108 protein-coding genes and 1 tRNA gene (1 of these 109 only partly in view) are annotated in these 108,257 nt (G+C 59.4%); 49 read left to right on the plus strand and 60 right to left on the minus strand.

Features of this window, described 5'->3' with window-relative positions; translation table 11 throughout:
* The 3 genes in view from FHK95_RS09765 to folE are tightly spaced (at most 13 nt apart) and all read left to right on the plus strand, a layout consistent with a single transcriptional unit that may run on beyond the window.
* Positions 1–741, plus strand: the 3' portion of a protein-coding gene (locus FHK95_RS09765) for a cache domain-containing protein (protein ID WP_150304423.1). 126 nt of this gene lie to the left of the window's left edge; only the last 741 of its 867 coding nucleotides appear in the window; the start codon falls outside the window, past its left edge; its stop codon occupies positions 739–741.
* A 13-nt stretch (positions 742–754) separates the two neighbouring features.
* Positions 755–1,480, plus strand: coding sequence for a dihydromonapterin reductase (gene folM / locus FHK95_RS09770; protein ID WP_408003608.1), 726 nt, complete (start codon positions 755–757; stop codon positions 1,478–1,480).
* 9 nt (positions 1,481–1,489) lie between these two features.
* The gene (gene folE / locus FHK95_RS09775) at positions 1,490–2,050 is read left to right on the plus strand and encodes a GTP cyclohydrolase I FolE (protein ID WP_150304424.1); all 561 of its coding nucleotides are present in this window, start codon (positions 1,490–1,492) and stop codon (positions 2,048–2,050) included.
* Between the two features lie 22 nt (positions 2,051–2,072).
* On the opposite strand, the gene FHK95_RS09780 is transcribed toward folE, so the two are convergent.
* Positions 2,073–2,903, minus strand: coding sequence for an oxidoreductase (locus tag FHK95_RS09780; RefSeq protein ID WP_150304425.1), 831 nt, complete (start codon positions 2,901–2,903; stop codon positions 2,073–2,075).
* 1,808 nt (positions 2,904–4,711) lie between these two features.
* Positions 4,712–4,788: transfer RNA gene (locus FHK95_RS09785), tRNA-Arg, on the minus strand.
* A 545-nt stretch (positions 4,789–5,333) separates the two neighbouring features.
* On the opposite strand from FHK95_RS09785, the gene FHK95_RS20245 reads away from it, so the two are divergent.
* The gene (locus FHK95_RS20245) at positions 5,334–5,711 is read left to right on the plus strand and encodes a c-type cytochrome (protein ID WP_408003611.1); all 378 of its coding nucleotides are present in this window, start codon (positions 5,334–5,336) and stop codon (positions 5,709–5,711) included.
* 91 nt (positions 5,712–5,802) lie between these two features.
* Here the strand turns inward: FHK95_RS20245 and rep are convergent, their stop codons facing one another.
* A complete protein-coding gene (gene rep, locus FHK95_RS09795) occupies positions 5,803–7,809 on the minus strand; it encodes a DNA helicase Rep (RefSeq protein WP_150304426.1) in 2,007 nt (668 codons plus the stop codon).
* Positions 7,810–8,001: 192 nt separating this feature from the next.
* Here rep and FHK95_RS09800 point away from each other — a divergent pair, with 192 nt between their 5' ends.
* Positions 8,002–9,690 carry a putative bifunctional diguanylate cyclase/phosphodiesterase gene (locus FHK95_RS09800; RefSeq protein ID WP_150304427.1) on the plus strand — a complete coding sequence of 563 codons (1,689 nt, stop codon included), beginning with the start codon at positions 8,002–8,004 and terminating at the stop codon, positions 9,688–9,690.
* 13 nt (positions 9,691–9,703) lie between these two features.
* On the opposite strand, the gene FHK95_RS09805 is transcribed toward FHK95_RS09800, so the two are convergent.
* Positions 9,704–11,209, minus strand: coding sequence for a YifB family Mg chelatase-like AAA ATPase (locus tag FHK95_RS09805; RefSeq protein ID WP_150304428.1), 1,506 nt, complete (start codon positions 11,207–11,209; stop codon positions 9,704–9,706).
* A gap of 30 nt (positions 11,210–11,239) precedes the next feature.
* A complete protein-coding gene (locus FHK95_RS09810; RefSeq protein WP_150304429.1) occupies positions 11,240–11,497 on the minus strand; it encodes an accessory factor UbiK family protein in 258 nt (85 codons plus the stop codon).
* A gap of 542 nt (positions 11,498–12,039) precedes the next feature.
* Between FHK95_RS09810 and glnK the strand changes: the two genes are divergently transcribed.
* The 5 genes from glnK (at position 12,040) to FHK95_RS09835 (ending at position 15,244) form a co-directional block, all read left to right on the plus strand.
* Positions 12,040–12,378: a P-II family nitrogen regulator gene (gene glnK / locus FHK95_RS09815; protein ID WP_093396590.1), complete on the plus strand. Its 339-nt coding sequence runs from the start codon at positions 12,040–12,042 to the stop codon at positions 12,376–12,378.
* Between the two features lie 47 nt (positions 12,379–12,425).
* Positions 12,426–13,670 carry an ammonium transporter gene (locus tag FHK95_RS09820; RefSeq protein ID WP_178114756.1) on the plus strand — a complete coding sequence of 415 codons (1,245 nt, stop codon included), beginning with the start codon at positions 12,426–12,428 and terminating at the stop codon, positions 13,668–13,670.
* Positions 13,671–13,769: 99 nt separating this feature from the next.
* Entirely contained in the window at positions 13,770–14,192 is a 423-nt protein-coding gene (locus FHK95_RS09825) for a secondary thiamine-phosphate synthase enzyme YjbQ (protein WP_150304431.1), read from the plus strand.
* 116 nt (positions 14,193–14,308) lie between these two features.
* Positions 14,309–14,764, plus strand: a complete 456-nt coding sequence (locus FHK95_RS09830; protein ID WP_150304432.1) for a hypothetical protein — start codon at positions 14,309–14,311, stop codon at positions 14,762–14,764.
* Between the two features lie 174 nt (positions 14,765–14,938).
* Positions 14,939–15,244 (plus strand): hypothetical protein, encoded by a 306-nt coding sequence (locus FHK95_RS09835; protein WP_150304433.1) that lies wholly within the window; start codon positions 14,939–14,941, stop codon positions 15,242–15,244.
* A 1-nt stretch (position 15,245) separates the two neighbouring features.
* Here the strand turns inward: FHK95_RS09835 and FHK95_RS09840 are convergent, their stop codons facing one another.
* The 6 genes from FHK95_RS09840 to lptM are packed head-to-tail and all read right to left on the minus strand — an operon-like array spanning position 15,246 to position 19,842.
* Positions 15,246–15,971, minus strand: coding sequence for an HAD family hydrolase (locus tag FHK95_RS09840; protein WP_150304434.1), 726 nt, complete (start codon positions 15,969–15,971; stop codon positions 15,246–15,248).
* Complete coding sequence (xerC, locus tag FHK95_RS09845; protein WP_150304435.1) at positions 15,968–16,891, minus strand: tyrosine recombinase XerC; 924 nt, start codon at positions 16,889–16,891, stop codon at positions 15,968–15,970. The genes FHK95_RS09840 and xerC overlap by 4 nt, the downstream gene beginning before the upstream one ends.
* A gap of 6 nt (positions 16,892–16,897) precedes the next feature.
* Positions 16,898–17,602 (minus strand): DUF484 family protein, encoded by a 705-nt coding sequence (locus FHK95_RS09850; RefSeq protein WP_150304436.1) that lies wholly within the window; start codon positions 17,600–17,602, stop codon positions 16,898–16,900.
* The gene (gene dapF / locus FHK95_RS09855; protein WP_150304437.1) at positions 17,599–18,429 is read right to left on the minus strand and encodes a diaminopimelate epimerase; all 831 of its coding nucleotides are present in this window, start codon (positions 18,427–18,429) and stop codon (positions 17,599–17,601) included. Before dapF ends, FHK95_RS09850 begins: the two co-directional genes overlap by 4 nt.
* A 1-nt stretch (position 18,430) precedes the next feature.
* The gene (gene lysA, locus FHK95_RS09860; protein ID WP_150304438.1) at positions 18,431–19,684 is read right to left on the minus strand and encodes a diaminopimelate decarboxylase; all 1,254 of its coding nucleotides are present in this window, start codon (positions 19,682–19,684) and stop codon (positions 18,431–18,433) included.
* Between the two features lie 8 nt (positions 19,685–19,692).
* Positions 19,693–19,842: an LPS translocon maturation chaperone LptM gene (gene lptM / locus FHK95_RS09865; RefSeq protein WP_150304439.1), complete on the minus strand. Its 150-nt coding sequence runs from the start codon at positions 19,840–19,842 to the stop codon at positions 19,693–19,695.
* A 118-nt stretch (positions 19,843–19,960) separates the two neighbouring features.
* Between lptM and cyaY the strand changes: the two genes are divergently transcribed.
* Positions 19,961–20,293, plus strand: a complete 333-nt coding sequence (cyaY, locus tag FHK95_RS09870; RefSeq protein ID WP_150304440.1) for an iron donor protein CyaY — start codon at positions 19,961–19,963, stop codon at positions 20,291–20,293.
* A gap of 97 nt (positions 20,294–20,390) precedes the next feature.
* Here the strand turns inward: cyaY and FHK95_RS09875 are convergent, their stop codons facing one another.
* The gene (locus FHK95_RS09875; protein WP_408003609.1) at positions 20,391–20,621 is read right to left on the minus strand and encodes a TIGR02647 family protein; all 231 of its coding nucleotides are present in this window, start codon (positions 20,619–20,621) and stop codon (positions 20,391–20,393) included.
* 239 nt (positions 20,622–20,860) lie between these two features.
* Between FHK95_RS09875 and FHK95_RS09880 the strand changes: the two genes are divergently transcribed.
* Entirely contained in the window at positions 20,861–21,520 is a 660-nt protein-coding gene (locus tag FHK95_RS09880) for a glutathione S-transferase family protein (protein ID WP_150304442.1), read from the plus strand.
* Positions 21,521–21,903: 383 nt separating this feature from the next.
* On the opposite strand, the gene hemW is transcribed toward FHK95_RS09880, so the two are convergent.
* The 9 genes from hemW to FHK95_RS09925 all read right to left on the minus strand — a co-directional run bounded on the left by hemW (position 21,904) and on the right by FHK95_RS09925 (position 28,433).
* Entirely contained in the window at positions 21,904–23,052 is a 1,149-nt protein-coding gene (gene hemW / locus FHK95_RS09885) for a radical SAM family heme chaperone HemW (RefSeq protein WP_235906757.1), read from the minus strand.
* A 32-nt stretch (positions 23,053–23,084) separates the two neighbouring features.
* Positions 23,085–23,690: an RdgB/HAM1 family non-canonical purine NTP pyrophosphatase gene (rdgB, locus tag FHK95_RS09890; protein ID WP_408003610.1), complete on the minus strand. Its 606-nt coding sequence runs from the start codon at positions 23,688–23,690 to the stop codon at positions 23,085–23,087.
* A complete protein-coding gene (locus tag FHK95_RS09895) occupies positions 23,683–24,132 on the minus strand; it encodes a DUF4426 domain-containing protein (RefSeq protein ID WP_150304444.1) in 450 nt (149 codons plus the stop codon). The genes rdgB and FHK95_RS09895 overlap by 8 nt, the downstream gene beginning before the upstream one ends.
* Positions 24,133–24,147: 15 nt before the next feature.
* A complete protein-coding gene (gene metW, locus FHK95_RS09900; RefSeq protein ID WP_150304530.1) occupies positions 24,148–24,738 on the minus strand; it encodes a methionine biosynthesis protein MetW in 591 nt (196 codons plus the stop codon).
* Between the two features lie 2 nt (positions 24,739–24,740).
* The gene (metX, locus tag FHK95_RS09905) at positions 24,741–25,883 is read right to left on the minus strand and encodes a homoserine O-succinyltransferase MetX (RefSeq protein ID WP_150304445.1); all 1,143 of its coding nucleotides are present in this window, start codon (positions 25,881–25,883) and stop codon (positions 24,741–24,743) included.
* A 106-nt stretch (positions 25,884–25,989) separates the two neighbouring features.
* The gene (locus tag FHK95_RS09910; protein WP_150304446.1) at positions 25,990–26,280 is read right to left on the minus strand and encodes a DUF167 family protein; all 291 of its coding nucleotides are present in this window, start codon (positions 26,278–26,280) and stop codon (positions 25,990–25,992) included.
* Positions 26,281–26,309: 29 nt separating this feature from the next.
* Positions 26,310–26,900, minus strand: coding sequence for a YggT family protein (locus FHK95_RS09915; protein WP_150304447.1), 591 nt, complete (start codon positions 26,898–26,900; stop codon positions 26,310–26,312).
* Between the two features lie 9 nt (positions 26,901–26,909).
* The gene (proC, locus tag FHK95_RS09920) at positions 26,910–27,728 is read right to left on the minus strand and encodes a pyrroline-5-carboxylate reductase (protein ID WP_150304448.1); all 819 of its coding nucleotides are present in this window, start codon (positions 27,726–27,728) and stop codon (positions 26,910–26,912) included.
* A gap of 3 nt (positions 27,729–27,731) precedes the next feature.
* Complete coding sequence (locus FHK95_RS09925) at positions 27,732–28,433, minus strand: YggS family pyridoxal phosphate-dependent enzyme (protein ID WP_150304449.1); 702 nt, start codon at positions 28,431–28,433, stop codon at positions 27,732–27,734.
* Positions 28,434–28,511: 78 nt separating this feature from the next.
* Here FHK95_RS09925 and FHK95_RS09930 point away from each other — a divergent pair, with 78 nt between their 5' ends.
* Both FHK95_RS09930 and FHK95_RS09935 read left to right on the plus strand, forming a co-directional pair.
* Entirely contained in the window at positions 28,512–29,546 is a 1,035-nt protein-coding gene (locus tag FHK95_RS09930; RefSeq protein ID WP_150304450.1) for a type IV pilus twitching motility protein PilT, read from the plus strand.
* A 60-nt stretch (positions 29,547–29,606) separates the two neighbouring features.
* Entirely contained in the window at positions 29,607–30,749 is a 1,143-nt protein-coding gene (locus tag FHK95_RS09935) for a PilT/PilU family type 4a pilus ATPase (RefSeq protein WP_150304451.1), read from the plus strand.
* A 57-nt stretch (positions 30,750–30,806) separates the two neighbouring features.
* Here FHK95_RS09935 and FHK95_RS09940 read toward each other — a convergent pair whose 3' ends face one another.
* The 7 genes from FHK95_RS09940 to gshB all read right to left on the minus strand — a co-directional run bounded on the left by FHK95_RS09940 (position 30,807) and on the right by gshB (position 36,665).
* On the minus strand, positions 30,807–32,075 hold the full coding sequence (locus FHK95_RS09940) for a dihydroorotase (RefSeq protein ID WP_150304452.1): 1,269 nt from the start codon (positions 32,073–32,075) through the stop codon (positions 30,807–30,809).
* A gap of 3 nt (positions 32,076–32,078) precedes the next feature.
* Positions 32,079–33,074, minus strand: a complete 996-nt coding sequence (locus FHK95_RS09945; protein ID WP_150304453.1) for an aspartate carbamoyltransferase catalytic subunit — start codon at positions 33,072–33,074, stop codon at positions 32,079–32,081.
* 7 nt (positions 33,075–33,081) lie between these two features.
* The gene (gene pyrR, locus FHK95_RS09950) at positions 33,082–33,588 is read right to left on the minus strand and encodes a bifunctional pyr operon transcriptional regulator/uracil phosphoribosyltransferase PyrR (RefSeq protein ID WP_150304454.1); all 507 of its coding nucleotides are present in this window, start codon (positions 33,586–33,588) and stop codon (positions 33,082–33,084) included.
* Positions 33,585–34,022: a Holliday junction resolvase RuvX gene (gene ruvX, locus FHK95_RS09955; RefSeq protein ID WP_150304455.1), complete on the minus strand. Its 438-nt coding sequence runs from the start codon at positions 34,020–34,022 to the stop codon at positions 33,585–33,587. The genes pyrR and ruvX overlap by 4 nt, the downstream gene beginning before the upstream one ends.
* The gene (locus FHK95_RS09960) at positions 34,022–34,591 is read right to left on the minus strand and encodes a YqgE/AlgH family protein (RefSeq protein ID WP_150304456.1); all 570 of its coding nucleotides are present in this window, start codon (positions 34,589–34,591) and stop codon (positions 34,022–34,024) included. Before FHK95_RS09960 ends, ruvX begins: the two co-directional genes overlap by 1 nt.
* Positions 34,592–34,701: 110 nt before the next feature.
* Positions 34,702–35,601, minus strand: a complete 900-nt coding sequence (locus FHK95_RS09965) for an energy transducer TonB (protein WP_150304457.1) — start codon at positions 35,599–35,601, stop codon at positions 34,702–34,704.
* Positions 35,602–35,702: 101 nt separating this feature from the next.
* A complete protein-coding gene (gene gshB, locus FHK95_RS09970; RefSeq protein ID WP_150304458.1) occupies positions 35,703–36,665 on the minus strand; it encodes a glutathione synthase in 963 nt (320 codons plus the stop codon).
* Positions 36,666–36,884: 219 nt separating this feature from the next.
* On the opposite strand from gshB, the gene pilG reads away from it, so the two are divergent.
* The 8 genes from pilG (at position 36,885) to FHK95_RS10010 (ending at position 49,319) form a co-directional block, all read left to right on the plus strand.
* Positions 36,885–37,301, plus strand: a complete 417-nt coding sequence (gene pilG, locus FHK95_RS09975; RefSeq protein ID WP_150302081.1) for a twitching motility response regulator PilG — start codon at positions 36,885–36,887, stop codon at positions 37,299–37,301.
* A 36-nt stretch (positions 37,302–37,337) separates the two neighbouring features.
* Complete coding sequence (gene pilH, locus FHK95_RS09980) at positions 37,338–37,703, plus strand: twitching motility response regulator PilH (RefSeq protein WP_150304459.1); 366 nt, start codon at positions 37,338–37,340, stop codon at positions 37,701–37,703.
* 53 nt (positions 37,704–37,756) lie between these two features.
* Entirely contained in the window at positions 37,757–38,293 is a 537-nt protein-coding gene (locus FHK95_RS09985) for a chemotaxis protein CheW (protein WP_150304460.1), read from the plus strand.
* An 80-nt stretch (positions 38,294–38,373) separates the two neighbouring features.
* Complete coding sequence (locus tag FHK95_RS09990; RefSeq protein WP_150304531.1) at positions 38,374–40,410, plus strand: methyl-accepting chemotaxis protein; 2,037 nt, start codon at positions 38,374–38,376, stop codon at positions 40,408–40,410.
* A 92-nt stretch (positions 40,411–40,502) separates the two neighbouring features.
* Complete coding sequence (locus tag FHK95_RS09995) at positions 40,503–41,345, plus strand: CheR family methyltransferase (protein WP_408003612.1); 843 nt, start codon at positions 40,503–40,505, stop codon at positions 41,343–41,345.
* A 2-nt stretch (positions 41,346–41,347) separates the two neighbouring features.
* Positions 41,348–47,701: an Hpt domain-containing protein gene (locus FHK95_RS10000; RefSeq protein ID WP_150304462.1), complete on the plus strand. Its 6,354-nt coding sequence runs from the start codon at positions 41,348–41,350 to the stop codon at positions 47,699–47,701.
* Positions 47,694–48,671, plus strand: coding sequence for a chemotaxis protein CheB (locus FHK95_RS10005; protein WP_235906758.1), 978 nt, complete (start codon positions 47,694–47,696; stop codon positions 48,669–48,671). The genes FHK95_RS10000 and FHK95_RS10005 overlap by 8 nt, the downstream gene beginning before the upstream one ends.
* 171 nt (positions 48,672–48,842) lie before the next feature.
* Positions 48,843–49,319, plus strand: coding sequence for a chemotaxis protein CheW (locus FHK95_RS10010; protein ID WP_150304463.1), 477 nt, complete (start codon positions 48,843–48,845; stop codon positions 49,317–49,319).
* A gap of 20 nt (positions 49,320–49,339) precedes the next feature.
* Here FHK95_RS10010 and FHK95_RS10015 read toward each other — a convergent pair whose 3' ends face one another.
* The gene (locus FHK95_RS10015) at positions 49,340–50,647 is read right to left on the minus strand and encodes an ATP-binding protein (protein ID WP_235906759.1); all 1,308 of its coding nucleotides are present in this window, start codon (positions 50,645–50,647) and stop codon (positions 49,340–49,342) included.
* Positions 50,644–51,360 (minus strand): osmolarity response regulator transcription factor OmpR, encoded by a 717-nt coding sequence (gene ompR, locus FHK95_RS10020; protein ID WP_150304464.1) that lies wholly within the window; start codon positions 51,358–51,360, stop codon positions 50,644–50,646. Before ompR ends, FHK95_RS10015 begins: the two co-directional genes overlap by 4 nt.
* A 253-nt stretch (positions 51,361–51,613) precedes the next feature.
* Between ompR and FHK95_RS10025 the strand changes: the two genes are divergently transcribed.
* The 3 genes from FHK95_RS10025 (at position 51,614) to gshA (ending at position 56,012) form a co-directional block, all read left to right on the plus strand.
* Positions 51,614–53,968, plus strand: a complete 2,355-nt coding sequence (locus FHK95_RS10025) for a Tex family protein (protein WP_150304465.1) — start codon at positions 51,614–51,616, stop codon at positions 53,966–53,968.
* Between the two features lies 1 nt (position 53,969).
* Positions 53,970–54,371 carry a PaaI family thioesterase gene (locus FHK95_RS10030; RefSeq protein WP_150304466.1) on the plus strand — a complete coding sequence of 134 codons (402 nt, stop codon included), beginning with the start codon at positions 53,970–53,972 and terminating at the stop codon, positions 54,369–54,371.
* A gap of 69 nt (positions 54,372–54,440) precedes the next feature.
* Positions 54,441–56,012, plus strand: a complete 1,572-nt coding sequence (gene gshA / locus FHK95_RS10035) for a glutamate--cysteine ligase (RefSeq protein ID WP_150304467.1) — start codon at positions 54,441–54,443, stop codon at positions 56,010–56,012.
* A gap of 427 nt (positions 56,013–56,439) precedes the next feature.
* Here gshA and FHK95_RS10040 read toward each other — a convergent pair whose 3' ends face one another.
* On the minus strand, positions 56,440–56,844 hold the full coding sequence (locus FHK95_RS10040) for a flagellar basal body-associated FliL family protein (RefSeq protein WP_235906760.1): 405 nt from the start codon (positions 56,842–56,844) through the stop codon (positions 56,440–56,442).
* A gap of 164 nt (positions 56,845–57,008) precedes the next feature.
* Here FHK95_RS10040 and FHK95_RS10045 point away from each other — a divergent pair, with 164 nt between their 5' ends.
* On the plus strand, positions 57,009–57,986 hold the full coding sequence (locus FHK95_RS10045) for an NADPH:quinone oxidoreductase family protein (protein ID WP_150304469.1): 978 nt from the start codon (positions 57,009–57,011) through the stop codon (positions 57,984–57,986).
* Positions 57,987–58,014: 28 nt separating this feature from the next.
* Here the strand turns inward: FHK95_RS10045 and trmL are convergent, their stop codons facing one another.
* The 5 genes from trmL to glnA all read right to left on the minus strand — a co-directional run bounded on the left by trmL (position 58,015) and on the right by glnA (position 63,598).
* Positions 58,015–58,482: a tRNA (uridine(34)/cytosine(34)/5-carboxymethylaminomethyluridine(34)-2'-O)-methyltransferase TrmL gene (trmL, locus tag FHK95_RS10050; RefSeq protein WP_150304470.1), complete on the minus strand. Its 468-nt coding sequence runs from the start codon at positions 58,480–58,482 to the stop codon at positions 58,015–58,017.
* Between the two features lie 115 nt (positions 58,483–58,597).
* Complete coding sequence (gene ntrC / locus FHK95_RS10055; RefSeq protein WP_150304471.1) at positions 58,598–60,028, minus strand: nitrogen regulation protein NR(I); 1,431 nt, start codon at positions 60,026–60,028, stop codon at positions 58,598–58,600.
* Positions 60,029–60,031: 3 nt separating this feature from the next.
* Positions 60,032–61,105 carry a nitrogen regulation protein NR(II) gene (gene glnL / locus FHK95_RS10060; RefSeq protein ID WP_150304472.1) on the minus strand — a complete coding sequence of 358 codons (1,074 nt, stop codon included), beginning with the start codon at positions 61,103–61,105 and terminating at the stop codon, positions 60,032–60,034.
* A 292-nt stretch (positions 61,106–61,397) separates the two neighbouring features.
* A complete protein-coding gene (locus FHK95_RS10065) occupies positions 61,398–62,033 on the minus strand; it encodes a DUF4124 domain-containing protein (protein WP_150304473.1) in 636 nt (211 codons plus the stop codon).
* Positions 62,034–62,194: 161 nt separating this feature from the next.
* A complete protein-coding gene (glnA, locus tag FHK95_RS10070) occupies positions 62,195–63,598 on the minus strand; it encodes a glutamate--ammonia ligase (RefSeq protein ID WP_150304474.1) in 1,404 nt (467 codons plus the stop codon).
* 310 nt (positions 63,599–63,908) lie between these two features.
* Between glnA and thiI the strand changes: the two genes are divergently transcribed.
* The 11 genes from thiI to dtd all read left to right on the plus strand — a co-directional run bounded on the left by thiI (position 63,909) and on the right by dtd (position 74,973).
* Positions 63,909–65,366: a tRNA uracil 4-sulfurtransferase ThiI gene (thiI, locus tag FHK95_RS10075; protein ID WP_150304475.1), complete on the plus strand. Its 1,458-nt coding sequence runs from the start codon at positions 63,909–63,911 to the stop codon at positions 65,364–65,366.
* Between the two features lie 140 nt (positions 65,367–65,506).
* The gene (gene typA, locus FHK95_RS10080) at positions 65,507–67,318 is read left to right on the plus strand and encodes a translational GTPase TypA (protein WP_150304476.1); all 1,812 of its coding nucleotides are present in this window, start codon (positions 65,507–65,509) and stop codon (positions 67,316–67,318) included.
* 348 nt (positions 67,319–67,666) lie between these two features.
* Positions 67,667–69,175, plus strand: coding sequence for an RICIN domain-containing protein (locus FHK95_RS10085; RefSeq protein WP_150304477.1), 1,509 nt, complete (start codon positions 67,667–67,669; stop codon positions 69,173–69,175).
* Between the two features lie 80 nt (positions 69,176–69,255).
* Positions 69,256–69,507, plus strand: a complete 252-nt coding sequence (locus FHK95_RS10090; protein ID WP_150304478.1) for a GlsB/YeaQ/YmgE family stress response membrane protein — start codon at positions 69,256–69,258, stop codon at positions 69,505–69,507.
* A gap of 143 nt (positions 69,508–69,650) precedes the next feature.
* Entirely contained in the window at positions 69,651–70,073 is a 423-nt protein-coding gene (locus tag FHK95_RS10095) for a VOC family protein (protein WP_150304479.1), read from the plus strand.
* A gap of 76 nt (positions 70,074–70,149) precedes the next feature.
* The gene (sodC, locus tag FHK95_RS10100; protein WP_150304480.1) at positions 70,150–70,671 is read left to right on the plus strand and encodes a superoxide dismutase family protein; all 522 of its coding nucleotides are present in this window, start codon (positions 70,150–70,152) and stop codon (positions 70,669–70,671) included.
* A gap of 39 nt (positions 70,672–70,710) precedes the next feature.
* Positions 70,711–71,277: a DUF924 family protein gene (locus FHK95_RS10105; protein WP_235906761.1), complete on the plus strand. Its 567-nt coding sequence runs from the start codon at positions 70,711–70,713 to the stop codon at positions 71,275–71,277.
* Between the two features lie 99 nt (positions 71,278–71,376).
* Positions 71,377–72,711, plus strand: coding sequence for an META domain-containing protein (locus tag FHK95_RS10110; protein ID WP_150304481.1), 1,335 nt, complete (start codon positions 71,377–71,379; stop codon positions 72,709–72,711).
* A 184-nt stretch (positions 72,712–72,895) separates the two neighbouring features.
* Positions 72,896–73,474, plus strand: a complete 579-nt coding sequence (locus tag FHK95_RS10115) for an NnrU family protein (protein ID WP_150304482.1) — start codon at positions 72,896–72,898, stop codon at positions 73,472–73,474.
* 87 nt (positions 73,475–73,561) lie between these two features.
* On the plus strand, positions 73,562–74,533 hold the full coding sequence (pip, locus tag FHK95_RS10120; protein ID WP_150304483.1) for a prolyl aminopeptidase: 972 nt from the start codon (positions 73,562–73,564) through the stop codon (positions 74,531–74,533).
* Between the two features lie 2 nt (positions 74,534–74,535).
* Positions 74,536–74,973, plus strand: coding sequence for a D-aminoacyl-tRNA deacylase (gene dtd, locus FHK95_RS10125; protein ID WP_150304484.1), 438 nt, complete (start codon positions 74,536–74,538; stop codon positions 74,971–74,973).
* A gap of 2 nt (positions 74,974–74,975) precedes the next feature.
* On the opposite strand, the gene FHK95_RS10130 is transcribed toward dtd, so the two are convergent.
* On the minus strand, positions 74,976–75,569 hold the full coding sequence (locus tag FHK95_RS10130; RefSeq protein WP_150304485.1) for a 2-hydroxychromene-2-carboxylate isomerase: 594 nt from the start codon (positions 75,567–75,569) through the stop codon (positions 74,976–74,978).
* Positions 75,570–75,594: 25 nt separating this feature from the next.
* Positions 75,595–76,323, minus strand: coding sequence for an SDR family oxidoreductase (locus tag FHK95_RS10135; protein WP_150304486.1), 729 nt, complete (start codon positions 76,321–76,323; stop codon positions 75,595–75,597).
* Positions 76,324–76,430: 107 nt separating this feature from the next.
* Here FHK95_RS10135 and FHK95_RS10140 point away from each other — a divergent pair, with 107 nt between their 5' ends.
* Positions 76,431–76,928 carry a winged helix-turn-helix transcriptional regulator gene (locus FHK95_RS10140; protein WP_150304487.1) on the plus strand — a complete coding sequence of 166 codons (498 nt, stop codon included), beginning with the start codon at positions 76,431–76,433 and terminating at the stop codon, positions 76,926–76,928.
* On the opposite strand, the gene FHK95_RS10145 is transcribed toward FHK95_RS10140, so the two are convergent.
* The 9 genes from FHK95_RS10145 to ubiE are packed head-to-tail and all read right to left on the minus strand — an operon-like array spanning position 76,929 to position 82,874.
* Positions 76,929–77,636 carry a 16S rRNA (uracil(1498)-N(3))-methyltransferase gene (locus FHK95_RS10145; RefSeq protein WP_150304488.1) on the minus strand — a complete coding sequence of 236 codons (708 nt, stop codon included), beginning with the start codon at positions 77,634–77,636 and terminating at the stop codon, positions 76,929–76,931.
* Positions 77,633–78,412 carry a twin-arginine translocase subunit TatC gene (gene tatC, locus FHK95_RS10150; RefSeq protein ID WP_178114758.1) on the minus strand — a complete coding sequence of 260 codons (780 nt, stop codon included), beginning with the start codon at positions 78,410–78,412 and terminating at the stop codon, positions 77,633–77,635. The genes FHK95_RS10145 and tatC overlap by 4 nt, the downstream gene beginning before the upstream one ends.
* Positions 78,402–78,851: a Sec-independent protein translocase protein TatB gene (gene tatB / locus FHK95_RS10155; RefSeq protein WP_150304489.1), complete on the minus strand. Its 450-nt coding sequence runs from the start codon at positions 78,849–78,851 to the stop codon at positions 78,402–78,404. The genes tatC and tatB overlap by 11 nt, the downstream gene beginning before the upstream one ends.
* 6 nt (positions 78,852–78,857) lie before the next feature.
* Entirely contained in the window at positions 78,858–79,088 is a 231-nt protein-coding gene (gene tatA / locus FHK95_RS10160; RefSeq protein ID WP_150304490.1) for a twin-arginine translocase TatA/TatE family subunit, read from the minus strand.
* A gap of 23 nt (positions 79,089–79,111) precedes the next feature.
* Positions 79,112–79,444, minus strand: coding sequence for a phosphoribosyl-ATP diphosphatase (locus tag FHK95_RS10165; protein WP_150304491.1), 333 nt, complete (start codon positions 79,442–79,444; stop codon positions 79,112–79,114).
* Positions 79,437–79,850, minus strand: coding sequence for a phosphoribosyl-AMP cyclohydrolase (gene hisI, locus FHK95_RS10170; protein ID WP_150304492.1), 414 nt, complete (start codon positions 79,848–79,850; stop codon positions 79,437–79,439). Before hisI ends, FHK95_RS10165 begins: the two co-directional genes overlap by 8 nt.
* A 47-nt stretch (positions 79,851–79,897) precedes the next feature.
* Positions 79,898–81,493 carry a ubiquinone biosynthesis regulatory protein kinase UbiB gene (gene ubiB, locus FHK95_RS10175; protein WP_150304493.1) on the minus strand — a complete coding sequence of 532 codons (1,596 nt, stop codon included), beginning with the start codon at positions 81,491–81,493 and terminating at the stop codon, positions 79,898–79,900.
* On the minus strand, positions 81,490–82,113 hold the full coding sequence (locus tag FHK95_RS10180; protein ID WP_150304494.1) for a ubiquinone biosynthesis accessory factor UbiJ: 624 nt from the start codon (positions 82,111–82,113) through the stop codon (positions 81,490–81,492). Before FHK95_RS10180 ends, ubiB begins: the two co-directional genes overlap by 4 nt.
* Positions 82,113–82,874, minus strand: coding sequence for a bifunctional demethylmenaquinone methyltransferase/2-methoxy-6-polyprenyl-1,4-benzoquinol methylase UbiE (ubiE, locus tag FHK95_RS10185; RefSeq protein ID WP_150304495.1), 762 nt, complete (start codon positions 82,872–82,874; stop codon positions 82,113–82,115). Before ubiE ends, FHK95_RS10180 begins: the two co-directional genes overlap by 1 nt.
* Positions 82,875–83,029: 155 nt before the next feature.
* Here ubiE and FHK95_RS10190 point away from each other — a divergent pair, with 155 nt between their 5' ends.
* The 3 genes from FHK95_RS10190 to FHK95_RS10200 all read left to right on the plus strand — a co-directional run bounded on the left by FHK95_RS10190 (position 83,030) and on the right by FHK95_RS10200 (position 84,556).
* On the plus strand, positions 83,030–83,305 hold the full coding sequence (locus FHK95_RS10190) for a polyhydroxyalkanoic acid system family protein (protein WP_150304496.1): 276 nt from the start codon (positions 83,030–83,032) through the stop codon (positions 83,303–83,305).
* A 95-nt stretch (positions 83,306–83,400) separates the two neighbouring features.
* Positions 83,401–83,811 (plus strand): phasin family protein, encoded by a 411-nt coding sequence (locus FHK95_RS10195; protein WP_150304497.1) that lies wholly within the window; start codon positions 83,401–83,403, stop codon positions 83,809–83,811.
* 22 nt (positions 83,812–83,833) lie between these two features.
* A complete protein-coding gene (locus FHK95_RS10200; protein ID WP_150304498.1) occupies positions 83,834–84,556 on the plus strand; it encodes a phasin family protein in 723 nt (240 codons plus the stop codon).
* An 88-nt stretch (positions 84,557–84,644) separates the two neighbouring features.
* Here the strand turns inward: FHK95_RS10200 and FHK95_RS10205 are convergent, their stop codons facing one another.
* The 8 genes from FHK95_RS10205 to FHK95_RS10240 all read right to left on the minus strand — a co-directional run bounded on the left by FHK95_RS10205 (position 84,645) and on the right by FHK95_RS10240 (position 94,658).
* Positions 84,645–85,259, minus strand: coding sequence for a TetR/AcrR family transcriptional regulator (locus FHK95_RS10205; RefSeq protein ID WP_150304499.1), 615 nt, complete (start codon positions 85,257–85,259; stop codon positions 84,645–84,647).
* 29 nt (positions 85,260–85,288) lie between these two features.
* The gene (locus FHK95_RS10210) at positions 85,289–86,911 is read right to left on the minus strand and encodes a PHA/PHB synthase family protein (RefSeq protein WP_178114759.1); all 1,623 of its coding nucleotides are present in this window, start codon (positions 86,909–86,911) and stop codon (positions 85,289–85,291) included.
* Positions 86,912–87,118: 207 nt separating this feature from the next.
* A complete protein-coding gene (locus FHK95_RS10215; protein WP_150304501.1) occupies positions 87,119–87,499 on the minus strand; it encodes a gamma-butyrobetaine hydroxylase-like domain-containing protein in 381 nt (126 codons plus the stop codon).
* 119 nt (positions 87,500–87,618) lie between these two features.
* Positions 87,619–88,959: an ATP-dependent protease ATPase subunit HslU gene (gene hslU, locus FHK95_RS10220; RefSeq protein ID WP_150304502.1), complete on the minus strand. Its 1,341-nt coding sequence runs from the start codon at positions 88,957–88,959 to the stop codon at positions 87,619–87,621.
* Between the two features lie 16 nt (positions 88,960–88,975).
* The gene (gene hslV, locus FHK95_RS10225) at positions 88,976–89,509 is read right to left on the minus strand and encodes an ATP-dependent protease subunit HslV (protein WP_178114760.1); all 534 of its coding nucleotides are present in this window, start codon (positions 89,507–89,509) and stop codon (positions 88,976–88,978) included.
* A gap of 106 nt (positions 89,510–89,615) precedes the next feature.
* Entirely contained in the window at positions 89,616–90,203 is a 588-nt protein-coding gene (locus FHK95_RS10230) for an SPOR domain-containing protein (protein WP_150304504.1), read from the minus strand.
* Between the two features lie 5 nt (positions 90,204–90,208).
* Complete coding sequence (gene argS / locus FHK95_RS10235) at positions 90,209–91,954, minus strand: arginine--tRNA ligase (protein WP_150304505.1); 1,746 nt, start codon at positions 91,952–91,954, stop codon at positions 90,209–90,211.
* 445 nt (positions 91,955–92,399) lie between these two features.
* Positions 92,400–94,658 (minus strand): primosomal protein N', encoded by a 2,259-nt coding sequence (locus FHK95_RS10240; RefSeq protein WP_150304506.1) that lies wholly within the window; start codon positions 94,656–94,658, stop codon positions 92,400–92,402.
* Between the two features lie 191 nt (positions 94,659–94,849).
* On the opposite strand from FHK95_RS10240, the gene rpmE reads away from it, so the two are divergent.
* The 3 genes from rpmE to FHK95_RS10255 all read left to right on the plus strand — a co-directional run bounded on the left by rpmE (position 94,850) and on the right by FHK95_RS10255 (position 97,261).
* Complete coding sequence (gene rpmE, locus FHK95_RS10245) at positions 94,850–95,065, plus strand: 50S ribosomal protein L31 (protein ID WP_150304507.1); 216 nt, start codon at positions 94,850–94,852, stop codon at positions 95,063–95,065.
* Positions 95,066–95,079: 14 nt separating this feature from the next.
* A complete protein-coding gene (locus FHK95_RS10250) occupies positions 95,080–95,871 on the plus strand; it encodes a thermonuclease family protein (RefSeq protein ID WP_150304508.1) in 792 nt (263 codons plus the stop codon).
* A 127-nt stretch (positions 95,872–95,998) separates the two neighbouring features.
* Positions 95,999–97,261, plus strand: a complete 1,263-nt coding sequence (locus tag FHK95_RS10255) for a malic enzyme-like NAD(P)-binding protein (RefSeq protein ID WP_150304509.1) — start codon at positions 95,999–96,001, stop codon at positions 97,259–97,261.
* A 77-nt stretch (positions 97,262–97,338) separates the two neighbouring features.
* Here FHK95_RS10255 and FHK95_RS10260 read toward each other — a convergent pair whose 3' ends face one another.
* The 5 genes from FHK95_RS10260 to fmdA form a co-directional block, all read right to left on the minus strand.
* Positions 97,339–98,418, minus strand: coding sequence for an AAA family ATPase (locus FHK95_RS10260; RefSeq protein ID WP_150304510.1), 1,080 nt, complete (start codon positions 98,416–98,418; stop codon positions 97,339–97,341).
* A 43-nt stretch (positions 98,419–98,461) separates the two neighbouring features.
* Positions 98,462–99,508, minus strand: a complete 1,047-nt coding sequence (locus tag FHK95_RS10265) for an aliphatic amidase (protein WP_150304511.1) — start codon at positions 99,506–99,508, stop codon at positions 98,462–98,464.
* Between the two features lie 24 nt (positions 99,509–99,532).
* Positions 99,533–101,173 carry a sigma-54-dependent Fis family transcriptional regulator gene (locus FHK95_RS10270; RefSeq protein WP_206668559.1) on the minus strand — a complete coding sequence of 547 codons (1,641 nt, stop codon included), beginning with the start codon at positions 101,171–101,173 and terminating at the stop codon, positions 99,533–99,535.
* Positions 101,174–101,227: 54 nt separating this feature from the next.
* On the minus strand, positions 101,228–101,551 hold the full coding sequence (locus FHK95_RS10275; protein WP_150304512.1) for a zinc ribbon domain-containing protein: 324 nt from the start codon (positions 101,549–101,551) through the stop codon (positions 101,228–101,230).
* A 72-nt stretch (positions 101,552–101,623) separates the two neighbouring features.
* On the minus strand, positions 101,624–102,853 hold the full coding sequence (fmdA, locus tag FHK95_RS10280) for a formamidase (protein ID WP_150304513.1): 1,230 nt from the start codon (positions 102,851–102,853) through the stop codon (positions 101,624–101,626).
* A 439-nt stretch (positions 102,854–103,292) separates the two neighbouring features.
* On the opposite strand from fmdA, the gene urtA reads away from it, so the two are divergent.
* From urtA to urtE, 5 genes are read left to right on the plus strand one after another with little or no spacing between them, the layout of a single operon-like run.
* On the plus strand, positions 103,293–104,537 hold the full coding sequence (gene urtA, locus FHK95_RS10285) for an urea ABC transporter substrate-binding protein (protein WP_150304514.1): 1,245 nt from the start codon (positions 103,293–103,295) through the stop codon (positions 104,535–104,537).
* 58 nt (positions 104,538–104,595) lie between these two features.
* Complete coding sequence (urtB, locus tag FHK95_RS10290) at positions 104,596–105,516, plus strand: urea ABC transporter permease subunit UrtB (RefSeq protein ID WP_150304515.1); 921 nt, start codon at positions 104,596–104,598, stop codon at positions 105,514–105,516.
* A 27-nt stretch (positions 105,517–105,543) separates the two neighbouring features.
* Positions 105,544–106,710, plus strand: a complete 1,167-nt coding sequence (gene urtC, locus FHK95_RS10295) for an urea ABC transporter permease subunit UrtC (RefSeq protein ID WP_150304516.1) — start codon at positions 105,544–105,546, stop codon at positions 106,708–106,710.
* Complete coding sequence (gene urtD / locus FHK95_RS10300) at positions 106,707–107,447, plus strand: urea ABC transporter ATP-binding protein UrtD (RefSeq protein ID WP_150304517.1); 741 nt, start codon at positions 106,707–106,709, stop codon at positions 107,445–107,447. Before urtC ends, urtD begins: the two co-directional genes overlap by 4 nt.
* 13 nt (positions 107,448–107,460) lie before the next feature.
* Positions 107,461–108,150 (plus strand): urea ABC transporter ATP-binding subunit UrtE, encoded by a 690-nt coding sequence (gene urtE, locus FHK95_RS10305; RefSeq protein ID WP_150304518.1) that lies wholly within the window; start codon positions 107,461–107,463, stop codon positions 108,148–108,150.
* Positions 108,151–108,257: the final 107 nt, after the last annotated feature.

Genomic DNA, 108,257 nt, shown 5'->3' on the forward strand with positions numbered 1-108,257 from the left:
AAAGCCGTCGACCACTATCAGGAGAATGGCGAAAAGGCCATCGCTGCGTTCAGTCGGCAAGGACAGTTCGTTGATGACGAGCTCTATGTCTATGTCATCGATACCGAAGGCATCATGCTCGCCAGTGGTGGGCCCTCGGCCAATCTGATTGGGCGAGACGTCAGCCAGGCGCTGAACGACGACTTGAACAAGGGCTTCAAGGAAGCGCTGGCCCTGCCGCCAAGCGACACAATACATCATGCCGACTATCGTTGGCAGAACTGGCAGGACGGCCGCGAAGAGCGCAAGCGGGTCTTTTTCCAACGCGTTGATGGCAAGGTCTTTTCGGTTGGCTATTACATGCCCCGTTCAAGTGAAGGAGAGGCGAAAGCGCTGCTTAATCATGTCGTGGAGGCAGTAAAGGACAGTCCGCAGCAGACCTTCGAACGAATCAACAAGCTGGACGCTGAGTACCTTCGGGATGATCTCTACGCCTTTGTTGTTGATCGCGAAACCCAGCGCTTCATTGCCCATGGTTATAATCTGCGCCTGGTCGGCAGTGATTTTCGCAAGTTGCACTCCGCCGACCGACATCCAATTGGCGGCCAAATCTTGGAGGCCGCTGCGCAGAGCGGGAGTGGTCGTATTCCCTATCTGTGGCCCAATCCGGTAACCCGCAAGAACGAACCGAAAGTGACCCTGTTTGAGGCGACGGACAGCTATATCGTTGCCGTGGGGTACTACCTGGACGAAGAACAGTAGCGGTTGCGCTGATATGCCTGTAGAAGCGCCCATGGAGTCCCGGCCAGCCGTTCTGATCACTGGCGGCGGTCAGCGCGTAGGTTTGCATTGCGCTCGCCGCCTGGTTGAGGATGGCTTTCAGGTGATAATCAGCTGTCGCCGGCTGAGAACGGAGTGGCAAACCACTCCGTTGCAGGGCATTGACGTGATCTTGGCTGATTTTTCTACCGTCGCGGGCATTGCAGAGTTCATAGCGACAGTCGCGGCGAAGCGGCTGCGTTTAAGGGCCATCATCCACAACGCCTCGTTGTGGCTGGAAGACGGGGGGCTGACGCCCGAGCAGTTTCAGCAGATGTGCATGGTCCATATGCAGGCTCCCTACTTGATCAATATGGCGGCTGCGGACTGGTTCGATTCGGGCCCGGCTGACATCATCCATATTACCGATCATGATGCGCTCGGCGGCAGCGCTGATCATGTCGCCTACCTCGCCACCAAAGCCGGCCTGGAAAACATGACACGGTCCTTTGCAGCTCGTTTCGCGCCGAAGATTAAGGTCAACAGTATCGCACCTGCGCTGATCATGTTTAACGACGGTGATAGCGAAGAGTTCAAGAAACATATCCTGTCCCGTTCGGCTCTTGGCGTCGAGCCAGGCCCCGACGTGGTTTATCAAGCTGTGCGCTATGTGATGGGCAATCCCTATATAACCGGTACTTGCCAGGATCTGAACGGCGGCGGCATGCTCAAATTTGCTTGAGGAAACACAATGAGTACAGAGAATATTGCCCTTCAGTATGAGGCAATCTTGCGCGGCCTCGGGGAGGATCCCCAGCGCGACGGGTTGGCGGGGACCCCGCTAAGAGCAGCCAAAGCCATACAGTTTCTGTGCAAGGGCTATGAGCAATCGCTTGAAGAAATCGTCAACAACGCGCTGTTCGATGCCAAGGGCGACGAGATGGTGATCGTCAAGGATATCGAGCTCTACTCTCTTTGCGAGCATCATATGTTGCCGTTTGTCGGCAAGGCCCATGTTGCCTATATTCCAACCGGTAAGGTTATTGGTCTTTCTAAGGTGGCGCGCATTGTAGACATGTTTGCTCGACGCCTGCAGATACAGGAAAACCTGACTCGTCAGATCGCGGAGGCATTGCAGCAGGTGACTCAGGCTGAAGGGGTGGCCGTAGTGATCGAAGCGAAGCATATGTGCATGATGATGCGCGGAGTTGAAAAACAAAATTCTACTATGTTCAGCTCGGTTATGCTGGGTGCTTTCCGTGAATCAGGTAACACTCGTCAGGAGTTCCTGCAACTGATTGGCCGGGGCTAACCGGCCCATCCATGCTGAGATGTCAGGCGTCAGTAGAAACAGCTAAGTTTTGCCAGCGCTGCATTTCCTGTTTTCTCGAGGCTAATCGGGTTTCAGCCAGCCCGACGGCATCGGAACCCACTATAAAGTGGAGCGGAGCATCCGGATTCAACGCTAACTCGATTAAAGCCTGGCCAAGCTTCTCTGGTGCTCCGGGTTGTTTATGGTTGTTGTTAGCAGATGATGAGCGAACTTTATCAGAGAATGCCTTATATTCGGGAAGGGGTTCGCTGCCAAAGTGAGCTGAACTGTCGTCCAGAAAGTCCGTGCGGAAGGCCCCGGGTGCGACCGAAGTAACCTTAATGCCAAAGCCCGCAACTTCCTGTGCCAAGGATTCTGAAAAACCAGCGACGGCAAATTTGGAGGCACTATACACGCTAGCACCCGGCATTCCGACAAGGCCAGCGATTGATGCAATATTGAAAATATGCCCAGAGCGTTCTTTACGCATCACAGGTAACACCATTCTGCACATGTTGAACAAGCCAAACACGTTGGTGGCGAACTGATGCTCAACATCGGCAATGCTATTGTCTTCAAACGGGCCCAACTGGCCATAGCCTGCGTTGTTTACCAAAATATCGATTTTACCGAAAGTGGCGACAGTAGATTCCACTGTCTTCTGGATCTGATCTATTGCTGTGACATCAAGTGCAAGCGTTAGGACTTTATTTACGTCGTAGCCGCGAAACGCTTCGCTGATCTTCGCAAGTGTCCTTCCGGTTACTACTACATTGTCACCGGCCGAGATGGCGGCATTGGCTATGTGCCAGCCAATGCCTCTATTTGCGCCCGTGATTAGCCATGTACGCATTGATTATCCTCCGAAGTTGGCAGCTTTTAGGTGTGTGGTTCGACGAAATTAGACACAAACGCAAAAAGTGTCAATTTATAAGTGCCGCAGGCCGTGAAGCAGGAGGCGAAGGCTTGCGAGATTACATCGTCTTAGGTATCCGGCATTGCGTTTTGAATGTCCCAAAAACCATTTAGTTAAGGTGTGGCTCGAAGCAAGCATCAGGGGTAAGCAAGCGGCGCTGTCTCGTTTGTAACAAACGCCCGACGGGCTTGCATAAACTCAAGAGAGCCCGTGGAAGGCTGGGCGTCAAGATCGACGAATCCGGAGGTCGTCGGTCTCAGCTCAAGTAAGTACGATGAAGTGCCCAATCACAGACGCACAGCGCTATTAGTGATGGTTCGAGGCGGTCGAAGGCGAATGAGCAAGAAGCGTTCGGACTGGACCTGATTGGCCGCACAACATCCCGCCCCACATCAGTTCGAATTGCTCGATCAGTTGCAGTCAGGTGACGCTGTGTTTTCCGAAATGCGATCGGCAAAAGGGCTTGGGCGCATGAATGCGGTCCAAGCGTGGTTAGCATCGAGTGTGCAAAGGTCGGTTCTGATGCGGGTTCACGATAAAGCTGAGCGGCGAAGAGAAGTCGAGGCTGACGCTCGCTACGCGCCTAGCATTCCGGTAGATGATGGAGGTTGCCCGGCGTCGTTCGGGCCAGCTTCCCGACTATATCTCTAACCGGTTTGGTGTTACCGAAAAAGTATATGAGCCGCTGAAAATTCTATTGAGCGTTTCCGGTATTTCAGTCAGTCAGCTGCTGGGAAAGGATTTTTGAAAGTCGAGTCTGGCGCTTACGAGCCCAAGACAGCTCTCATTGAGGGCTTGGCAAGCAACGCCTGGGAGCGCTATTTCCTGTTGAGCGTGGACATCTGCCTAACCAGGACGGTTAGCTTCGCGCGCTCATATTGAAGCATGTCTCCGAGTTCTTTTCACGAGGAAAACGACAACGATCAGATGCTCGGATCTTACCTAAACGAGCTGAAATAGGCATCCCGTCGTCCAGACTGGCGTGCGCCCGGCCTTCGCTCGAACGCTCCATGCCGGGTCCTGTGGTGCCATCCAGCTAGCGAAGCATCTCGGCGCAGAGGTAGCGACCGCCGCCGGTCCGAACATCTGTGCATGGGTCATGAGCCTGGATGCGGATGTGGCCGTGTATTACAAAAGCGAGCAGTTCGAGACCCTACTCGATGGTTACGATGGCGTTATCAATACTTGGATAAGGCCACACTCGCGACGTCCGTGAGGTGTGCTGCGGCCAGGTTGGCAACTCATCTCGATCTCATGCCCAGGATGGCATTCTCTAGGGATCTATACTGCTGTATAGCGAATTTCACTAGATTCCACTAGATTTGACCATCATTCTTCGCACTGTCTACCGGGCCAGATACGCCTGCGCCTGCATAAGCCGAGATAAACTGCATGTTTCCTTCGGTGAGGGCTTTAACCCTTCGCCACTAGAACTACAGATCCAGAACGAAACAGATCGCACGAGTCGGCTGTTTCTTCTCTCTGCGCTTGTCTTTAAGGATTTTCAGGCACAGCGGGCAATACTCAAAATGTCGGCAACGGCCGCTGCGCATTTAAAGGAGTGGGCGCAGAATGGGCACATTTTGGACACAGAGAGAAATTCGAGAAGATATGCAGGTTGTGGGCAGTTGTCATCCAAGCGCAGCGACTTAGAACCAGTACAAACGGAGAATGTGCAATACCGAAGGGGAGTCAACGAGAGCTGTTGAGCGAGTGTATCGCAACTTATTGAATTAGAACAAAAATGGCGCACCCGACTGGATTCGAACCAGTGACCCCCGCCTTCGGAGGGCGGTACTCTATCCAGCTGAGCTACGGGTGCATATTGGTAAAGCGTGGCCATTTTGACCTTTAGCCGCATCGTGGCACAAGAGACTGAGTATTGCCTTCGGAGGGCAGTACTCTATCCAGCTGAGCTACGNCGCCTTCGGAGGGCGGTACTCTATCCAGCTGAGCTACGGGTGCATATTGGTAAAGCGTGGCCATTTTGACCTTTAGCCGCATCGTGGCACAAGAGACTGAGTATTGCCTTCGGAGGGCAGTACTCTATCCAGCTGAGCTACGGGTGCGTTGCAGGGGGGCAATAATACGCATTGATGCGGTCGGCGTCCATGCCCGGCAGCAAGCTCTTTTGCTTTACCGCGACGCATTGTCTCTATTGTGCGGCGACTATTTTAACGGTCGGGGGTTTACCGGTATACTCGCGCACATTGTCCGGGCATGGTACTTGGGCTGATACCTTTGGTCATGATGAGGATGTATAAAGTGACGACTCTGAAAAAACTCCTGGCGGCTTCCGCGGCGATGCTTGCTCTGACCGCCGGTAATGCTTTTGCTGCAATGGATGATGAATCCATTGCTGACCGTATCAAGCCCTACGGTGAGGTCTGCGTAGAGGGTGATGAGTGTGCACAGGCCGCCGCGGCGCCTGCAGCTGCACCTGCTGCGACCGATGATACCGCAACTGCTTCTGCCGATACTGCTGCCGCCGGTGGTGGCGAGGGCGAGGCGTTGTTCAAGTCCAAGCCGTGCGGCGCGTGTCATAGCGTGGACAATCAGCTGGTAGGGCCTGCTCTGAAAGAAGTGGCCGCCAAGTACGCCGGTCAGGATGATGCCGTTGCCGTCTTGGTTGCCAGCATCACTAACGGTTCCAGTGGTAAGTGGGGCGCGATTCCCATGCCGCCAAACGCCGTGACTGAAGAAGAGGCTACGACTCTGGCCGAGTGGGTTCTGTCACTCAACTGAGTTGCACCGCTTAAAAAAGCCACCCCTGGGGGTGGCTTTTTTGTGTCTGCTTCCTGCCTGCGCTCACTGTTTGCGCCGACGTTCGCGCGCGTCAGCGCCCGAGCAGGCTGCGAATATCCGAGAGTGCGGTATTGCCGCGAGCCTGTTTCTGCTCCACCGGTACATCTTCGGTGCCTTCCCACTCCAGATCCTCACTGGGTAGTTCATCCAGGAAGCGGCTTGGTAGACAGTCGATAACTTCGCCGAACTGGCGGCGACGGGCAGCAAAGCTGAAGGTCAGGTTCTGTCGGGCGCGGGTGATGCCGACGTAGGCCAGCCGGCGTTCTTCCTCGACGCTGTCGGCTTCGATGCTCGAGCGATGCGGGAGGATTTCTTCTTCCATGCCCAGGATATAGACGTGGGGATACTCCAGGCCCTTGGAGGCATGCAGTGTCATCAACTGCACGCGATCGGTGTCTTCCTCTTCTTCGTGGCGTTCCAGCATGTCGCGCAGCACCAGCTTGGCGATGGCGTCCTCGAAGCTGGTCTCCCCGCTTTCGTCGCGCTCGATGGTGCTTTTCAGGGCATCGAGCAGAAACCACACGTTGCCCATGCGCTTGGCGGCGATCTCGTCGCTGGAGCAGTTCTGCCGGATCCACTGCTCGTAGTCCAGATCGATAATCATGCGATGTAGCGCTTCGATCGGATTGCCCTGGGTGCACTGCTCGCGCACTCCATCCAACCAGCGGCTGAAGCGCTGCAGGCGCTCCTGATAGCGTGGGTCGAGGTGTTCGGCGAGGCCGATCTCGTCACAGGCCTTGAACAGACTGATTTCGCGCTGGTTGGCGTAGTTACCCAGCTTTTCCAGGGTCGCGGGGCCAATTTCGCGGCGCGGTACGTTAACGACCCGAAGCAGAGCATTGTCGTCGTCCAGATTCACCAGCAGACGGAAGTAAGCCATCAGGTCCTTGACCTCCTGCCGCGCGAAGAAGCTGGTGCCGCCGGAGAGGTGATAAGGGATCTGATGGTGCTGCAGCTTGAGCTCGATCAACCGCGACTGATGGTTACCCCGATACAGAATGGCAAATTCCTTCCAGGCGCGTCTGTGCTTCAGGTTCTGCGACTGGATGTCGGTGGCGACGCGCTCGGCCTCGGCTTCCTCGTTACGGCAACGGATCACGCGGATCGGATCGCCATAACCCAGTTCGCTCCATAGTTGCTTCTGAAACACGTGGGGATTATTGGCGATCAGCGTATTGGCGGCGCGCAGAATGCGGCTGGTCGAGCGGTAATTCTGCTCGAGCATGACCACCTTGAGCCCCGGGAAATCTTCCTTGAGCTGAGCCAGGTTTTCCGGGCGTGCGCCGCGCCAGGCGTAGATTGACTGGTCGTCATCACCGACCACGGTGAAACGGGCCTCCCGGCCGACCAGCATCTTGACCAACAGATACTGCGTGGCGTTGGTGTCCTGATACTCGTCGACCAGCATGTAGCGAATGCGAAACTGCCATTTTTCCAGCACGTCGGGATGGTCCCGGAACAGCATCACGGGAATCAGAATCAGGTCATCGAAGTCGACCGCGTTATAGGCTTTGAGGGTGCGGTTGTAATGCGTGTAGACGCTGGCGGCGGTCTGTTCCTGCGGGCTTTTGGCCTTGGCCAGGGCTTCTTCGGGCGTGATCAGATCGTTCTTCCAGGAAGATATCAACGACTGGATGCCTTCAATGCCCTCGTCAGCGCCATAGTCGCGGTGCATCAGATCGGTGATCAATGCCTCGGCGTCTTTTTGGTCGAAGATGGAAAAACCCGGCTTGTAGCCCAGCCGCTTGTGTTCCTTGCGGATGATATTCAGACCCAGATTGTGGAAGGTCGATACCGTCAGCCCGCGGGCTTCCTTGCCTTGTATCAGTTGGCCGACCCGTTCCTTCATCTCGCGTGCGGCCTTGTTGGTGAAGGTCACCGCAATGATGTTCTTCGCCTGTATGCCGCACTCCTTGACCAGGTAGGCGATCTTGCGCGTGATCACACTGGTCTTGCCGCTCCCGGCACCAGCGAGCACCAGCATCGGCCCGCTGATATAACGGACTGCTTCGTCTTGACGCGGGTTAAGGGTTGCCACCAGTAATCTTCTCCTGCATTGGTCCTGCATCGGGTGAGCATTCTATCAGCCCATGCGGGGCTCGACAGCGCTGTGGGGGGCAGATAGTCTTGCAGACATCGGTTTCTAATGATGCCGAGTTGACATGATTGGCTTAGCACTGCTTGAAGCCTTTGAATTACCTGTAGAAATCCGGGATCCAGGGAGGATCGCTTGCTCGCCAATTGCAGTAACCAGCTAATAGTGGTGCTGGACAAGGACGACAAAGCGTTCGAGCAGCTTTGCCACAGGCTTTCGGATGTGAATACCGGCGCCTTCGAGTTGCTACGCTGTCATGACTGGGATCGAGCCTACGCGCTGATAGCTGCGGGGTCTGTATCGGCAGTGCTAGCGCGCAGTGATCTGCTCAGCCCACCCGAGGGCTGCAGCGTTCCGCTGATCGAGCTGTGCGACTCACCCCAGTCGATCCCATTGCCCCAAGGCGTTGATGACAGTATCTGGGATCAGGCCGGTGCCAGCGAACTGATGCGTTGTCTGGGTTATGCCATCGAGCGGCATGGTCTGCGCAACGCGCTTGATCGAGCAGCCAGTTACGATCCGCTGACCGGCAGCTGCAATCGCCAGATGCTCAACGATCGCCTTCGACAGGCGCTGCACCGGGCTGCGCGCAACGAGCAACCGCTTGCTGTCCTGGTCATCGATATCGATAACTTCCGCCACGTCAACGATACCCTGGGCCACGCAGCGGGCGATCGCATCATCTGCGAAGTGGCTGAGCGTCTGCGTCGCATATTGCGCAGTACCGACACCGTCGGCCGCCTGGGCAGCGATGAATTCGGCATAGTGGTCGAGGATTACAGCCATCCGAGCAATATTCTGCTGATCGCCCAGAAAGTCACCAACGAGCTTGCTGAGCCTTTCAATATCGATGGGGAAAGCCTGTTGCTGGGCTGCAGCATCGGCATTGCCAGCTACCCGGAATGTGGTCTCACGGTGGACAACCTGCTGTTGCACGCGCACATGGCGATGCAGCAAGCGAAGGGGCAGCGCGGGTGTAACTTTCACTTTTATGATGACCGGGTCAACCTGCACGCGAGCAGCCTCATCGAGTTCGAAGCCGCGTTGCGACTGGCGTTGCGCCGCAACCAGTTCGAGCTGCATTACCAGCCACGGGTAGACCTGCGGAGTGGTCAGATTGTCGGCCTGGAGGGGCTAATACGTTGGCGTCATCCAGATCGTGGTCTGCTCGGGCCGAATGAATTCATTCCCCTGGCAGAAGAAACCGGCCTGATCGTTCCCATGGGTTACTGGGTCATGGCCCGCGCCTGTCACGACCTGAACCAGCTGAGCCGTCGCGGCTTCGACAGCATCCATATTGCGGTGAATGTATCCTTTCGGCAGTTCCAGGACAGTCAGCTGCTGGGCAATGTCCGGCGGGTGTTGAAGAAAACCGGAATCGACCCGCACCGTCTCGAATTCGAATTGACTGAAACCGCCATCATGCAGCGCTCCGAGCAGGTGCTGGAGGCCATGCTAGGCATTACCGAGCTGGGTGTACGTTTTTCACTGGATGATTTCGGTACCGGCTATTCCTCCTTCGTGCATCTGCACAGCCTGCCCATCAGCCTGCTCAAAATCGATCGCAGTTTCGTCAACAAGATCAGCGAGATCGAGGGCGACCGTAAACTGGTCAACGCAGTGGTCGATATGGGCCACAGCCTGGGTCTGGCAGTTGTGGCCGAAGGCGTTGAAGAGCGCAGCCAGCTGGATGCGCTGACGGCGATGGGCTGTGATCAGGTGCAGGGTTATTTCATCAGCCCGGCGCTGCCCTTTGATGAGCTGTGTTATTTCCTCGATGCCTATCGAATGGGTCGCGAGGACGAAATCCTCTGCAGCCGTTGAATCGGCAACGGACCTAGCTGGGCCTTCTATCCAGCTGCCGATATTGCAGCGCCTCGGCCAGATGTGGGCGGCCGATGTCCTGTTTGTTTTCCAGGTCGGCGAGGGTACGCGCCACTTTCAGTGCCCGGTGGCTGGCACGGTGCGACAGGCCAAGCTGCTCGATCGCGCGTTCCATCCAGCGCGCATCCGCCTCCTGCAGCGGGCAATGATCGCGTAATCCCGCCAGATCCAGGTGTGCATTCAATCGGCCCTGACGCTGTTGCTGGCGTTGTCGCGCGGCGGTGACCTGGGCTGCCGCCTCGGCGCTGTTGGGTTTGCCCGGCTCCTTGCTGGCGAGGCTGAAGGCTTCGTTGTGCATCGCCACGTGCAGGTCGATCCGGTCCAGCAGCGGGCCGGACAGTTTGCTGCGATAGCGTTCCACTTGCTCGGCCGAGCAGCGACAGCGCCCGGATGGATCGCCCTGATAACCGCAGGGGCAGGGATTCATGGCGGCAATCAACTGAAAACGTGCGGGAAAGCTGAGTTGTTCCCGCGCCCGCGCAATGTGGATCTCGCCCGACTCCATGGGCTCACGCAGCATCTCCAGCACCTTGCGATCAAACTCCGGCAATTCATCGAGAAACAGCACGCCACGGTGCGCCTGACTGATCTCGCCTGGTCGCGGCTGACTGCCGCCGCCGACCAGCGCCGCGGCGGATGCACCATGATGGGGCGCGCGAAAGGGCCGGATTGGCCAGCTTTGTAACGGGCCCTGGCCACACACCGACTGAATGGCCGCGACTTCCAGCGCTTCGCTCTCGACCAGCGGCGGCAGAATGCCGGGTAACCGGCTCGCCAGCAGTGTCTTGCCGGTGCCGGGAGGACCGAATAAAAGCAGATTGTGACCACCACTGGCCGCGACGATCAGCGCGCGTTTGGCCTGTGCCTGACCCTGCACTTCGTCAAGATCAGCGTTGTAGCGCGGCATCGCAGGCGCAGGGTTGGCCATTACCGGTTCGAGTGCCCTTTCGCCGCGCAGGTGCTCGCAGAGTTCCAGGAGATGGTCGGCTGCGACTATGTTCAATCCTCGCACGAGCGCCGCTTCCATGGCATTGGCGCGTGGCAGCAGCAGGGTGCGGCCCTGGTCGCGACAGGCGAGCGCTGCCGGTAACACGCCCTGGACCGGGCGTAATTCGCCGGACAGCGCCAGCTCGCCCAGGCATTCACATTGGTCCAGTGCGTCGGCGGGGATCTGTCCGCTGGCGGATAACAGGCCCAGGGCAATCGCCAGATCGAAACGCCCGCCTTCCTTGGGCAGGTCGGCGGGCGCCAGATTGATGGTGATGCGTTTCAGACTGGGGAATTCCAGGCGGGCATTCTGCAGGGCGCTGCGCACACGGTCCTTGCTCTCGCGCACGGCGGTTTCGGGCAGTCCGACCAGTGTCAGGCTGGGCATGCCATTGGCCAGGTGCACTTCGACGGTGACGGCAGGGGCCTGCACGCCCAGCTTGGCGCGGCTGTGGACAATCGCCAGGGACATGATCACTCCTTGATCAGGCCCACCTGCGGATCAGGTGGACGGTGTGTGCGTGCCTTGCTCGATGGCTTCCACGCGTTTCTCCAGGGCTTCGAGCCGTGCGCGGGTACGTTCCAGTACTACCCGCTGCGTTTCGAACTCTTCCCGGCTGACCACGTCGAGCCTGGACAGTGCGCTTTGCACCAGAGCCTTGAGATGCAGCTCTATATCCGGGCCCGGCAGCCCTTTCTCGTTGATCAGCAAGCGTGCGGCCTGGCTGCTGACCGCTCCAATCAAGACTTTATGCAACATGGCAGATCACTCTCGCGGGGCCCCGGCAGATTACGGGTTTCTGAAAAGCGTTGCGCGCGATCACGCTACGTTTTGAGAAATCGTACTACCTGTGAGCGAAAAAAACGCAGTTTAGCACAGGCCCCAGCGGTGCTTCGTGGGGCTGCGTCTGTGTTCATCCATGGCGCATTGTGGATTGCTGCGTGCACCAGAGTGGGGCGTTCGGAGCGCAGCCGGTTCGCTTACAGGCATGTCAAATAGCGCATAACACCATGATTATAAAAGAGATATTGAATGTGGCAGGGTTTCTGCAATGCATTCTGCAGCTGCAGCTGGTAGGCGAACCAATTTGGGTTCCTTCCTGGAAGCGAGCTTGGCTTTACCGAAGGGAGCACGGAGACGAAGCAGTTGCATTGAGCATAGGGACCGTTGCCAGACCAGTTTCGCCGCAAGGATCGATAACTGCGACAGCCTCCATGCGTCGTCCCGTTTCTCAAAGCCTCTAACTCGGCATAGACTTGTCCCTGTCCCCCAGGGCAGTCCATATACACGGGAGTATCGATATGAAATTAGTAACGGCTGTTATCAAGCCATTCAAGCTGGATGACGTGCGTGAAGCCTTATCCGAGATCGGGGTTCAGGGCATCACGGTAACCGAGGTCAAGGGTTTTGGCCGACAGAAGGGGCATACCGAGCTTTATCGTGGCGCGGAATACGTAGTGGATTTCCTGCCCAAGGTGAAGATCGATGTGGCAATCGGAGATGACATGCTCGACCGGGTTATCGAGGCGATTACCAAGGCAGCAAACACCGGGAAGATCGGTGACGGAAAGATCTTCGTAGTCAATCTGGAGCAGGCGATCCGCATCCGCACCGGGGAAACCGATACGGACGCAATCTAGGGATCGTTTAATTGACGCAGTAACCAAGCCTATTTGGGGGGCTTATTATGGATATCTCGCAAGTGACGTATGCGTTGGATACGTTCTATTTTCTGCTGTGCGGCATTCTGGTGATGTGGATGGCCGCCGGTTTCGCCATGCTCGAGGCCGGCCTGGTCCGCGCCAAGAGCACCACCGAAATTCTGGCCAAGAACATTGCACTGTTCGCTATCGCGTCGGTGATGTATCTGCTGGTTGGCTACTACATCATGTACTCCTCCGACAGCCCGATCTTTCCAAGCCTGGGCTTTCTGATCGGTAGCGAAAATACCGTCGAGGCGGTGCTGGCGGGTGGGGACGATGCGCCCTATTACTCTTCCCGCGCCGACTTCTTCTTCCAGATCGTCTTCGCTGGCGCCTGTATGTCGATTGTGTCGGGTGCGGTGGCCGAGCGTATGAAGCTCTGGTCCTTCCTGTTGTTCGCGGTGATCATGACCGGCTTTATCTATCCTATCCAGGGCGCCTGGAGCTGGGGCGGCGGCTGGTTGTCGGATATCGGCTACTCGGATTACGCCGGCTCCGGCATTGTGCACATGGCCGGTGCTGCAGCGGCTCTGGCGGGTGTCCTGGTGCTCGGCCCACGCCGGGGCAAGTACGGACCCAACGGTCAGATCAACGCCATTCCGGGTTGTAACCTGGCGCTGGCAACACTGGGTATCTTCATCCTGTGGATGGGCTGGTTCGGCTTTAACGGCGGCTCGGAACTGAAAATCTCCGACATCGATTCGGCCAACAACGTGGCCCAGGTACTGGTCAACACCAACCTGTCTGCGGCGGGCGGCCTGATCGCGGCGATGATTGTGTCCCGCATCCTGTTCGGCAAGACTGACCTGACCATGATCCTCAACGGGGCACTGGCAGGCCTGGTCTCCATCACCGCTGATCCGCTGTCACCCAGCGCGCTCTCGGCGATGATGATCGGTGCGGTCGGCGGTGTGCTGGTGGTGTTCAGCGTACTGGGACTGGACAAGCTGAAGCAGGACGATCCGGCCGGCGCCATCTCTGCCCACGGTACTGCAGGTATCTGGGGCGTGATGGCGGTGCCGCTGACCAACGCCGAGGCGACCTTCGGCGGCCAGTTGGCGGGCGTGGTCGGGATCTTCTTCTGGGTGTTCCTCGCCAGTCTGCTGGTCTGGTATATCATCAAGGCAATCATTGGTGTGCGCATCAGTGAGGAAGAGGAGTATGAAGGCGTCGATATGTCCGAGTGCGGCATGGAAGCCTACCCGGAATTTACCAACAGCAAGGCCTGAGCATCTTGAGATTGCCCATGCTTTGACACGGTAACGTCACCCAGACAGGGCGCCATTTGGCGCCCTGTTTGCGTCTGGATACCAGAGGAGAACATTGCGATGTGGTTGCAACGAAATATCACCCTCAAACCCCGTCCCCGCGGCTTTCACCTGGTGGATGAGGAGATCCTGTCCGCATTGCCCGAACTGGCGGAGGTGAACATGGGCCTGCTTCACCTGTGGTTGCTGCACACCTCCGCCTCGCTCAGCATCAACGAAAATGCCGATCCGCTGGTACGCGGCGATCTCGAAGCCTTTCTCCGTCGGCTGGTACCGGACGACACAGCCTATTTCAAACACACCTACGAAGGGCCGGATGACATGACCGCACATGTCAAAGCCAGCCTGCTCGGCGTGCAGCTGAGCGTCCCGGTCAGCAAGGGGCGGCTCGCCACCGGTACCTGGCAGGGGATCTACCTGGGTGAGCACCGCGAACAGGCCGGCAGCCGGCGCGTGCTGGCGACGCTGCAGGGCTCAGCCTGATGTTTGCGCGGGTAAACTTGCCAGTGGGAGTGCGGTCACATCCTAGGGTCTGTTAACGTTTCGTCGCGGCAGTGATAAAACGTCAACAGGCCTAAACCATCGGACAGGAGAACACTATGCAGGCGGAGACTTTCCAGTATCTACTGGAATGGACTACCAAGTTCCACAATCACATGGCCACGTGCCTGGAGGACGCGCTCGACGAGCAACAGGACGAATGCGCCAGATGGCTGATGAAGTATGTGGCTGAGCATGAACGCACGCTTGCCACGGAAGTAGAAGGCTTCAAGCGTCAGGCTGATCCCAAGGCGCTGAATACCTGGTTGTATGAACACCTTACCGAAACGCTGCCGCCGAATGATCGGCGCAAACTGCCGTTCGGCACCATGACCTTCGAGGAGATCGCCAGCGAGGTCGTCGACGTGCATAACCAGATCATCAATACCTACGAGGCCATGGCCAACAAGGCGGCGATTCCAGAAGCACAGGAGTTGATGGAGGAAGTCATGAAAGCTGAGCAAGGGGTGCTGCGTCAGATGGCGGACCGCATCAGCAGCTCACGGGAAATGTGAGCCGAGGGGTCGCTTCACGCCGCCCGCCCGGTGCACAAATCACGGTGAAAGCACAGAGGCTCTACGCCAGGCTTCAACACCGGGAGGCAAGCTGGTAAAAATCTGTATTTGGTGCTGGCCAAATTCTCTGGTTGCGCTATAAATAGCCTGTTTTTTTCTGCGCGAGACCAAGGTATGAGTGACGACGACATCGAAGATCAAGATCAGGACCAGGAATTGGACGGACTGAACGACCCCAATGTGGATGACACATCCGAAGATGAGGTCGACGAGCCGGTGGTAAAGCCTCGCAAGAAGGCTGCTGCGGAGGATCCGCTGGATGGGTTGTCTGTCGAGGCCAAAGCGCGTGAGCGGGAGCGGCTTGAGCAGCAGATTGCCGAATTCATGGCGCGCGGCGGGCGCGTCCAGGAGATTGATTCCAATGTGGTTAGCGACCCGCCGAAAAAGCCGGACAGCAAATACGGGAGTAGACCGATCTAGCCTATCGCTCTGTTCGAATGGATGCCACGTCCAGGTCGTAGCGCTGTAGCCACTCTGGTATCTCGCTCAGACAGCGCACTTCGCCGTGCGGCCTCGGCTGATCCGGCCAGGGCAGGCCGAGGCGATTGAACCAGAGCGTGTGCAGCCCCACGGCCTGGGCGCCCTGCATGTCGTCAACCGGATGGTCGCCGATATGCAGGGTTTCCTCCGGTTCTGCGCTTGCGCGTTCCAATGCGGCGAGGAACGGTGCCGGATCCGGCTTGCTGCGGCCGATGTCATCGGCCGACACGATAATGCTGAAATACTTCTCCAGCCCCAGGCGGCGCACATCGGCATTGCCGTTGGAAATGGTTGCCAGCTGATAATGCGGGGCCAGTTGTCGCAGCAGATTTTCCACATGCGGGAAGAAGGTCACCGCATGGCGCGCCTCGAGAAACACATCAAAACCCCGCTGCGCCAGATCCTTCACCTGTTCCTCGGTATAGCCGGCCTTGCGCAGACCCAGCTCCAGAATGGCGATACGCAGCGCAGTGACCCGGTGGCTCAGCTCCGGGTCGGCTGCCAGCACTTCCTTGCGCAAATGACGGCGCGCCTCGGCGTCCAGCCGGTCGGCAAACAGCGGGGCGTTACCCTTCAGCCAGTCGAGCAGGGTCAGTTCGGCGGCGGCGACCACTGACTCAGTTTCCCAAAGCGTGTTATCCAGATCGAATGTCAGCAAGCGGATCATGATTCGTCTCGGTTCTTGGGTGCGCCAGGCTTGTCTGCGGACTTTCTGGCGCGGGGATGACTCTGATCATACACCTGTGCCAGATGCTGGAAATCCAGATGCGTATAGATCTGGGTGGTGCTGATGTCGGCATGGCCAAGCAGCTCCTGCACGGCGCGCAGGTCGCCGGAGGACTCCAGAATATGACTGGCGAAGGAGTGCCGCAGCATATGCGGATGCAGATGTTGACCAATCTGCTGCACACCACGCTGCCGCACCCTCAGCTGGATCGCTCTGGTCGTCAGGCGGCGCCCCTGCTTGCCGACGAACAGCGGTTGGTCAGGACTGTCGACCAACAGCCGCACCTTCAGCCAGCGCTGCAAGGCTTCGCGGGCGTGACGGCCGACCGGCACAATACGGGTCTTGTTGCCCTTGCCGAGCACCCTGACTTCGCCGGCGGTCAGATCCAGTTCGTGCACGTCGAGCCCGGCCAGTTCGGCGAGGCGCAGTCCGGAGGAATAGAACAGCTCGAGCATGGCGTGATCACGGATGGCCAGCCAATCGTCGTCATCGCTCTCATTGAGCAGCCGCGCGGTCAGGTCGGCGTCCAGCGCCCGGGGCAGTTTGCGCGGTGACTTGGGTGCGCGCAGGTCCAGCGCCGGGTTGTGCCGACAGCGGCGTTCGCGGATGAGATAGCGGTACAGGCTGCGCACCGAGCTGAGTGCCCGTTGCAGGCTGCGACCAGACAACCCCTGTTCGTGTCGCCGGGCCACAAAACGGCGCAGATACTCGGTATCAACCATGGACCAGTCGCTCACGCCCTGCTCGTGCAGGTAGTCGCGAAGACCCGTCAGGTCATGCCGGTAAGCCTCCAAGGTGCGCGGGGACAGCTGGCGCTCGCTGCGCAGATGCTCGAGAAACTGCTCCAGGTCGGTTTGCAACAGACGTTAACCCTTGGGTTCATCGATCATCGGGCGCTGGCGCAGCAATACGCGCGCCAGGGCGTCGGCCACATACCCCAGAAACAGCGTACCCGTTGCGCTCTTGTATTGCTGCGCGTCGCGGCTGCCGAGCGCTAGCACGCCATGCAGCCCGTGATGCTGGATCGGCGCGAGGGCCGTGGAGGCGACCTCCTGGCCGGATTCACCAAACAGGAATCCCAACTCATCGGGGCGCAGCACGCCGCTCAGGGTCTTGTTGCTGTCCAGCAGGTGACCGATGGCTTCCCGCGCTTCGCTGTGCGTAACGCAGCGAGCATTGGTAAAGCGGTTGGCTTCGCTGAACAGGATCAGGCTGACGAAGGGCACCTGAAAATCGTTGCGCAGACTGTCTTCAATACTGGCAATCACCTGATCCAGGCTCTGGGCTTCGAGCAACCCCAGCACCAGACGGCGGCTTTTCTCGAACAGCCGGTCGTTCTCCCGGGCCACTTCCATCAGATGATTGAGGCGATGCCGCACTTCGATATTGCGCTCACGCAACAGCTTGACCTGACGCTCTACCAGCGAGACTGACTGGCCACGCTGGTGCGGGATGATGAGGTCGGGCAGTAGCTCGTCATACTCGGCAAAAAAAGCCGGATGCTGGCGCAGATACTCGACTACCTGTGCGGCATCCACCGGGGTCTCTTGTGGTTCGGTCTTATCGGTCATACGCGTACCTGTCCCTCATAAACCCGGCTCGCTGGTCCGGTCATCATGACGGGGCGGCCGTCCCCGTCCCAGCTGATGTGCAGTGTGCCGCCGGGCAGAACAATATCCACCGGCGAGTCGAGCAGCCCCATGCGGATCCCCGCCACGGCGGCAGCGCAAGCGCCGGTACCGCAGGCGCGGGTTTCGCCGGCGCCGCGCTCATAGACCCGCAGACGCGCATTGTGCCGATCAAGGATCTGCATGAAGCCGGCATTGACCCGACGTGGGAACCGCGGGTGGCGCTCAATCGCAGGGCCAAGCCGTTCGACGGCGAATGTGTCCACATCGTTAACCAGCGTGACACAGTGCGGGTTGCCCATGGATACCGCGGCCACCTCCAGCTGTTCGCCCTCAACTTCCAACGGATAGAGCACCGCCTCGGCGTCGGCTTCGAAGGGAATGGCCGCCGGGGTAAAGCGCGGCGCACCCATATTCACAGTCACCCGGCCGTCGTCACCGACATTGAGCACGATAGGCCCGCCGCTGGTCTCCACATGGATCTCGGATTTGGCTGTGAGACGCTTGTCCTGCACGAAGCGTGCGAAGCAACGCGCCCCGTTGCCACATTGCTCGACCTCGCTGCCATCGGCATTGAAGATCCGGTAGCGGAAGTCCGCCTCCGGGCTGCGTGGCGGCTCGACCACCAGCAGCTGATCGAAGCCCACGCCGGTATTACGGTCGCTCCACAGGCGAATCAGGCGGGGTGAGAGTTGAACGTGCTGGGTAATCAGGTCGATGACCATGAAGTCGTTACCCAACCCGTGCATCTTGGTGAATCGCAGCAGCATGTCAGGCCTCAGGCAGCAGTGACTCGCCAGCGAACAGCTCGCTGACTGTCTCGCGCCGGCGAATGAGATGTGTGCTGGTGCCGTCGACCATGACTTCGGCCGCACGCGGGCGCGTGTTGTAGTTCGAGCTCATGACGAAGCCGTAGGCCCCGGCGGAGCGCACTACCAGCAGATCGCCGGCGGCGAGGGCCAGCTCTCTGTCCTTGCCGAGGAAATCCCCGGTTTCACAGACTGGTCCGACAATATCCCAGGTGGATGCTGGCACATCGCTGCGCGGCTGGACGGCGTCGATGCCCATCCAGGCGCTGTACAGGGCAGGGCGGATCAGGTCGTTCATCGCCGCGTCGATAATCGCGAAGTTCTTGTGTTGGGTTGGCTTGAGCATGTTCACCGCAGTGAGCAGCACGCCGGCGTTGGCAACGATCGAACGCCCCGGCTCGAACATCAGTTCCAGGTCGCGACCGGCCAGCTGCTCGAGCACCTTGGCGAGGTAGCTACCCGGTGCGGGCGGCTGCTCATCGCGATAGGTGACGCCGAGCCCGCCACCGAGGTCCAGATGGCGGATCTGGATGCCGTCTGCGGCCAGCGCGTCGATCAGCCCGAGCAGGCGCTGCAGTGCATCAAGGAATGGCGTGTCATCGGTCAGCTGGGAGCCGATGTGGCAATCCACGCCGCGCACATCGATATTCGGCAGCTCGGCGGCGCGCCGGTAGACGGCCGGGGCGTTAGCAATATCGATACCGAACTTGTTCTCTTTCAAACCCGTGGAAATATAGGGGTGGGTGCCGGCATCCACATCCGGGTTCACGCGCAGCGATACCGGCGCTTGCACGCCCAGTTCTGCGGCGACCTGTTGCAGGCGTTCAAGCTCGGGTTCGGATTCCACATTGAAACAATGGATGCCTAGCTCCAGCGCGCGGCGCATTTCGTCGGCCGTCTTGCCCAGACCGGAAAACACCACCCGGGACGGATCGCCGCCTGCGGCCAGCACCCGCTCCAGCTCACCGCCGGAAACGATGTCAAAACCGGCGCCGAGGCGTGCCAGGACATTCAGCACTGCCAGATTGGAGTTGGCCTTTACTGCAAAGCAGACCAGGTGGGGCACGCCCGCAAGGGCGTCGTCCCAGGCGCGGTAGGCCTGTTCGATTGCCTGGCGCGAGTAGACGAAACAGGGGGTGCCATACTGTGCGGCAACCGCGGACAGGGCGACGGACTCGGCGTGTAGCGCGCCGTTCTGGTATTCAAAGGCTGTCATTGGGCGATTCACTGCTCTTCGGTGGGTTGCTGGTTCAGCTCGTCGCGGGCCGGCTCGACTGTCTCGCTGGGCGTTTGCTGGGGCAGAAACAATGGGCCTTTCTGGCCGCAGCCGGCCAGGACCAATATTCCGAAGATCAGGGCGATGGATCGCTTCATGGAAAAAACCTTGTTGATAAACAGAGAATATCCGGCAGTATACCCAGCCGTCAGGTTCGACGCACCCGGCCGGGTCTGGTTGGGGTCTGCTGACGTTGCGTTGTATTAGAGGACAAACATGAACGAACTCACTGAAGCCGACTTCAATTCGCAGGTCGATCACGTCCAGGACAAGATCGAGCACGCCGTCGATGCCTGCGGCCTGGATCTGGAGATGGAGCAGGTCGAAGGATCGCTCATCCTGCATATGGGCGATGGTACGCGCGTGGTAATAGGCCGTCAGCCAGCCTCGCGGGAACTGTGGCTCGCTGCTCCAGGTGCGACTTTGCATTTCGGTTTTGATGCAGAGCAGGGCTGGGTCTACGACAATGATGACGAGACACTGGGCGAGGTGCTCGGCCGGGTTCTGGGTGATCTGCTAGGCGATGAGGTTGAGCTGGATATTGATTGATGACGCACGTAGATGCGTGTCGATTGTCATCCCCGCAGCGTCACCTGAGGTGTTTCCTGCCCCTCAATGACCTGCGGGAAGACCAAACCGGTATCGTTCAGCGAAGAATGGTCAGCAGTGCCTGACAGTGCTCGGCAGCCTCGATACCCAGGCTAGTCAGATATCCCCCATCAATTTGTGTTACCAATCCTTTCTCGTGCAGCCGTTTGGCGGCGGCTACGGTCTGCTCTGGCGCGTCGTGGGCGTGAATCTTGAGCCCCTCCAGGGTGTTGGCCAGGTTGAATTGGCCGAGCAGGTTGATGTCTTCAATTTCTTCCGGTGTCAGCATGGGCATTACCTTTCTGGTGGGTTGGAGCCGCTTGGATATCGCCAGTCTAGCCCTAAACCGGTGCGAGTTGGTGGCTCTTTCGGCGATGCGAGGCTAGCGTTTGTTCTGCGCGGGTTTTCGCCTGTTCTACCGGGTGCCATGGTGTAGCAATCATTCACTGAATTTATGTCGATGTACCTCGGACGTTCGCATCGTTACAACTGTATCAGCCGCATTCCAAACCCATAAGGAGACGCAAAATGCTCACGCTTCACGGTTTCAATGTCAGCAACTATTTCAACATGGTCAAACTAGCCCTGATGGAAAAGGGCATAGAGTTCAAGATTAACAACGTGCACCCCAGCCAGGACGAATCCTTTCTGGCGATCAGCCCGCGGGGCAAGGTGCCCTGCCTGCAGACTGAGCAAGGCTTCATCAACGAGACCAATGTCATCCTCGAATACCTAGAGGAAACCCAAGATGGCAAACCGCTGCTGCCGCAGGATCCGTTCCGCCGCGCCGAGGTGCGTGCACTGACCAAGGAAATCGAGCTGTATATCGAGCTGCCGGCGCGCTCCTGCTACCCGGAAGTGTTCTTCGGCGGCAAGGTAGATCAGCTGGTCAAGGACAAGGCCAGGGCGGACCTGCTCGCCGGCGTGGCAGCGCTGAAGCGCCACGGCAAGTTCTCGCCCTATGTCGCGGGTGAGGAGATGACCATCGCCGACATCATGTTCCTGTTCAGCATCGATCTGGCCTCCGCTGTAGCGAAAAAGCTGTTCGGTCTGGACCTGCTTGCAGACCTTCCTGAGGCAAAAGCGCTGCTGACCCAGCTGAGTCAGAATCCGCATGTCCAGCAGATCGAGGCGGACAAGAAAGAAGAAATGGCAGGGTTCCTGGCCGCGGCGCGCGCTCGGAAGTAAGCGAATCAATCGCTGACATGCACGCTGCCGCAGACGAGACCCAGGCCAATGGAAGGTCGAGTTCCATCTCGACCATAGGTGTCCGCGGCTCGGAGATCGGCCAGGATGAAACCTGGCCCTCCATAGCGGGTGCTCTTGTAGAGCGTGGAATGCGAACTCACGTCAGTCGCGTAGGGTTTCCCGGGAGCGTCGAGTTCCATCTCGACCAAAGGTGTGTGCGGCTCGGAGATCGGCCAGGATGGAACCTGGCCCTCCATAGCGGGTGCTCTTGTATAGCGTGGAGTTCGAACTCACGTCAGCCGCGTAGGCTTTCCCGGGAGGTTCGAGCACCAGCTCGTACCACGCTTGCCGGCGACGCAGGGTAGCGGCTCATCCCCATCGAGCTACGCCTCAAGAAACATCTCAAGCAAATCGTTAAGAAACAGCCGTCCGCGCTCGGTTGGGCGCAGGCGGTGGTCCCACACCTCAAGCAGGCCCTTGTCCTTGGCGAGCTGCAATTGCCCAGCAATGGCATCCAGCGGCTGGCCCGTTCGCGCCAGGTAGTACTCGGTCGGTACACCTTCGACCAGTCGCAGGGCATTCATCAGAAAATCGAAGGGCCGTTCCGCTGCACCCAATTCCTTGCGTCCGGAGCAGAAGGGGCGGGCCGGCTCCAGGTAGTCCTTCGGCGTGCGGGTTTTCCAGTAGCGTTCGATGCGCCCGTCCGGGTGGCTGAGCTTGCCGTGGGCGCCAGCGCCGATACCGATAAAGTCGCCATACTGCCAATAGTTGAGATTGTGCCTGGCCTGCTGACCCCGGGCGTAGGCGGAGACCTCGTACTGGATGAATCCGGCTTCGGCCAGGCGCGCCTGGCCTGCTTCCTGGATATCCCAGAGCACATCTTCGACCGGCAAGGTCGGCGGCCGCGAGTAGAACACCGTGTTGGGTTCCAGCGTCAGTTGATACCAGGACAGGTGTTCAGGTTCCAGCGCGATCGCCTGCTCGATATCGGCCCGCGCGTCTGCCAGCGTTTGCCCCGGCAGGCCGTGCATCAGGTCCAGATTGAGATTGTCGAAGCCGGCGCGGCGAGCCATGGCCACCGCGCTCAGCGCTTCGCGGTCGTCGTGAATGCGCCCCAGTGCCTTGAGGTGCGCCGGGTTGAAGCTCTGGATGCCGATCGACAGGCGGTTGATGCCCGTGCTGCGATAGTCGGCGAACTTGTTCTGTTCGAAGGTGCCAGGGTTGGCTTCCAGGGTGATTTCGATATCCGCAGCGAAATTCAGCCGAGTGGCCATCGCCTCCAGCAGCCGACCGAGGCTAGCAGCCGAGAACAGGCTTGGCGTGCCGCCGCCAAAGAAGATCGAGGTGAGTTCGCGGCCGTAGGTGGCAGGCAAATCCTGTTCGAGATCGGCAATCAGTGCATCGATATAGTCGTCTTCAGGCAGCGCGCTGTCGCTGGTATGTGAATTGAAATCACAGTACGGGCATTTGCGCACGCACCAGGGAATGTGGACGTAAGCGGCCAGCGGCGGCAGTTGCAGGGAGTGGCCCACGCCAGCTGACGCCGGCGCGGAGGGGGCAATGCTCACGACAGACCGAGGCGCGAGCGCAGTTGCGCCATGGCCCGGCCCCGGTGACTCAGGCGGTTCTTGTCAGCCGCATTGAGTTCGGCGCTGGCGCATTCGGTTTCCGGGACCCAGAACAGGGGGTCATAGCCAAATCCGTTGCTGCCGCGCGCCTCGGTCAGTATGCGGCCATGCCAGACGCCCTCACAGATGACTGGGGTCGGATCCTCGGCATGCGTCATTAACGCCACCACGGAAATGAAGCGCGCACCGCGTTGCGCGTCCGGCACCCCGGCAAGGGCCTCTAGCAGCTTGGCATTGTTCGCCGCATCGCCGCCGCCGTCTGCGTAACGGGCGGAATAGATACCCGGCGCGCCACCCAGGGCATCGACCGCCAATCCCGAATCATCCGCCAGGGCCGGCAGGCCGGACGCGCGTGCAGCGTGCCGCGCCTTGAGGATGGCGTTTTCGATGAAGGTGAGCCCGGTTTCTTCTACTTCCTCGCTGACAAACTGGCTCTGCGGCAGCACTTCCACCGCATCGCCAAGCATCGTTTGCAGCTCGGCCAGTTTGCCGCGGTTACCGCTGGCCAATACCAGTTGGCGAAATGGCAGCACCCTATTCATCCGGGTGAAATTCCTGCATGAAGTTCATGGTGTGCTCAGGCGCGCCTTCTTCAGCTTGCACCGTCACTTCGAACCGCAGCACCCCGCGCTGGGCAGCGGTGTAGTTGGCAACAAAGTAGATGGATTCCTCTTCCTGGACGCGGATGAAATCAAGCTTCTGACGCTGCTCCAGCACGTTGCGTACGTTGCCTTCGACAATCGCATCGACCGGCACCCGGCCTTCCGGGGTCTGGCGCTGAACGGCGATGTTAATCACCCCGTGGGTGGGGCCTCGCTCCAGCCCGACGTTGGAGGCGACTTCGGGCGGCAGGTAACTGCTGTTGAATACAGTGCGGTACACCAGCAGATCACCGAAGCGTTCAGGCTCAGCCGGGCTTTGCACTTGGGCCATGGCGAGAGGGGTGGCTAGAAACAGGATGGTGCATAGCAGCTTGCGTAACATGACGGTACTCCTTGATCAGCGTGTAACACGGTAGATTGCGATCTCACCCAACAAGTTCGGCCATAGCGCGCTCAGTCTTCCGGCCTGATGCGACTGGTCGACGACCAGGCGGTCGAGGATCTGAATAGAGCGCTCGCGGCACAAATCTTCGAAATCCCGGAACGTGCAGAAGTGGATGTTCGGGGTGTTGTACCAAGTGTAGGGCATGAATTCGGACACCGGCATCTCGCCGCGCAATCCGAGGTACAAACGGCAGCGCCAGTGCGCGAAGTTGGGGAAGGTCAGAATGCCTTCCTTGCCGATGCGCAGCATGTCCTCGAGGACGCGATCAGGGTAGTGCATGGCCTGCAATGACTGGGTCATGACCACCGTGTCAAAGCTCTTGTCCTCGAAGTTGTCGAGTTTCTTATCCAGATCCTGCTCGATCACGTTGACGCCCTTGCGCACACAGGCGCTGATCTTCTCGGGGTCGATCTCCAGGCCGTAACCGTGCACGCCCCGGTGGTCGCGCAGATAGCTCAACAGCTCGCCATCGCCGCAGCCGAGGTCAAGCACGTGGCTGTCGGGCTTAATCCATTGTTCGATGATCTGCAGGTCAGCGCGCAGGGTCATGCATCCACCTCAATACGGTTCATATAACCACTCAGGGCGTCGGCATAGCGGGGGATCGGCAGCAAAAAGGCGTCGTGGCCCTGGGCTGCCTCAATCTCCAGATAACTCACGGGTTTGTTGGCGGCCATCAGCGCGTTGACCAGCTCGCGGGAGCGGGCCGGAGAGAAGCGCCAGTCAGTAGTGAAAGAAATCACCAGAAAGCGTGCCCTGACGTGCTCCAGGGCCTTGGTCAAGTCGCCGCCATGCGCTTCGGCGGGATCGAAATAATCCAGCGCCTTGGTCATCAACAGGTAGGTGTTGGCGTCGAAGCGGGCGGAAAACTCCTGGCCCTGATAGCGCAGATAGCTTTCAACCTGAAATTCCACGCTGGTGAAATCGTAGTTGAGGCGATCGGTACGTAGTTCGCGACCGAATTTCTCACCCATCGAGTCATCCGACAGATAGGTGATGTGGCCGACCATGCGCGCCAGCATCAGCCCCCGCTTGGGGATGACGCCAAAGGCGGCGTAATCGCCATTGTGGAAATCCGGATCGGTGATGATCGCCTGGCGCGCCACTTCGTTGAAGGCGATGTTCTGCGCCGACAATTTCGGCGCCGCAGCGATTGCCACACAATGGCGCACGCGTTCGGGATAGCTGATCGCCCACTGGATAGCCTGCATGCCACCCAGGCTACCGCCGACCACGGCGGCCCAGCAATCAATGCCCAGGGTGTCGGCCAGGCGCGCCTGACTATGCACCCAGTCCTCGACGGACAGCACCGGAAAAGTGGCACCATAGCTTTTGCCGGTGCGCGGGTTAATGCTGCCGGGACCGGTGGAGCCGTGGCAGCCGCCAAGATTATTCGGGCTGACCACAAAGAAACGGTTGGTATCGATGGGCTTGCCCGGGCCGATGCAGGCATCCCACCAGCCAGGTTTGCGGTCATCTGCGTTGTGATAACCGGCGGCATGGTGGTGACCGGACAGCGCATGGCATACCAGCACCGCATTGCTGCGACTGGCATTCAGAGTGCCGTAGGTTTCGTATACCAGGTCAAACTGGTTCAGAGTCTTGCCGCAGGCCAGCCGCAGCGGCTCTGAGAAGGACTGGTGCTGGGGAGCAACCAGACCGACTGAATCAGCAGGGAATCCGGACATCGAGAGTGTGTTCCTTAAAAAACTGGGGCGTAGAAGAGGGTAGATACAGCACGCGCATCCAGCTAACGAGGCGCCAGTCTAAAGAGCGCAACGGGTGGGTGCAATATCAGCAGCGACTGATCTCCAGTTCGGCCGGCAGGACCGCAGGCGCTTTTATTGCTACGCGCTTCTGCCGGCTCTGCTGGCCACTGAGCAAGGTCACGCGTTGTTTGGGCACGGCGAAGGCGTTGGCCAGAAACTTGAGCAGCATTTCGTTGGCCTTGCCGTCCACGGGCGGTGCGTTGATTCGGATCTTCAGACGGTCACCGTGCAGGCCGGCAAAGCCAACGCCCCTGGCGCCAGGCTGCAGATGACAGTCCAGAATCAGACTGTCGTCGCGCCAGGAGTAGAACGCCATAGGCTCGCTCCGTTGGCTGTTCCCGGCGCTCAGAGCGCCAGGGTCAGACCGCGGGGCATGCCGGTGGCGGCGGCCACATTGGCGATCACCAGCATGTCGATCAGGCGCAGGGCTATGAAGGCAAAAATCGGCGACAGATCCAGCCCGCCCATCGAGGGAAGTATGCCGCGGATCGGGGCCAGCACCGGTTCGCAGAGCTGTTGCACCAGCATGGCTGCCGGGTTGTTGCTCTGCGGCGCGACCCAGGACAGGATGACGCTGATAATCAGCGCAAAGAAGAAGATCTTCAGGAACAGGGCTGTCACCCCTATCACCGACCAGATCAGCAGTTGCGCGATATTGGGTAACGCATAGCCCATCAGTTTGATGATAATGGCCACCAGTACCAGCTGGATCAGCAGCGCCAGCACCAGTGCGGCCAGATCCAGCCCGCCGAGGCCCGGAACCACCTTGCGCAGCGGCTTGAGCAACGGCTGGGTGACGCGCACGATAAACTGTGACAGCGGATTGTAAAAGTCAGCCCGCACCAGCTGCAGGATAAAGCGGAGCAGCACTACCAGCAGATACAGGCTGCCCAGCGTCTGCACCAGGTAGATCGCTGCCATATTGACATTATTCATTGTGGTTCCTCAGGCAAGTTCCTTGGACATTTCGGCGGCACGCGCAGCGGCGGCCTGCATTGCCCGCGCGACGATCCCCGGCAGGTCTTCTTGGGTAAAGCTGTTGATCGCACGTTCGGTGGTCCCGCCCGGGGAGCTGACGCGGCGGCGCAACTCCGCGGCATCGACATCGCTGTGCACCGCCATGTCCGCTGCGCCCAGCGCGGTATACAGGGTCAGGCGTTCAGCGGTGGCGCGCGGTAAGCCAAGCTGCTCACCGGCGGCAATCATGGCCTCCATCATGTAGAAAAAATAGGCCGGACCGCTGCCGGACACGGCAGTCACCGCGTCGATCTGCGCTTCGTCATCCAGCCACAGGCTGATGCCGACCGCGTTGAGAATGTCTTCGGCCTGGCGTTTCTGCTCGGGCGACACGGCGGCATTGGCAAACAGGCCGCTGACACCCTGTCGGCGCAGCGACGGCGTGTTGGGCATGCAGCGGACGATCGCCGTCTGCTCGCCGAGCCACTGGCTGAGGCTGTGACTGCTGATGCCGGCGGCAATGGAGATGATCAACTGACCGGCCTTGCGCTCAACGGGCAGGGCGCGACAGACCGCCTGCATGACCTGGGGCTTTACCGCCAGCACCAGTACGTCACATTCGGCGGCCAGGCTTGCGTTGTCCGTGGTGGTGCGGATGTTCAGCTCAGCGGCCAATTTGTCAGCCTGCTCGGCGCTGTGATCGCTGGCCAGGATGCACTCGGGTTGCATGCCCTGCTGCAGCATGCCGCCGATGAGGCTGGTGGCCATATTGCCGGCGCCGATGAAGCCGATAGTCGGAGCGGTCATGATTTATCCTTGATCCGAAAGAGAGTGTGAATAGTCCCGGGGGCCGAACAGCGCGGTACCGACGCGGACGATGGTCGAGCCTTCCTGCACGGCTTCGGTCAGGTCATCGGTCATGCCCATGGACAAGGTATCAAGCGTTTGCGGCAGCGCCTGCATGGCCTGGCGCAACTGTTGTAAGGGGATGCGCCGCGCCGCGCTGTCATCCGCTGGCGCGGGGATCGCCATCAGGCCGCGCAGCTGCAGCCGGGGCAGGCTGGATACCGCCGCCGCCAGCGCGGGCAGGTCCTCGGGCATGACGCCGGATTTGCTGTCTTCACCGCTGATATTGACCTGCAGGCAGATATTCAGCGGCGGCAGATGTTCGGGGCGCTGATCTGAGAGCCGCTGGGCGATTTTCAGCCGATCCACACTGTGCACCCAATCGAAATGTTCGGCGATGGCGCGGGTCTTGTTTGACTGAATGGGACCAATGAAATGCCAGGTCAGCGGCAGATCCTGCAGTGTGGCGATCTTGTCCAGCGCTTCCTGCAAGTAGTTCTCGCCAAAATCGCGTATGCCGTGTGCCCAGGCATCACGTATTGCGGTCGCGGGTCGGGTCTTGGTCACCGCCATCAGCGTCACCCCTTGCGGGTCGCGCTCGGCGCTCTCTGCGGCGCGGAAAATGCGGTCACGAACGTTTGCAATATTGTCTGCTATCGTGGACATTACTGTCTCTGGATACCTTGCCAATCGGATTTGATCTGCCGGCATTCTACATGCAAGCAGGACGCTATGGGGAACCCTATGGATATAACTGAGCTGTTAGCCTTCAGCGCCAAACAGGGCGCGTCGGACTTGCATCTTTCGGCCGGACTGCCGCCCATGATTCGAGTGGATGGTGACGTGCGACGGATCAACGTGCCGGCGATGGAGCACAAGCAGGTGCACGCGCTGATCTACGACATAATGAACGACAAGCAGCGCAAGGATTTCGAAGAATTCCTCGAGACTGACTTCTCCTTCGAAGTACCCGGCGTCGCCCGCTTCCGGGTTAACGCTTTCAATCAGAACCGTGGCGCCGGGGCGGTCTTCCGGACCATTCCCTCCAAGGTACTGACAATGGAAGACCTTGGCATGGGCGACGTGTTCAAGAAAATTTCCGATGTGCCGCGTGGACTGGTGCTGGTGACCGGCCCAACGGGCTCGGGCAAGTCGACCACCCTGGCGGCGATGCTCGATTATCTGAACGGCACCAAGTATCAGCACATTCTGACCATCGAAGACCCGATCGAATTCGTTCACGAGTCGAAGAAGTGCCTGATCAACCAACGCGAAGTGCACCGCGATACGCTGGGCTTCTCCGAAGCACTGCGCTCGGCGCTACGGGAAGATCCGGACATTATCCTGGTGGGCGAGATGCGCGACCTGGAAACCATTCGCCTGGCGTTGACGGCGGCGGAAACCGGGCACCTGGTGTTCGGTACGCTGCACACCACCTCGGCGGCCAAGACCATCGACCGGGTAGTAGACGTGTTCCCGGCGGAGGAAAAATCCATGGTGCGCTCGATGCTGTCGGAATCGCTGCAGGCTGTCGTCTCCCAGACGCTGCTGAAGAAGATCGGCGGCGGCCGGATTGCGGCCCACGAGATCATGATGGGCACCCCGGCGATTCGTAACCTGATTCGTGAAGACAAGGTGGCGCAGATGTATTCCGCCATCCAGACCGGTGGGAACATCGGCATGCAGACCCTGGATATGTGTCTGAAAGGCCTGGTAGCCAAGGGACTTGTCACCCGTGACGCGGCGCGCGAGAAAGCCAAAGTGGCTGATGGCATCTAACTAATTGCCAATGCAGGCCGATATGCTCATACCGGCCCGGACGGCGATCGAGGGATAGTAATGGAATTCGAAAAATTGTTGCGGCTGATGGTCGAGAAGGGCGCTTCCGACCTGTTTATCACCGCGGGCGTAGCGCCCAGCATGAAGGTAAACGGGAAAATCATGCCCGTGACCAAGACGCCGCTCTCGCCCGAGCAGACCCGGGAAACCGTGCTCGGGGTGATGACTGAAGCCCAGCGGCGTGATTTCGCCGAGTCCCGCGAGTGCAACTTCGCCATCAGCGCCCGGGGCATCGGACGCTTCCGGGTCAGCGCTTTTTATCAGCGCAATCTGGTCGGCATGGTGCTGCGACGCATCGAAGTGAACATCCCGACCATGGAAGATCTGCGGCTACCCGAGATCCTCAAGAAGTTGGCGATGACCAAGCGTGGCCTGGTGATCTTTGTCGGTGCCACGGGTACCGGTAAGTCCACTTCGCTGGCCTCGATGATCGGTTATCGCAACAAGAACTCCAGCGGCCATATCATCTCGATCGAGGACCCGATCGAATTCATCCATCAGCACCAGAATTGCATCGTTACCCAGCGTGAAGTCGGGATCGATACTGATTCCTTCGAGACCGCGCTGAAGAACACGCTGCGTCAGGCGCCGGACGTGATTCTGATTGGTGAGGTGCGGACCAAGGAAACCATGGACCACGCCGTGGCCTTTGCTGAAACCGGTCACCTGTGTCTCGCCACGCTGCACGCCAACAATGCGAACCAGGCGCTGGACCGTATCATCCACTTCTTCCCGACCGACATGCACCAGCAGGTGTGGATGGATCTGTCGCTGAACCTCAAGGCGATTGTGGCGCAGCAATTGATTCCGACGCCGGACGGCAAGGGACGGCGCGCTGCCATTGAGGTATTGCTCAATACACCGCTGGCCGCGGACATGATCCGCAAGGGCGAAGTGCATGAGCTCAAACCGTTGATGGCGCGGTCCAACGAGCTGGGTATGCAGACCTTCGATCAGGCGCTATACAGACTCTATAGCCAGGGCGAGATCACCTACGAAGATGCGCTCGCGCATGCCGACTCGGCCAACGACCTGCGTCTGTTAATCAAGCTGGGCTCGGAGACCGACGGCAAGCATCTGATGGGCGATATCAACACGGGCCTGTCGCTTGAGCCCGATGCGGACGAGTTTCGCCGGCGCTAAGCTGAACCTTGATTGAACCCGCTCCGGATCCGGAGCGGGCTTCCCCCATTTACCTTATTACGCCTGATAGACCAAGCGGCCCGCGCTGATGGTGTGCGTCACTGCGCCCGGCACACCCAGGCCGAGGAACGGGCAGTTGGCTCCCCGCGACAGCCAGTTCTGACCGATCTGGCTGGAGGCAGCCGGATCGAACAGGGTGATGTCCGCCCGTTCGCCAAGGCTCAACTGCCCCGCTGGCAGATGTAATGCCCGGGCCGGGCCACAGGTCAGGCGCGCGAGCAGTGCCGGCAGCTCCAGCAAACCATCCGCCACCAGGCTGAGCGCCAGCGGTAGCAATACCTCGACGCTGCTGATGCCGGGTGCGGATGCAGCGAAGGGCACACGCTTGGCTTCAGGCTCATGGGGCCGGTGGTGCGAGGAGATGGCCTGGACCACACCGCTTTGTACCGCCTGACGCAACGCATGCTGATCTTTGCGGCTGCGCAGCGGTGGCTGGACGTGCATTAGGCTGGAGAACCCTTCCAGATCCTCGTCGCACAACATCAGTTGGTACATCGCCAGATCGGCGGTCACCGGCAGGCCACGCGCCTGGGCATCGGCCAGCATATCCATGGCGCGGGCGCTGCTCAGGCCGCTGAAATGGGCGCGTACGCCGGTCTGTTCGATCAGCAGCAGATCGCGCGCTAACGCGACGGTTTCCGCGGACTCGGGGATGCCGGTCAGCCCGAGACGCGATGCTGTCGGGCCTTCATGGGCGAGCCCGCCTTCGGCCAGCGCCGGATCCTGCGGGGTGAAAATCACCGGCAGGTCGAACCCGGCTGCGTATTCCAGCGCGCGGCGCAGGATACGGTTGCTTTTCATCGGCGCCAGGCCCTGGGTGAAGGCGACGCAGCCGGCGTCGCGCAGCGACACCAGTTCGCTGAGATGCTCACCATCTAGGCCCTTGGTCAGGGCGGCGATGGGGAATACGCGCACCTGACCGGCGCGCTCGCTGCGATCGAGTATCAGCTCGGCAACGGCCGGCTCGTCCAGCACCGGGTTACTGTCCGGCAGGCAGCACAGGCTGGTGACACCGCCGGCGGCGGCCGCGCGGGTTTCGCTGGCAATGGTGCCCTTCTGCGAAAAGCCCGGCTCACGCAGGCTGACGTTCAGGTCCACCAGGCCCGGGCTGGCAATCAGTCCGCGGGCGTCTATCACCTCCGCCTTGAAGCCTTCCGGCGCCGGCCCGATGGCTTCGATCCGGCCGCCGGCTATGTGCAGGTCGGTTATCTGGTCAAATTGGCTGGCGGGGTCGATGACGCGCGCACCTTCGATAGTCAGTCGCATGGTTTACTGGCCTTCCTGGTTGAGCTGACGCTGGGTGTTCTGACCGGCCATGGCCATGGACATCACCGCCATCCGCACGGCGATACCATAGGTGACCTGATTGAGGATGACCGATTGCGGGCCGTCGGCGACGGCCGATTCGATCTCCACGCCACGGTTGATAGGGCCGGGATGCATGACCAGAGCGTCGGGCTTGGCCAGCGCCAGGGTTTCGCTGGTCAGACCATAGAGGCGGTAAAACTCCCCCTCGCTGGGCAGTAGGCCGCTCTGCATGCGTTCCTTCTGCAGGCGCAGCATGATGACCACGTCCACGTCACGCAGGCCGATGCGCAGGTCATTGAACACGCGCACCCCGTATTGCTCGATGCCGGCGGGCAGCAGCGTGCGTGGCGCTATCACCCGAATGTCGGGACAGCCCAGCGTATGCAGCGCCTGCATGTTCGAGCGCGCGACGCGTGAATGCAGGATGTCGCCGACGATGGCGACAGAGAGATTCTCGAATCCGCCCTTGTGCCGGCGGATGGTCAGCATGTCGAGCATGGCCTGGGTCGGGTGCGCGTGATTGCCGTCCCCGGCGTTGATGATGGCCACGTCAGGACACACTTTCTGGGCGATGAAATGCGCGGCGCCCGAGTCCCCGTGGCGCACCACGAACATGTCGGCCGCCATCGCCTCGAGGTTGCGCAGGGTGTCGTACAGCGTTTCACCCTTGCTGGTCGAAGAGGTGGAAATGTTCAGGTTGAGCACGTCGGCCGAGAGGCGCTTGGCCGCCAGTTCGAAGGTGGTGCGGGTGCGGGTGGAGTTTTCGAAGAACACGTTACACACCGTCTTGCCACGCAGCAGCGGCACCTTCTTCACTGCACGCTCGCCGACTTCGAGAAAGGAGTCGGCGGTGTCGAGTAGCTCGGTGAGCAGTTCTCTGGAGAGGCCTTCCACGCTCAGGAAATGTCGAAGCTGGCCCTGCTGGTTCAATTGGAGTTGGCTGGAATTCACGCTCATAGGGCTCTCAGTCTGCGGGGTTCAGGGTCAACTTCAATGGGGCAGGGCCGGTCAACTTCACCCGGCGTCCCGGAGGCAGCACCAGGCTGGCTCCCAGGATGTCCGCGCGGATGGGCAGCTGGCGGGCTTCGATATCCAGTAGTGTGACGAGGGTAACCGAGGCGGGGCGACCGTAATCAAACAGTTCGTTCAGCGCGCCGCGAATGGTGCGGCCGGTCATCAGGACGTCGTCGACCAGCACCAGATGACGGTCATCGATATTGAACGGAAGCTCCGAGGGGCGCACTCGTTGTGGCAAGCCGTGGCGCTCGAAGTCGTCGCGGTAAAAAGCGATGTCCAGCGTCCCCATGGGGGCATCGGGGAAGCAGCGGCTATGCAGCTGCTCGGCGATCCACACGCCGCCGGTATGGATGCCGACGAAGGCCGGATCACTGCGCTGGTGATGCTGCAGATAATCAGTCAGTTCCTCGGCCATGCGGTCCAGCAGCGGGCCAACCTCGGGTAGGGCGGTCATTGTCTCTCCTTGGACAGGGTTCCCAGCCAGGTCTCGAGCAGCAGTGCTGCGGCGAGACTGTCGACCGGGTTGTCTTTATAGCTGCTCGGGCTGCGGCGTTCATCACGCAGCTGTTGCTTGGCTTCGAAAGTGGATAAGCGCTCGTCGACACAATGGGTGGTGACGCGGAAGCGGCCTTCGAGGCGCCGGGCAAATTTCTCGGCGCGGACGCTCATGTCGCTGGGGGTGCCGTCCATGTTGATCGGCAGGCCCACGACCAGTGCGTCGGGTTTCCATTCGTCGATCAGCCGGGCGATCTGGTTCCAGTCAGGAATGCCGTCGCGGGCGCGCAGCACAATCAGTGGCTCGGCACTGCCGGTCAAGCTCTGGCCAACCGCAACGCCGATCTGTTTGGTGCCGAAATCAAAACCTAGAACGCGTAACGCTGGCGTCATCAGGCGTGTCCTGCCTGACTGGTCAGCAGGCTGAGGTCGATACCCAGGGTCCGCGCTGCGGCGCCAAGCCGTTGCTCGGCCGGCAGGTCGAACAGGATGTGAAGATCCGCCGGGCAGCTCAACCAGGCATTCTCAGCAAGCTCCTGATCGAGCTGGCCTGGCTCCCAGCCGGCATAACCCAGCGCCACCAGCGATTCGTCCGGACCCTGGCCGTTGACCATGTCAAACAGGATGTCGCGGGAGGTGGTCAGCTGAATCGAGCCTAGATCGAGGGTGGCTTCCCAGCGCCGTGGCCCGCGATGCAGCACGAAGCCGCGCTCGGTCTGGATAGGTCCGCCGCTGTACACGGGGATATCGGCGATATCGGAGGGCACATCCAGCTCAGGGGAAGTCTGCTCGAGAATGTCGTTCATGCTCAGGCCGCTGGGCTGGTTGACCACCAGGCCCATGGCACCTTCCTCGCTGTGATCACAGAGGTAGATAAGACTGTGCATGAAACGCGGATCGGCCATGTGCGGCATGGCGATCAGGAAATGATGAGTCAGGTAGTTCGGGGTGATATCAGTCATGCCCATAGTATTGGGGGTAGCACTGACAGCTGCAAGCGCGAAGCGGCAACGGACGTTGATTATGCGCCTAGCTGCGGGCATCGGCCGGCAGAGAGGTTAGCCGATAGGCTTCAGAAGCTGGAAACCCGATCACCGGGTTCGAATCGCCAGGTCCGAACCAGCTCCAGTACGTCGACATCCATCAGGTCGCCGGTAAAGGGCGCGAAGGGCGCGGCGAGGCGGACGATGCGCAATGCGGCGTTGTCCAGCAGCCGCTGTCCGGAGCTTTCCAGGATCTTGACGTCGCGCAGGGTGCCGTCACGGTTGATCTGCACCTGCATGCGCAAGCTGCCATAGATTCGCTGATCCCGGGCTTCGGCGGGGTAGTTCTGGTTGCCGATGCGCTCGACCTTACGGCGCCAGGCTTCCTTATAATAGGCGCCCTTGTCCTGCATGGTCGACGCGGCGTTCAGGCGGTGTATGCGTGGGCGCTTGGCATACTGCTGGCGTTCTTCGGCAAGTTGGGCCTCCAGGCTGGCGATTTCCTGGGACAAGCGCGACATGTCAAAGCGTTGGGTTGGTTGGGGTGACTCCACGGGCTCGGGCTTTTGCGGTGCTTTGCTGACCCGGTCGGGGCTGGGAGCGGTGGTGGTTACCGTCTGTTGCGGTTTCTCCGGCTCCGGCGGGGGCGCGCTGACTTCCTGCGCAGGGCTGACCTCATTAATCTCGGTGTCCTGGAAAGGGGCTTCCTCGACGGTGCTGGGTGCGGCCTTTTCGTCCAGAGTACCGCTGCCTTCCTGATTCATCTGCGCCAGATAGTCGGCCTCTTCTGGTGCCTGATCGGACTGCTGGGTGGCGAGGGTAATCTCCAGGGATTTGGACAGCTCGCTGGGAGTCGGCAGATCGAAAGTGATGCCGAGGATTACCAGCGCATGCAGGACGGCCGCCAGGAACAGCGTGAAGCCCAGGCGATCACGCGGGGTGATGGCCTGCTCTGTGACAGGGGGGCTGGCGGTAGCTGCGTTCTTCATGCTTTCCGTAGACTGATGAGTGCGAGGGTTTGCTGGGCCTGAAGGCGGCAAACCGTGCTATCCATAATGTTGCGCAGTCTGCCGCCGATCGGTGAAAAAGTCTATGCGCCCGGTCGCGCTTCGAGCAGGCGGGCAATTGTGTCCATCAGGTCGCCGCCGATATCGGTGTCGTACGCCGCGTCGATTTCACGAATGCAGGTCGGACTGGTGACGTTGACCTCGGTAAGGTAGTCGCCGATGACGTCCAGTCCGGCAAACAGCAAGCCGCGTTCACGCAATACCGGTCCGACCTGAGCCGCGATCCAGCGGTCCCGCTCGGTGAGTGGGCGTGCTTCGCCTGTGCCGCCGGCAGCCAGATTGCCCCGGGTCTCACCCTTTTTCGGGATGCGTGCCAGGCAATAGGGTACTGGTTCGCCGTCGATCATCAGGATGCGCTTGTCACCATCCTTGATTTCCGGAAGGTATTGCTGGGCCATGATTTGCTGCTGACCATGATTGGTCAGGACTTCGATGATGACGCTGAGATTCGGATCATCTTCGCGTATGCGGAAGATCATGGTGCCGCCCATGCCGTCCAGTGGTTTGAGAATCACATCACGGTGCGTGTGGGCGAAAGCGCGCAGTATGTCTGCTCGACGTGTGACGACGTTTGGCGGCGCGCACTGGGGAAACTGAGTGGCAAACAGTTTCTCGTTGAAGTCGCGCAGGCTGGCAGGCCGGTTTACAACCAGTACGCCCTCATTTTCGGCTGCTTCGAGGATGTGCGTGGCATAGAGAAATTCATTGTCGAACGGCGGATCCTTGCGCATCAGTATGACATCCAGCTCTGTCAGGCTGGCGTGACGTTCCTCACCCAATGCGTACCACGTCTGGGAATCGGCGTGAACGGTGAGGGCGCGCATGCAGCCCATTGCCTTGCCGTCCTGCATGAAGAGATCCTGAGGCTCGAGATAAAACAACTCCCAGCCCCGCGCCTGGGCAGCCAGTAGCATGGCCAGGGAGCTGTCCTTCTTGTAGTGGATCGCGCTGATCGGATCCATGACAATGCCAAGACGTGTACGCATTCGGTGCCACCGCTGTTGATGTGCTGGAAGGGTCTGAGTCTACCTCTTGGGGCCGTCTGGCAAAAGGTTGATTAAACTCGCAGAATGTTCCAGATATGATCAAGCTTTATGGATTGGTCAAATAAACTGTGCTAAAAGTACGCTCTAAGGGAATGGCTGGTCGAGGGGGGTTGGCACCATGCCGCTCAAAACGACCCATATATAAAAAGGGCTGGTCTAATGGAAGAAAATTTCGAGAGCCTGAAGGTCATGGTCATCGATGACAGCAAGACCATTCGACGGACGGCAGAAACCCTGCTGAAAAAAGTCGGATGCACTGTCATCACCGCAGTGGACGGCTTTGACGCCCTGGCCAAGATTGCTGACAATCACCCCGATATCATTTTTGTCGACATCATGATGCCGCGTCTCGACGGCTATCAAACTTGCGCACTGATCAAGAACAATAGCGCCTTCCGTGCAACCCCCGTGATCATGCTGTCCAGCAAGGATGGCCTGTTCGATAAGGCGAAGGGTCGTATCGTGGGTTCTGATCAATATCTTACCAAGCCCTTCAGCAAGGAAGAGCTTCTCGGCGCGATCCGCGCCCATGTTCCGCAAACTCAAAACAAAGTCGCTGGTGCTGCCGGGGCGTAATCCCTGCGCGCCTGTTAGATTCTCCGGGGGAGTCCAATGGCTCGAATTCTAGTAGTAGATGATTCGCCAACTGAGCTATACAAGCTTACTGGCATGCTTGAGAAAAATGGCTTCGAAGTACTCAAGGCCGAAAACGGCGCCGATGGTGTGGCACTTGCCCGCCAGGAGAAGCCTGACGCGGTGTTGATGGATATCGTGATGCCTGGCCTGAATGGCTTTCAAGCTACCAGGCAACTGACCAAGGATGCCGAGACCGCACACATTCCGGTCATTATCGTCACGACCAAGGATCAGGAAACCGACAGAGTGTGGGGCAAGCGTCAGGGTGCAAAGGATTACCTGACCAAGCCCGTCGACGAAGCTACTCTGATCGATACTCTCAAGTCAGTATTGGGCAACTAAAAGCCGAGCGCACGCTCGTCTGATGCCGCGTTTGCAACCAGAACAGGGATGGCATGGCAGATTCTACTCACCCTTTCGATGTCCTCCAGCAGCTCGTTGCGCAGTGCCGGCAACACGCTGCGGGTTTGCCTGCCCAGGAAGTGGTCAGCGAAACCTGGAGCGGAGTCGGTTTCCGACTAGCGGGCCAGTCGATGGTCGCGGCTATGGGCGAAGTCGCAGAAATACTCCACGAACCGCGGTATACCGCATTACCCAGAGTGAAATCCTGGGTGCGTGGCGTGGCTAACGTCCGGGGCCGGCTATTACCGATCATCGATCTCAGTCGCTTCTTTGGCTCATCGATCAGCGTTCCGCGTAAACAGCGTCGGGTGCTGGTGCTGGATCGGGACGACGTGTTCGTAGGGTTACTGGTGGACGAGGTTCTCGGGATGCAGCACTTCCCGGTCAGCACCTTTACTTCAGAGGCACTGGATACCGCCGAGGCATTCAAGCCTTATGTGGCCGGCGCCTATGTTCGTGAACAGGTTTCGCTGGTATTCAATTTCCGTGCATTGGCGCGCGATCAGACGTTCCTCGACGTAGCGATCTGACTTGGGGCGGCCGGTGTTCGCCGGTACGCAAGAGTTCAAGCTTCACATGAAAATGCCGTGGGCCAGGTAGGGGCCAAATGATGAAAAAGCTCGATACAAACAAATTGTCCGCCATGCGTGGCAACCGAACTATCACCGGCTTGTTTGCCGTTCTGGTCGTTTCGTTGCTGCTGCTATTCGTCAACTTCCTTTACCTGAATATTCAGAGTGCATACGACACTGAATATATCGGTCACTCCGGTGAACTGAGGGTGTTGTCCCAGCAGATTTCCAAGTCTGCAACCGAAGCGGCTACCGGTACGCCTGAAGCGTTCGGTCTGCTGGCCGCCGCTCGCGATGACTTCCAGGAGCGCTGGGATTACCTGTCCAAAGGCCGCGAAGAAACCGGTCTGCCTGCTGCTCCCGCCGCGTTGCAGGAAGAGGTAACTCGGGTGCAGGACAACTGGGATCGTGTCCGCCAGAACGCCGATGCGATTCTGGCCAGTGAAGCTACAGTGCTCTCGCTGCATGAAGTGGCCGTCACCCTGGCCGATACCGTGCCGCAGCTGCAGGTCGAATACGAAGACATCGTAGACGTGCTGATCACTGCAGGCGCGAGCCCCAGCCAGGTGTCGCTTGCCCAGCGTCAGTCGCTGCTCGCTGAACGTATTCTTGGTTCGGTAAACCGGGTGTTGTCCGGCGATGCCGATTCGGTACTGGCCGCTGACAGCTTTGGTCGGGATGCGAGCCTGTTCGGACGTGTGCTGAATGGCATGTTGCAGGGCGATGAGGACCTGGGCATTACGCAGGTTACTGATGAAGACGCCATCATGCGCCTGAACGATGTTGCGGACATGTTCAGCTATGTATCGGATTCGGTCGACGAGATCCTGTTGACCTCGCCGGAACTGTACCAGGTACGCATGGCCGCCAACGACATCTTTACCGACTCCCAGCTGCTGCTGGAGGACGCCTCGGCTTTGTCTGGCGGCTTTGAAGAGCGTAGCGACGCGCGTTGGACGAACACCCTGGTGGGCTACGCGCTTGCCCTTATCGCACTCGGTTGTATTTTCCTGATCGGTATCCAGATGACCCGCGAAACACGTGCGCGTCTGGCGGAAACCGCAGAGAAGAACGAGCGCAACCAGGCGGCCATTCTGCGTCTGCTCGATGAAATTGCCGACCTTGCCGACGGTGATCTGACTGCAGAAGCCACGGTAACCGAAGATTTCACCGGCGCCATCGCCGACTCGATCAACTTCTCGATCGATCAGCTGCGAGCATTGGTTGAGACCATCAACCATACCGCCTTGCAGGTTGCGACAGCCGCGCAGAGCACCCAGGGCACGGCGATGCATCTGGCCGAAGCGTCCGAGCATCAGGCCCAGGAAATTGCTGGCGCCTCGGCGGCCGTGAACGAAATGGCCGTATCCATCGACCAAGTATCAGCCAACGCAGCGGAATCCTCTGCTGTAGCCGAGCGCTCGGTAGCCATTGCCAACAAAGGCAACGAAGTGGTGCAGAGCACCATTGTTGGCATGGATACCATCCGTGAGCAGATCCAGGACACCTCCAAGCGCATCAAGCGTCTGGGTGAGTCGTCCCAGGAGATTGGCGATATCGTAAGCCTGATCAACGACATCGCCGATCAGACCAACATTCTGGCCTTGAACGCCGCGATTCAGGCCTCCATGGCGGGTGATGCAGGTCGAGGCTTCGCGGTGGTCGCCGATGAGGTCCAGCGCCTGGCTGAACGGTCATCCGGTGCCACCAAGCAGATTGAAGCCCTGGTGAAGACGATTCAGACCGATACCAACGAAGCGGTCATCTCCATGGAGCAGACAACTGCGGAGGTTGTCCACGGAGCACGACTGGCGCAGGACGCGGGAGTTGCCCTCGAGGAAATCGAGAAGGTATCTACCAGTCTTGCTGCGCTGATTCAGAACATCTCCAACGCTGCCCGCCAGCAGGCTTCGTCCGCCGGCCACATCTCCAATACCATGAACGTGATTCAGGAGATCACCTCGCAGACATCCGCCGGTACGACCACTACCGCACGGAGCATTGGCGAGCTGGCCAAGCTGGCCGAAAGCATGCGTCAGTCCGTCGACGGTTTCACTCTGCCACAGAAAGGCTGACCGGTACGCGGGGGCTCCGGCCCCCGGTATCCGGCTAACGCGAGGGGCTCACGGTGAAAGCGTCGAACTGGTCATTGCAGCATTTGCCGGACATGGACGATACACAGTTCCGTCAGTGGCAGGCCTTGCTTGAATCGCGTACTGGTGTCTGTGTGGGCGATCAGCGCAGATTGTTTTTGCAGACCAGTTTGTGTGCACGGATGCGCGAGAAACACATGACCGACTATCAGACCTACTACGAGCATGTCACTCAAGGACCAATAGGCGCTATTGAATGGTCGGCGTTGCTGGACAACGTGACGGTTCGCGAAACCAGCTTCATGCGCCACAGACCGTCATTCGACTGCGTAGCACGGCATCTGCATCAACGCTTGGCCAGTGTCCCCGTGCAGCGACCATTGCATCTCTGGAGTGTTGGTTGCGCTAGCGGTGAAGAAGCCTATTCACTTGCCATCACCACCGCCCAGTGCCTGCGTTCCGCTGGCCTGAGCGAGGATGGCTTTGGTATCTGGGCGAGTGACATCAGCCCCAAGGCGCTCGCACAGGGGCGTGGCGCCCAGTATTCCACTTCCCGGTTGGGAGGTCTGACGCAGACAGAACGATCTACCTGGTTTAGCGCTCTCAGGGACGGACGGCATGAAGTCATGCCGGCGCTGCGCGACAGGGTTTGCTTTACCCGCCTGAATATTCTCGAACTGGCCCAGGCCCCGATACGGGATCTGGATATCATTTTCTGCCAGAACCTTCTCATCTATTTCCGTCGTTGGCGTCGTCGCGACTTGCTCAACCTGCTGGCCAGCCGATTGGCGCCGGGCGGCATGTTGGTCATCGGTTTAGGTGAGATTGTGGACTGGAAAAATCCCTTGCTCGAGCGCGTACCCGATGATCGGGTGCAGGCCTATGTGCGACGGGAAAGCAACGGAAGTCTGGAGTGAATATGGGTGATCGGCATGATTATGTCGCCCTCGACTGGGTCAAAGGCGAAATTTCCGAGACATTGGGCCAGGCGCGACAGGCTCTGGAAGCTTTTGTAGAAAACCCCGAGGACTCAACACGTCTGCGTTTTTGCCTGACCTATATTCATCAGGTTCACGGCACGTTGCAGATGGTGGAGTTTTATGGCGCTGCGTTGCTGGCTGAAGAAATGGAGCAGCTGGCGCAATCCTTGATGCACGGCACTGCAAACCGTGAAGGGGAGGCGCTGGAAGTCCTGATGCAATCGATTCTGCAGATGCCCGCATACCTTGACCGGGTGCAGAGTGGGCGTCGGGACTTGCCATTGGTGCTGTTGCCGCTGCTTAACGATATGCGCTCGGCCCGCGGCGAAAAGCTGTTATCCGAAAACGCGCTCTTCAGTCCGGATCTGGGGGAGCAGGGCGGTATCGACATGTCGCCGTCCCCCGAGTTTGCCGATGAGCTGATCGTGATGCGCCTGCGCAGACTGCGTCAGGCTATGCAGACCGCTCAGGCCGGGATTATTCGGGAACAGAACGTAGCCGCCAATAGCCATCAGCTGGGCAGAGTCTTTGCGCGCCTGGAATCGCTTTTCAAGGGCGCTCCCTTTGGCGACCTGTGGACCATTTTCGCAGGTGTGGCCGAAGGCCTTGAGCTGGGCACCATCGAGACCGGTACCGCGATTCGCAATCTGTTGCGTGAGGGTGATCGTGAGCTTCGCAAGCTGGTGGAGAAAGGCATTGCCGCGCGCGGCGAGACCCCTCCTCCGGAACTGCAGCGCAATCTGTTGTTCTATGTCGCCAAGAGCCTGGGCAGCAGCCCAAGGCTGGATGCGCTCAAGGACCGTTACCAGCTGCGGACCCTGTGGACCCAGGCCGAACGTGATGCGCAGTCATCGGGCAGCCGATTGGTGGGCCCTGATCGCAGTGCGATGCAGTCAGTGGTGGTGGCGCTGGGCGAAGAGCTGCTGCAGGTCAAGGAGCGTCTGGACCTGTTCGTACGCAGCGATCGTTCCGAACTGGCCAATCTCAAGGCCTTGCTGCCGACCCTGAAGCAGATTGCCGATACGCTGGCGATGCTGGGTCTGGGTCAGCCCCGTCGTGTGTTGCAGGAACAGATTGTGCGGCTGGAACAGCTCGCAACCGGCGAAGCCGAGGCCAATGATGCTGCCTTGATGGACATCGCTGGCGGACTGTTATTCGTTGAAGCCAGCCTGCAGGGTGTATCAGGGCAGGAGCGCGAAGAACCCGCTGAAACAGAAGGCGAATCGGATTCCAGCCGCGCGCCGGTGAACCAGGATATGACCCAGGTGCATCAGCAGGTGGTTCAGGAAGCACGTAACGCACTGGAGCACACCCGCGATGCGATCAACGCTTTTATCGCCCATCAATGGAATCATGATCAGCTCCAGCCGGTTGACGAATGTCTGAATAGCGTGCGTGGCGGCATGGAGATGCTGGGATTGCAGCGCGCCGCCAATACGCTGGGTGCCTGCCGCTTGTATGTCACCGAGCAGCTCATCGCCACGCAGGCCATTCCCGAGTGGGAGGCGCTCGATGCCTTGGCCGACGTGATCACCAGTATTGATTATTACCTTGAGCGATTGGCAGAAGACGATAGCGACCGCGGCGACAGTATCCTCGCGGTAGCCGAAGAACGACTGGCAGTTCTGCACTACGATCCAGCAAGCATTGGCCGGCGCAAGGCCGAAGCCGAGATGCAGCCGACCCAAGAGACGCCTGCGCAGACCCCCGCGGTTGAAGCACTGGTTGAAGCGCCTGAGGACGTTGAAGAGCTGGATACCGAGCTGGTCGAGATTTTCATCGAAGAAGCCGGTGAAGTGTTGGAGGCCCTGGCCGAGTTCACTCCGATCTGGGAGGCCGAGCCGGAGAATCACAAGGCGCGTGCCGAAGTGCGGCGCTCCTTCCACACCCTCAAGGGCAGCGGTCGGATGGTGCGGGCCGGGGTGCTGGCGGAGTTGTCCTGGTCGGTAGAAAACATGCTCAACAAGGTGATAGAGCATAGCGTCGAACTGACGCCGTCGGTGTTCGCTGTCATCAATGCCGTCCGCGAATTCATGCCGCGTCTGGTGGATGACTTTGCTGCCAATACCCAGCAGCAGCTGCCTGAAGTCATCAGGTTGACGGCGCAGGCCGACGCGCTAGCCAAAGGCCTTGCACTGCCCGAGGATGAGCTTGAGCCAGCGCCGCTGGTAAACGCAACAACAGAGCTGAACGACATCGAGCGCGCCGAAGACACGGCTGATGTTGATGACGCGTTGTCAGAAAGCGAGCAGTCAGAGCTTGAGCCGGACCAGCATGAACACACCCTTGAGGGGATTTCCGATTCCGGCGAGGTTGAACACCTGGAAGAGGAGTGGGTCAGTGAACAGCTAGGCTCCGAGCCGCTGATCGCTGCTGACGACGTCGATGTTCCGTCGCCGGCAGACGAAGGCATGGCGGATGACGAACAGGCTCATCCTCTGGAAGCGGTTGACCAGGCTGAGACGCTGCAGACGGCGTTTGACCCGACTGCCCAGAACTCTCCCATTGATGCCGATGCGCTGCCAGCAGCCGAAGCAACTGAAGCCGAAGCGTTAGCCGACACCACGTCCGGTATGGATCCGTTGTTGCTGGAGATTTTCAATAACGAAACCCGAGTTCACATAGAGGAACTGCGCCGGTTCATCGCACTCTGTGACGAGTCCGTGCCGCAGCCGATTAGCGATGCCTTGCAGCGTGCGTTGCATACCCTGAAGGGTAGTGCGCACATGGCCGGCATCCAGCCGATCGCCAGGCTCGTTACCCCGCTGGAAAAACTGGCGAAGGACTTCAAAGGCAATCTGATCCACGCGGATGCTGCCGTGGCAGCGCTGTTGGGTGAAGCCGTCGATATGATCGAGACCGGTTTGAAGCAGCTGCCGTCGGATCCGGAGCGCGCTATCGAAGGGTCCGAGAGCTTCCTGGAACGGGTTCGAGCGTTGCACGCCGAAGGGCTCAGTCAGCTCGAAAGCCGTCGCTCGGATGCCGAAGACAGCCGTGACAACGAAGCGGGGCTGCTATCGATTTTCCTCACCGAGGGCATTGAGCTGTTGCTGGACGCAGCGGAAGCACTGCAGGCCTGGCGTCGTGGCGAAGGGGAGATCGACGGATACGGTCTGGTTCGCAGCCTGAGAGAGCTGGGCGAGGTCGCCGGCGATGTCGAACTGAATGCACTGGAAACCTTGTGCCAGCGGCTGGAAGAAGTGCATGAAGCTATTCTCGATGGCCGCTTGCAGCTCGATGATGGGGTCGCACTGGCGCTCGAGGCCGCGCATGACCGCTTGATTGTAATGATGGATCAGGTGGCGTCCCATCAATTCGTGGTACCTGCCGAGAGCGAGTTGAACGCGCTGCAAGCACTGTTTGTGGATGAGCGCTCGCCGGCAGCCATCGCCTCGCCGATTGAAGCAGACACCACCCCGGCGGCCGACCCACTGTCGGAAATGGTTTCCCAGGAACTGCCTGACGAAACGCCGCCGGGTATGTGGCATCCACGCGAAGCGGTCACGGATCACGAACTGGTCGATATCTTTCTGGAAGAGGCGCAGGAGATCGTCGAAAGTTCAGGCGAGAGCCTGCGTACCTGGCTTGACGATACGGGCAATAACATCGCGGTTGAAGCCCTGCAACGTGACCTGCATACCCTGAAAGGCGGCGCACGTATGGCCGAGATACGTCCGGTCGGCGATCTCGCGCATGAACTGGAGTTCCTCTACGAAGGGATTTGTGAATTCCGCTACCAACCCAGTGAGCATCTTGCCGCATTGCTGCATGCCTGCCACGACAGTCTCGCGGATATGGTCGAAGGCGTTGTGGCTGGGCGCCCGATCAGTGATGGATCGGGTTTGATTGGTGCCATACGCACCTACCGCGCGCATCCGGATCAACCGGTCGAATTGCCGTCTCGCGATACCGCGGCACAGTCCGAATTCAATGTGCAGGCGTCGGGCTTGCCCGCCGCTGTGTCGCCATCGGCATTCTCCCAGCCCATGCAGGGCATGCTCGCGATGTTCCTCGAGGAAGCGCGTGAGTTGCTCGAGCCCTGTGCGGCCTTGTTACAGCGCAAGGATGAGGACCCCAGCGCGGCTCACGATCTGTTGCATCGCGTGCAGACGCTGAAAGGCAGTGCCCGACTCGCCAACCAGCATGATCTGGCCGAACAGGCGAAATTGCTGGAAACCGCGCTACACGAAAGCGAACCCGACCAACTGGAACTGTTGGGACGTTCGCTGAACGAGCTGCAGGGCGCTATCGAAATGCTTGCCTCGGGTCAGGAATTGTCGGCGATCGACTGGTCTTTGACTGCGCACAGCCAACCCGGCAGCGTGACCTCCTCCAGCAAGACCACGGAAACGCCGCGCGTCATCGATTCCGGAAAAACTTTGGCGGACGTCAAGGCGATCCTACAGCAGGCGATGGAAGCCGGAGACGAGCGCCGCACGAGCAGCCGCAACGGCGCGCAGGAAACCGTCAAGGTGCCTGCCGGACTGCTCGAGGATCTGGTGAACCTGGCAGGTGAGACCTCTATCTTCCGTGGCCGAATCGAGCAGCAGGTTACTGATCTGAGCCATACGCTGCTGGATGTGGAAAGTACTATCGATCGGGTGCGCGACCAGTTGCGCCGGTTGGATATGGAAACCCAGGCACAGATTCTTTCGCGACATCAGGAAGAGATCGAACAAGCCTATGAGGAATTCGATCCGCTGGAAATGGACCGTTATTCCCAGCTGCAGCAGTTGTCACGTTCGCTGTTCGAATCGGCATCGGACTTGCTCGACCTGAAGGAAACCCTCGCGTCCAAGAGCCGCGATGCGGAAACCCTGTTGATTCAGCAGGCGCGGGTGAATACCGAATTGCAGGAAGGGTTGATGCGTACCCGCATGGTGCCGTTCGATCGGCTGCTGCCGCGGATGCGCAGGGTCGTCAGACAGGTCGCTGGCGAATTGGGTAAACAGGTGGAACTGGTGGTCGGTAACGCTGAAGGGGAAATGGACCGCAGCGTGCTGGAGCGCATGATCGGCCCCCTGGAACATATGCTGCGCAATGCGGTAGATCACGGGATCGAGATGCCAGCGGGTCGGGACGCTGCCGGCAAGCCGGAAGAAGGTCGCATTACCCTGGATTTGCGCCGTGAAGGCAGTGAAATTGTGTTGCAACTGGCCGATGACGGTCGCGGCATCAACCTCGATGCGGTACGCCGCAAGGCGATCGAGCGAGGCCTGCTGGACTCCGATGTCGAGCTCTCGGATGACGAAATCCTGCAGCTGATTCTCGAGGCAGGCTTCTCCACCGCGGACAAGATTACCCAGATATCGGGTCGCGGCGTCGGGATGGATGTCGTCAATGCTGAGGTCAAGCAGCTCGGTGGCAGCATGTCGCTGGTCAACGAGCCGGGCCAGGGCACGGCATTTACCATCCGCCTGCCATTCACGGTTTCTGTGAACCGCGCACTGATGGTGTATTCAGGTGATGACCTGTTTGCCATTCCGCTGAATACCATTGAAGGTATTGTCCGTGTTTCGGGTTACGAGCTGGAGGCCTATTACGCTCCGGATGCGCCGCCCTTCGAATACGCTGGCAAGCCCTATGACCTGCGTTACCTCGGTGAATTATTGGTCACCGGCCAGCAGCCCCGGCTGACCGGTCATTCACTGCCGCTGCCGGTGATTCTGGTACGCGGTGCCGAGCACAGCATGGCCGTTCAGGTGGACGCGCTGGCTGGCTCGCGGGAAATCGTGGTGAAGAGTCTTGGCAAGCAGTTTGCCGTGGTGCCGGGTATCTCGGGTGCCACCATCCTCGGTGATGGACGGGTCGTGGTGATCCTCGATCTGTTAGCAGTCATTCGCGCCCAGCAGGCCTTGCATTCCCAGCAACGCTTGGCCGCAGAGCGTGCTCAGGCCCTCGCTGCGCCGGTGGATGAGCGTTCGACGCTGGTCATGGTGGTGGATGATTCGATTACCGTTCGCAAGGTCACGACGCGCTTGCTTGAACGTCACGGTATGGAGGTGGTTACGGCCAAGGACGGGGTAGAAGCGATTGCCATGCTGCAGGATATCCAGCCGGACATCATGCTGCTGGACATCGAGATGCCGCGTATGGATGGCTTCGAAGTGGCCACACTGGTGCGTCACGATGAGCGGCTGCAGGATCTGCCAATTATCATGATCACTTCCCGGACCGGTGAAAAACACCGTGAGCGGGCGCGGTCTATCGGCGTCAATAATTACCTCGGCAAGCCCTACCAGGAAACCGAGCTGCTTGAGGCAATAGGCAAGCTGGTTACCATTCGTGAATGAGACACCGGTACCTGCGCCGGCCATTGCCTTGCTCGCCAGTCAGCCAGCCAAGCGAAAGCTGCTGGCTGAGGTGCTGGGCGAGTTCGGCTACCGGGTAGTCTTCGCCAACGAGCCTGAGCGGCTGGATTGTGCCCAATTGGCGGCGGTGAGTACTGATGCCTGGTTGCTTGAACTGTCCGAAGAATCGGTACTGGCTGAGTGGCTGCTCGAGCATAGTCCGGTCCCGGTTTTGTTGGGAACGGGGGAAGTGCCCGACCGGCACAGCGAAGACTACCCACGCTGGAAACGCAGGCTGTATAACAAGTTGCAGCCCTTATTGGGTAATCCTCCGGCGGGTCAGGCGCCGAGTATGTCGGTCGCTACCCCAAGCCCATCTGGTTTGCCTGCTGCCCGTTGTGTCTGGTTGTTGGCGGCGTCGCTGGGTGGCCCCGCAGCGGTAAAAAGTTTCCTGGATGCCTTGCCGGCCGATCTGCCGGTGGCGTTCATTTACGCACAACACATTGATCAGGGCTTCGAGTACAAACTGCCGCAAATATTGGGTCGTCATAACGACTGGCGTTTCTTTAATTGTGAGGAAGGTTCGCGCCTGCACGAAGGCGAGGTGATGGTCGCGCCTATCAGACGTGCGATCGAGTTTGGTCCCGGCGGTGAGGTGCGGTTGTCTGATCAGCCCTGGCCGGGCGCCTACCAGCCAGCGATAGAGGTGTTACTGGATGAGCTCGTCAAAACATTCAGTCCGGATTGTGGCGCGATCATCTTTAGCGGCATGGGTGAAGACGGCGTAGCCGCGTGCGGTCGGATGCACGAAAAAGGCATGCCGGTCTGGACTCAGAGTGCGGAGAGCGCGGCCTGCGCCACCATGCCCCTGGCCGTTCAACTGGCGGGGTTCAGTAGCCGACAGGGCTCACCCGAAGAGTTGGCCATGGCAATGCGGAATTGGATCGATCAGGAGTTACTCGTGGCACTCTAGCGCGGTCAGGCTGCCATCGCGCCATGATACGGCGAGCATCCGCAAGAAGGTGTCGCAGCAGGAGCTGAACCCTAATCACCTGCCATACCCCGTCTGCTGTGACTGGGCGGGCAACAGGATCGCGGTCAAAGGTCGACAGGCCCGGGATCACGGAACAATCGAGAGGACAACATGGCAACGTCAGACGCATTGGAAAGCTTGAATGGGCTGGTCGTACCGCTGGCTACGAAGCCGCTGTTATTGCCCAACGTCGCAGTGGCGGAGCTAGTCGGTTATCGCCTGAGCCAACCGGCTACGCAGGGGCCTGAATGGTTTCTCGGCTGGACGACATGGCGCGACCAGCTGGTGCCCTTGATCGATCCGGAACGTCTGCTCGGGCAGGCGTCGTCAACTGATAGCGCCGCACAGCCACGCACGCTGGTGCTTAACGCGCTGGGTGGCCGGTCCGGTCTGCAGTTCATCGGCATGCGCATCTGGGCCATTCCCCGTTCACGCAAAGTTATTCGCGGCGAGATAGAAACCAGAGGCGAGGGCAGTGATTTCGTGCTGCAAGAGGTGAGCGTTGGTGAAGATACTAATACCATGCTGATCCCGGATCTTCTGGCCGTTGAACAGGCGCTGGCCGATACCGGATTGCTGCGCGCCTGAATCTCGAAAGATTTCACTTATCAATCCGCAACGGGAAGACTGAACCGGGCTTCGGTGCCACCGCCGCCGCGATTGAGTAGCTGTACCGTTGCGCCATGCGTGTCCGCGATGCGCTTGACGATGGCCAGGCCTAGCCCGGTTCCCTTGGTGGACCGCGCTCGGTCTCCGCGGGTGAAGGGCGTAAATAGCGATTCCGATTCAGCTGGCTCGATGCCGGGCCCTCTGTCCAGCACGGCGATGACCAGATAACGCTGGGTCCCGGTGCGGGTTTCATAGGTGCAGACTTCGACGCCGGCGCCACCATGCTTGAGTGCATTTTCGATCAGATTGGTTATGGCGCGCTTCATGGATAGCCGTCGCAGCGGCGTGGCGGGCACGGGCTCAAGGCATAGGCGAACTCTTTCCTCGCCGGTATTGAGCGGCGCGACCACTTCGCGAATCAATTCATTGATATCCGCCGGCTCTACTTTTTCCGCATTACCATCGCGGATGAAGGCCATGAACTGATCCAGTATCGCGTCCATGTCTTCGATGTCTCTGATCATGCCCTCCGTGAGTTCAGGATCGCTCGACGACAGCATCTCGGTAGACAAACGCATGCGCGTCAGCGGGGTGCGTAGATCATGCGATACGCCAGCCAGCAGCAGTGTGCGGTCACGGTTGGCCTGTTCCACGTCGTGGGCCATCTGGTTGAAAGCGCGATACACCTCGGCGATTTCCGCCGGTCCTCCGGTATCCAGCAGACGGATCCGCTGACCGCGTCCGACTCGGCGTGCGGCCAGCTCCAGTACTTTCAGGGGTCTGTTCAGCTGGCGAACAAAGATCCAGGCAGTGGCAGTGGACAATACGCCGATCGACAGCAGCCAGGTCACTACCCACCAGATGCGTTGGCCCCGTAGCGGATGGGCGTAGAGCGGGACTTTGAGCCAGTAGTCGCCGTAGTTGGCCTGATGAATCCAGATGGCCGGCTCTTCGTGGGTGCGAACTCTCACCAAAGTGCGGTCGCCAAGTTCGTCCCGCACCTGGTTGGTGAAGATGCCGGAGTAGGGCCAGTGGATTTCACCCGGCGGGACTTTGTCCTCCGTCACCAATCCCATGCCCGTCATGCGCTCGAGATCAGCGCGCGCTTCCGGGTTGGCGGCCCAATAGGCATGCACCAGCATCGCGGTGCCATGGCTGTATTGGCGGTCGACCAGCAGGTCTTCGTTGCTCATCAGATAGACGATGGTCAGCAGTTTGGAGAACAGCGTGACCACCAGCACCAACAACAGCGTTCGGGCAAAAAAACTACGCGGCAGTAATGGATGCCAGCCGGGTCCTCCCTTCACTTGCCGTCCGGTACGAATACGTAGCCCACGCCCCACACCGTCTGAATATAGCGTGGCTTGGACGGGTCGGGTTCAAGCATGCGGCGCAAGCGGGAAATCTGCACGTCGATCGAGCGTTCCAGGGCGTCCCATTCGCGGCCACGTGCCAGCTGCATCAGCTTGTCGCGGGTCAAGGGTTCGCGCGGGTGTTGAACCAATGCCTTGAGTACGGCGAACTCCCCGGTGGTAAGCATATGGACTTCGTCACCGCGCTTGAGCTCGCGGGTCGCCAGGCTGAGAACGAACTCGCCGAAGGTGACTTCGTTGTCGTCCGCGCTGGGGGCGCCTGGCACCTGAGGTGATTGACGGCGCAACACGGCTTTGATGCGCGCGACCAGTTCCCTGGGATTGAACGGCTTGGGCAGGTAGTCATCCGCGCCCATTTCCAGACCTTCGATGCGGCTGGTCTCGTCACCCTTGGCGGTCAGCATGATGATTGGCGTGCGGTTGCCCTGATCGCGCAACCGTTTGCACGCGGTCATGCCATCCTCGCCGGGCAGCATCAGATCCAGAACGATTAGCGAATACAGCTCGCGGGCCAGCAAGCGGTCCATCTGTTCGGTATTCTCGACGGCGCGGACGCGGTAATCCTGCTCCGTCAGAAAACGCTCCAGTAGTCGCCGCAGCCGTACGTCATCATCGACAATCAGGATTTTTTCGCCTTCGCTATTCATGCCGTCTCTACCCGTTGAATGTGCCGTCATTGTGGCGTAAGCCGCCCTGTTTACTCATTGACCCTTGTTACAAATAATTTCCCAGCTGCACGTATTATAGGGATGTATCGCGTGGCGTTCGCAAAACCGTGCGCCAGCAATTATTCCTACACCTTAGCCCTTGATGGCCGTGGTTGCAGCGGCGGGTTTCCTCGTTTGGCGTGAGACTCGGTTATACTTCGCGGCTCGTTGAAAAAACTGGGTGCCCGTGCCGATGGAAAGTATTGCTTCACGAATTGCCAGCGAGCTGGCAGTTCGCCCCGAACAGGTGGTCGCTACCGTAACCCTTCTGGATGAAGGCGCAAGCGTTCCGTTTATCGCACGCTATCGGAAAGAAGTCACCGGCAGTCTTGACGATACCCAGCTACGGTTCCTGGAGGAGCGGCTGCGCTATCTTCGTGAGCTGGACGATCGGCGCCTGAGCATCCTCGCCAGCATTACCGAACAGGGCAAGCTGACGGCGGAACTGGAACAGAACATCCGCGAAGCCGATACTAAGACCCGCCTCGAAGACCTTTACCTACCGTATAAGGTCAAGCGCCGCACTAAGGGCCAGATCGCCATCGAAGCCGGGCTTTTGCCCTTGGCGGACCAGTTGTTTGACGATCCCACGCACGATCCCGCCCAGCTGGCGACGGCGTACGTCGACGCAGACAAGGGTGTTGCCGACATCAAGGCCGCCCTCGATGGCGCTAAATACATCCTTATGGAACGCTTCAGCGAAGACGCCGCCTTGTTGGAGCGTCTGCGTCAGGCCGTGCGCCAGGACGGTCGCCTGACGTCGCGGTTGGTTGCCGGGAAAGAGCAGGAGGGTGCCAAGTTCCGCGATTATTTCGAGTATGACGAAGCGTATCGCAACGTGCCTTCTCATCGCGCACTGGCCATTCTGCGTGGGCGCAACGAAGGCATATTGAGCATCTCCCTGCAGCTGGGCGACCCGGATGCACCGGCCAGTGCCACGCATCCCTGCGAAGGCATGATTGCCGACGCGTTCGGGATCACTGATCGGGGCCGCCCGGCTGATACATGGCTGGCTGAGGTGGTCCGCTGGACCTGGCGTGTGAAGCTGTCCGGTCATGTGGAGACCGAGCTGCTGGGTAACCTGCGCGAAGCAGCAGAAGATGAAGCGATCCGCGTGTTTGCCAACAATCTGAAAGACCTGCTGCTGGCCGCCCCGGCCGGCCCCAAGGTCACCCTGGCGATGGATCCGGGCCTGCGCACCGGCGTCAAACTCGCCGTTGTCGAGGCCACCGGTAAGTTGGTCGATACGGCGACCATCTTTCCCCATGCGCCCCGCAACCAGTGGGATCAGTCCTTGGCTGTATTGGTTGCGCTGTGTAAGACACATGGCGTGAATCTGATCGCCATCGGCAATGGCACTGCCTCGCGAGAGAGCGACAAGCTGGCCGGTGACCTGCTCAAGCTGTGCCCTGAATTGAAAATGCAGAAAATCACCGTGTCTGAAGCGGGCGCGTCGGTATATTCCGCCTCGGAACTGGCCGCCAAGGAATTCCCTGACCTGGACGTTACCTACCGTGGCGCCGTGTCCATCGCCCGACGTCTGCAGGACCCGCTGGCGGAACTGGTAAAGATTGAGCCCAAATCGATCGGGGTTGGCCAGTACCAGCATGATGTGTCCCAGCTGAAGCTGGCGCGCAGCCTGAACGCGGTGGTCGAAGACTGCGTAAACGCCGTTGGCGTGGATCTGAACACGGCGTCCATGCCCTTGCTTACCCGCGTATCGGGCCTGAACCCGACCATCGCGCAAAACATTGTGGACTATCGCGACGCCAACGGTGCCTTCGGCAGTCGCCGCGAGCTGCTCAAGGTTGCTCGCCTCGGCGCCAAGACCTTTGAGCAGGCGGCCGGCTTTCTGCGCGTCATGGGTGGCAGCAATCCGCTGGATGCTTCTGCAGTGCATCCCGAGGCGTATCCACTGGTCGAGCGCATCGCCGGAGAAACCGGCCGGGATATTCGCGGCTTGATCGGCGACTCTGGCTTTCTACGCAAGCTCGAACCGGCCAAATTTACCGACGAGCACTTCGGTATTCCGACCATCAACGACATCCTCATGGAGCTGGATAAGCCGGGCCGCGATCCACGTCCGGAATTCAAGGCCGCTGCCTTCCAGGAAGGCGTTGAGAAGATCGGCGACCTCACGCCTGGCATGGTGCTCGAAGGGGTTGTCAGCAACGTAGCCAATTTCGGCGCGTTCGTGGATATCGGCGTGCATCAGGACGGACTGGTGCATATTTCCATGCTCTCGAACCAGTTCGTCAAGGACCCGCGTGACGTGGTCAAGGCCGGCGATATCGTCAAAGTGAAAGTACTTGAGGTCGACGTGCCACGCCAGCGTATCAGCCTTAGTATGCGTATGGACGCCGAGCCCAGCGCTGCGGGACCGGGCGATGTCGCGTCGGCTGGGCCACGCAATGGCGACCGTCGCGCTGGACGCTCTGCTTCGCGGGGTACAGCCAAGCAGGGCGCATCAAATACTGGCGCTCAGCCCGCTGCGACTGGTACGTTTGCCAACCTGTTCGCCAATGCCAAAAACTTGAAGAAGCACTGATATGACTGAACATCCAAAGATGGTCGAGATCATGGAGAGCCGCATGAGCGCGTTCACCCAATCGCTCGGAGTCCAGTTTCATTCGATCGAGCGAGGCATTTGTGTGTTGCGTTTGCCCGTGCTGGAACACCATTTCAACTCGACCAACCGGGTACATGGCGGCGTGATTTTCAGCCTACTGGATTCCGCTATGGGCGCAGCGGCATTCAGCGTGCTGGAGTCACATGAGAGCACCGCAACCATCGAAGCCAAGATCAATTACACCCGCGCGGTGGTCGCTGGCGAGCTGGAATGCACCGGTAAAGTGGTGCATGCCGGCACGCGCACCATCATTGTCGATGGTGAAATCTGGCAGGACGGCGCATTGGTCGCCAAGTGTCTTGGTACCTTTGCGCGCATCTGAACGCTTCTATACTGATAAACGTCCGGTGCGCACTGTGTCACCGAATTCTACGCTCAAGGAGTGACAACCTTGTCACCAACGCTCAGCCAGTATCTCGAATTTCTTGGTCAGTCGGCCCGCCGTGAGCAATTGCTCGGCTTCAAGCATGGTATCGAGAAAGAAAGCCTGCGCATCACTGAAGGGGGTGTGCTGGCGCAGACGCAGCATCCCACGGCGCTCGGCTCGGCGCTGACGCACCCGACGATCACTACGGACTACTCCGAAGCGCTGGTAGAACTGATCACGCCCGTGTGTACCAGCATTGAAGGCTTGTTTGACAATCTGGACCGGATTCACCGTTTCACCTACAGCCAGCTAGGGGACGAGCGGTTATGGATCCAGTCCATGCCCTGTCTGCTGCCGGAGCGCGATCAGGACATTCCGATTGGCTGGTATGGCACCTCCAATATCGGCATGCTCAAACACGTTTACCGCCGCGGCCTGGCGATCCGTTATGGCAAGGCCATGCAGTGCATTGCCGGCATCCATTACAACTTCTCCCTGCCAGACAAGGTGTGGCAGTTGTTGCAGCAGCACGATGGTGACCAGCGCTCGGCGCAGGACTATCAGTCTGCGCGGTATATGGCGACGATTCGCAATTTCCGCCGCTATGCCTGGTTGCTGATGTATCTCTTTGGTGCGTCGCCGGCGGTATGCGCGAGCTTCCTGCAGGGGCGCGATCACAAGCTGCAGCGGCTGGGGGAGAAGAGTCTGTACCTGCCGTACGCGACCAGCCTGCGGATGAGCGATCTGGGCTATAACAACAATGCCCAGTCCGGCCTGAACATCTGCTATAACGGGCTCGATCAGTACATTCAGAGCATGCAGCAAGCCATCAGCATGCCCTACGCGCCGTACGCCGAAATGGGCACCCACGATGCGCAGGGCAACTGGCAGCAGCTCAATACCAATCTGTTGCAAATCGAGAACGAGTTCTACAGCCCGATCCGGCCCAAGCGGGTCACGCGCAGCGGGGAAAAGCCCGTGCACGCGCTGGCGTCACGCGGAGTGGAATATATCGAAGTGCGCTGTATGGATATCGACCCCTTTGCCCCGCTCGGTGTCGAGCCTGCCACCGCGCGGTTTCTTGACAGCTTCCTGTTGTATTGCGCGCTGGAGGACAGCCCGGAATTCGAGCCTGACGAATGTGAGGAAACGGGCGTGAACTTTGACCTGGCGGTCAAGCGCGGTCGGGAGCCAGGCTTGAGCCTCCATCAGAACGGAACGGATATTGCCCTCAAGGATTGGGGGTTGAGCCTGCTCGATGACATCGCTGCCTGCGCACAGCTGCTCGATCAGACGAATGCGACCGCCGATTTCAGTGACAGCCTGAAGCAGCAGCGTGACAAGCTGCACAACCCGGACCTGACGCCGTCTGCACGGGTGCTCACAGAAATAGAGCGCCACGGCAACAGCTTCTTCCGTTTCGCTCTGGCGCAATCGGAAGCGCACCGCGAGTATTTCATGGCGCGGCCGCTGGATGCCGAGAGCATGGATGCGTTTCGCCGTCAGGCGGAGGCATCCCTGACCGAGCAGGCCGCAATGGAAGCGGCGGATGATGTGGATTTTGACACTTTCGTTAGGACCTACCTGAGCCAGTAACGTCGGCTAGCCAGCCTTCTCAATGGCGGAGCCTGTCCTGAAATGGCGGGCTCGCGCTGCCCCTAAGTAGACGAGTCCGGTTCTGGTGACAGTCCGAGGTCAGCTGCCGCGAGGGACAGGGCCGCGCCGACACGCTGCAAGTACATCCCTGTAAGCTCGTCGATGACATCCCTGTGATCGCAGGGTCGGCTCAGCCCTGTCGCCTGGCTTCGTATGAACATTTTAGTTTCCGGAAGGCACAACCCAAACGGGTTTATTTCTCTGCATCACGCCGATGCTCGATCAAGCTCGCCGGCTGTCAGGGTGGCGCAAGTGTCGAAAACAGGGATGTTTTCGTCAAGCCCCCATGGATGGGTTCACCGCGTCTTGCGCCACCCTGACAGCCGGTGGGCGACTGACGCGCGATATTAGATGCGGCACTTCCAGCTCACTGCGTAATGAGATTATTGAACAGCAGATCCGTGACCAGCGGCTGGCCTTCCTCTTCTTCCAGCACCTGCTGGACCGCTTGCAGTGCTTCGCTGCGCAGCTGCTCCTTGCCTTCCAGTCCGGCCAGCGCGTCCGGGGTCTGGCGGGCAAAGAGCGTGACCAGGGTGTTGCGTATCAGTGGGTCGTGATATTCGATACGTGACACCGCCGCGTTGTCGCTGGCACGTAGCGCCACGTCGACCTTCAGGTATTGCAGGCGGGGGCCGGGGCCGATGGTGCCTATGAACGAGGGCTTCAAATCCACATAGGGGGAGGCGGCAGGCGTTTCAGTCGCCGCCTGGGCCGGTAGCGCCACGCTACATGTCAGTGCCAATGCCAGCAATGCCTTCTGCAATCCTTTCACTTCAACTACTCCGCTGGGTTTGATACAGCATATCCGAGCGTGGCAGCAGCGCCAAACCATTATGCCCGCCGGTCTTATGCATGCTGATCAACCACAGACATGGTAATTGACCAGGGTGCCGTCGAAGCCGCTAGACTGTTGAAAAACCGCACAGGGGAGATGTCATGAAAGCCGTATTATGCAAAGAGTTCGGACCGGCCAGCAGCCTGGTTCTTGAAGAGACCACCGATCCGGTCGCCGGCGATAATCAGGTCGTCATCGATATTCACGCTGCAGGAGTCAATTTCCCCGATACGCTGATCATCCAGGGCAAGTATCAGATCAAGCCGCCGTTTCCGTTCTCACCCGGCGGCGAAGCCGCAGGGGTGGTGGCCAGCGTGGGCGCCAATGTGAAGCATCTCAAGCCCGGCGATCGCGTGATGGGCCTGACGGGGTACGGCAGCTTTGCCGAAAAGGTCGCGGCCGATGCGACCAAGGTGCTGCCGATGCCCGACGATATGGACTTTACCACGGCAGCCGGCTTCAGCATGACCTATGGCACCTCCATGCATGCCCTGAGGCAGCGTGGCGAGCTGAAACCAGGCGAGACGCTGCTGGTGCTGGGCGCATCCGGTGGTGTCGGGCTGGCCGCCGTCGAGATAGGCAAGGCGATGGGCGCGCGGGTCATTGCGGCGGCCTCCTCTGCGGAGAAGCTGGAAGTTGCGCGCAATGCCGGCGCAGACGACTTGGTCAACTACAGCGAAGTCAGCCTCAAGGACGCGGTCAAGGAGCTTACCGGTGGCAAGGGTGCGGACGTGATCTACGATCCGGTCGGCGGCGATCTGTTTGATGAAGCGGTGCGCTCGATCAACTGGAAGGGCCGTCTGCTGGTCGTCGGTTTCGCCAGTGGACGTATCCCCGATTTCCCGGTCAACCTGGCGCTGCTCAAGGGCTCGTCAATCGTCGGGGTATTCTGGGGTTCATTCGCCGCGCGTGAGCCACAGGCTAACCTGGATAACTTCCGGCAACTGTTCGCCTGGCATTCTGAAGGCAAGTTGAAGCCGCTGGTGTCGGAGCGTTTCCCGTTGGGCGACTTCGAACAGGCGCTGGAATTGCTCAGCTCGCGCAGAGCGGTGGGCAAGGTGGTCATGCAGGTTCGCTAGTCGTTTTAAGCGGCCGGCGTGAACCTGTTCACGTCAGGGCGCCAGCAAAACCTTGCTGGCGCCAGGCCTCGAATACCAGCACCGCCGCACTGTTGGACAGGTTCAGGCTACGACTATCCGGCAGCATCGGTATGCGTAGCACCTGATCTGCCGGCAGACTCTCGCGGAACGCGGCGGGCAGCCCGCGGCTCTCCGGACCGAATAGAAACATATCCCCTTGTTTGAACTGCACATCGGCATAGTTGCGCGTGCCCTTTGTGCTCAGGGCAAACACGCGCTGCGGCTGAACCTGGGCGAGACAGCTGGCAAGGTCGGAGTAGGTCTTCAGCTCGGAAAACTCGTGATAGTCGAGCCCTGCACGTCGCAGCCGCTTGTCGTCCAGCTCGAATCCTAGAGGCTCGATCAGATGCAGGGTGCAGCCCGTATTGGCGCACAGGCGGATGATGTTGCCGGTATTGGGCGGGATTTCAGGTTCAAGCAAGGCGATATGAAACATGCTGGCGTATCGAGTCAGAGGAGTGGAGCGCAGTGTAGGCGTCACCCCCCTGCAGCGGCAAGCTGGCAGCTAGCGAGATTGACCATCTGGCTGGCTTCCAACCTCCAGCCTGTGGCTATTCCATCTCCTCGTCCTCCGCCCCTTCGCTGTTCATGCCCAGCTCCTTGATCTTGCGGGTCAGCGTATTGCGGCCCCAACCGAGCAGTTGCGCGGCGTCACGCCGTCGACCCGCGGTGTGTTTCAGGGCGGTTTCGATCATCACCCGCTCGAACGCCGGCACCGCGGCGTCCAGCAGGTTGGTCACGCCCCGGGCCAGTTCCTGATCGGCCCAGTTGCGCAGGTTGTGCTCCCAATGATCGTCGGCCGCCGTGTTGTGGGTCTGAGCAAGCATCTCCGGCGGCAGATCTTCGATCAGGACTTCCCGGCTGGATGCCATGACCGTGATCCAGCGGCAGGTGTTTTCCAGCTGCCTGACGTTGCCCGGCCAGGGCAGGGTGCTGAGGTATTCCTGGGTCTGGGCCGTGAGTACCTTGGGTTCCACGGACAGTTCCTGCGCGGCGCGGGCCAGAAAGTGCTGCGCTAGCGTGGGAATGTCCTGACTGCGCTCGGCGAGCTTGGGAATATGGATGCGGATAACGTTCAGGCGGTGGAATAGATCCTCGCGGAAGTTCCCGGTCTGCACCAGACCTTCCAGATTCTGGTGTGTGGCGGCGATGATGCGCACGTCGACCTTGATCGGCGTGTGACCGCCGACCCTGTAGAACTCGCCATCCGCCAGTACCCGCAACAACCGGGTCTGGGTTTCCGCTGGCATGTCGCCGATTTCGTCGAGAAACAGCGTGCCGCCATCCGCTTGCTCGAAGCGCCCACGACGTTGCACAGCGGCGCCGGTAAAGGCACCTTTCTCGTGACCGAACAGCTCCGACTCCATCAGATCCTTGGGAATTGCCGCCATGTTCAGCGCGATGAACGGGTTGCGCGCCCGTGGGCTGTGCCGATGCAGTGCATGGGCCACCAGCTCCTTGCCGGTACCGGATTCGCCATTGATCAACACGGTGATGTTGGAGTGCGACAAACGGCCTATGGCGCGAAATACCTCCTGCATCGCTGGCGCTTCGCCAATGATTTCGGGGGTGCGCATCTGCGTGGTGTCCTGCGCAGCGCTTTGCTGTTCGCGGCTATGCGCCAGGGCGCGGCGTACCAAAGCCACGGCCTCGTCGACATCGAAGGGCTTGGGCAGATATTCGAATGCGCCGCCCTGGTAAGAGGCCACGGCACTGTCGAGATCGGAATGCGCGGTCATGATAATCACCGGCACCTTGGGATGCTGGTCGCGTATTTGCGCCAGCAAATCCAGGCCGCTGGTCCCGGGCATGCGAATATCGCTGATCAATACGTCCGGGTGCTGGCGCGACAGCCGAGCCAGGGCGCTGTCAGCGCTGTCGAAGCACACCGGCTCCATACCTTCCTGCTGCAAGGCCTTGTCCAGAACCCAGCGTATAGAGCGGTCATCATCAACAATCCAGACGTTTTCGGCTCGGCTCATGCATTAGTCTCCGGGGTGTTGTTCTAGCGGAAGAAACAGGTTGAACTGGGTACGGCCGGGTGAGCTCTCGCATTCGATCAGACCCTGATGCTGGCTGATGATATTTTGCGTGATGGAGAGGCCCAGTCCTGTGCCATCAGCGCGGCCGCTGACCATGGGATAGAAAATACTGTCGAGCAGTGCCGGGGGGATGCCCGGCCCGTTATCGATTACGCGCAGGTGACAGACCAGCCGGTGGCGTTTGTGGCCGATGGTGAACTGTCGCAGCGCACGGGTCTGCAGGATGATGCGGCCCGGTTCGGCCTGACCATTCTCGGTGATTGCCTGCATGGCGTTGCGTACGATGTTCAACACTGCCTGGATAAGCTGCTCGCGGTCGCCCATGAGGTCTGGAATGCTCGGATCGTAGTCTCGCTGCAGGTCAATTCGTCCATGGGTTTCGGCTTGTATCAGATGGGCAACCCGCTCGGTGATCTCGTGGATGTTCAGCGGCTGCAGATTCGGTGGTCGGTAGGGGCCAAGCATGCGGTCGACCAGATTGCGTAGGCGATCGGCTTCTTCGATGATGACGTCGGTGTAGTCACGCAGTGACTGGTCGGGCAACTCGCGGGCGAGTAGCTGCGCTGCGCCACGAATGCCCCCCAGCGGATTCTTGATCTCATGCGCAAGTCCGCGCACCAGCACCTTGGTGACTTCCTGCTTGGCGAGCTGCGCTTCTTCCTTGGTGATCCGCAGTAAGCGGTCCCGGGGATGCACTTCCATCAGAATCCAGTTGTGACCCGCCGCGGCAAGGGGCGTCACGGAGTAGTCCACTACCAGACTGTTGCCATTGTTGAGGCTTAGGTGGGCTTCCCGTTTGGTGAAGGCGTGCATCTGATCCAGGGCATCATGCAGCGACGCCAGTGCCGTGGCCCGGTCATGGAAGAAGTCCCCGATGGGTTGTTGCTGAAGCCGCTGACCGCTCACTTCTAGCAGCATTTCTGCTGCGGGGTTCAGATAACCAAGACACAGTTGATCATCGAGCAATATGACCGCAGTGGTGAGGTTATCAAGAATCTGAATTCGGTCTGGCAGCATAACAGTCCCCATGGTTTGACCAGATAAATGCAAGAAGCGAACCACCTAGGGGCGTTCCCGACAAAAGAGGGCAGCAAAGATGGGCTGCGGGCCACATTTCAGACCACACCGCTGAAGCGGGCACACTTATGGAGCTGCGGGGTGGGTGTGATCTCGTCTGAACGGGCGAGCGCGCACCAGAACCCTGCACCCCGGGGTGCTTTATCGACGCAAGCGAGTCGATCATGTCGTGGCGCTGGGCACCCTTGGGAAAGTGTGCACCAAACAGGTGCACACTGGTAGTGCGGAGGGTTCAGTTGCCGCCGGGGGCGGGTACGTTGGGTGCGCGAGGTGCTGCGGGAGCGCGGGGCGCCTGGTTGGCGGAGTTACGTCCCGGCTGATTCAGTGAGGTGCGCTGGATATGTATCTGCAATGGCTTGCTGCGCTGTATCACGTCACCTCGGGCGTTGACCACGACAGCGGTGATAGCGTGACTGCCCCGATCCAGCTCTTGAATCTGCAACTGATGGCTGACATTGCCGTTGCCTGGAACGGGCTCTCCGGCAGGTTTGCCATCCACTTCGGCGCGTAGCAGATGATTACCGCTCAACGGCGGGTCCGTTTCCACGGTGAGACTGAGCGAGCCGTCGTTGGCGCGTACCGCCTCATCATTGCCTGGGGAGGTGATGGCCAGGCGTTTGTAGCCTGTTTGTTTTTGCTGTCCGGACGCGGAAGATCGGTCACGGTCGTTCTGCCATTCCATTGCGGATGGCGGTGGTGGCTCGATGGTATTGATCGGGCCCAGATCGATGCTGTCGGCATCCGGGTGGGGCTGATCGGAAAAAACGCGATTGCCGTTTTCGTCAGTCCAGGAATAGACCTGGGCCGAGAGGCTGCCCGCGTACAGCGCTAGCAGCGTTAAGCTGGCCAGAATGGATATGCGAAACATGCTGCTTCACTCCTGTGGATTGCCCTTGGGCGTACCTAGGGTTTGTTCAGACACTAAGAGTTGCACTCCGCGCCCGGGCTGGCAAGGTGCTATGTCTCAGTTGCGGACAGACGAAAAAAAAGGGCGTCCCAACGGACGCCCTTCTTCATACCGCCAATCGATCAGACGCTGTAGTACAGGTCGTACTCAAGCGGGTGAACGAAGGTGCGAACTTTCAGTTCTTCTGCGGCTTTCAGCTCGATGAAAGCGTCGATCAGCTCATCGGTGAATACGCCACCCTTGGTCAAGAACTCGCGATCGCCGCTAAGCGCTTCGAGTGCTTCCTTGAGGCTGCCGCAGACCTGCGGGATCTGCTGCGCTTCTTCCGGCGGCAGGTCATACAGGTTCTTGTCGGCGGCGTCGCCAGGGTGAGTCTTGTTCTGAACACCGTCCAGGCCAGCCATCAGCAGGGCGGCAAAGGCCAGGTAAGGGTTGGCCGCCGGATCGGGGAAGCGCGCTTCGATACGGCGCGCCTTCGGGCTGGACACGTAAGGAATGCGAATCGATGCCGAGCGGTTGCGCGCCGAATAGGCCAGCATGACCGGAGCCTCGAAGCCCGGAACCAGACGCTTGTAGGAGTTGGTGGAGGGGTTGGTGAAGGCGTTCAGAGCCTTACCGTGCTTGATGATGCCGCCGATGAAGAACAGGGCAGTATCAGACAGGCCGGAGTAGCCTTCGCCAGCGAAGGTGTTCTTGCCATCCTTGGAGATCGAGATGTGTACGTGCATGCCGGAGCCATTGTCGCCATACAGCGGCTTGGGCATAAAGGTAGCGGTCTTGCCAAAGGCGTCTGCCACGTTATGCACGCAGTATTTCAGGGTCTGTACTTCGTCTGCCTTCTTTACCAGCGTATTGAACTGCACGCCGATTTCGTTCTGGCCGGCGGTGGCGACTTCGTGGTGGTGGACTTCGATGACCAGGCCCATTTCTTCCATGGCATTACACATGGCAGTACGGATCTCGTGATCGTGATCAACCGGCGGAACCGGGAAGTAACCGCCCTTGGCGGCGGGGCGGTGGCCCTTGTTACCGGTTTCGATGTCAGCATCGGTGTTCCAGCTTGCCTGCTCGGAATAAATCTTGAACATGGAGCCAGAAATGTCGGACTTGAACTTCACTTCGTCAAACACGAAGAACTCGGGTTCGGGGCCGATGAAAACAGTGTCGCCGATGCCGGTGGACTTCAGGTATTCCTCGGCACGCCGGGCAATGCTGCGCGGATCGCGCTCATAGCCCTGCATGGTAGAAGGCTCAATGATGTCGCAGACGATGATCAGGGTCGGCTCTTCAGTAAAGGGGTCGAGCACCGAGGTGTCGTCATCAGGCATCAGGATCATGTCGGAAGCTTCGATTCCCTTCCAGCCTGCAATGGAGGAGCCGTCGAACATTTTGCCTTCTTCAAAGAAGTCATCTTTTACATCGCGGGCTGGCATGGTTACGTGGTGCTGCTTGCCCTTTGTATCGGTGAAGCGCAGATCGACCCACTTCACGTCAAATTCCTGGATCAGTTGAATCGCTTTCGACATGGTTTCCTCCAAAGAAACATTTGTCCGGGCGTCTGGCCCGGATCTTCAATTCGAGCGGAATGAGTGTCCCGCACCCGCTGAGGTACAAGACAGCAAAAGTTATGCCATTTCAAAGTGCATGCCGAAATGGGCTAGATAGAGCAATAACCCGGGCTGTGGTGCAAAAGGGTGCCGTTCGGTTGCCCGGTTAGAGTGCAGCAACACATGTTAGTGCACAAATGTGGTGCGCAGTATAGCGCAGCTGGTGGTCGGGACCCCATCGGATCCGGTATGCGCGTATAATGCTGCGCTTTGCCTGGTTGTCCTGCCCATGAAACTGATCATCAAGTTCTTTCCGGAAATCACCATCAAGACCCGTCAGGTGCGCAAGCGCTTCGTGCACCAGCTCAAGAGCAACGTCCGCGTGTTGCTCGCGGCGTTGGATGGGGACGCACGGGTGACCGGCTCCTGGGACAGCCTTGAGGTGATCCTCGGCGAGGATCCGGCAATACAACGGCAATGCATCGAACGTCTGTGCAATACGCCGGGTATCGCTCACCTGCTTGAGGTGCATGACTATCCGTTGGGGACGCTCGATGAGTTGGCTGAGCTGTGTGTTGCCAGTTTTGGTGAGCAGGTTCGCGGACGCTCCTTCGCGGTGCGTTGCAAACGCGTCGGGCGGCATCCGTTCAGCTCCCAGGATGCCGCGCGGCTGATCGGCGAACAGCTGATGCGACGCTGTGGTGCAACGGGCGTATCGCTCAAGACGCCCGAGGTCGCGGTAAAGCTTGAGATCCGTGACAACCGGGTCTGGCTGATTCAGGCGCGCCATGAGGGAATGGGCGGCTTTCCGCTGGGAACCCTGGAACCGGTGCTCAGCCTGCTCTCCGGCGGTTTTGATTCTACTGTCGCCAGCTACCAGATGCTGCAGCGTGGCCTGCTGCCGCATTTCGTGTTTTTCAACCTTGGCGGTCGCGCCCACGAGTTGGGCGTGCGGCAGGTGGCCCACTATCTGTGGGAACGTTATGCCGCCAGCCATCGCCTGCGGTTTATCAGTGTGCCGTTCGAGGGCGTCGTAGGCGAGCTGCTGCAGAATGTGGAGAACAGCCAGATGGGCGTGGTGCTCAAGCGCATGATGCTCCGCGCGGCAAACCGCATCGCCTGGCGGCTGGATCTGAATGCACTGGTCACCGGCGAGGCGATTTCCCAGGTGGCCAGCCAGACCCTGCCCAACCTGGCGGTGATCGATCAGGTCAGTGATCTGCTGGTGCTGCGTCCGCTGATCACCAGCAGCAAGATGGACATCATCGATACGGCGCGACGTATCGGTACCGAAGCCTTCTCCAGCAGTATGCCGGAGTATTGCGGAGTGATTTCGGTCAATCCCGCCATCCGCACCACGCCGGCAATAGTCGCCGAGGCTGAAGCCTCGTTCGATTTCACCATCCTCGACGAGGCAGTGCAGAACGCTCGCTATACCGATTGCAGCGAGCTTGAGCTGGACCTGGAGGGCGGCGATGCCGTGGAGCTGGTAAGCCAGGCGCTGCCGGGCCAGGTGGTACTGGATATCCGCGCGCCGGACGAACAGGAACTCAGTCCCTTGCAGGTGGCAGACGTCGAGGTAGTGCCCATCCCCTTTTATGCGCTGAATAGCCGCTTCGCCGAACTGGATCCCTCTCGCGCCTATTTGCTCTACTGCGATAAAGGCATTATGAGTCAGTTACACGCCCAGTATTTGCTCGATGCGGGGCATGGCAACGTACGTGTGTTACGATTGCCCAAGGTCTGAGTGAAGCTCCACAGAAATTTCAAAATAGCCTGTGACGGTATTTCGTACAAAAAACATACACTGTCACGGCTGTCTCTGTATAATGCCCCCCTCATTTTTATAAGCCGGCCCACTGCCGCGCATTTCCCAGGACGTCCATTGTGATCGAGAATCTCCGTAACATTGCCATCATTGCCCACGTCGACCACGGCAAGACCACATTGGTCGATAAGCTGCTGCGTCTGTCCGGCACCCTGGACCGTAAGGAGCTCGAGAGCGAGCGCGTGATGGACAGCAACGACCAGGAAAAAGAGCGCGGCATTACCATCCTTGCGAAAAACACCGCACTGAAATGGAACGGCTACGACATCAACATCGTCGACACCCCCGGTCACGCTGACTTCGGTGGTGAAGTAGAGCGCGTGATGAGCATGGTTGACTCCGTTCTGCTGGTCGTTGACGCGCAGGACGGTCCCATGCCGCAAACGCGTTTCGTTACCCAGAAGGCGTTCAAGGCAGGTCTGCGTCCGATCGTCGTCATCAACAAGGTTGACCGTCCTGGTGCACGTCCGGATTGGGTCGTCGACCAGATCTTCGATCTGTTTGACAACCTCGGTGCGACCGATGACCAGCTGGACTTTCCGATCGTGTACGCCAGCGCCCTGAACGGGATTGCCGGTCTGGATCACGAGAAGATGGACGACAACATGGATTGTCTGTTCCAGTCCATCATCGAACACGTGCCGGCGCCGAACGTTGACCCAGAAGGTCCGTTCCAGATGCAGATTTCCCAGCTGGACTACAACAGCTTCCTGGGGATTATCGGCGTTGGCCGTATCGCTCGCGGCAAGGTCAAGACCAATACGCCTGTAACGGCTATCGGTGCTGATGGCAAGAAGCGTCAGGGTCGGATTCTGAAGATCATGGGCCACTCCGGTCTGCAGCGCGTTGAAGTCGAAGAAGCCCAGGCTGGCGACATCGTCTGCGTCAGCGGCATGGACGAGCTCTACATCTCCGATACGCTGTGCGACCAGAACAATGTCGAAGCGTTGCCGACCCTGTCAGTCGACGAGCCGACCGTTTCCATGACGTTCCAGGTTAACGACTCGCCGTTCTGCGGTAAGGAAGGCAAGTACGTCACCAGCCGTAACATCAAGGAGCGTCTGGAAAAGGAACTGCTGCACAACGTCGCGTTGCGCGTTGACCAGGGCGCAGATGCTGACAAGTTCAAGGTTTCCGGTCGTGGCGAGCTGCATTTGTCGGTCTTGATCGAAACCATGCGTCGTGAAGGCTTCGAGCTGGCAGTAGGCCGTCCGGAAGTTGTTATCAAGGAAGTCGACGGCCAGAAGCAGGAGCCCTTCGAGAACGTTACCATCGATATCGAGGAGATCCACCAGGGTCCGGTGATGGAACAGATGGGCGTGCGCAAAGGCGACCTGAGCAACATGGTTCCGGATGGCAAGGGCCGTATTCGTCTCGAATACACCATCCCTGCACGGGGCCTGATCGGTTTCCGTAACGCGTTTCTGACCATGACCTCGGGCAGCGGCATTCTGACCTCGACCTTCAGCCATTACGGTCCGATCAAGAGTGGCGAAGTAGGCCAGCGTCAGAGCGGTGTGTTGGTCTCCATGGCGACAGGTAAGGCACTAACTTACTCGCTGGAAACCCTGCAGAGCCGCGGCAAGCTGTTCCTGGCTCCGGGCGACGAGATCTATGAAGGTCAGTTGGCCGGCATCCACAGCCGTGATAACGATATGGCGATCAACCCTACCAAGGGCAAGAAGCTCGACAACATGCGTGCTTCGGGCAAGGACGAGACCATTGCTCTGGTTCCGCCGATCAGGTTCACCCTGGAACAGGCTCTTGAGTTCATCGATGATGACGAGCTGGTCGAGGTAACACCGAAGTCGATCCGTCTGCGTAAGAAGATTCTTGACGAGAACCTGCGTAAGCGCGCCAGCAAGGGTTAATCCCTTAAGCTGATCAAAAAACCCGCCACTCCGGCGGGTTTTTTGTGTCTGGTCGTCCGGTATTGCAAGGCATTCGGATAGCAGCCTGAGATGGCTTTGAATGTGTATATAGATCAATCACTTAACCCGCATGAGTGAGCCTGATCGCGCGAGGGCGAGCGCCACCCGCTTGGGTATGCGAACTGCACCGCGTTCTGACGTTTCGGCGTTATGACTTTCTGCAGGGGCCGACTAGGGTTACTGCACCCTGCCGATGAACACCGCCGTCCTCAAATAACACGCTGCAGAACCTGCGCATACCGTTGACCGGGCAGTAGTGCAACGAACCCATCTGATTGGAGAACTGTCATGCACCCCTTTAACACTCATCGATTGCAGCGACCGGGCCTGTTTTTGCTCAGTCTGCTGATCTCGGCCGCTGCGCAGGCGGAGGTCGAAGATGGTCGCTATACCATCGTCTCGCGCCACAGTGGTCTGGCGCTTGCAGTCGAGGGCAACAGCAAAACCGACGGAGCCAACGTCATACAGAGCAACCTGAACGGCGCCTCCAGCCAGCAATTCGACGTTGATAATCTGGGCAACGGGTACTACTCGATTCGTCCGGTGCACAGCGGCAAATCGCTGGATGTGTACGAGTTCAGCACCGAACCTGGCGGTGATATACGCCAATGGGCTTTCTGGGAAGGCTACAACCAGCAGTGGCAGATCAAGGAGGCGGGTGATCGTCACCACAAGATCCTTTCGCGGCACAGCGGCCTGGCGCTGGATGTATGGCAGTGGAGTACGCGCAGTGGGGGCGATGTCCGCCAGTGGACGGATACCGGCGGCGTGAACCAGCAGTGGGAGTTCCGTGCGGTTGGCGACACCGGTGGCGGCGATACGCCCGGCGCCACGGCCTGCCTGGAAAGCCCACCGGGCTTCGCCGCGCAGGGTAACGGCACCACCGGTGGCGCCGGTGGGCAGCAAGTCACGGTCAGCACCGGGCGTGAGCTGTCCGCGGCAATCGACAATCACACCAATGCATGGAAGAGCAACAGGTCGCACCGTACGGTAATCCGCGTTAACGGCACCATCAATCCGGGCAACTCGGGGGTTAACCGGTTCGATATCAAGGACACCGGCAACCTGTCGATCATAGGCGTCGGCAATCGCGGAGTACTGGATGGACGAGGGCTGCTAATTCGCGGCTCAAGCAACGTCATTGTGCGCAACCTGAGCATTCATCACGTACGCGATGGCAGCGGTGACGGTATCGAGCTGGACGGCACCCGGCCGGTGCGCAACGTGTGGATTGACCACAATACCTTCTACAACAGCCTCGATGTGGAGAAGGATTACTATGACAGTCTGATTGACGGCAAGCTGGACGTCAGCCGCGTCACCCTGTCGTACAACATCTTTCGTGACAGCTGGAAGACCTCGCTCTGGGGGCACAGCGACAGCAGCGAAGACGACCGCCGTGTTACCTTCGCCTTCAATCACTTCGACAATGTCTATTCCCGCGCGCCCTTGTTGCGTTTCGGCCAGACGCATATCTACAACAACTATTACAGCCGGATTCTGGATACTGGCATCAATACCCGAATGGGTAACCGGGTGCGCATCGACAACAACGTGTTCGAGAACGCCAGGAACCCGATTGTCTCCTGTTACAGCAGCCAGATCGGCTTCTGGGACGCACGCAACAATCAGTTCAACAATGTGATCTGGCAGGGCGGTTCCGATTGCAGTATTGCCGGTCCGAACCCTGGCGCTGCGGTCAGCTACACGCCACCCTACCGCTATGATCTGCTGCCGACCAATCAGGTCAAGAGCCACGTCGTTGCCAATGCCGGGGCGGGTCGCTGTCAGTTGTAGTGTTCAACCGAACGGAGTGGCACCTTGTCGGTCTCAAGCGTTACGCAATGTTTGCGTTTGAGACCAGAGGAGGAGCGTTAATGGGTATTATCGGTACGATCATCATTGGCCTAATCGTGGGGCTGATTGCCCGTTTTCTCAAACCGGGTAACGACAGCATGGGTTGGATCATGACCATACTGCTCGGTATCGGCGGCTCGCTACTGGCCACCTACGGCGGACAAGCGCTGGGATTCTACGAGGCGGGTGAGGGTGCCGGTTTCATTGGCGCAGTCATTGGTGCGATTGTCCTGTTGGTGATTTACGGCATGGTTACCCGCGACAAGGATTGACTGAATACAGGGCTGCCTTCGGGCAGCCCTGTTGCGTTCTGCTGGTGGCCCGCGCATCGATCCTGGTTATTGCCGGGCTGCGTGCCAGCTAGTGAATCTGAGCTAGGCTGTGTTGGTCAGGCAAGCGATAACAGGAGCAGCGCATGTTTACCTACATCATGCTCGGGAGCAGTGATCTGGAGCGCTCGAAGCCGTTTTACGACCATGCGCTTGCGCCGCTCGGCATCGCCCGCTGCGGTCCGCAGAACGACCCTGACTGGGAAGACATCGCCGGCTGGGGTGTCTATGAACAGGATGGCGCGACGGAGCTGGCGTTGTGGCTGTGCAAACCCTTTGACGGCCGTCCGGCTTCGGTAGGCAACGGCACCATGGTGGCGCTGAAGGCAATGAGCTGGGATGCGGTACGCGGCTTTCACCAGGCAGCGCTGGAGCATGGCGGCAGCAGTGAGGGAGTGCCGGGCCTGCGTGCGCATTATGCGGATGACTTTTTTGCGGCCTATGTTCGCGATCCGGACGGCAACAAGCTGGCGGCTGTGTGTCGCGGTTTTACTGCAGAGCAGGCGTGATGAACTGCTGAGACGGCGCCACCGAAACGATGCATAAACGAACCCTGAACTCGAGCAAGCACTCACAGGAGATATCATGAAAACAATTCATTGGCTGGCACTCGGCGCGATGCTATCCGCCGGAGCTGCGCACGCTGCCTCCACCGACGTCACCATGAACCAGGTAAGCGGCGATGGGGTGGGCAAGTCTATAGGTGAGGTGACCATCAGTGAAACCGAACACGGCCTGGTCTTTACCCCCAAGCTGAGTGACCTGCCGGCCGGGATCCATGGCTTCCATGTCCATGAAAACGGCAGTTGCGAGCCGGGCACAGACAATGGCGAAAAAGTGGCAGCCAAGGCTGCCGGTGGTCATTTCGATCCCGAGAAAACAGGCGAGCATCACGGGCCCTACGGCGAAGGCCACTTGGGCGACCTGCCGGCACTCTATGTGGATGAGGACGGCAACGCCGATTATCCTGTGCTGGCGCCGCGTATCAAGAAACTTGAAGAGATCAAAGGCCGCGCACTGATGATCCATGCTGGCGGTGACAACCATTCCGACGATCCCAAGCCGCTTGGCGGTGGTGGCGAGCGGATTGCCTGCGGCGTGATCTAGACGAGACCTTTTCGACCTGATGCTGGCAGGACCGACATCTTGCTGGCATCAGCCCGGGTTGGACAGCTTATGTACGCGAGCGTGTTGACATTCTGGTTCGAGGAACTCAAACCTGCGATGTGGTGGAAGAAGGATCCGCCGCTTGATCGGCTGATTGCTCAACGCTTCGAGCCACTGCATGCTCAAGCTACTCGCGGTGAACTCTTCCGTTGGCGAGCGAGCCACGCAGGCCGGCTGGCAGAGATCATCGTACTGGATCAGTTCTCACGAAATATCTACCGCGACCGTCCACAGGCATTTGCCTGGGATGGCATGGCGCTGGTGCTGGCACAGGAAGCCATTGCTGCAAAGGCTGACCGGGATCTTAGCCTCGATGAGCGCAGCTTTATGTACATGCCCTTCATGCACAGCGAATCCCTGCTGATTCACGAACAGGCGATGCGGCTGTTTTCTGCCAAGGGGCTGGAATACAGTTTTAGATTCGAGCGGCGCCACAAGGACATTCTCGAGCGCTTCGGTCGATACCCTCATCGCAACGCGGCGCTGGGTCGCGTATCGACGGAGGCGGAAATCGCCTTCCTGAAGGAGCCTGGTTCCAGCTTCTGAGCGAGATAACCCCTTCCAATTGCGCGAGATTGATGGCTTTGCTGTGAACGTACTGAGGGATGTGGCAATCTGACAGGATGTCATCAGAGGAGTCGATCAATGCGGTATTTGCTGCCTGCCATGCTCGTGAGTGTGTCACTTTCCATGTTGACCGGATGCGGTGATGAACCGGCTGCACCGGTGGAGGCCCCCGTCGAGGAAGTGTCCGCCGATGGCGACGAGCAGAAGCAAGTGATGCGCATCACCGGCGATCTGACCTATCAGGCGCGTACCGCTCTGCAACCGGAAAGTCAGGCCGTCATCGAGCTGCGTTACGCTGCCTCGGGCGAGACGGAGCCGACAAGCGTGCTGGCCCGCCAACGCATCGATCTGATCGGACGCAACGTACCCGTGCACTTTATCCTGGAGGTCGATCCCAAGGAATTACAGCGCGCCGATGCCTATCAACTGCGCGCGGTGATCATGGAAGGTGAGCGGGCTACCTGGCTGGCCGAGCCTGTAGCGATTGGGCCGAAGGCGGAGGAAATCAATCTCGGTGAACTGGTGCTGCTTCCACATCGTGAGGCGGCCTTCTCCAGCATCATGTCTTGTGGCCAGGCGCAGATTAGCGTGGGTTACGAGGGAGACGACCTGATTCTTGAGGTGGCAGACGACGAATACGTATTGCTCCCGGTGGAGACGCACGCTGGCGCCCGCTTCGAGGCGGAGGGTGATCCGTCTACGCGGTTCTGGAGCCGCGGAGACAGCGCCTTACTGACGCTTAAGGGAAAAGCCTACCCGGAATGCGTACCACCAGGCGCGTTGCCCAAGCCGTTCCTGGCCTTTGGTAACGAACCGTCCTGGCATGTTCGCCTGGAAAACGGCGAACTGACCCTGCAGCGTCCCGACCAGGATCTGGAATTTACCGCGCCTTACCAGATCAGCGATGACAATAGCGAGGATGTATCCGTAGAAATCACCGAAGAAGCCAGTGAGCATAGGGTGCGCCTGACTGCCAGCAGAAATATCTGCTACGACAGCATGACCGGGATGGCCTACCCGCGGGAAATCACCCTGGTGGTCGATGGCGAGGAGCTGGAGGGTTGCGGTGGATCCCCGGCACGGCTGCTGCAGGGCGTTGACTGGATCGTCGAGGATATCAACGGGGGCGGGATTATTGACGGCTCGAGAGTGGAGGTGGTGTTTTCCAGCAACGATCGTGTCGCTGGTCAGGCCTCCTGTAATAATTACTCGGCCGAATATGAGCTGACCGGAGAATCGCTGAATGTGGGCAATGTCATCACCACCAAGAAAGCCTGCGCACCGGCATTGATGGAGCAAGAGCAACGCTTTCTCGATATGCTGCAGCGTGTGCAGCAGTTCAAGTTCAATGAACAAGGCGCCTTGATGCTGCTCACCCCTGAGGGAGAATCCCTGACTGCGCGGATGCAGTGACATTGATTCGCCGATGACCGGACAATCAGACATCCACAAGATCCCAGTGCCCTTCGGCGCCGGGCTTATAAAATTGTCAGGATCAGCCGTTCAGGATCTACACTTCATCATCAGTGCGGTAATCAACAATCCGGTCGTCTGACGCTGCATGTTGAACCCAATCAAAACAACGCAAGGATAGAAAATGTTAGCTCTGGTGGCAGGTTTGGTCATTTTTCTGGGTATTCACTCAACCGGCTTGTTCGCGCCGAACTGGCGCGCGGCGCAGAAGCAGCGGCTCGGTGAGAATGCCTGGAAAGGTATTTATTCATTAGTTGCGCTGATCGGTCTGGTACTGATCGTCTGGGGCTACGGCCAGGCTCGGCTTGACCCTGTCTGGTTATGGGTGTCGCCGGTCTGGACACGACATCTGGCGGCCCTGCTGACGATTCCGGCATTTGTGCTGCTGGTCGCCACCTATCTGCCCGGCACGAAGATGAAGGCGCGGGTTGGGCACCCGATGCTGCTGGGCGTGAAATTCTGGGCCATCGCGCATTTGATAGCCAACGGTACCCTGCCCGACGTGTTGCTGTTTGGCGGCTTCCTGGCCTGGGCCGTGGCCCTGTTTATTGTCCTGCGACGCCGTGATCGTGCTGCCGGCGTAGTGCGCCCTGCCGGCAAGGCGAGCCGCGACGTCATGGCAGTGGTCGTCGGGCTGGTGCTTTGGGTTATTTTTGCCCTCTGGCTGCATCAATCGCTGATCGGCGTGCGTCCCTTCGGGTAGTTCGCGGCTGTAGATGACAGCCATCGCGCTGGTGAGTAATGTTGGAAAAAACAGTATCGGTTGAGATGTACATCCAGGAGCCCGACCATGCAGCTGTTGTATCCGGAGATCAAACCCTACGCTCGCCATGAACTGGCCGTCGAAGCGCCACATGTTTTGTACGTCGATGAAAGTGGCGAGCCCGATGGTTTGCCGGTTGTCTTCCTGCATGGCGGACCGGGGGCAGGGTGTGACGCACTGAGTCGGCGTTTCTTCGATCCGTCGATCTATCGCATTATCACCTTCGACCAGCGCGGAGCGGGTCGTTCGACGCCCCATGCCAGCCTCGAGAACAACACCACTGCGCATCTGGTAAGTGACATGGAAGCGCTGCGGGAGCACCTGAAAATCGACAAGTGGGTGCTGTTCGGTGGCTCCTGGGGTTCGACGCTCGCGCTGGCCTATGCCCAGGCGCATCCTGATCGGGTCAGCGCGATGATTCTGCGCGGGATATTCTTGTGCCGGGATCAGGACATACGCTGGTTCTATCAGGAAGGGGCGAGCCACATCTTCCCGGACTATTGGGAGGACTATGCTTCGCTGATTCCTGAAGTCGAGCGCGGTGACATGGTCTCTGCCTACTATCGAAGGCTGATTGGCGACGATGAGATCTGCCGGATGCACGCGGCCAGGAGTTGGTCGAGCTGGGAAGGGCGCTGCGCCACGCTGCGTCCCAGTGCGCAGGTTATTGACCGCTTCAATGACTCACGTCGCGCCTACGCAATGGCCAGGATTGAGTGCCATTTCTTTGTTAATCACGCCTTTCTGCAGCCGGATCAGCTGTTGAACAACATGCCGTCCATCGGCCATATCCCGGGCATCCTGATTCATGGCCGCTATGACATGGTGTGTCCGCTGGATAACGCCTTTGCCTTGCATCGGCACTGGCCGGCGAGTGAGCTACAGATCATCCGTGACGCCGGGCATGCGGCGTCCGAAGCCGGTACGGCGGATGCACTGGTACGCGCCACGCAGTCCATAGCGCAGCGTCTGTTGCACCTGCCTCCCCAGGCGGAATAGCGGTGAAAGGCTTGTTGCAGCGGGTCACTCAGGCCCGGGTAGAGGTTGACGGGAAAACGGTCGGTGCCATTGATCGCGGCTTGCTGGTACTGGTTGGCATCGAGCCGGAGGATGATCAGGTCAGCGCCGACAGACTGTTGCAGCGGATATTGCGTTATCGGGTGTTCAGCGATGCCGAGGGGCGCATGAACGCCTCGCTGCAGGACGTGGAGGGCGGGCTGTTGCTGGTATCGCAGTTCACCCTGGCGGCTGATACAGGCAAGGGCCTGCGACCGGGATTCTCCACCGCCGCGCCGCCGGCGCGGGCCGCCGAGTTATTCGAATACCTGCTCGGTCAAGCCCGCGAGCGGCACCCGCAGGTCAGCAGCGGGCGTTTCGGTGCTGACATGCAGGTGCATCTGGTGAACGATGGCCCGGTCACCTTTCTGTTAGAGGTGTGAGCCTAGCCCCCTTGAACTAGCGCTTGCTCGACAAACTCCAGGCGATCTTGCCCGAAGAAGAGTTCATCGTCCACGAAAATACTGGGTGCGCCGAATACGCCCCTGGCGATGGCTTCGTCGGTGGTCTGGCGCAACCGGTCCTTTACCGCCGGGTCGCCCATCAGTCCCATCACTTGGGCCGGGTCGAAGCCGTTACGCTCAAGTACCTCGGCAACGACCTCCGGTTTGCCCATGTCCCGTTCCTCCACCCACATGGCGGTGAATACCGCAGACAGATAGTGCTCAAAGTGTTCGGTGCCCTGATAGGCGGCGGCGCCACGCATCAGCTGCAGCGTATTGATCGGAAAAAAGGGGTTGTGCTTGAGGGTCACGCCATAGCGCGTGGCGAATCGCTGGAAATCCTCACGGGTGTAAGCGCCCTTGGCCGGGACGGTTGCCGGCGAACTGTTGCCGGTGGCCTGGAATACTGCGCCGAGCAGCATAGGCTTCATTTCCAGTTCGGCATTATGCCGTTGCGCTATGGCCTCTATCTGCGTCCACGCCAGGTAACTGGCTGGGCTGCCGACATCAAAATAGAACTCGATTGTTTTGCTCATGTGTCTGTTCCTGGTCCAGAGATTGTCAGAAGGTTTCCATCCACGGCCGCAGATCCAGCTCATGGGTCCAGCAGTCGCGCGGCTGACAGTGCAACTGCCAATACTGCTCGGCGATGTGCTCAGGATGGAGAATGCCAGCCTGGTCCTTCAGTGCGTAGCGTTCAGGAAAGGTGTCCCGGATAAATGCAGTGTAGATGGCGCCGTCGATGATCGGGTGGGCGACATGGATGCCCTGGGGCCCCAGCTCGCGGGCCATGCTCTGGGCGAGGGCGCGTAGCGCGAACTTGGCGCCGGCAAAGGCGCTGAAGCCGCTGCTGCCGCGCAGTGATGCGGTGGCGCCAGTAAAGATCACGGTGCCCCGCTGACGCGGCAGCATGACTCTGGCCGCTTCCCGCCCGGTGAGAAAGCCCGAGAACGCGGCCATTTCCCAGACCTTGCGATATACCCGGGTGGTGGTTTCGGTAATGGAGAAGCGTACGTTCGCGCCGATATTGAACACCACCACCTCAATCTCGCCCAGGTCGCGTTCTATCTCATCGAAGAGTGCGACCATATCCTCTTCGCTGCGCGCATCACAGCCGAAAGGGTAAGCCTTGCCGCCGGCCGCCTCGATATCAGCAACCAGAGGCGCCAGCTTGTCTGCCTGACGGCGGGTTACGCACAGCGTGAAACCTTCGCGAGCGAAGCGCCGGGCGATCGCACCGCCAGTGGCATCGCCGGCGCCGATGATAACGGCAACGGGTGGTCTGGACATAGGTGGCTCCTGTGAGATTGGGTTCTTTTTTGGAACTCGTTGATAGTCAGTTTCTTTTTGGAACTTGTCAAGTTAGGCTGTCAGCATTGCTTTCAGGAGGTGTGACCATGCGCTGGGAAGAACTCGGGCAACAGCCCTGTTCCATAGCCCGTACGCTGGCTGTGGTGGGGGATCGCTGGACGCTGTTGATTCTGCGCGATTGTTTTCTTGGTGTGCGGCGCTTCGATGCGTTCGAGAAACGACTCGGAATAACCCGCCACGTTCTGGCCGAGCGCTTGAAGAAACTGGTGGAACACGGCGTATTAATCAAAGTGCCTTATCAGCAACGCCCGTTACGTGAAGAGTACCGGTTGACTGAAAAAGGGCTCGAGTTACACGCAGCCATACTGGCGTTGGTCAGTTGGGGCGATAAGCATATGGCGGACGAGCGCGGCGCTCCGGTCAGGCATGTGCACAAGGGCTGCGGTAAGGTTATGCGGCCCGTTACCGTCTGCTCCGAATGCGGAGAGCCGGTAACTGCGCGGGATGTGAAGGTGGAAACCGGAGAGGGTTGGCAGGACGAGGCGCAGCAGATTATTGCGCCTGCTGTGGAAATCAGAGGCTGATCAATACAGGCGCGATATCAAGGCGGTCACAGCCGTTTCGACCCGCAGAATCCGCTCACCCAGTTGCACCGGCGCAAAGCCGGCTTCGATCAGCTTGTCCACTTCATAGGGTATCCAGCCGCCTTCCGGACCGATAGCCAGTGTTGCCGGGGTGGTCAGGGCGCGGGGACAGGCTGGGTAGTCACCGGGATGGGCCACGAGCGCCTGGGTCCCAGTAATCAGCTCGGGGAGTCGGTCTTCGACGAAGGGTTTGAAGCGCTTCTCGATGATGACCTCAGGCAATACCGTATCGCGGGCCTGCTCCAACCCCAATAGCAGATTATCGCGCATGGCGGCGGGTTCAAGGAAAGGCGTCTGCCAGAAGCTTTTTTCGACGCGATAGCTGTTGAGCAGAATGATGCGCGGCACGCCGAGGGTGGCGCAGTGTTGCAGAATACGACGGAACATCTTGGGCCGCGGCATCGCCAGTAGCAGGGTAAGCGGCAGTTTGGGCGGCGCAGAGGCGTCCAGGATGACGCTGAGTTCGGCCTGCTCCGCGCTGAGCGAGAGCACACGAGCCTGGCCCATCAGGCCGCCGATCAGGCCTACCCGCAGCGTGTCGCCGATGCTCAGCTGCTGGATCTCCAGCATATGCCGTAAACGGCGGCCGCTCAGCTGCACTCGAGAGGCATCAGTGAAATCCTGCTCGTCGAGCAAGAGCAGGTTCATGCCGGTGGATTGTCTTGCGCGTCCTGCTCGGCATCCGTCTTACGTTTGAGCAGCAGGCTGAACAGAATCCCGACCTCGTACAGTAGCCACATGGGGCCGGCCAGCAAGGCCTGGGAAATGACGTCCGGAGGCGTCAGTACCATGCCGATGACAAAGCAGCCTACCACTACGTAAGGACGGATCTCGCGCAGCTTCGCCACGTCCACGGCGCCGGTCAGTACCAGCAGAACCGTCGCTACGGGAATTTCGAAGGACAGCCCGAAGGCCATGAACAGCGTCAGGACGAAATCCAGATACTTGTTGATATCGGTCATCACCGCCACGCCCGCCGGCGCGGTACTGGTAAAGAAGCCGAACACCAACGGGAACACTACGTAGTAGGCAAAGGCCATGCCTGAATAGAACAGAATGATGCTCGACGCTAGCAAGGGTATCGCCAGACGCTTTTCATGGCGGTACAGCCCCGGCGCAATGAAGCCCCAGATCTGATGCAGCACGAAGGGCATGGCCAGGAACAGTGCGCTGACCAGCGCCAGTTTGAAGGGCGTCAGGAAGGGCGATGCCACATCGGTGGCAATCATGCTGGTGCCTTCCGGCAGAAACACCCGTAACGGTTCGGCTATGAACGTATACAGATCGTTGGCGAAGTAGAACAGACAGGCAAAAACCAGCATCCAGATAACCACGATACGCAGCAATCGGGAGCGGAGCTCGGTCAGGTGTGCCACCAGGGGCATGTCTTCGGCCATTTTGGCCGGGGTACGCTTATCGCTCATCGGGGCGTGTCGGAGAGTCGTCGGTGATATCGGTGACTGGCGGCGCCGGGGCGTCGGTGGAAGCCACTGCGTCGGCTGCCGGAGCAGTCTGCTCGGTGGATGTTACGCTTGCGTTACTGCCAGGCTTGACGTCCGAGCCGGTGACCTTTGGATCGGCAACCGGGGCGCCTGGATCCGGTTTGCCCGGTTTGTCATCCTGCTTGCCCTGTTTGTCGCTTTTTGCCAGGTCAGACATTATCCGCTCGTTGTGCAGCTGCCGGCGAATCTCGTCCGCGCCAATCTCGCGCTCAACCTGAGAGCGCACATCAGCGAAGCCACGCTTGATGCGACCGATAGCTAACCCGGCAGTGCGCACGGCAACGGGCAGCCGCTCGGGACCCAGTACCAACAGGGCAACGATGGCCACCACCAGCATTTCAATGAAGCCGATATCAAACATGGACGATCAGTCCCTGGGGTGAGTTTCCGACTTTTTCTCAGCGTGAACGTCCAGGGTATCCCCGGTCTTGTTCTGCACCGAAGGTTTTTCGTCTTCATCGTTGACCGATTTACGGAAGCCTTTAATGGCCTCGCCCAGATCGCCGCCGATGCTCTTCAGCCGTTTGGTGCCGAACAGCAGAACCACGATCAGTAATACGATCAGTAATTGCCAAACACTAATGCCGCCAAAACCCATTGCAAGCCTCCAGGGCAACGCCCTCAGTTGTGTTGACGCGACGCTTTCTCGGCCAGGCCGGATAGGTCAAAACGTCGTTCAAGTTCTTTCAGTACATCCTCTGGACCAAGGCCCAGATGACTGAGCATGACCAGAGTATGGAACCACAGGTCGGCCGTTTCATAGATCAGCTCCGACTTGTCATCGCTGTGTTGGCAATCCTTGGCGGCCAGCAGCGTCTCGGTACATTCCTCACCGACTTTTTCCAGGATCTTGTTCAGTCCCTTGGCGTGCAGGCTGGCGACATAGGATGCGTCTGCTCCGGCCTGCTTGCGTTGTTCCAGTACTTCGGCCAACCGGCACAGAGTGTCACTCATGCTTATGCTCATAAATGTGATCAGGATCCTTGATGACCGGATCGACTATTTGCCATTTCCCGTCTTTGAATACCCGGTAAAAACAGCTCTGTCGGCCAGTATGGCAGGCAATATCGCCGAGTTGCTCGACCATCATCACGATTACATCGCTGTCGCAATCCAGGCGCAACTCGTGCAGCACCTGGATGTGGCCGGATTCTTCGCCCTTGCGCCAGAGTTTGCGGCGCGAACGGGACCAGTATACCGCTCGCTTCTCCTGCACGGTGAGCTGTAACGACTCACGATTCATCCAGGCGACCATTAGCACGCGATGGCTATGAATATCCTGAGCGATAGCGGGAATAAGCCCGCTCGCATCCCATTTGATTTCGTCGAGCCAGGCAGTGTTCAAAGGAGTATCTGTCATACGATCAAGTGTGCCAGTGTTGAGGGGGCGGATGCCAGTTTCGGCGGTTAGTGCTTGCGCATCACCAGCCAGCCACCGGTCGCTACCAGCAGCCAGTGCAGAGGTTGCGCCTGGCTCCAGAGGTTGACATCGGTGCCCAGGCCACTGGCGCCCAACACCACCAGTACCACGCCGATCAGCCGCAACGCGCGGCTTGAATCGCGCGTGCGCGCCGCAGGCGCCGGTTCCTGTTGCGCCAGGCGCTCCATGGCGTGGCGGGTGGAGGTCAGCAGCGGAGGGATCTGTTCGAGTTGCTGGTGTAGAACACGGACCTGGTGCTGCGGCAGCATCCGCTCACGCATCCAGCGTTCCAGATAGGGCTGGGCGGTGCTCCACAGATCCAGATCGGGATACAGCTGACGACCCAGGCCCTCAATGTTGAGCAGGGTCTTCTGCAACAACACCAGCTGCGGCTGAATCTCCATGTTGAAGCGTCGTGCAACCTGAAACAGGCGCAACAACAGTTGCCCGAAGGAAATATCCTTCAGCGGCCGAGCGAAGATCGGTTCACAGACACTGCGGATGGCCGCTTCGAATTCATTGACGCGCGTACCGGCCGGGACCCAGCCGGAGTCGATGTGCAACTGCGCCACGCGGCGGTAGTCACGCTTGAAGAACGCCAGCAGGTTGCGCGCGAGGTAATCCTGATCCTCCGGATTGAGACTGCCGACGATACCGAAATCGATGGCGATGTACTGCGGCTGCCACGGATGGCTGCGCGACACAAAGATATTGCCCGGATGCATATCGGCGTGAAAGAAGCTATCGCGGAACACCTGGGTGAAGAAGATTTCCACGCCCGTCTCGGCGAGCTTCTTCATGTCGGTGCGCTGATCAAGCAGCGCCTCCATATCGGTAACGGGCACCCCGCTGATGCGCTCCATCACCATGACCTTGTGGCGGCACCACTTCCAATAGATCTGCGGTATATACAGCAGGGTGGAGCCTTCGAAATTGCGCCGCAACTGTGATGCGTTGGCCGCCTCGCGGTACAGATCGAGTTCGTCGAATATGGTTTTTTCATAATCGTTGACGACTTCCACCGGTCGCAGCCGCCGACCCTCGCTGGAGAAGCGTTCCAGCGTGCGCGCGGCGAGGAACAACCACTGAATGTCCTGATGGATAGTCGCGCCGACGCCCGGACGGGTGACCTTTACCACGACCTCGGTGCCATCGTGCAGGCGCGCCGAATGCACCTGTGCCACCGATGCCGAGGCCAGCGGCTGGTCGGTAAAGCTGGCGAATACCTCATCAATGGTCTGCCCCAGCTGTTCCTCGATGCGTTGGCGGGCCTGGTCGGAGGGAAAGGGCGGAACCTTGTCCTGCAGCCTGGCGAGCTCGAGTGCTACGTCATCCGCCAGCAGATCGCGGCGAGTAGACAGAATCTGGCCGAACTTGATAAACACCGGCCCCAGGTCTTCACAGGCACGGCGCAAGCGCGCGCCACGGCTCAGCTTTGGCGCGCGATGTAAGCGCCAGGGACCAATCTTCAGCAGCAAACGCACGAACCACGGCAGGGGCAGTTGCAGAAGGAGCTGATCGAGACGGTAGCGCGTGAAGATATGCAGTATGCGAAACAGGCGTACAAACGCGGTCAGGTTCATGCGTCGGGGGTGTCCTGCGGCGGATTCTCTAGGCGTTGCAGGCGGGCTTCGAGCCGGTCCAGGCGCAATCGCAGCTCATGCAAGTCTTGCGCGGCTATGTTGGCCTCGGCTTTACCTACCAGTTGACGGGACTCTTCTGTCAGATAGCGGCCCAGACTGTCGTTCAGGCTTTGATGCGTCTGCGCGCCCCAGTCACGGCCACTGCGCAGCAGATTGGCGATCGCATGGCCAGGCACCGGGCCAAGCCAGCGCGCCAGTTCGGCCTCGCCCTCAATCTGGAGGTCGCCAAAGATGTTCTGCAAGCTGACCAGCACCTGACTGTCGCCACTGAGGACCACCTGCGGATCCTGAAGCAGACTCTGGCGCTGCGCACTGAAAGCCAGGCGCGCGAGCAGGCTGCTGGGCGCCGAGAGGGTGCAGTCGGGGTCGACTTCTGCATTCGCCATCAGGCGGATCTCGCCCTCGTTTGGAAACACAAACACCTGCCAGTCCGGGGCGCTGCCGCGAACCAGGATAACTTTGTTCGCCAGCGCGCCCAGGCGTTTGGCAGTCAACGGATCACGAGCGAGCGCCTGCGCCAGGCTGTACTCGATTCCGGCGAGCATGGCCTGGGTCAGCATCAGGGTTTGATTCCTCTATGCAGCGCCACAATCCCGCCGGTCATGTTGTGATAGGTGACGCGGGCGAAACCGGCCTCTTCCATCATGGCCTTGAGGGTTTCCTGATCAGGATGCATGCGAATCGATTCGGCCAGGTAACGGTAGCTTTCCGAATCGTTGGTGATCAGCTTGCCCATCAGCGGCAGGAGCTTGAACGAGTACTGGTCGTAGACCCGTGAGAACAGCTGGTTGCGCGGCTTGGAGAACTCCAGCACCAGCAACCTGCCGCCCGGCTTGAGCACCCGCAGCATCGAGGCGATCGCCGTATCCTTGTGGGTGACATTGCGCAGACCGAAAGCGATGGTGATGCAGTCGAAATGATTGTCCGGAAAGGGCAGGGCTTCGGCATCGGCCTGCACGAAACGGACATTGCCGGATACGCCGCAGTCGAGCAGCCGATCACGACCGACCTTCAGCATCGAGGCGTTGATGTCCGCCAATACCACCTCACCCTCGGGGCCGACCAGCGACGAAAACTTGCGCGCCAGGTCACCGGTACCACCGGCGATATCGAGCACGCGGTTGCCGCGGCGAACGCCTGAAAGCTCGATGGTGAAGCGTTTCCACAGGCGATGTACACCGCCTGACATCAGGTCGTTCATCAAGTCGTATCTGGCTGCAACGGAATGGAATACATCCGCGACCTTCGCGGCTTTCTCCGATTCCGGCACGCTCTTGAAGCCGAAATGAGTAGTGTTGTCTGAGGTGTGCTTGTCAGTCATAGCGTCGGCGCCTTGGCAAATCAACCGCCATTCTAACCGCAAATCGAGGGGCCTGGGCTGGTTTTCCAGCGGACAGGCTGTCGCAGCCGTGGATGACGAGAAGCGGGCAATACGGCATCATGCCGTCTGGATCAATAGCAGACGAGAGACATCGCATGGCAACTGTAGATATCACGCGAGAACATGCTCTGGGCAAGGAAACCGCCAGGGAACGGGCACAGAAAATGGCTGACAAGCTGGCGCAGAAGCTGGATGCCAAATGTGAGTGGGACGGTGATCAGCTGACCTTCAAGCGCAGCGGCGCAGACGGCACCATTCACGTGGCCGAGGATAACGTCAGGGTGGTGGTCAAGCTAGGCATGATGTTCACGCCCATGTCCGGAATGGTGAAAAGCGAGATCGAAAAGGCGCTGGATAAATATCTCGCCTGATTAGTATGTTTTTTCTAATTTTGCCGCGTAGCTTGACCATCAGAAGCCGCTAATCGGCTGGCTTAAGACTCATCCAACAGTCAGGAGTTATCATCATGGTCAAGCTCAATACTATCGAAGCAGAAGAAAATGCACTGGCGTTTGCCGCGGACGTTCGCAAGTACGCGCATCAGATCTGGCTTGCCGGGCTCGGCGTTTATGCCAAGGCCGGTAAGGACAGCGCCGAGTATTTCAAGACCCTGGTCAGTGAAGGTGAGCAGCTGGAGCAGACTGGCAAGGAATTCATTTCCGAGCGCATCGACCAGGCCGGCAGCAAGGTCGCCAGCCTGAAAGACCGGTTACAGGATCGTAACGGCGGAAGCCTGCACAAGGTCGAGGAAATGTTCGACGAGCGTGTAGCCTCTGCACTGGAGCGCATGGGTATCCCGAGCAAGTCGGATATCGAACAGCTGTCGAACAAACTCGACATGCTGAGCGCTTCGCTGAAATCCATGCAGGCCAAGTAAGCTTTTCAGAGGAGGTGCTTCCATGACGGGCGATAAAAAGCACGACAAGGAAAAATGGGCCAGCGAGCTGGAAAACTATTCTCGCCAGATCTGGCTGGCAGGCCTCGGTGCCTATGCCAAGGTGGGTAAGGAAGGGGTCAAGCTGTTCGAGACCCTGATCAAGGATGGTGAGGAAGCCGAACAGAGCGCCAAGGCCAATATTGAAAAAAAGGTTGAGGAGTTCAAGGCGCGCGCTGGCAGGGCCAAGGACAGCGCTACCGACGACTCCGAGTCTGGGGGCGATAAGCCCTGGAGCAGAGCTAGCGGGCGCTGGACCGAACTGGAAGCGGCCTTTGACAAGCGACTCGGGAGCGCTCTATCTCGCATGGGTATGCCTACTCGCAGCGAGCTACAGGCCCTGGATGACAAGATCGAGGAATTGTCCAGACTGGTCAGTGAGTTGGGGGCGCACCGCGCCGCCAGCGTCACTCCCGCACCGGCTCCGGTCTCACCGACAGCCGCTGCGGTCCATGAAACGACCGATAAGCTCGAGACCGAACCGGAGGCGGCTGCCGCCAAGGTAGCGCCCTCAGAGCCAGCCAAGGCGACGTCTGAGGTGGGCAACAAGCCGAATGACACGTCCGCGGCGAGTAATAAACCGCGACCTGCCAAGCCCAAGACGGCCACCAAAGCCAAGGCGGCTTCCACGCCGGCTTCGGACCAGGGCTCGGACAAGAAGTCCCAGCCGGGTGACGCGGGCGCGTAATTCTGCTCCGTCTGACCCGTTGTAGTATCCAGCAAGAACGAAACCCGATCGGTTGCTGCCGATCGGGTTTTTTTACGTTTTAGGTCGCTCAGCTATAGCGGTCGATCAGGTTGCGCATCCAGGCCTGACTGGGCTCATCCAGGTAGGGCAGCATCAGCCCCAGCACCTGCTGGACGGCTTGCGAAGGTCCCATGTCGTCCCGCCGCGTCACGCGTTGGAAATCCAGCCAGAATACGAATGTCTGACAGAGTGCGTCCAGCAGGCGTTCGATATCGGCATCGTTGGCGACCAGGTGTCCCTGCTCCCGCAGCGCCATCAGCATGGCGTTCAGACTCTCGCGCAAAGCCGCTAACCAGTGCTGCATGGCGCGTCGGATGAAGTCATAGCGTCCTGTCAGGTTCGATAGATCCTGAAACAGAAAGCGAAACTCGGTAATGGCTTCGAACAACAAGTGCATAAACAGCCAATAGTCCTCTGGCTCCAGCTGCTGCGGGTCGCCGCGCATTTCCAGCAAATTGCGGGTATGGTCGAGAAACTGCTCGACCAGGCATGCCAGCAACGCTTCCTTGCCGCGGAAATGGTAATAGAGGTTGCCTGGACTGATATCCAGCTCGTTGGCGATATCCAGCGTGGTGACGTTCGGTTCACCATGTTCATTGAACAGCTCAAGCGTACACAGAAGGATGCGATCACGCGTTTTCATGTGGTCCCCGTAGTATGGCCATCACTTTCCTATAGCTGATGCACGTAACGGCCTGGTGCCGGATATTGCGCGGGATGGCGCGCGTTACCCAGCATAGCTGGCGCGCTGCGCAAGTCACCGCTGTGGCGCTTGAGCCAGTTACACCAAGCTGGCCACCAGCTGCCGGCGTGTCGTTCGCCGGCGACCTGCCATTGCTCGATTGTCATAGCGGTTTCGGCCGTCGCACTTTGATACCAGGCGCTTGGGTGGTCCGGCGGGTTGACCAGGCTCTGGATGTGCCCACCATGGCTGAGCGTGAAGGTTTTATCGCCGCCCAGACTGTTGCCGGGATAGGCGTTATGCCAGGGCACGATGTGATCACGCTTGGCCCCGAGATGCCAGGATGGGGTTCGCAGTTTGCCCAGCTCGATGGAAATACCATCCAGCACCAGTGCCCCAGGTGTGTTCAAGGCATCCCGTTCGAGCAGATCGAGCAGGTCGTGAACCATCTGGGCGGGTAGCCGTGTGCTGTCCCGACTCCAGAAAGTCAGCGGATCCGGTTGTCCCGGCTGGGCAAGCAGGTATCGCTGAAAATGCGGCCACACCAGTTGCCCGGGGCGCAGCCAGGCAAAACCCGCAGCCAGCTGTCGGTGATCTAGGCATCCCTGTCGCCAGGCGAGATTGCGCAGGCGCTGGCGCATGACGGGACTGGCCAGCAGGCTCAGCTCGCTGTGCTGGCGAGCCTGCACCGGCGTACCGAAATAACTCGCTGCTTTTACCCGGTCCACTATGCCCTGACCCTGCAGCCAGCCTTGCAGTCCCAGCCCGATGACCCCGCCACTGCAGACCCCGAGCAGACTGGCCTGCCGATTGCCGGATATGGCGCAAATGACATCCAGTGCGCCGGCAGCGGCTTTTACATAGTGGGCCAGCCCCCAGGCGGCGTGGCTTGCGTTGGGATTGCGCCAGCTGATCATGAAGACCTGCAGGCCCTGCGCGAGAGCGTAGCGGATCAGGCTGGTGTCCGGTTGCATGTCCAGCAGGTAGTAACGATTCAGTGGCGGGGGAATAACCAGCAGCGGGGTGGCATGCACCGTGCTGGTGAGGGGCCGATACTGGATCAACTCCAATAGGGGCGTGTGATGGACGACCTGCCCTGCGGTGGTTGCCAGATCGCGCCCGACCAGAAAGCTGACTTCGTCGTGCCCGGCTGGCAAGGGCCGCCGGGCGGCGATGTCTTCAGCCAGATGAGTCATGCCCTTGCGCAGGCAGCGCCCGTGGGTACGCCTTAATTGCTCTGCCAGCGCGGGATTGAAGGGGCTGTTGGAGGGCGCGAGGGCATCCTGTATTTGCCGTAGGGCCAGCTTCAGTCGCGCTTTGTCGATCGCCGGGATATCCAGCCCATCCAGCCAGTCGTGGGTGCTGGTCATCCAGGCGGCCCAGGCAGCGACCAACCTGCGACGTAATGGATTTTGCCAGGCGGGATGGGCAAAGCGTCGATCCAGCGGGATGGGGGCTCCGGTTGGCTTACCGGCTAACGCATCGATCAGACCAGCCAGTAACGCCAGCGAGTGCTGAGCGTGATGGCATCGTTGTGACACCGCTGAGCCTGATAACGCCCTGAGTGTCTCGGACAGAGATCGCTGCAGGTCCTCCGGTAAAATATCTGGCATCCAGCTTTCCTTGTCCTGATCCCGTCGAATGAGCGGGGGCATTGATGCGTTGGACTTCAAGCGCAGCGCGCAGGCAGCAATCCCGGCGATCGAACGCATGATTGCAACGGTATGCAGCAAGGACAAGAGACTGGTGCCGGCGATGTGAAGTTCCACCGGCTGGGGGAAGAGTGAGTGGTGCGTCCGAAACTATGCCGACAGACTCGACTAGGGGACGAAACGCACTACCGATTCGTTTGGATCGCGGCTGGCGCCGGCTTTGTCGAGTTGATCGAGGTAGGCCTGCCACATCCGGTCCTGCTGGGTCGCAAGCTCATAGAGATATTCCCAGCTATACAGTCCGGTCTCGTGGCCGTCATCGAAGTCCAGTCTCACCGCATAGTTGCCGACCTGCTCGATGCCCTTGAAGCCGACATGCTTCTTGCCGGTCTGCAGCACGGGATTGCCGTGTCCCCGTACTTCGGCGGATGGCGAATAGACCCGCAGGTACTCTGCGGAAAGCGCGTAGCTTTGACCGTCGGCGTAGCTAAGCATCAAGGTTCTGGATGCCTTTTTCAGCTTGATATCGGTGGGGATAGCGGTTTGCATCGTAGGCTCTCGGTCGGGACCAGGGCTCGGAGTCCGGATGTGGGAGCTTCAGCCTGAGTCATGTATAGGGTGTTTACACACTCAGGCTTCAGCCATTCGCTTCCGGCTTCGCTCAACAGTTAGAGAATATACCGCGACAGGTCTTCATTGACTGCCAGTTCACCGAGGTGCTCATCGACATAGGCTGCATCGATTACTATCGCTTTGCCGTCCTGGGAGGAGGCGAGGTCGCCGGCGCTGAAGGAAATCTCCTCCAGCAAACGCTCGAGCACAGTGTGCAAACGACGTGCGCCGATGTTTTCAGTCTTCTCGTTCACCTGCCAGGCAATCTCGGCGAGGCGGACAATAGCATCATCGGAAAACTCGATGCCCAATCCTTCAGTTTGCATCAATGCGCGGTACTGTTCGGTCAGGGAGGCATCAGGCTCGGTGAGGATACGCTTGAAGTCATCCGGTGACAGCGACTGCAGCTCAACGCGAATCGGCAGGCGACCCTGCAGTTCCGGAATCAGATCCGACGGCTTGGTCAGGTGGAAGGCACCGGAGGCGATGAACAGGATATGGTCAGTCTTGACCATGCCGAACTTGGTGTTCACTGTGCTGCCTTCGATCAGCGGCAACAGGTCGCGCTGCACCCCTTCGCGGGACACATCTGCACCGCTACCGCTGTCGGCGCGCTTGCTGACCTTGTCGATCTCGTCGAGGAAGACAATACCGTTCTGCTCCACCGCATGGATGGCGCGGGTTTTCAGTTCGTCCTCGTTGACCATACGGGCCGCTTCCTCGTCCCGGATCAACTTCATCGCCTCCTTGACCTTCAGGGTGCGGGTCTTGCGCTTGCCCTTGCCGAAGTTGGAGAACATGTTCTGCAGCTGGCTGGTCATTTCTTCCATGCCGGGCGGCGCCATGATGTCGACACCAACCGGCGTTTCGGCCACCTCGACATCGATTTCCTTGTCATCCAGCTGGCCTTCACGCAGACGCTTGCGAAACAGCTGGCGGGTGCTGGAATCTTCCCGAGCCGGTTCGTCGCTGACGCCCTGACGCGGCGGCGGCAGCAATGCATCGAGGATGCGTTCCTCGGCGGCATCTTCGGCGCGGTGGCCCATCTTGCTCATTTCCTGTTCGCGCAGCATCTTGATCGCGGCATCGACCAGGTCGCGGATAATCGACTCGACATCGCGGCCAACGTACCCGACCTCGGTAAACTTGGTCGCTTCGACCTTGATGAAGGGGGCCTGAGCCAGCTTGGCCAGACGCCGGGCGATCTCGGTCTTGCCGACGCCGGTCGGCCCGATCATCAGGATATTCTTGGGGGTGACTTCATTGCGCAGCGCGTCGGGCAGCTGCTGACGGCGCCAGCGGTTGCGCAGGGCAATTGCCACTGCGCGCTTGGCGTCCTGCTGACCGATGATGTGTCGGTCGAGCTCATGGACAATTTCGCGGGGGGTCATGGACATGCTGATTCTGAACGCCTCAGGTATTGGCGTCCAGCTCCTCGATGGTCTGGTTATGATTGGTGTAGATGCAGATCTGGCCGGCTATGTTCAGGCTCGATTCCACAATCTGACGAGCTGATTGATCGGTGTTGCGCAGTAACGCAAGGGCCGCGGACTGGGCGAATGGACCCCCTGAGCCGATGGCGATCAAGCCGCCTTCCTCTGGTTCAATCACATCGCCGTTGCCGGTAATGATCAGCGAGGCGTCCTTGTTGGCAACCGCCAGCAGGGCTTCGAGGCGGCGCAGGGCACGGTCCATACGCCAGTCCTTGGCCAATTCAACCGCGGCGCGAACCAGGTTGCCCTGATGCTTTTCCAATTGAGCTTCGAAGCGTTCGAATAGAGTGAAGGCGTCTGCGGTACCGCCAGCGAATCCGGCAATGACCTGATCCTTATAGAGCCGGCGCACCTTACGTGCATTGCCTTTCATGACGGTATTGCCAAGGGATACCTGGCCGTCGCCGCCGATTACCACTTTGCCGTGGCGGCGGACTGAAACGATAGTAGTCACACGCAGCTCCTGATTGGCTGTCAAAAGATCGGTGAGGCATGATTGCATCACCGCTAATGAAACCTATCTGGGGCCTTGAGCTGAGATTTCAAGCTGCAATTGCAGTTCAGCGTGTCCCGCTGCGCTGTTGCAGCAACAAATTGTCGTAGCCGTTGCCGGCGAGGGTTTTCTGCGCCTGGGTGACGCTGCTGCGATCCTGGAAGGGACCTACCTGAACGCGGTACCAGGTTTCGCCGTCACCCAGCTTGGCATCCTCCAGTTTAACGTCCAGCCCGAGCATCAGAATCTGCGCCCGCACCCGATCAGCATCGCCACGCTTGCGGAAGGAACCGGCCTGCAGGAAGAACCGGGTGGTGTCCTGCGGCTTGGCATCTTCCTTTTTCGGCGGCGCTGGTGGTGCCTGCTTGGGCACCGACGACTCGGGAACCAGCTCCTCGGACTCGGGCAGCAGGGTATAGAAGTCATAACGTGCTTGCGGTTCAGCGGGCTTGGTCGGCTTTTTCTGTTGTACCTGCTTGGGCGGCGAGGTGTCGCGCTTGACGCTCTCACGGCCGGGTTCCAGCTGAAACAGGAATGCCACGAATATGCCTATAACCAGGCCACTGACGAGCCACAACCAGGGCGGTATCCCTCGCCCGGCGGCAGCTTTGGCGCGGCTGGCGCCACGTACTGGGGCTTTGCGTCCTTTGGCCATACTGCTTACATGCGCTCCAGAGTTTGAATGCCCAGCAGAGTAAGGCCTTGCTGCAGTGTTCGTCCAGTCAGGGCGGCGAGGCGCAGGCGACTGTCGCGTTGGCTGGCCTGTTCGGCGGCAAGGATCGGACAGCGTTCGTAGAAGCTGGAGAAGCGTCCGGCCAGTTCATATAGATAGTGGCAGAGTACGTGGGGCGTGCCTTCCCGGGCGACATAGTTCAGCGTATTGCCGAACTGGGCCAGATGGGCCGCCAGTTCGTTCTCGGCTTCCTCCTCCAGAGCCAGCGGGCCGAGCTGGTCCAATTGATCCATGCCGCGGCCCAGCTTGCGGAACACGCTGGCAACGCGGGTATAGGCGTACATCAGGTAGGGTGCGGTGTTGCCATCGAAGCTGAGCATCTGTTCGAAGTTGAAGCTGTAATCGCTGCTGCGGTGTTTTGACAGATCAGCATACTTGACCGCGCCGATACCCACTGCCTGGGCGATCTGGCTCAGCTCGTCCTCGCCCAGTTCAGGGTTCTTGTCCTTTACCAGCCGATGGGCTCGCAATTCCGCTTCGTCGAGCAGATCGATCAGCTTGACCGTGCCGCCATCGCGGGTCTTGAATGGCCGCCCGTCGGCGCCATTCATGGTACCGAAGCCCATATGCTCGAGCTGCATGTCGGCGGGTACAAAGCCGGCCTTGCGCGCGACGGCAAACACCTGCTGAAAGTGCAGGGCCTGACGCTGGTCGACGAAGTAGAGTACGCGGTCAGCATGCAGCTGTTCGTGGCGATAGCGCATTGCGGCCAGATCGGTGGTGGCGTACAGATAACCGCCGCCGGCCTTCTGCACGATGACCGGTAAGGTCTTGCCTTCGCTGTTCTTGAACTCATCGAGAAAGACGCAGCGGGCACCTTCGCTTTCGGTGAGCAGGCCTTTGGCGGTAAGGCTCTCAACCACGTCGGCGAGCTTGTCGTTATAGGTGCTTTCGCCACGCACGTCCTGCTCGCTCAAGCTGACGCCCAGACGATCATAGACGGCCTGACAGTGACCCAGCGAGATGGAGTTGAAGCGCTGCCAGAGCGCCAGGCAGTCCGGATCGCCTGCCTGCAGCTGCACCACGCGTTCGCGCGCCCGGTTGGCGAATACTTCACTTTCATCGAAGCGGCGCTTGGCCTGCCGATAGAAGTTTTCCAGATCGCCCAGCTCGGTTTCGGCGTCAGCCGGGTTTTCTTCCAGATACGCCAGCAGCATGCCGAACTGGGTACCCCAGTCGCCCACGTGATTCTGTCGAATCACCTGATGCCCGAGAAATTCCAGTATGCGTGCCACGGCGTCACCAATAATGGTGGAGCGCAGATGGCCGACGTGCATTTCCTTGGCCAGATTCGGCGACGAGTAATCGACCACCACGCGCTGCGCGGGATCTGCCTGCGCCACACCCAGCCGGGAATCGGCCAGCGCCGTTTCCAGTTGGCGGGCGAGCCAGGCTGAATCCTGGAAGAAATTGATAAAGCCCGGCCCGGCAATGCTGACGCTGGCAACTGCATCGTGTGCGGGCAGGGCGGCAATCAGCTTCTCGGCCAGATCACGAGGCTTCATGCCGGCGGGCTTGGCCAGCATCATCGCCAGGTTACTGGCAAAATCCCCGTGGGCCTTGTCGCGTGCGGTCTCGACCTGAATGTTGGGCGTAAGGTCGGTGGGCAATATGCCCTGGCTTTGCAGGCTGCTAACGGCGCTGGCGAGCAGCTGGCTGATCAGGTTTTTCATGGGTAATCGGGGTATCCGGCGAATGCCTGTGGAAAACCCGGCATTATCCGTTTTATAGAGCGGCTTGCCAAATCGCATTGTCGGTCGGGCGGTGCCAAAGCCGGTGTTGTCCCCAATCCCCCGCCAGCGTGCGAGCTAGGCCGGACAATGCACGGACACGTTCCCCACTTTGAAAAAGGGGGGGCTAGGGGGGATTCGATTTTGACGTCGTTGGGGTTACGAGANGCTAGGGGGGATTCGATTTTGACGTCGTTGGGGTTACGAGATCGGAGCCACACGCCAGCCATCTGCCAGGATTGCGCAAGACGCCGTAAACCCATCCCTGGGGGAGTGGTGAAAACATCCCTGTTTTCAACACTTGCTCCACCTGGCAGATGGCTGGCTCGATCGGACAGAGGTGTGGCTGCGAGATTAAAACGCTGGAGAGCATGCCATGTGCTCCTGCCTAAAACATGTCCAACGGATCGACATCGATGGACCAGCGGACCTTGCGTGCCAGCGGATGCTGTTCCAGTTGCGGCAGCCAGTTATACAGCAGCTGGTGCATGGTCGAGCGTTGGTCGGCCTGGATCAGCAGTTGCGCACGGAAGCGCCCGGCGCGCCGCTCCATCGGGGAGGGCACCGGGCCGAGCAGGTCGATGCCGCTCCAATTGGCGGCCTCGCATATCTGTTCTGCCAGCTCGCAGGCTTCTTCCAGAAACTGGTTGGCCAGTGCGGCCGAATTGGCTTCGGCGCGCAGCAGTGACAGGAAGCTGTACGGAGGCAATAACGAAGCCTGGCGGGCGGCGAGCTCGCGTTCGGCGATTGCGGCGTAGCCGTGTTCGGTGAGATCGATCAGCAGCGGATGCTCGGCCATATGCGTCTGGATCAGTACCTGACCGGGCTTTTCAGCGCGGCCGGCGCGGCCAGCCACCTGGGTGATCATCTGCGCCATGCGCTCCGGGCCGCGGAAATCAGCGGAGAACAGCCCGCCGTCGGCATCCAGGATTGCCACCAGGGTCACGTCCGGGAAGTGATGCCCCTTGGCAAGCATCTGCGTGCCGACCAATACACAGGGATCGCCGCTGTGAATGGTATTGAGCATCGACTGCATGGCCTGTTTGCGGGACATGGTATCGCGGTCGATGCGCAGCACCGGGAAATCCGGCAGGCAGCTGGTCAGGTATTCTTCGGTGCGTTCGGTGCCAGCGCCCAGTGGGCGCAGATCTTCACCGGTGCATTTAGGGCAGACGCGATCGATCGGGCGTTGGCTGCTGCAGTGATGGCAATGCAGATGATTAGGCGATTGGTGCACCGTCATACGGGCATCGCAGCGATTGCATTCGGCAATCCACCCGCAGTCGTGGCACATCAGCGTCGGCGCGAAACCGCGACGGTTGATGAATACCAGTACCTGATTGCCCTGACGCAGGTGCTCGCCCATCAGCTGCACCAGTGGACGGGACAGTCCAGCATCCAGCGGGCGGCTGCGGATGTCCAGACACTGAAAGGTAGGCGGCTGGGCATTCCCGGCGCGCTGGGTCAGGCGCAATAGTTGATAGCGGCCACGCTGGACGTTGTGCAGGCTTTCCAGTGAAGGGGTGGCCGAGCCAAGCAGAATGCCGACGCCTTCCAGACGCGCCCGGTATACCGCCAGATCCCGTGCGTTATAGCGAAGGCCTTCCTGCTGTTTATAGGATAGGTCGTGTTCTTCATCGATGATGATCAGGCCGGGGCGCGCCAGCGGGGTAAAGACCGCCGAGCGGGTGCCAATGACCACGCCGGCTTCGCCATCGCGTGCAGCAATCCAGGCATCGAGGCGCTCCCGGTCATTCAGGCCGGAGTGCAGTATCACCACCGGTACATTGAAGCGGCGGCGAAAGCGCTCAAGGGTCTGCGGTGTCAGGCCGATTTCCGGTATCAGCACCAGGGCCTGGCGTCCCTGGCGCAGGCAATGTTCGATCGCCTGCAGGTAGATTTCGGTCTTGCCGCTGCCGGTGACGCCCTCCAGCAGCCAGGCCTGAAAGCCGAACGCAGGGGGCGCGCCTGTTGACTCCGTTTCGGAGTTCTGCGGAGCGGGTAAGATCTCGGCCAGTACGGCAGCCTGTTCGGCGTTGGCGGTGAGGGGCGCTTCACGCAATAAAGGAAGCGGTTCATGCGCATGGTGCTGCGACTGACTGGTCCGCTGTACGAGTCCCTTCTTCTCAAGTGCTTCGAGTGTGGCGCGCGTCAGCCCCCATTGGCTCAGCAGGGCATGGGACAAACCATGCGGGTGTTGCTGAAGGGTCTGCACGGCATGTTTCTGTGTGGCGGCGCGGCTGACTGCCGGATGTTCCGGATAGGCGCCGGGCAGCAACTGCCAGATCAGATCCTGACGCGCCAGCGCTGGCTCGCCCTGGCGCAGCAGTATCGGCAGGGCGCTGCTCAAGGTATCGCCCAATCCGTGTTGGTAGTAGCTGGCGGTCCAGGTGCACAGTGTCCACAGCGTTTCAGGCAGCAGCGGTTCACGGTCCAGCAGCTCGATGGCGCGTTTGAGCTTGCTGACCGGCACCTCGGAGCTATCGCTGATGCCGGCGATGATGCCGACCAACTGCCTGTTGCCGAAGGGTACCCGAACGCGCAGCCCCGGCCGCAGTGCTTCCAATGGCACATTCGCTGGTGCACGATAATCGAATAAACGACGTAAGGGCGAAGGCAGGGCAACCTGCAAAATCGGGCCGGACACGGAACACTCCCTGAATAATTCGTCGCTGATGGTAGCACCCTGGCGCCGCCTGGGGATGCTTGCGTCTGTGTCCGTTTCTGTTATCATCGCCGACCTATTTTCCGGTACCAGTGTATGGTAACGGTGCGATTACCCAGTGCGGTGCCTGATCATGTTGGTCCGGTGGCGGCACATAAAACCGAGGAATTACCATGAAAGCTGATCTGCATCCTGTGTACCAAGATCTCGAAGCTACCTGCAGCTGCGGTAACGTGATCAAGACCCGTTCCACGCTGCGCGAAACTATCCACCTTGACGTGTGCTCCGAGTGCCACCCTTTCTATACCGGCAAGCAGAAAATGCTGGATACCGGTGGTCGTATCGAACGCTACAACCAGCGTTTCGGCGCTCTCAGCACCAAGAAGTAAGGTTCGGCTGCCACATGTTGGCGATGCTAGACACCAGAAAGGCGCTCCTCAGGGGCGCCTTTTTTATTGCCTGGCTGTTAGCTCCGCCGGTCTATGCCGATGTGTGCAGCCTTGCTGGTCGCAGCGAACCCGTCGCCATTGGCCATGTCATCGATGGCGATACGCTGCAATTGCAGGATGGCAGGCGGCTGCGGCTGATAGGCATCAATACGCCTGAAATCGGCAGACGCGGACAGATCTCCGAGCCCTTCGCGCAGGCAGCCCGCCGGCGCCTGCAGCAGTTGACTGAGGCCAAGGGTCTGCACTTAGCGGTTGGCCTTGATGGCAAGGATCACTACGGGCGCACACTCGGCCACCTGTTTACCGCTGAGGGAGACAATATCGAGGCGCTGCTTCTGCGCGAAGGCTTGGGCTACGCGCTGGCAGTGCCGCCGAATGTGAACCTGGTTGACTGCCATCGACTGGCTGAGCGCGAAGCGCGTCAGGGCTCGGAGGGTGTTTGGCAGCGATCGCCGGTCATTGCGGCGGGGGAAGTGGCCTCCGGCGGCTTCCAGATTATTCGCGGGCGTGTGGAATCGGTCAGCAAGGCCGGGAAATTCTATTGGCTCGAGCTTGATGGCCCGGTAGTAATGCGCATCGCCATCAATGACAGCCAGTATGTCGGGAGCCTGCCGATCGAGACGCTAACCGGCAGCGAGGTGGAAGCGCGTGGCTGGGTAGTCGACCGCAAGCGGGGCGCGCTCAAGCCGGGCCACAAGCCGTTCATGCTGCCCCTCGGTCATGCATTGATGCTTGAGGTTCTTTGAGGTGCGTCACGACACATGGATATAACAATATGTCCTTGACATTGATCTCGTGAATGATCTTGTTCGTATAGTAGCTTTTCTGTATTCTCGGCCGTCCGCATGAGCAACCTGACCGGAAAATTTGAACATGTCTGATTTGAGAACCGATGCACTCGAGTACCATGCCCACCCGCGTCCGGGTAAGCTGAGCGTTGAGCTGACCAAGCCGACTGCCACGGCCCGGGACCTGGCGCTGGCCTACAGCCCTGGCGTTGCCGAGCCCGTCCGCGAGATCGCCAAGGATCCACTGAACGCCTACAAATACACTGGCAAGGGTAACCTGGTTGCAGTGATTTCCGACGGCACCGCTATTCTGGGCCTGGGTAACCTCGGCCCGCTGGCCAGCAAGCCAGTAATGGAAGGCAAGGGTGTGTTGTTCAAGCGTTTCGCCGGCATCGACGTGTTTGATATCGAAGTTGAATCCGAAAGCCCGCAGGCGTTCATCGACACCGTCAAGCGTATCTCCTGCACCTTTGGTGGCATCAACCTGGAAGACATCAAGGCACCTGAGTGCTTTGAAATCGAGCGCGCTCTGATTGAACAGTGCGATATCCCGGTGTTCCATGATGACCAGCACGGTACCGCTATTGTTACTGCTGCAGCCATGATCAATGCGCTGGAGCTGGCTGACAAGAAAATCGAAGATGCCAAGATCGTTTGCCTGGGTGCTGGCGCCGCAGCTATCGCCTGCATGAAGCTGCTGGTGAGCCTGGGCTCCAGCGTTGAAAACATCTACATGCTCGACCGTAAGGGCGTCATTCACGCCGGTCGTGACGATCTGAACGAATACAAGGCGATTTTTGCCACTGAAACCGACAAGCGCACTCTGTCCGACGCCATGAAAGGTGCCGACGTATTTGTTGGTCTGTCCGGTCCGAACCTGCTGCAACCGGCCGAGCTGAAATTGATGGCTGAAAACCCGATCGTGTTCGCGTGTTCGAACCCTGATCCGGAAATCAACCCGGAGCTGGCCCATGCCTCGCGTCCTGACGTGATCATGGCTACCGGTCGTTCCGACTACCCGAACCAGGTCAACAACGTGTTGGGCTTCCCCTTCATCTTCCGTGGTGCACTTGACGTTCGGGCTACGCGCATCAATGAAGAAATGAAGATTGCTGCCGTACACGCTATCCGCAAACTGGCCAAGGAGCCGGTACCGGAGTACGTCTCTGCGGCGTACGGCGGAATCAATCTGGAGTTCGGCCGGGACTACATCATTCCTAAGCCGATGGATGTCCGGCTGATCGAAGAAGTGCCTGCTGCTGTTGCCCAGGCTGCGATCGATTCGGGCGTGGCTACCCTGCCATACCCGGCTCATTACCCACTGAAGTCAGTCGAAGACTGCATCTAGTTCAGTAGGTAGAAGAAAAACCCGCTTCGGCGGGTTTTTTTGTGCCTGAAATTCAGTGCCTGCGGATCACGGCGTGATCAGCTTCTTCTAACGTCACGCGAGGTATTCGTCGAATGCACAATGGTTATCTGTACCCCATCCCGCTCCAGCGCCGCTTGCATAACGCAGCCGGCTTTCCAATCAGAGTGATCCAGCAGCAGGCGTGCCACTGCCGGCTCCAGATGATGACGAAATACCCGTGCCATCGAGCGTGCGCCGTAGCGTCGATCGAAGCCCTGTTCGCCAAGCCAGGTGTGAAGTTCCGGGGTAAGCACCAGCTGCAGGTGGCGCCGGGCCAGGCGTTGATTCAATCGGGTCAGCGCCAGACTTACCAGCTGTTCGACCTGCTCACCGCCGAGGCGCTGAAAGCCCACCCTGTGGTCTATGCGGTTGAGAAACTCGGGTGAAAAGTGTGTTTCCAGCGCCTGGTCGATCAGTCTCGTTTCGTGGCGTAGTTGCCACTGGTTGGGTAACAGCTTGCGCCATCCCTGCTGCTGGCGCTGTTGGTAGGCCCATAGCGCTTGAGCACCGACGTTGCTGGTCATGAAAATCAGGCTGTTGCGAAAATCCAGGGTGGCGGTACCGGAGCTGAGACGCAGCTGACCATTATCAAAGATATTCATCAGGGCGCGAACGACCGGCTCGCTGGCTTTTTCCAGTTCATCGAACAGCACGATCCCCGGCATGCTGTAACTGCCTTCGATAGCCGCTTTGTCGAACAAGGTGGTGCCTTCCTTGCTGCCAACGTAGCCGGGCGGGGCGCCGGTAAGGGAGGCGGCGTAGTGCTCCTGGGCCAGGGTATTCATGTCGATCCGGCACAACGCATCAGCTTTGCCATGTATCGCTTCGGCGAGCAGCCGCACGGTTTCGGTTTTGCCCACGCCCGTGGGGCCCATGAGCAGGATGACCGCGAGCGGTTTGCGCGGCTCGCCGAGTTCAGCCTTGATCACCATCAGGCTGGCTTCGATAGCATCGAGGGCTGCGTCCTGCCCGACGATCCGTGAACGTAGCAGTGCCATGACCTGCTGTGGATCGAAGCGAAAGCGCGAGGTGCAGGTGAGCGGCGGGATGCCGCTGGTGTGCTGGTTTTGCTCCAGTACGTCATTGATAAAGGGCATTTTTCCAGTCCTTGTAGGCGTCTTGCGGGACCGCTATCCAGCTTCAGGCACCGGCTTCCCGGTCACGTCCGGGGTGCGGCAGCTCTCCGACCGGGCAGTCCGCGACGCCGATGGTGCCACGAGTCATTTTCTCCACATCGTCGCGCGCCTTTTCCGCATCCAGCACCCAGGTGCGGTAGAAGTCGAACGGGCAATCCGCCACGCCGCGATCACCGTCGCCGGAGTTGTACACGCCGGTGTAGCCCCGGTGCAGCAGCTTGAACAGGTGATTCTGGGATTGATCGTTGGCCCGTGCATCGCGAATCTGCGAGACCGACAGCTGGGCGTACTGGATGCCCATTTCTTCTTCACCGCACTCGCCCAAGGTGCGGCCGTCAAAGCCGATGATCGCCGAATGACCGAAGTAGGAGTACACGCCATCGAAGCCGGCGGCGTTGGCCACGGCAACATAGCAATTGTTGGCCCAGGCCATGCTTTTCGACATCATCACCTGCTGTTCCTTGGCCGGGTACATGTAGCCCTGGCAGCGGACGATCAGTTCGGCACCCTTCATTGCACAGTCGCGCCAGATTTCCGGGTAATTACCGTCGTCGCAAATGATCAGGCTGATCTTCATGCCCTTGGGGCCTTCGGTGACATAGGTGCGATCGCCGGGATACCAGCCTTCGATCGGACACCAGGGAATGCACTTGCGGTACTTCTGCACGATCTCGCCCTGATCGTTGATCAGCACCAGGGTGTTATAGGGCGCCTTGTGCGGATGCTCCTCATGCTGTTCACCGGTGAGCGAGAAGATGCCCCAGGTGCGGGCCAGCTTGCAGGCCTCACTGAAGATACGGGTTTCATCCCCCGGGATGGTGGCGGCGGTGGCCATCATTTCCTCGTTGTCGTACATGATGCCCATGGTGCTGTATTCCGGAAAGACCACCAGATCCATGCCTGGCAGGCCCCGCTTCATGCCGATGATCATGTCCGCTATCTTGCGGGCGTTTTCCAGTACCTCGTCCTTGGTGTGCAGGCGGGGCATCTTGTAGTTGACGACTGCTACGCCCAGCGTGTCGGGGCTGCTCGAAATATCACCGTGTCGCATTGGTCCTTCTCCGTATCAAATGGGTCAGATGTTTGGGCGTTCGATGCCCAGCTTGCTGACCCGGTAGCGAAGCTGCCTGAGGCTTATATTCAGTCGCCGTGCAGCTTCGGATTGGTTGTTGTTGGTCAGCGCGAGCATGTTGCGGATCACCTCCGCCTCATCCTGCTGGACCCAGTTATAGGAGCGGCTGTAATTAAGCCGGCCGTTATTGGCAGCACTCGTTGCGGGCGCTGTTTCTGACCCGTGCGGTAGGGCTTTGGCTTTCTGCGGAATGGTGATGGCGCTTTCCGAGGCCAGGCTTAGGCGCAGCTGATCGCCATTGATCAAATCCTGATCATTGGTCAACGCGGTGCGCTCAAGCACGTTCTGCAGCTGGCGAATGTTGCCCGGCCAATCAAACTGTTCCAGCACGGCAAAGGCATCTGCCGCCAGGCTCCAGTTGCGCTCGTAGTGATGATTGAGTTCGTTGAGAAAGTGCAGCGCCAATTGCCTGATATCGTCCTGGCGATCGCGCAAGGGTGGGAGGTGCACCGGCACCACGTGCAACCGGTAGAAAAGATCCAGGCGGAAGTTGCCCTGGTTCACCGACTCCTGCAGATTCACGTGGGTGGCGGTGATCACCCGAAAGTCCACCGAGACCGATTGCATGCTGCCGATCGGGTCGACCTTCTTTTCCTGCAGTACGCGCAGCAGTTTGGATTGCAGCGCGAGCGGCATGTCGCCGATCTCGTCGAGGAACAGCGTGCCGTGGTCGGCCTGAATGATCTTGCCCAGCTTGTTCTGCGAGGCCCCGGTGAAGGCGCCTTTAACGTGACCAAACAGCTCGGACTCCAGCAGCTCCGCTGGAATCGCTGCGCAGTTGATACAAATGAATGGCTGTTCCCGGCGGTCGCTTTGCTGGTGAATCATGCGTGCGAACTTTTCCTTGCCGGTACCCGACTCGCCCAACAGCATCACCGGAGCATCGCTGCGCGCCACCTGAATGGCCGACCGCACGGCGTCCATCAGTGACTGACCGGTGCCGAGGATGCCATGCGCAAGGCTTTGCTTGAGCATGCCCTCGACAGCGATGCTGTGGCGCAGGTGCTGGTTTTCCTTGACCAGATGGGCGGTCTGTTCGACGACGAAACTGTGAATGCGCAGCAACTGGCCGATCATCGCCGCGGCTACCCGAAGCAGGCTGATGTCGTTATCGAAGGGGCGTTCATGTAGCCCTTCGCGCTGGACGGACAAGACGCCAATCGGTGTTCCGGTCTCGAGAATGGGGATGGCGATAAAAGCCATGCGCCCGCCCCGATGATGGGACAGCTCGGTGATGCGGCGGATAAATAGCGGCTCCTTATCCACATCCGGTACCAGTCCGATCGACCCCGTGCGCATGACGTAGCCGGTTACCCCCTCGTTGAAGTTGAGGTTAAAGCGCCCGGCTTTTAGGTCATCCACCGACAGGCCATAGGAGTAGCGAACCTGAAGGGTGCTGGTAGGCGCATCCGGCAGGCTCACCCGACCACAATTCAGACCGTAAAGCTGCGACAGCAGCCGGAGCAGTCCCTGGATGGTGCGTGGCGCGTCCAGGGGTTTTTCCATCAGCTTGGCCATTTCCAGGATGACCACCAGTTCACGCTTCATCTGTTGGGTTACCCGTTCCGGGGTGGAAATCATCATGCTGTGCAGGCTCCGGTGGCTGGGGCGCAAGCCCCCGGTCCGGCTGCGCAGCTGTTAGTGGCTGATCATCCAGGGACGGCGGGGGCCGGTCTGTTGCTTGAGTGCCGGCGGTTGTCCATCGGCACGCGGCGTATGGCTACAGGAACCAGAACTGCAACAACTGTGCCCGTGGCTGACCTTTGGAGCGTGGGCGCTGCGCTCGTTGGTCTCGTGAGCGGTGCGTTGTTGGGTGTTGAGAATCTGCAAGCGCGGCGCACACACCAGTCGCTGCATGGCGTGTCCGCAGTCGGGACAGTTGCGCGGTGTGTTGCGCTCGGCGCTGGGCAATAGGGTTTCGAAGACGCCGCACGCGGGGCAGTCGAAATCATAGATAGGCATGTGGATGCTTCCTGATAGTGCACAGGGGGCCGAGGGGATGCTCCGTGGCGGAGCAGCCCGGCTGCGGCACTTTTATTTGTTCCAGAAGGCCGTGGGCACTTCGTCACCGCTGACCGCAATGATTGGTCCATCAGCGTTGGGCTGGATATCGAAGTCGAATATTTCGGTCGGAATCCAAACCGTTGCGCAGACGTTGGGCACATCGACGATGCCGCTGATATGGCCCTGCACCGGGGCGGTGCCGAGGATTGAATAGGCCTGGGCGCCGCTGTAGCCGAATTTTTTCAGGTACTCGATGGCGTTCAGACAGGCCTGGCGGTAGGCAACATGGGCATCCAGATAATGCTGCTTGCCATTTTCATCGACCGAGATGCCTTCAAAGATAAGGTGCTTCTTGTAGCTGGGGGAAAGGTCGCTTGGCTGGAATATCGGATTTTTCACTGCATATTTTTTCACGCCGTCCTTGATCAGATTGACTCTGATATGGATCCAGCCAGCCATCTCGATGGCGCCGCAGAAAGTGATCTCGCCGTCACCCTGGGAGAAGTGCAGATCGCCCATCGACAAGCCGCCGCCCTTTACGTAGACCGGGAAGAATACCCGCGAGCCCTTGGTCAGATCCTTGATATCGCAGTTGCCGCCGTGTTCGCGCGGTGGGACGGTGCGCGCGCCTTCCGCGGCGATCTTGCTGGCGACATCGCCGGAGGCGCGGCCGACGTGGGCAGTGGGTGCATAGGGCGGATTGGCCAGGCCGGGCACGCGCTCCGGATCGGTATCGATCAATGCCTGCTCCCGCGTATTCCATTCATCCAGCAGCGCCTGGGAAGGCAAACAGCCGATCAGACCCGGATGCATCAAACCAATGAATTCGACCCCCGGAATATGGCGGGACTTGGTATAGATGCCGTTGAAGTCCCAGATAGTTTTGCGTGCCTCGGGATAATGCTCGGTAAGGAAACCGCCACCGTTCTGCTTGGCAAACACGCCGTTGAAGCCCCACATCTGATCGGCGAAGGCGCCGATGTCCAGAATGTCGACCACCAACAAATCGCCTGGCTCGGCGCCCTCGACCGCTACCGGGCCGCTCAGGTAATGCACCTTGGTCAGGTCGACATCGCGGACATCCTCGGCGCTGTCATTATTAGCGATCTGCCCGCCGGTCCAGTCCATGCATTCAATAATGAAATCTGCCCCGGGCTTGACGGTCGCCACCATGGGCACGTCCGGGTGCCAGCGGTTATGAATGGTGTCGTGTTCCTTGGGGCTTTTGCTCAGGTCGATCTTGATCAGTGTTTCAGCCATGACGGGGACATCCTCTGTTTGACGTTGCGTGTCGGTCCGCTTAATCGGTCCGGTATGACGCTTACAGCAGAAGCCATGCCAGCTTTGTCATGTCATGTAAAAGTTATTTAAAAACAACAATTTAGGGGTTGATAGTCAGCTATTAGCAAGGTACCGGACGGCCCTGACCTGACATTGTCCAGCGCTGCACCATGACAATGGCATGACAATGTCAGGGTGCGCTGTTTCGGCGCACGCGCTGCTTAGCGGCCGCGGGGCGCGGTCTAATCAGTCGGAAAGTATAAAGTCTTTGATTTTCAAATGTTTACATAGTGTGAAAGCAAAAAATTCGGCTGAGTCGGAGGAGATGGCACAGCGGTTGCTCAGGGGATTGGACAGGTGAGTACAGCGGGGGCTGGACGTGCTCGCCAGTGACATCCATTTCAAGGAGAAGCACCTCATGCATGACTCTACTCGCAAGACGCCGGCCTGGAAGCGCCATTTGCTGGCAGTGGCTCTGGGCACTGGCCTGGGCTTTGCCGGTGCCGCTGGCGCGGCAGATCATCCGACCGAGAAGGTCAGTACGACCGGCCTGGCTGTAAATGATGACACCGTCAAGGTCGGCATTCTGCATTCCATCACCGGCACCATGGCCATCAGTGAAACCGGTTCGGTGGAAGCCGAGAAGCTCGCCATCGAACAGATCAACGCCATGGGCGGTGTGCTGGGACGGAAGATCGAGGTGATCCAGGAGGACGGCGCGAGCGATTGGCCGACCTTCGCGGAGAAGTCCCGCAAGCTCCTCACCCAGGATAAGGTCGCAGCGGTGTTCGGTTGCTGGACCTCGGCATCACGTAAAGCGGTGCTGCCGGTCTTCGAGAAGGAGAACGGGCTGCTCTATTACCCGACCTTCTATGAAGGTCTCGAGCAATCCAAGAACGTGATCTACACCGGGCAGGAAGCGACTCAGCAGAACCTCGCCGGACTGGACTGGATCGCCAAGGAAAAGGACGCCAAGACCTACTACCTCGTCGGCTCGGATTACATCTGGCCGCGCACCTCGAACAAGATCGCCCGCAAGCACATCGAGAACGTGCTCGGTGGTGAAGTCATCGGCGAAGAGTATTACCCGCTGGGCAACACCAACTTCGGTTCACTGATCAACAAGATCCGTCTGAAAAAGCCTGACGTGGTCTACGCCAGCATCGTTGGCGGCTCCAACGTGGCCTGGTGGAAGCAGCTCAAGGCCGCCGGCATCACACCAGAACGCCAGACCATCGTTACGATTTCGGTCACTGAAGACGAAGTGCTGGGCATTGGTGGTGAGAACATCGCCGGTTATTACTCCTCAATGAAGTACTTCCAGTCATTGGAAAACGACAACAACCAGGCATTCGTCAAGGCGTTCAAGGCGCGCTGGGGTGAAGACAGCGTGATCGGTGACGTGACTCAGGCAGCCTATCTGGGACCCTGGTTGTGGAAAGCGGCTGTCGAGAAAGCGGGCAGCTTCGACGTTGATGCTGTGGCCGCGGCTTCCGCCGATATCGAGTTGGAAACGGCCCCTGAAGGTTACGTGAAGGTCCATGAAAACCACCACCTGTGGAGCAAATTGCGCATGGGCCAGTGGAAGGCTGATGGTCAGGCTGAAGTTGTGTACGAATCAGAGCTGATCGAACCCAACCCCTTCCCGGAAGGCTATCAATAAGCCACGTAGCAGATGCGGTCGGTTGCGACCGCATCCTCGGTAAACCAGGAGAGCGATCATGGGCGGTTATTCAGGGCAAGAGCTCACGGCCATTTTTGTCATGCAGGGATTCAGTGGCCTGAGTCTATTCTGCGTCTTTCTGTTGATGGCCCTGGGATTGGCCATCATCTTCGGGCAGATGGGCGTTATCAATATGGCCCACGGGGAGTTTCTGACTCTGGGTGCCTACATTACCTGGCTGATTTCCGAGCTGGCGTCGACGTCGCCTTGGTTGCAGCAGGTCTATTTCCCCTTCGCTATTGTTGCGGCCTTCGCCGGAGCCTTCCTGCTCGGCTATATCGTTGAAAGAGTGATGATCAGCCGTTTATATCATCGACCACTCGATACCCTGTTGGCGACCTGGGGGCTGGGTCTGATTCTTCAACAGATCTATCGCTCAACCTTTGGTCCGCGGGAAGTAAGCGTCGGTATGCCGGACTGGCTGATGGGTTCATGGGCGGTAAATGACATGATCGACATTCCGCTCAACGGACTGTTTGTCATGGCTGTGACTCTGATCATGACCGTGGGCGTGGTGAGCATGATGTACCGCTCGCGCTGGGGCATCAAATTGCGCGCGACCACCCAGAACCGACTGATGGCAAACGCGGCGGGCATCAACACCAAGCGCGTCGATCGCTTTACCTTCGCACTGGGTTGCGGCATCGCCGGTGTGGCGGGTGCGGCATTTACCACTATTGCGTCTACCGGCCCGACCACGGGTTCGCTCTATATCGTGGACACCTTTCTGGTGGTGGTATTCGGGGGTGCAGCGAGCCTGCTCGGTACGGTGGTATCGGCCTTCGGTATCGCCCAGTCGCAGTCGATCCTCGAATTCTTCCTCAGCGGCTCCATGGCCAAGGTAATTACCTTGCTGGTGGTCGTCGGGATCCTGATGTTCCGTCCCCAGGGACTTTTTGCAAGCAAGGTGCGCCGCTGATTGGCGCGCCGGCTGGAGGGTAACGTGATGCAAAACTGGATAAGCGCATTCGGGGGACGCCAGCGTCTATTGCAACTGGCCGCGCTGGCGGTTCTGTTGCTGGTAGTGCTGCCGTTGACGCTGGATATCTTTCGCCTGAATCTGATCGGGAAGTACCTGACCTATGCCTTTGTCGCGGTCGGGCTGGTGTTGTGCTGGGGTTACGGCGGGGTGCTCAGCCTGGGGCAGGGAATCTTCTTCGGTCTGGGCGGCTACTGTATGGCGATGTTTCTCAAACTCGAGGCTTCGAGTCCGGAGAACACCGCCATTCAAAGTACGCCGGGCATTCCGGATTTCATGGACTGGAACCAGATCACCGAATTGCCGGCGCTGTGGATGCCTTTCCATAGTCTGACGCTGACGATTCTGTTGATCCTGACCGTGCCTGCGTTGTTCGCCTTTGTCATTGGCGTGGCGATGTTCAAACGGCGTGTCGGTGGGGTGTACTTCGCGATCATCACCCAGGCGATTGCCTCGATCGCGACCATTCTGATCATCGGCCAACAGGGTTTCACGGGTGGTATCAACGGCATCACCGATCTGCGTACGCTGATGGGCTGGGACATCCGCCCGGACAGCGCCAAGTACATACTCTATTTCCTGTGCTGCGTGCTGCTGATCCTCTGCCTGTTGATCGGTCAGTTCGTGCTCAGCAGTCGCTACGGGAAGTTGCTCATCGCCATGCGCGATCAGGAAGACCGGGTGCGGTTTTCTGGCTATGACGTCGCCAATATCAAGATCTTTGTCTTCGCACTGGCTGGCATCTTTTCGGCTATTGGCGGCGCCATGTTCGCGTTGCAGGTCGGCTTCATGTCGCCCTCATTCGTGGGCACGGTGGTCTCCATTGAAATGGTGATTTTCTGCGCAGTGGGCGGGCGGCTGTCGCTGATCGGCGCGGTGTACGGTGCCTTGCTGGTTAACCTGGCCAAAACCCTGCTGTCGGAGAGCTTCCCCCAGTTGTGGATCATCTTTATGGGCGCGCTGTTCATTGGCGTGGTGTTGCTGTTTCCGCGGGGTCTGGCCGGTCTGTATGACGATTTCGTGCAGCCGCATATCGATAGGTTCCTCGCATCGCGACGCAAGTCTGCGCCAGTCAAGCGCGAGCAGCCGATCGAGCCGGTGCAGAGATCCAAACCTCAGGAGGTGACGTCATGAGCGCGCCCATTCTATTGGCTATCGAGGACCTGACCGTTTCGTTTGATGGTTTCAAGGCAGTCGATGGATTGAACCTCTATATAGAACGAAACGAAGTGCGCGTGGTAATTGGCCCCAATGGCGCCGGCAAAACCACACTGCTGGATCTGATCTGCGGCAAGACGCGTGCGACGTCGGGTTCGATCAAGTTCAAGGACATCGAGCTGACCAAGCTCGCGGAGAACAATATCGTCAAGGCGGGGGTGGGACGTAAATTTCAGACCCCATCGATCTACGAAAACCTGACGGTGCGCGAGAACCTGCAGTTGTCTTACCCAACAGGGCGAACGGTATTTGGCAGCCTGTTTTTCAAAGTCACCGAGCAGGTGCGCGAACGGGTAGAGGCTGTTGCTGATGACATCTTCCTGGTCGACCGGCTTGATACCAGCGCCGGACTGCTCAGCCACGGGCAAAAGCAGTGGCTGGAGATAGGCATGCTGCTGATCCAGGACCCCGAACTGCTGATGCTCGACGAGCCAGTGGCAGGTATGAGTGTCTCTGAACGGGAAGCCACGGCGGATCTGCTCCGGCGGATCAGCCAGAACCGCTCGGTTATCGTCATCGAGCATGACATGGACTTCGTCAAGGATATTGCGCACCGGGTGACCGTGTTGCACCAGGGTAAATTGCTGGCTGAAGGCAAGATGGATGACGTGCAACGAAACGAGAAGGTCATCGAAGTCTACCTGGGCCATTAAAGGGAGTCTGATTATGTTGAACGTCAACGAGCTGCGCGTCAGTTACGGCATGAGCGAAGTGATCCATGGCATTTCATTGGTGGTGGGCGCGAACGAAACCGTGGCGATCATGGGCCGCAACGGTATGGGCAAGACTACGTTGTTCAAATCGCTGATCGGCATGCTGCCAAGTACCGCGGGCGAGATCCGGTTCCAGGGTGATGATCTGACCCGGGCCGAATCCTATCAGCGTGTGGCGAAGGGCATCGCTTATGTACCCCAGGGCAGGATGGTGTTTCCGACGTTGACCGTGGAGGAGAACCTCAAGGCCGGTCTGGAAGCATCCGGACGGAAGAAGGTGCCCAATGATATTTACGAGCTGTTCCCGGTGTTGTTTGACATGCGCCATCGCAAGGCGGGAAATCTTTCCGGCGGCCAGCAACAACAGCTGGCCATTGGACGCGCGCTGGCGGCTGACCCCAAGGTGCTGTTGCTGGATGAGCCAACAGAGGGGATTCAGCCGTCGATCATCAAGCAACTGGCCGTGACGCTAAATGAGATCAAGCAGCTGCGCAAAATCAGCATCGTCGTCTCGGAACAGGTATTGAGTTTCGCCACCGCTGTCGCCGACCGGATGCTGGTGATCGATAAAGGCAAAATCGTGCACGAAGCCGCAGGCGAGCAAATCGACAAGGCTTACATCAGCAAATTCCTTTCCGTTTGAGTCGCGTATAAGCCTGTTCGCAGCATGCGAACGGGCTTTATCAGCTTTCCGCGTAAAAGTTACCCCAGACTGCTTGACGGCAAAACTCAGAGGCCTATAATGCGCCT

The organism is Pseudomonas saliphila, assembly GCF_008638345.1.
Taxonomy (GTDB): domain Bacteria; phylum Pseudomonadota; class Gammaproteobacteria; order Pseudomonadales; family Pseudomonadaceae; genus Halopseudomonas; species Halopseudomonas saliphila.

Excerpts from the sequence above, each read along its gene's own strand:
- glnL (WP_150304472.1), bottom strand. The coding sequence starts at position 61,105 with ATGCTGCCAGACCGAATTCAGATTCTTGATAACCTCACCACTGCGGTC.
- FHK95_RS10130 (WP_150304485.1), bottom strand. The coding sequence starts at position 75,569 with ATGAGCAAAACAATCGAGTTCTATTTTGATGTCGGCAGCCCAGCCAGT.
- ompR (WP_150304464.1), bottom strand. The coding sequence starts at position 51,360 with ATGAATAGCGAAGGCGAAAAAATCCTGATTGTCGATGATGACGTACGG.
- FHK95_RS09830 (WP_150304432.1), top strand. The coding sequence starts at position 14,309 with ATGCAGGCGGAGACTTTCCAGTATCTACTGGAATGGACTACCAAGTTC.
- FHK95_RS09925 (WP_150304449.1), bottom strand. The coding sequence starts at position 28,433 with ATGTCCACGATAGCAGACAATATTGCAAACGTTCGTGACCGCATTTTC.
- FHK95_RS10110 (WP_150304481.1), top strand. The coding sequence starts at position 71,377 with ATGCGGTATTTGCTGCCTGCCATGCTCGTGAGTGTGTCACTTTCCATG.
- urtA (WP_150304514.1), top strand. The coding sequence starts at position 103,293 with ATGCATGACTCTACTCGCAAGACGCCGGCCTGGAAGCGCCATTTGCTG.
- pip (WP_150304483.1), top strand. The coding sequence starts at position 73,562 with ATGCAGCTGTTGTATCCGGAGATCAAACCCTACGCTCGCCATGAACTG.
- FHK95_RS10025 (WP_150304465.1), top strand. The coding sequence starts at position 51,614 with ATGGAAAGTATTGCTTCACGAATTGCCAGCGAGCTGGCAGTTCGCCCC.
- dapF (WP_150304437.1), bottom strand. The coding sequence starts at position 18,429 with ATGCTGCTGCGATTCACCAAGATGCACGGGTTGGGTAACGACTTCATG.
- FHK95_RS10135 (WP_150304486.1), bottom strand. The coding sequence starts at position 76,323 with ATGTCCAGACCACCCGTTGCCGTTATCATCGGCGCCGGCGATGCCACT.
- FHK95_RS09895 (WP_150304444.1), bottom strand. The coding sequence starts at position 24,132 with ATGTTACGCAAGCTGCTATGCACCATCCTGTTTCTAGCCACCCCTCTC.
- thiI (WP_150304475.1), top strand. The coding sequence starts at position 63,909 with ATGAAACTGATCATCAAGTTCTTTCCGGAAATCACCATCAAGACCCGT.
- gshB (WP_150304458.1), bottom strand. The coding sequence starts at position 36,665 with ATGCGTACACGTCTTGGCATTGTCATGGATCCGATCAGCGCGATCCAC.
- glnA (WP_150304474.1), bottom strand. The coding sequence starts at position 63,598 with ATGTCGAAAGCGATTCAACTGATCCAGGAATTTGACGTGAAGTGGGTC.
- FHK95_RS10165 (WP_150304491.1), bottom strand. The coding sequence starts at position 79,444 with ATGAGTGACACTCTGTGCCGGTTGGCCGAAGTACTGGAACAACGCAAG.
- FHK95_RS09985 (WP_150304460.1), top strand. The coding sequence starts at position 37,757 with ATGGCAGATTCTACTCACCCTTTCGATGTCCTCCAGCAGCTCGTTGCG.
- FHK95_RS09850 (WP_150304436.1), bottom strand. The coding sequence starts at position 17,602 with ATGACCGATAAGACCGAACCACAAGAGACCCCGGTGGATGCCGCACAG.
- FHK95_RS10145 (WP_150304488.1), bottom strand. The coding sequence starts at position 77,636 with ATGAACCTGCTCTTGCTCGACGAGCAGGATTTCACTGATGCCTCTCGA.
- FHK95_RS10065 (WP_150304473.1), bottom strand. The coding sequence starts at position 62,033 with ATGTTTCGCATATCCATTCTGGCCAGCTTAACGCTGCTAGCGCTGTAC.
- FHK95_RS10255 (WP_150304509.1), top strand. The coding sequence starts at position 95,999 with ATGTCTGATTTGAGAACCGATGCACTCGAGTACCATGCCCACCCGCGT.
- lptM (WP_150304439.1), bottom strand. The coding sequence starts at position 19,842 with ATGAAGCGATCCATCGCCCTGATCTTCGGAATATTGGTCCTGGCCGGC.
- FHK95_RS09840 (WP_150304434.1), bottom strand. The coding sequence starts at position 15,971 with ATGATCCGCTTGCTGACATTCGATCTGGATAACACGCTTTGGGAAACT.
- FHK95_RS10010 (WP_150304463.1), top strand. The coding sequence starts at position 48,843 with ATGGCAACGTCAGACGCATTGGAAAGCTTGAATGGGCTGGTCGTACCG.
- FHK95_RS09935 (WP_150304451.1), top strand. The coding sequence starts at position 29,607 with ATGGAATTCGAAAAATTGTTGCGGCTGATGGTCGAGAAGGGCGCTTCC.
- FHK95_RS10195 (WP_150304497.1), top strand. The coding sequence starts at position 83,401 with ATGGTCAAGCTCAATACTATCGAAGCAGAAGAAAATGCACTGGCGTTT.
- FHK95_RS10265 (WP_150304511.1), bottom strand. The coding sequence starts at position 99,508 with ATGCGACACGGTGATATTTCGAGCAGCCCCGACACGCTGGGCGTAGCA.
- FHK95_RS10230 (WP_150304504.1), bottom strand. The coding sequence starts at position 90,203 with ATGGCCAAAGGACGCAAAGCCCCAGTACGTGGCGCCAGCCGCGCCAAA.
- FHK95_RS09940 (WP_150304452.1), bottom strand. The coding sequence starts at position 32,075 with ATGCGACTGACTATCGAAGGTGCGCGCGTCATCGACCCCGCCAGCCAA.
- FHK95_RS09780 (WP_150304425.1), bottom strand. The coding sequence starts at position 2,903 with ATGCGTACATGGCTAATCACGGGCGCAAATAGAGGCATTGGCTGGCAC.
- FHK95_RS09915 (WP_150304447.1), bottom strand. The coding sequence starts at position 26,900 with ATGAATAATGTCAATATGGCAGCGATCTACCTGGTGCAGACGCTGGGC.
- ntrC (WP_150304471.1), bottom strand. The coding sequence starts at position 60,028 with ATGAGCCGAGCCGAAAACGTCTGGATTGTTGATGATGACCGCTCTATA.
- argS (WP_150304505.1), bottom strand. The coding sequence starts at position 91,954 with ATGAAAAACCTGATCAGCCAGCTGCTCGCCAGCGCCGTTAGCAGCCTG.
- FHK95_RS09910 (WP_150304446.1), bottom strand. The coding sequence starts at position 26,280 with ATGGCGTTCTACTCCTGGCGCGACGACAGTCTGATTCTGGACTGTCAT.
- FHK95_RS10030 (WP_150304466.1), top strand. The coding sequence starts at position 53,970 with ATGACTGAACATCCAAAGATGGTCGAGATCATGGAGAGCCGCATGAGC.
- FHK95_RS09945 (WP_150304453.1), bottom strand. The coding sequence starts at position 33,074 with ATGAGCGTGAATTCCAGCCAACTCCAATTGAACCAGCAGGGCCAGCTT.
- proC (WP_150304448.1), bottom strand. The coding sequence starts at position 27,728 with ATGACCGCTCCGACTATCGGCTTCATCGGCGCCGGCAATATGGCCACC.
- FHK95_RS10115 (WP_150304482.1), top strand. The coding sequence starts at position 72,896 with ATGTTAGCTCTGGTGGCAGGTTTGGTCATTTTTCTGGGTATTCACTCA.
- FHK95_RS10085 (WP_150304477.1), top strand. The coding sequence starts at position 67,667 with ATGCACCCCTTTAACACTCATCGATTGCAGCGACCGGGCCTGTTTTTG.
- ubiB (WP_150304493.1), bottom strand. The coding sequence starts at position 81,493 with ATGAACCTGACCGCGTTTGTACGCCTGTTTCGCATACTGCATATCTTC.
- FHK95_RS10205 (WP_150304499.1), bottom strand. The coding sequence starts at position 85,259 with ATGAAAACGCGTGATCGCATCCTTCTGTGTACGCTTGAGCTGTTCAAT.
- glnK (WP_093396590.1), top strand. The coding sequence starts at position 12,040 with ATGAAATTAGTAACGGCTGTTATCAAGCCATTCAAGCTGGATGACGTG.
- FHK95_RS10270 (WP_206668559.1), bottom strand. The coding sequence starts at position 101,173 with ATGATGATTTCCACCCCGGAACGGGTAACCCAACAGATGAAGCGTGAA.
- FHK95_RS10000 (WP_150304462.1), top strand. The coding sequence starts at position 41,348 with ATGGGTGATCGGCATGATTATGTCGCCCTCGACTGGGTCAAAGGCGAA.
- FHK95_RS09930 (WP_150304450.1), top strand. The coding sequence starts at position 28,512 with ATGGATATAACTGAGCTGTTAGCCTTCAGCGCCAAACAGGGCGCGTCG.
- folE (WP_150304424.1), top strand. The coding sequence starts at position 1,490 with ATGAGTACAGAGAATATTGCCCTTCAGTATGAGGCAATCTTGCGCGGC.
- FHK95_RS10180 (WP_150304494.1), bottom strand. The coding sequence starts at position 82,113 with ATGCTGACCCAGGCCATGCTCGCCGGAATCGAGTACAGCCTGGCGCAG.
- lysA (WP_150304438.1), bottom strand. The coding sequence starts at position 19,684 with ATGACAGCCTTTGAATACCAGAACGGCGCGCTACACGCCGAGTCCGTC.
- FHK95_RS09965 (WP_150304457.1), bottom strand. The coding sequence starts at position 35,601 with ATGAAGAACGCAGCTACCGCCAGCCCCCCTGTCACAGAGCAGGCCATC.
- FHK95_RS10250 (WP_150304508.1), top strand. The coding sequence starts at position 95,080 with ATGTTGGCGATGCTAGACACCAGAAAGGCGCTCCTCAGGGGCGCCTTT.
- metX (WP_150304445.1), bottom strand. The coding sequence starts at position 25,883 with ATGTCCGGATTCCCTGCTGATTCAGTCGGTCTGGTTGCTCCCCAGCAC.
- FHK95_RS10045 (WP_150304469.1), top strand. The coding sequence starts at position 57,009 with ATGAAAGCCGTATTATGCAAAGAGTTCGGACCGGCCAGCAGCCTGGTT.
- FHK95_RS09995 (WP_408003612.1), top strand. The coding sequence starts at position 40,503 with ATGGACGATACACAGTTCCGTCAGTGGCAGGCCTTGCTTGAATCGCGT.
- pilH (WP_150304459.1), top strand. The coding sequence starts at position 37,338 with ATGGCTCGAATTCTAGTAGTAGATGATTCGCCAACTGAGCTATACAAG.
- urtE (WP_150304518.1), top strand. The coding sequence starts at position 107,461 with ATGTTGAACGTCAACGAGCTGCGCGTCAGTTACGGCATGAGCGAAGTG.
- ruvX (WP_150304455.1), bottom strand. The coding sequence starts at position 34,022 with ATGACGCCAGCGTTACGCGTTCTAGGTTTTGATTTCGGCACCAAACAG.
- FHK95_RS10095 (WP_150304479.1), top strand. The coding sequence starts at position 69,651 with ATGTTTACCTACATCATGCTCGGGAGCAGTGATCTGGAGCGCTCGAAG.
- FHK95_RS10090 (WP_150304478.1), top strand. The coding sequence starts at position 69,256 with ATGGGTATTATCGGTACGATCATCATTGGCCTAATCGTGGGGCTGATT.
- cyaY (WP_150304440.1), top strand. The coding sequence starts at position 19,961 with ATGAACGAACTCACTGAAGCCGACTTCAATTCGCAGGTCGATCACGTC.
- urtC (WP_150304516.1), top strand. The coding sequence starts at position 105,544 with ATGCAAAACTGGATAAGCGCATTCGGGGGACGCCAGCGTCTATTGCAA.
- pilG (WP_150302081.1), top strand. The coding sequence starts at position 36,885 with ATGGAAGAAAATTTCGAGAGCCTGAAGGTCATGGTCATCGATGACAGC.
- FHK95_RS09820 (WP_178114756.1), top strand. The coding sequence starts at position 12,426 with ATGGATATCTCGCAAGTGACGTATGCGTTGGATACGTTCTATTTTCTG.
- FHK95_RS09880 (WP_150304442.1), top strand. The coding sequence starts at position 20,861 with ATGCTCACGCTTCACGGTTTCAATGTCAGCAACTATTTCAACATGGTC.
- urtB (WP_150304515.1), top strand. The coding sequence starts at position 104,596 with ATGGGCGGTTATTCAGGGCAAGAGCTCACGGCCATTTTTGTCATGCAG.
- FHK95_RS10140 (WP_150304487.1), top strand. The coding sequence starts at position 76,431 with ATGCGCTGGGAAGAACTCGGGCAACAGCCCTGTTCCATAGCCCGTACG.
- pyrR (WP_150304454.1), bottom strand. The coding sequence starts at position 33,588 with ATGACCGCCCTACCCGAGGTTGGCCCGCTGCTGGACCGCATGGCCGAG.
- tatC (WP_178114758.1), bottom strand. The coding sequence starts at position 78,412 with ATGAGCGATAAGCGTACCCCGGCCAAAATGGCCGAAGACATGCCCCTG.
- FHK95_RS09805 (WP_150304428.1), bottom strand. The coding sequence starts at position 11,209 with ATGTCCCTGGCGATTGTCCACAGCCGCGCCAAGCTGGGCGTGCAGGCC.
- FHK95_RS10260 (WP_150304510.1), bottom strand. The coding sequence starts at position 98,418 with ATGCCCTTTATCAATGACGTACTGGAGCAAAACCAGCACACCAGCGGC.
- FHK95_RS09835 (WP_150304433.1), top strand. The coding sequence starts at position 14,939 with ATGAGTGACGACGACATCGAAGATCAAGATCAGGACCAGGAATTGGAC.
- trmL (WP_150304470.1), bottom strand. The coding sequence starts at position 58,482 with ATGTTTCATATCGCCTTGCTTGAACCTGAAATCCCGCCCAATACCGGC.
- FHK95_RS09960 (WP_150304456.1), bottom strand. The coding sequence starts at position 34,591 with ATGACTGATATCACCCCGAACTACCTGACTCATCATTTCCTGATCGCC.
- FHK95_RS09825 (WP_150304431.1), top strand. The coding sequence starts at position 13,770 with ATGTGGTTGCAACGAAATATCACCCTCAAACCCCGTCCCCGCGGCTTT.
- folM (WP_408003608.1), top strand. The coding sequence starts at position 755 with ATGCCTGTAGAAGCGCCCATGGAGTCCCGGCCAGCCGTTCTGATCACT.
- FHK95_RS10215 (WP_150304501.1), bottom strand. The coding sequence starts at position 87,499 with ATGCAAACCGCTATCCCCACCGATATCAAGCTGAAAAAGGCATCCAGA.
- FHK95_RS10210 (WP_178114759.1), bottom strand. The coding sequence starts at position 86,911 with ATGCCAGATATTTTACCGGAGGACCTGCAGCGATCTCTGTCCGAGACA.
- rpmE (WP_150304507.1), top strand. The coding sequence starts at position 94,850 with ATGAAAGCTGATCTGCATCCTGTGTACCAAGATCTCGAAGCTACCTGC.
- FHK95_RS09810 (WP_150304429.1), bottom strand. The coding sequence starts at position 11,497 with ATGTTGCATAAAGTCTTGATTGGAGCGGTCAGCAGCCAGGCCGCACGC.
- sodC (WP_150304480.1), top strand. The coding sequence starts at position 70,150 with ATGAAAACAATTCATTGGCTGGCACTCGGCGCGATGCTATCCGCCGGA.
- FHK95_RS10275 (WP_150304512.1), bottom strand. The coding sequence starts at position 101,551 with ATGCCTATCTATGATTTCGACTGCCCCGCGTGCGGCGTCTTCGAAACC.
- urtD (WP_150304517.1), top strand. The coding sequence starts at position 106,707 with ATGAGCGCGCCCATTCTATTGGCTATCGAGGACCTGACCGTTTCGTTT.
- FHK95_RS09875 (WP_408003609.1), bottom strand. The coding sequence starts at position 20,621 with ATGCTGACACCGGAAGAAATTGAAGACATCAACCTGCTCGGCCAATTC.
- FHK95_RS10190 (WP_150304496.1), top strand. The coding sequence starts at position 83,030 with ATGGCAACTGTAGATATCACGCGAGAACATGCTCTGGGCAAGGAAACC.
- rdgB (WP_408003610.1), bottom strand. The coding sequence starts at position 23,690 with ATGAATAGGGTGCTGCCATTTCGCCAACTGGTATTGGCCAGCGGTAAC.
- tatB (WP_150304489.1), bottom strand. The coding sequence starts at position 78,851 with ATGTTTGATATCGGCTTCATTGAAATGCTGGTGGTGGCCATCGTTGCC.
- tatA (WP_150304490.1), bottom strand. The coding sequence starts at position 79,088 with ATGGGTTTTGGCGGCATTAGTGTTTGGCAATTACTGATCGTATTACTG.
- fmdA (WP_150304513.1), bottom strand. The coding sequence starts at position 102,853 with ATGGCTGAAACACTGATCAAGATCGACCTGAGCAAAAGCCCCAAGGAA.
- hslU (WP_150304502.1), bottom strand. The coding sequence starts at position 88,959 with ATGTCCATGACCCCCCGCGAAATTGTCCATGAGCTCGACCGACACATC.
- hisI (WP_150304492.1), bottom strand. The coding sequence starts at position 79,850 with ATGACAGATACTCCTTTGAACACTGCCTGGCTCGACGAAATCAAATGG.
- FHK95_RS09990 (WP_150304531.1), top strand. The coding sequence starts at position 38,374 with ATGAAAAAGCTCGATACAAACAAATTGTCCGCCATGCGTGGCAACCGA.
- FHK95_RS10200 (WP_150304498.1), top strand. The coding sequence starts at position 83,834 with ATGACGGGCGATAAAAAGCACGACAAGGAAAAATGGGCCAGCGAGCTG.
- ubiE (WP_150304495.1), bottom strand. The coding sequence starts at position 82,874 with ATGACTGACAAGCACACCTCAGACAACACTACTCATTTCGGCTTCAAG.